95 protein-coding genes (1 of these 95 cut by a window edge) are annotated in these 99,075 nt (G+C 43.0%); 44 read left to right on the forward strand and 51 right to left on the reverse strand.

What is annotated here, in order from left to right:
• The 18 genes from M0R36_09115 to M0R36_09200 all read left to right on the forward strand — a co-directional run.
• Nucleotides 1–143, forward strand: the end of a protein-coding gene (locus M0R36_09115; protein ID MCK9555955.1) for a tetratricopeptide repeat protein. Its footprint begins 838 nt before the window's first position; only the last 143 of its 981 coding nucleotides appear in the window; its start codon lies beyond the left edge, outside the window; it ends in the stop codon at nt 141–143.
• 24 nt (nt 144–167) lie between these two features.
• A complete protein-coding gene (locus M0R36_09120; GenBank protein ID MCK9555956.1) occupies nt 168–326 on the forward strand; it encodes a small basic protein in 159 nt (52 codons plus the stop codon).
• Between the two features lie 2 nt (nt 327–328).
• Entirely contained in the window at nt 329–1,030 is a 702-nt protein-coding gene (locus tag M0R36_09125; protein MCK9555957.1) for an rRNA pseudouridine synthase, read from the forward strand.
• On the forward strand, nt 1,006–1,788 hold the full coding sequence (locus tag M0R36_09130) for an SH3 domain-containing protein (GenBank protein MCK9555958.1): 783 nt from the start codon (nt 1,006–1,008) through the stop codon (nt 1,786–1,788). Before M0R36_09125 ends, M0R36_09130 begins: the two co-directional genes overlap by 25 nt.
• Nucleotides 1,785–3,125 carry an electron transport complex subunit RsxC gene (gene rsxC / locus M0R36_09135; protein ID MCK9555959.1) on the forward strand — a complete coding sequence of 447 codons (1,341 nt, stop codon included), beginning with the start codon at nt 1,785–1,787 and terminating at the stop codon, nt 3,123–3,125. Before M0R36_09130 ends, rsxC begins: the two co-directional genes overlap by 4 nt.
• The gene (locus tag M0R36_09140; protein ID MCK9555960.1) at nt 3,112–4,077 is read left to right on the forward strand and encodes an RnfABCDGE type electron transport complex subunit D; all 966 of its coding nucleotides are present in this window, start codon (nt 3,112–3,114) and stop codon (nt 4,075–4,077) included. The genes rsxC and M0R36_09140 overlap by 14 nt, the downstream gene beginning before the upstream one ends.
• The gene (locus M0R36_09145) at nt 4,077–4,706 is read left to right on the forward strand and encodes an electron transport complex subunit E (GenBank protein ID MCK9555961.1); all 630 of its coding nucleotides are present in this window, start codon (nt 4,077–4,079) and stop codon (nt 4,704–4,706) included. Before M0R36_09140 ends, M0R36_09145 begins: the two co-directional genes overlap by 1 nt.
• Entirely contained in the window at nt 4,703–5,299 is a 597-nt protein-coding gene (locus tag M0R36_09150; GenBank protein ID MCK9555962.1) for an RnfABCDGE type electron transport complex subunit A, read from the forward strand. The genes M0R36_09145 and M0R36_09150 overlap by 4 nt, the downstream gene beginning before the upstream one ends.
• Before the next feature lie 11 nt (nt 5,300–5,310).
• On the forward strand, nt 5,311–6,162 hold the full coding sequence (locus tag M0R36_09155) for an RnfABCDGE type electron transport complex subunit B (protein ID MCK9555963.1): 852 nt from the start codon (nt 5,311–5,313) through the stop codon (nt 6,160–6,162).
• Entirely contained in the window at nt 6,152–6,781 is a 630-nt protein-coding gene (locus tag M0R36_09160; protein ID MCK9555964.1) for a corrinoid protein, read from the forward strand. The genes M0R36_09155 and M0R36_09160 overlap by 11 nt, the downstream gene beginning before the upstream one ends.
• A 15-nt stretch (nt 6,782–6,796) precedes the next feature.
• On the forward strand, nt 6,797–7,708 hold the full coding sequence (folD, locus tag M0R36_09165; protein MCK9555965.1) for a bifunctional methylenetetrahydrofolate dehydrogenase/methenyltetrahydrofolate cyclohydrolase FolD: 912 nt from the start codon (nt 6,797–6,799) through the stop codon (nt 7,706–7,708).
• A complete protein-coding gene (gene mdh, locus M0R36_09170; protein ID MCK9555966.1) occupies nt 7,701–8,627 on the forward strand; it encodes a malate dehydrogenase in 927 nt (308 codons plus the stop codon). Before folD ends, mdh begins: the two co-directional genes overlap by 8 nt.
• A 4-nt stretch (nt 8,628–8,631) precedes the next feature.
• Nucleotides 8,632–9,414, forward strand: coding sequence for an undecaprenyl-diphosphate phosphatase (locus tag M0R36_09175; protein ID MCK9555967.1), 783 nt, complete (start codon nt 8,632–8,634; stop codon nt 9,412–9,414).
• Between the two features lie 3 nt (nt 9,415–9,417).
• Entirely contained in the window at nt 9,418–11,076 is a 1,659-nt protein-coding gene (gene recN / locus M0R36_09180; protein ID MCK9555968.1) for a DNA repair protein RecN, read from the forward strand.
• A 73-nt stretch (nt 11,077–11,149) separates the two neighbouring features.
• A complete protein-coding gene (locus M0R36_09185; protein ID MCK9555969.1) occupies nt 11,150–12,037 on the forward strand; it encodes a phosphoribosylaminoimidazolesuccinocarboxamide synthase in 888 nt (295 codons plus the stop codon).
• 35 nt (nt 12,038–12,072) lie between these two features.
• Entirely contained in the window at nt 12,073–14,370 is a 2,298-nt protein-coding gene (locus tag M0R36_09190) for a sodium-translocating pyrophosphatase (GenBank protein ID MCK9555970.1), read from the forward strand.
• A gap of 123 nt (nt 14,371–14,493) precedes the next feature.
• The gene (gene trxB / locus M0R36_09195; GenBank protein MCK9555971.1) at nt 14,494–15,417 is read left to right on the forward strand and encodes a thioredoxin-disulfide reductase; all 924 of its coding nucleotides are present in this window, start codon (nt 14,494–14,496) and stop codon (nt 15,415–15,417) included.
• Nucleotides 15,418–15,438: 21 nt separating this feature from the next.
• Complete coding sequence (locus M0R36_09200; GenBank protein ID MCK9555972.1) at nt 15,439–17,220, forward strand: sensor histidine kinase; 1,782 nt, start codon at nt 15,439–15,441, stop codon at nt 17,218–17,220.
• 21 nt (nt 17,221–17,241) lie between these two features.
• Here M0R36_09200 and M0R36_09205 read toward each other — a convergent pair whose 3' ends face one another.
• Entirely contained in the window at nt 17,242–17,664 is a 423-nt protein-coding gene (locus tag M0R36_09205; GenBank protein ID MCK9555973.1) for a DUF2065 family protein, read from the reverse strand.
• Nucleotides 17,665–17,808: 144 nt separating this feature from the next.
• Between M0R36_09205 and M0R36_09210 the strand changes: the two genes are divergently transcribed.
• The 20 genes from M0R36_09210 to M0R36_09305 all read left to right on the forward strand — a co-directional run bounded on the left by M0R36_09210 (nt 17,809) and on the right by M0R36_09305 (nt 37,830).
• Nucleotides 17,809–18,372, forward strand: coding sequence for a hypothetical protein (locus tag M0R36_09210; protein ID MCK9555974.1), 564 nt, complete (start codon nt 17,809–17,811; stop codon nt 18,370–18,372).
• Nucleotides 18,373–18,414: 42 nt separating this feature from the next.
• A complete protein-coding gene (locus M0R36_09215; GenBank protein MCK9555975.1) occupies nt 18,415–18,723 on the forward strand; it encodes a hypothetical protein in 309 nt (102 codons plus the stop codon).
• Nucleotides 18,724–18,753: 30 nt separating this feature from the next.
• Complete coding sequence (locus tag M0R36_09220) at nt 18,754–19,218, forward strand: methylated-DNA--[protein]-cysteine S-methyltransferase (GenBank protein ID MCK9555976.1); 465 nt, start codon at nt 18,754–18,756, stop codon at nt 19,216–19,218.
• A gap of 50 nt (nt 19,219–19,268) precedes the next feature.
• Nucleotides 19,269–21,026: a 4-hydroxy-3-methylbut-2-enyl diphosphate reductase gene (gene ispH, locus M0R36_09225; protein MCK9555977.1), complete on the forward strand. Its 1,758-nt coding sequence runs from the start codon at nt 19,269–19,271 to the stop codon at nt 21,024–21,026.
• A 14-nt stretch (nt 21,027–21,040) separates the two neighbouring features.
• Nucleotides 21,041–21,406, forward strand: coding sequence for a hypothetical protein (locus M0R36_09230; GenBank protein ID MCK9555978.1), 366 nt, complete (start codon nt 21,041–21,043; stop codon nt 21,404–21,406).
• Between the two features lie 3 nt (nt 21,407–21,409).
• A complete protein-coding gene (locus M0R36_09235) occupies nt 21,410–22,873 on the forward strand; it encodes a hypothetical protein (protein ID MCK9555979.1) in 1,464 nt (487 codons plus the stop codon).
• Nucleotides 22,863–24,146: a sugar ABC transporter substrate-binding protein gene (locus M0R36_09240; protein MCK9555980.1), complete on the forward strand. Its 1,284-nt coding sequence runs from the start codon at nt 22,863–22,865 to the stop codon at nt 24,144–24,146. The genes M0R36_09235 and M0R36_09240 overlap by 11 nt, the downstream gene beginning before the upstream one ends.
• A 191-nt stretch (nt 24,147–24,337) precedes the next feature.
• Entirely contained in the window at nt 24,338–24,694 is a 357-nt protein-coding gene (locus tag M0R36_09245; protein MCK9555981.1) for an exosortase system-associated protein, TIGR04073 family, read from the forward strand.
• A 46-nt stretch (nt 24,695–24,740) separates the two neighbouring features.
• Nucleotides 24,741–25,067 carry an exosortase system-associated protein, TIGR04073 family gene (locus tag M0R36_09250; protein ID MCK9555982.1) on the forward strand — a complete coding sequence of 109 codons (327 nt, stop codon included), beginning with the start codon at nt 24,741–24,743 and terminating at the stop codon, nt 25,065–25,067.
• 33 nt (nt 25,068–25,100) lie between these two features.
• Nucleotides 25,101–25,433 carry an exosortase system-associated protein, TIGR04073 family gene (locus M0R36_09255; protein ID MCK9555983.1) on the forward strand — a complete coding sequence of 111 codons (333 nt, stop codon included), beginning with the start codon at nt 25,101–25,103 and terminating at the stop codon, nt 25,431–25,433.
• Nucleotides 25,434–25,529: 96 nt separating this feature from the next.
• Entirely contained in the window at nt 25,530–25,754 is a 225-nt protein-coding gene (locus M0R36_09260; protein MCK9555984.1) for a NifU family protein, read from the forward strand.
• A 5-nt stretch (nt 25,755–25,759) separates the two neighbouring features.
• A complete protein-coding gene (locus M0R36_09265) occupies nt 25,760–26,923 on the forward strand; it encodes an ATP-binding protein (GenBank protein ID MCK9555985.1) in 1,164 nt (387 codons plus the stop codon).
• Between the two features lies 1 nt (nt 26,924).
• A complete protein-coding gene (locus M0R36_09270; protein ID MCK9555986.1) occupies nt 26,925–28,247 on the forward strand; it encodes a sigma-54 dependent transcriptional regulator in 1,323 nt (440 codons plus the stop codon).
• A gap of 203 nt (nt 28,248–28,450) precedes the next feature.
• Entirely contained in the window at nt 28,451–30,385 is a 1,935-nt protein-coding gene (gene dnaK / locus M0R36_09275) for a molecular chaperone DnaK (GenBank protein ID MCK9555987.1), read from the forward strand.
• A gap of 15 nt (nt 30,386–30,400) precedes the next feature.
• Complete coding sequence (locus M0R36_09280; protein ID MCK9555988.1) at nt 30,401–30,691, forward strand: co-chaperone GroES; 291 nt, start codon at nt 30,401–30,403, stop codon at nt 30,689–30,691.
• 11 nt (nt 30,692–30,702) lie between these two features.
• Entirely contained in the window at nt 30,703–32,352 is a 1,650-nt protein-coding gene (groL, locus tag M0R36_09285) for a chaperonin GroEL (GenBank protein MCK9555989.1), read from the forward strand.
• 125 nt (nt 32,353–32,477) lie between these two features.
• A complete protein-coding gene (gene clpB / locus M0R36_09290; GenBank protein ID MCK9555990.1) occupies nt 32,478–35,066 on the forward strand; it encodes an ATP-dependent chaperone ClpB in 2,589 nt (862 codons plus the stop codon).
• 46 nt (nt 35,067–35,112) lie between these two features.
• Nucleotides 35,113–36,522 carry a TrkH family potassium uptake protein gene (locus tag M0R36_09295; GenBank protein MCK9555991.1) on the forward strand — a complete coding sequence of 470 codons (1,410 nt, stop codon included), beginning with the start codon at nt 35,113–35,115 and terminating at the stop codon, nt 36,520–36,522.
• 10 nt (nt 36,523–36,532) lie between these two features.
• A complete protein-coding gene (locus tag M0R36_09300; GenBank protein ID MCK9555992.1) occupies nt 36,533–37,201 on the forward strand; it encodes a TrkA family potassium uptake protein in 669 nt (222 codons plus the stop codon).
• 20 nt (nt 37,202–37,221) lie between these two features.
• Nucleotides 37,222–37,830, forward strand: a complete 609-nt coding sequence (locus M0R36_09305; protein MCK9555993.1) for a CsgG/HfaB family protein — start codon at nt 37,222–37,224, stop codon at nt 37,828–37,830.
• A 4-nt stretch (nt 37,831–37,834) separates the two neighbouring features.
• Here M0R36_09305 and M0R36_09310 read toward each other — a convergent pair whose 3' ends face one another.
• Entirely contained in the window at nt 37,835–38,566 is a 732-nt protein-coding gene (locus M0R36_09310; protein ID MCK9555994.1) for a sugar phosphate nucleotidyltransferase, read from the reverse strand.
• A gap of 339 nt (nt 38,567–38,905) precedes the next feature.
• Here M0R36_09310 and M0R36_09315 point away from each other — a divergent pair, with 339 nt between their 5' ends.
• The 6 genes from M0R36_09315 to M0R36_09340 all read left to right on the forward strand — a co-directional run bounded on the left by M0R36_09315 (nt 38,906) and on the right by M0R36_09340 (nt 45,679).
• Complete coding sequence (locus tag M0R36_09315) at nt 38,906–40,183, forward strand: sugar ABC transporter substrate-binding protein (protein ID MCK9555995.1); 1,278 nt, start codon at nt 38,906–38,908, stop codon at nt 40,181–40,183.
• A gap of 8 nt (nt 40,184–40,191) precedes the next feature.
• Entirely contained in the window at nt 40,192–41,652 is a 1,461-nt protein-coding gene (gene glgA, locus M0R36_09320; protein ID MCK9555996.1) for a glycogen synthase GlgA, read from the forward strand.
• A complete protein-coding gene (galT, locus tag M0R36_09325; protein MCK9555997.1) occupies nt 41,652–42,644 on the forward strand; it encodes a galactose-1-phosphate uridylyltransferase in 993 nt (330 codons plus the stop codon). The genes glgA and galT overlap by 1 nt, the downstream gene beginning before the upstream one ends.
• Before the next feature lie 3 nt (nt 42,645–42,647).
• Entirely contained in the window at nt 42,648–44,822 is a 2,175-nt protein-coding gene (locus tag M0R36_09330) for a glycoside hydrolase family 57 protein (GenBank protein ID MCK9555998.1), read from the forward strand.
• Between the two features lie 75 nt (nt 44,823–44,897).
• Entirely contained in the window at nt 44,898–45,110 is a 213-nt protein-coding gene (locus M0R36_09335) for a DUF6485 family protein (protein MCK9555999.1), read from the forward strand.
• Complete coding sequence (locus M0R36_09340) at nt 45,107–45,679, forward strand: hypothetical protein (protein MCK9556000.1); 573 nt, start codon at nt 45,107–45,109, stop codon at nt 45,677–45,679. The genes M0R36_09335 and M0R36_09340 overlap by 4 nt, the downstream gene beginning before the upstream one ends.
• Nucleotides 45,680–46,415: 736 nt before the next feature.
• Here the strand turns inward: M0R36_09340 and M0R36_09345 are convergent.
• The 49 genes from M0R36_09345 to M0R36_09585 form a co-directional block, all read right to left on the reverse strand.
• Complete coding sequence (locus tag M0R36_09345; protein ID MCK9556001.1) at nt 46,416–47,351, reverse strand: diguanylate cyclase; 936 nt, start codon at nt 47,349–47,351, stop codon at nt 46,416–46,418.
• A gap of 18 nt (nt 47,352–47,369) precedes the next feature.
• Nucleotides 47,370–48,245 (reverse strand): signal peptidase I, encoded by an 876-nt coding sequence (gene lepB, locus M0R36_09350; protein MCK9556002.1) that lies wholly within the window; start codon nt 48,243–48,245, stop codon nt 47,370–47,372.
• 15 nt (nt 48,246–48,260) lie between these two features.
• Nucleotides 48,261–50,072 (reverse strand): translation elongation factor 4, encoded by a 1,812-nt coding sequence (lepA, locus tag M0R36_09355; GenBank protein MCK9556003.1) that lies wholly within the window; start codon nt 50,070–50,072, stop codon nt 48,261–48,263.
• The gene (gene rpe, locus M0R36_09360; GenBank protein MCK9556004.1) at nt 50,047–50,712 is read right to left on the reverse strand and encodes a ribulose-phosphate 3-epimerase; all 666 of its coding nucleotides are present in this window, start codon (nt 50,710–50,712) and stop codon (nt 50,047–50,049) included. Before rpe ends, lepA begins: the two co-directional genes overlap by 26 nt.
• Before the next feature lie 26 nt (nt 50,713–50,738).
• Nucleotides 50,739–52,013: an insulinase family protein gene (locus M0R36_09365; GenBank protein MCK9556005.1), complete on the reverse strand. Its 1,275-nt coding sequence runs from the start codon at nt 52,011–52,013 to the stop codon at nt 50,739–50,741.
• Entirely contained in the window at nt 52,006–53,232 is a 1,227-nt protein-coding gene (locus M0R36_09370) for a U32 family peptidase (protein MCK9556006.1), read from the reverse strand. The genes M0R36_09365 and M0R36_09370 overlap by 8 nt, the downstream gene beginning before the upstream one ends.
• Nucleotides 53,233–53,255: 23 nt before the next feature.
• A complete protein-coding gene (gene ruvX, locus M0R36_09375) occupies nt 53,256–53,681 on the reverse strand; it encodes a Holliday junction resolvase RuvX (protein MCK9556007.1) in 426 nt (141 codons plus the stop codon).
• Nucleotides 53,678–54,751 carry a sugar phosphate nucleotidyltransferase gene (locus M0R36_09380; protein MCK9556008.1) on the reverse strand — a complete coding sequence of 358 codons (1,074 nt, stop codon included), beginning with the start codon at nt 54,749–54,751 and terminating at the stop codon, nt 53,678–53,680. The genes ruvX and M0R36_09380 overlap by 4 nt, the downstream gene beginning before the upstream one ends.
• A 6-nt stretch (nt 54,752–54,757) precedes the next feature.
• On the reverse strand, nt 54,758–55,555 hold the full coding sequence (gene trpA / locus M0R36_09385) for a tryptophan synthase subunit alpha (protein MCK9556009.1): 798 nt from the start codon (nt 55,553–55,555) through the stop codon (nt 54,758–54,760).
• 5 nt (nt 55,556–55,560) lie between these two features.
• A complete protein-coding gene (gene trpB / locus M0R36_09390) occupies nt 55,561–56,736 on the reverse strand; it encodes a tryptophan synthase subunit beta (GenBank protein MCK9556010.1) in 1,176 nt (391 codons plus the stop codon).
• Nucleotides 56,737–56,753: 17 nt separating this feature from the next.
• Nucleotides 56,754–57,383, reverse strand: coding sequence for a phosphoribosylanthranilate isomerase (locus tag M0R36_09395; protein ID MCK9556011.1), 630 nt, complete (start codon nt 57,381–57,383; stop codon nt 56,754–56,756).
• A 4-nt stretch (nt 57,384–57,387) separates the two neighbouring features.
• Complete coding sequence (trpC, locus tag M0R36_09400; protein ID MCK9556012.1) at nt 57,388–58,173, reverse strand: indole-3-glycerol phosphate synthase TrpC; 786 nt, start codon at nt 58,171–58,173, stop codon at nt 57,388–57,390.
• A gap of 7 nt (nt 58,174–58,180) precedes the next feature.
• The gene (gene trpD, locus M0R36_09405) at nt 58,181–59,194 is read right to left on the reverse strand and encodes an anthranilate phosphoribosyltransferase (GenBank protein MCK9556013.1); all 1,014 of its coding nucleotides are present in this window, start codon (nt 59,192–59,194) and stop codon (nt 58,181–58,183) included.
• A gap of 3 nt (nt 59,195–59,197) precedes the next feature.
• Nucleotides 59,198–60,133, reverse strand: a complete 936-nt coding sequence (locus tag M0R36_09410; protein ID MCK9556014.1) for a patatin-like phospholipase family protein — start codon at nt 60,131–60,133, stop codon at nt 59,198–59,200.
• Nucleotides 60,134–60,172: 39 nt separating this feature from the next.
• Nucleotides 60,173–60,736 carry an aminodeoxychorismate/anthranilate synthase component II gene (locus tag M0R36_09415; GenBank protein MCK9556015.1) on the reverse strand — a complete coding sequence of 188 codons (564 nt, stop codon included), beginning with the start codon at nt 60,734–60,736 and terminating at the stop codon, nt 60,173–60,175.
• Nucleotides 60,737–60,749: 13 nt separating this feature from the next.
• Nucleotides 60,750–62,210 carry an anthranilate synthase component I gene (gene trpE, locus M0R36_09420; GenBank protein MCK9556016.1) on the reverse strand — a complete coding sequence of 487 codons (1,461 nt, stop codon included), beginning with the start codon at nt 62,208–62,210 and terminating at the stop codon, nt 60,750–60,752.
• Nucleotides 62,211–62,242: 32 nt separating this feature from the next.
• Complete coding sequence (hisI, locus tag M0R36_09425; GenBank protein ID MCK9556017.1) at nt 62,243–62,638, reverse strand: phosphoribosyl-AMP cyclohydrolase; 396 nt, start codon at nt 62,636–62,638, stop codon at nt 62,243–62,245.
• A 26-nt stretch (nt 62,639–62,664) separates the two neighbouring features.
• Nucleotides 62,665–63,423 (reverse strand): imidazole glycerol phosphate synthase subunit HisF, encoded by a 759-nt coding sequence (gene hisF, locus M0R36_09430; protein MCK9556018.1) that lies wholly within the window; start codon nt 63,421–63,423, stop codon nt 62,665–62,667.
• Nucleotides 63,413–64,144 (reverse strand): 1-(5-phosphoribosyl)-5-[(5-phosphoribosylamino)methylideneamino]imidazole-4-carboxamide isomerase, encoded by a 732-nt coding sequence (gene hisA / locus M0R36_09435; GenBank protein MCK9556019.1) that lies wholly within the window; start codon nt 64,142–64,144, stop codon nt 63,413–63,415. The genes hisF and hisA overlap by 11 nt, the downstream gene beginning before the upstream one ends.
• Nucleotides 64,141–64,758 carry an imidazole glycerol phosphate synthase subunit HisH gene (gene hisH / locus M0R36_09440; GenBank protein ID MCK9556020.1) on the reverse strand — a complete coding sequence of 206 codons (618 nt, stop codon included), beginning with the start codon at nt 64,756–64,758 and terminating at the stop codon, nt 64,141–64,143. Before hisH ends, hisA begins: the two co-directional genes overlap by 4 nt.
• A gap of 10 nt (nt 64,759–64,768) precedes the next feature.
• Nucleotides 64,769–65,356: an imidazoleglycerol-phosphate dehydratase HisB gene (gene hisB, locus M0R36_09445; protein ID MCK9556021.1), complete on the reverse strand. Its 588-nt coding sequence runs from the start codon at nt 65,354–65,356 to the stop codon at nt 64,769–64,771.
• 12 nt (nt 65,357–65,368) lie between these two features.
• Entirely contained in the window at nt 65,369–66,409 is a 1,041-nt protein-coding gene (gene hisC, locus M0R36_09450; GenBank protein ID MCK9556022.1) for a histidinol-phosphate transaminase, read from the reverse strand.
• A 1-nt stretch (nt 66,410) separates the two neighbouring features.
• Nucleotides 66,411–67,709, reverse strand: a complete 1,299-nt coding sequence (hisD, locus tag M0R36_09455; protein ID MCK9556023.1) for a histidinol dehydrogenase — start codon at nt 67,707–67,709, stop codon at nt 66,411–66,413.
• A 162-nt stretch (nt 67,710–67,871) separates the two neighbouring features.
• Nucleotides 67,872–68,720 carry an SPFH/Band 7/PHB domain protein gene (locus M0R36_09460; protein MCK9556024.1) on the reverse strand — a complete coding sequence of 283 codons (849 nt, stop codon included), beginning with the start codon at nt 68,718–68,720 and terminating at the stop codon, nt 67,872–67,874.
• 152 nt (nt 68,721–68,872) lie between these two features.
• Nucleotides 68,873–69,925 (reverse strand): class I fructose-bisphosphate aldolase, encoded by a 1,053-nt coding sequence (locus M0R36_09465; GenBank protein MCK9556025.1) that lies wholly within the window; start codon nt 69,923–69,925, stop codon nt 68,873–68,875.
• 21 nt (nt 69,926–69,946) lie between these two features.
• A complete protein-coding gene (gpmA, locus tag M0R36_09470; GenBank protein MCK9556026.1) occupies nt 69,947–70,690 on the reverse strand; it encodes a 2,3-diphosphoglycerate-dependent phosphoglycerate mutase in 744 nt (247 codons plus the stop codon).
• A 114-nt stretch (nt 70,691–70,804) separates the two neighbouring features.
• Nucleotides 70,805–71,176 (reverse strand): STAS domain-containing protein, encoded by a 372-nt coding sequence (locus tag M0R36_09475; protein ID MCK9556027.1) that lies wholly within the window; start codon nt 71,174–71,176, stop codon nt 70,805–70,807.
• A 51-nt stretch (nt 71,177–71,227) separates the two neighbouring features.
• Nucleotides 71,228–71,656: a secondary thiamine-phosphate synthase enzyme YjbQ gene (locus M0R36_09480; GenBank protein ID MCK9556028.1), complete on the reverse strand. Its 429-nt coding sequence runs from the start codon at nt 71,654–71,656 to the stop codon at nt 71,228–71,230.
• Nucleotides 71,649–73,463 (reverse strand): alanine--tRNA ligase, encoded by a 1,815-nt coding sequence (locus tag M0R36_09485; GenBank protein ID MCK9556029.1) that lies wholly within the window; start codon nt 73,461–73,463, stop codon nt 71,649–71,651. Before M0R36_09485 ends, M0R36_09480 begins: the two co-directional genes overlap by 8 nt.
• Nucleotides 73,464–73,471: 8 nt before the next feature.
• Entirely contained in the window at nt 73,472–74,902 is a 1,431-nt protein-coding gene (locus M0R36_09490) for a trypsin-like peptidase domain-containing protein (protein ID MCK9556030.1), read from the reverse strand.
• A 14-nt stretch (nt 74,903–74,916) separates the two neighbouring features.
• Nucleotides 74,917–75,930 carry a recombinase RecA gene (gene recA, locus M0R36_09495; protein MCK9556031.1) on the reverse strand — a complete coding sequence of 338 codons (1,014 nt, stop codon included), beginning with the start codon at nt 75,928–75,930 and terminating at the stop codon, nt 74,917–74,919.
• 21 nt (nt 75,931–75,951) lie between these two features.
• Complete coding sequence (thpR, locus tag M0R36_09500) at nt 75,952–76,509, reverse strand: RNA 2',3'-cyclic phosphodiesterase (GenBank protein ID MCK9556032.1); 558 nt, start codon at nt 76,507–76,509, stop codon at nt 75,952–75,954.
• A 22-nt stretch (nt 76,510–76,531) separates the two neighbouring features.
• The gene (locus M0R36_09505) at nt 76,532–77,758 is read right to left on the reverse strand and encodes a CinA family nicotinamide mononucleotide deamidase-related protein (protein MCK9556033.1); all 1,227 of its coding nucleotides are present in this window, start codon (nt 77,756–77,758) and stop codon (nt 76,532–76,534) included.
• A gap of 25 nt (nt 77,759–77,783) precedes the next feature.
• Nucleotides 77,784–78,398 carry a DJ-1/PfpI family protein gene (locus tag M0R36_09510; protein MCK9556034.1) on the reverse strand — a complete coding sequence of 205 codons (615 nt, stop codon included), beginning with the start codon at nt 78,396–78,398 and terminating at the stop codon, nt 77,784–77,786.
• Between the two features lie 10 nt (nt 78,399–78,408).
• A complete protein-coding gene (locus tag M0R36_09515; protein MCK9556035.1) occupies nt 78,409–79,080 on the reverse strand; it encodes a hypothetical protein in 672 nt (223 codons plus the stop codon).
• A complete protein-coding gene (locus tag M0R36_09520) occupies nt 79,043–79,825 on the reverse strand; it encodes a type III pantothenate kinase (protein MCK9556036.1) in 783 nt (260 codons plus the stop codon). Before M0R36_09520 ends, M0R36_09515 begins: the two co-directional genes overlap by 38 nt.
• A gap of 2 nt (nt 79,826–79,827) precedes the next feature.
• Complete coding sequence (locus M0R36_09525) at nt 79,828–80,799, reverse strand: biotin--[acetyl-CoA-carboxylase] ligase (GenBank protein ID MCK9556037.1); 972 nt, start codon at nt 80,797–80,799, stop codon at nt 79,828–79,830.
• A 10-nt stretch (nt 80,800–80,809) separates the two neighbouring features.
• A complete protein-coding gene (gene nadC / locus M0R36_09530) occupies nt 80,810–81,664 on the reverse strand; it encodes a carboxylating nicotinate-nucleotide diphosphorylase (protein ID MCK9556038.1) in 855 nt (284 codons plus the stop codon).
• Nucleotides 81,665–81,692: 28 nt separating this feature from the next.
• A complete protein-coding gene (gene uvrB, locus M0R36_09535; GenBank protein ID MCK9556039.1) occupies nt 81,693–83,687 on the reverse strand; it encodes an excinuclease ABC subunit UvrB in 1,995 nt (664 codons plus the stop codon).
• Nucleotides 83,684–86,350 carry a valine--tRNA ligase gene (locus M0R36_09540; GenBank protein MCK9556040.1) on the reverse strand — a complete coding sequence of 889 codons (2,667 nt, stop codon included), beginning with the start codon at nt 86,348–86,350 and terminating at the stop codon, nt 83,684–83,686. The genes uvrB and M0R36_09540 overlap by 4 nt, the downstream gene beginning before the upstream one ends.
• A gap of 21 nt (nt 86,351–86,371) precedes the next feature.
• Entirely contained in the window at nt 86,372–87,952 is a 1,581-nt protein-coding gene (gene cimA / locus M0R36_09545) for a citramalate synthase (protein MCK9556041.1), read from the reverse strand.
• 9 nt (nt 87,953–87,961) lie between these two features.
• Entirely contained in the window at nt 87,962–89,179 is a 1,218-nt protein-coding gene (locus M0R36_09550) for an aspartate kinase (GenBank protein MCK9556042.1), read from the reverse strand.
• A 26-nt stretch (nt 89,180–89,205) separates the two neighbouring features.
• Nucleotides 89,206–90,405: a cofactor-independent phosphoglycerate mutase gene (locus M0R36_09555; GenBank protein MCK9556043.1), complete on the reverse strand. Its 1,200-nt coding sequence runs from the start codon at nt 90,403–90,405 to the stop codon at nt 89,206–89,208.
• 311 nt (nt 90,406–90,716) lie between these two features.
• The gene (thrC, locus tag M0R36_09560) at nt 90,717–91,775 is read right to left on the reverse strand and encodes a threonine synthase (protein MCK9556044.1); all 1,059 of its coding nucleotides are present in this window, start codon (nt 91,773–91,775) and stop codon (nt 90,717–90,719) included.
• The gene (locus M0R36_09565) at nt 91,775–93,067 is read right to left on the reverse strand and encodes a homoserine dehydrogenase (protein ID MCK9556045.1); all 1,293 of its coding nucleotides are present in this window, start codon (nt 93,065–93,067) and stop codon (nt 91,775–91,777) included. Before M0R36_09565 ends, thrC begins: the two co-directional genes overlap by 1 nt.
• Before the next feature lie 153 nt (nt 93,068–93,220).
• Nucleotides 93,221–96,355 carry a PAS domain S-box protein gene (locus M0R36_09570; GenBank protein ID MCK9556046.1) on the reverse strand — a complete coding sequence of 1,045 codons (3,135 nt, stop codon included), beginning with the start codon at nt 96,353–96,355 and terminating at the stop codon, nt 93,221–93,223.
• A 79-nt stretch (nt 96,356–96,434) separates the two neighbouring features.
• Nucleotides 96,435–97,397, reverse strand: a complete 963-nt coding sequence (locus M0R36_09575) for a GGDEF domain-containing protein (GenBank protein ID MCK9556047.1) — start codon at nt 97,395–97,397, stop codon at nt 96,435–96,437.
• Between the two features lie 670 nt (nt 97,398–98,067).
• On the reverse strand, nt 98,068–98,322 hold the full coding sequence (locus tag M0R36_09580) for a hypothetical protein (protein ID MCK9556048.1): 255 nt from the start codon (nt 98,320–98,322) through the stop codon (nt 98,068–98,070).
• Between the two features lie 30 nt (nt 98,323–98,352).
• On the reverse strand, nt 98,353–99,075 hold a 723-nt coding region (locus M0R36_09585; GenBank protein MCK9556049.1), incomplete at its 5' end, for an RHS repeat-associated core domain-containing protein.

A 99,075-nucleotide genomic window follows, 5' to 3' on the forward strand; every position in this document is an offset into this window, starting at 1 on the left:
ATCTTAATTTAGGCATGGCCTATAAAAATACGGATAAACAGAAAGCCATCGAATATTTTGAAGAATACAGAAAAAGGGAAGACAACAGGAAAAATCTTGAAATCCTGGATAAAATAATAAGCGAGATGGAAATAACAAACTGACACTGATTATTACGGGAGGTTAAAATGTCTTTACATCCTAGTTTCGGCAAAAACTCGAAAATCAAACAAAAAAGAAGTGTTTTAAAACGCCACGAAAGAATCGATATTTTAAAGAAAAAAGAGAAGTGGAATGAAAAAGACAGTTCCATATTCCATCTTCCAAAAACCAAAAGCGAAGAATAACCGTGCCTGAACGTCTCCAGAAATATCTTGCGAACGCAGGGGTTGCTTCAAGGCGGAAATGCGAAGAGTTTATACAACAGGGACTGGTCAGCGTAAACAAAGTAATAATAAGAAAACCGGGTTTTAAAATAAATTCCGAAAAAGATGTTGTCTGTATAAATAACAGGCGGTTAAGACCAAGGGACAAAAAATATTTTATCGTAAACAAACCCGGCGGATATGTATGTTCCTGTTCAAAGAAGGACAATGCGCCTATAGTTACGGAACTGATACCCGAGAAGAAGTTGTTTCCTGTCGGAAGACTGGATAAGGATACGGAAGGCCTTATAATTCTTACAAATGACGGCGATTTCGGGCAGGCGGTTATTCATCCGAGTTCAAATCTATGGAAAGAATACCGCGTTGTCCTTGACAGGGAAATCACCGGAGCCGAACTGGAAAAGTTCAGGAACGGCATTGAAATCGACGGCAGGCTGACTGCGCCGGCCAGGATATCTTCAGCCGGTAAAAACGGCAAAGAACTGGCTGTTTCAATAATGGAAGGGCGGAACAGGCAAATAAGAAAAATGTTTTCCGCGCTTGGATATAAAATCATATATCTTAAAAGAACAAAAATAGGGTGTTTAAACATAGGAAATTTAAAACCGGGTTATTATAAACCGGTATCCAAAGACTTCTTATGGAAAAAAATATTTTCAGAATAATAATGTTTCTTGCTGTCTTTTTTGCAGTTTCCGCCGGTACATATTGTTTCGCTCTTTTCTGTGAAATAACGGGCGAAAATGTCAATGTAAGGGCGGGAGCGGGGACAGATTACGATGTTATCTGCCAGCTTAACCGTTCCGACATAGTAAAAGTATCCAAAGTGGAAGGCGAATGGATTGAGATATATCCTAATGAGAAAGTTTTCGGATGGGTTAAAGCATCGCATATAGAGAATAACAGGGTAACCGCTGAAAAACTCAATGTAAGAGCCGGGGCAAGCAGAAACTATTCGTTGATATGCCAGCTCAAAAAAGGGGATGACGTTTCAATTTTAGGCGAATTGGGCTCATGGAAAAAAATAATCCTTCCCGATTACGCAAAGGTCTACATATATAAAAAATACGCAAAAAGCATACCTTCCAGGTCAGTGGCAAAAGCAGCCACGGATGTTAAAAAGACCATGGATGAAAAATCAGAGATTCATTCTTCGGTAACAGACGGAAATGAGGCGGAATCCGAATCAACCGTCACTGTCACCGGATGGCTCGAAGACCTCGGAGTGCTGATAAACAGGCCCGGGACATACAAACTCCTTCAGCGGGACAACAAAAAAAACATCCTGTATTTCATTAAAGAGGGGAAACAACCTCTTACCTTTTTTTCAAAAAACCCGGTTGAAATCAAGGGGAGGGTGTTTTATATTTCCAGCTGGTCAAAACCTGTAATGGAAGTCGAAGAAATCAAAAGGATTAAATGAAGGCAAAAATAACTTTCAAAGGCGGCATACATCCTCCGGAAAACAAGGGCCTCTGCGGAGAACTCTCCATAAAAGATTTCCCGCCTCCCGGAATCGCCGTGCTTCCTTTACAGCAGAGTTTAGGCTCTCCCTCCGAACCTATCGTCAAAAAAGGCGATAAAGTCAAAAAGGGGACGCTTATTGCCCGAGCAAAAGGTTATATATCAGCTAATCTGCATTCACCCGTCTCGGGAGAAGTGACAGATATCAAAAAGGCGCCTCATCCGCTGCTGGGCGAAGCCAGCGCCGTAATTATCAAATCCGACAACAGGGATGAACCGGAAAAGGATTATTCCGCCGAAGATGTTTCCGCCGCCGGCCTCTCGTCCGGGGAAATACTGGGATTGATTCGGGATGCGGGGATAGTAGGCCTGGGAGGCGCGACATTCCCGGCCCATGTAAAATTAAATCCGCCTTCGGACAAGCCTGTTAAAACCCTTATCATCAACGGCGCCGAATGCGAGCCGTATCTTACGTCCGACCACTCCCTGATGCTTAACAATGCCGAACAGATATTAAAAGGCGCGGTTATAATAAAAAAAATACTTAACGCGGAAAAATGCTTAATCGCGGTAGAGGAAAATAAAAAAGACGCCATTTCCTTATTCAGACAAAAACTTGATTCATTAAAAGACATAACCGGATTAGAGGTGTTGCCTCTTAAAGTAAAATATCCGCAGGGAGCGGAAAAACAACTGATTTATACTTTAACAGGGAAGGAAGTGCCGTCCGGCGGACTGCCGATGGATGTTTCCGTCTTAGTTCACAACATAGGCACCGTATTCGCTATTTATGAGGCGGTTTTTTTAAAAAAACCTCTTTTTGAGAGAGTCGTCACGGTTTCCGGAAAAGGCATAAAAAACCCCGCGAACTGGAGAGTCAGGATAGGAACTTCTTTTAAAACGCTTATCAATCATTCGGGGGTGACGGACGGGAAGATAAAAAAATTGATTATGGGCGGGCCGATGATGGGGCTTGCCCAGTATACGGATGAAGTCCCCGTAGTGAAAGCTACATCGGGCATACTCCTCCTGACATCGGAGGAAGCGGTGTCTTTTGAACACCTTCCCTGTATAAGATGCGGTAAGTGTGTAACCGCCTGTCCGATGGGGTTAATGCCCGCGGAAATCAGCAAAATGGTTGAAAAGGGCAGGATTGATATGGCTAAATCAATAGGCCTGATGGACTGCATGGAATGCGGATCATGCAACTATATTTGTCCATCGGGAACTAACTTATTACAATATATAAAATTGGGAAAGTACGAATATATGAGGAGTAAAAATGCTAAAAGATAAACATCTTACAGTGACTGTTTCTCCGCATATAAAAACCGGATTGACGACAGAGAAAATGATGTGGATAGTTTCCGGCGCGCTTATGCCGGCGGCGGCGGCCGGTATTTACTTTTTCGGCTTTCACGCGGCGCTCGTAATCGCCGTGTGCGCAGCTTCGTCTCTCCTTACCGAATTCTTATGCACGTTGTTAATGAAAAAACCGGCCACGATAAAAGACGGCAGCGCTTTTTTGACGGGCCTTCTTCTTGCCCTTTGCCTGCCTCCGGAACTTCCCTTATGGATGTGCGCCCTGGGCGGGTTTTTTTCAATAGCGGTTACTAAATTTGCTTTCGGCGGTTTAGGCTGCAATATCTTTAATCCAGCCCTGGCGGGAAGGGCATTTTTAATGGGGGCGTTTGCAAAAGAGATGACTACATGGAAGACCCTGCAGGTCTTCCCGGACGGCATAACAGCCGCAACTCCTTTAAACCTGCTCAAGGAACAGGGCTACGATTCTTTAATGAAAGTTTTCGATTCACATTCACATCTGTTCAGGGAACTTTTTATCGGCCGTATCGGGGGAAGCATAGGCGAAACATCGGCGGGCCTTTTGATTATAGGAGGCCTGGTTCTTCTTTTCACAAGAATTATCACATGGCATATTCCCGTTTCCTATATTTTTACCGTGACGGTTATCTCTTATTTCACCGGAGGCGCATTCGGCATCCCGTTTCACCTTTTTTCCGGGGGATTGGTAATCGGTGCCTTGTTTATGGCGACAGACCCCGTGACTTCACCCATAACTCCCAAAGGCCAGATAATCTTCGGGATAGGCTGCGGCATACTCACCATGTTAATAAGGATACGCGGGGGCTACCCTGAAGGTGTCTGTTATGCTATCCTTTTGATGAATTCCGTAACACCTTTGATAGAACGGTATTCTAAAACCAGGATTTTCGGAGTAAAAAGATAATGGCGCGGGAAGAAAAAAATAATACCGGTTATTTAAGGGAACTGACCAAAGGATTTATCAGAGAAAATCCTATTTTTATCCTGTGCCTGGGATTATGTCCTACCCTGGCTGTTTCCAATCTGGTTGAAAATGCGTTTGGAATGGGGATTGCCTTCTTTTTTGTGTTGCTGTGCTCTAATATCACTATTTCCCTTGTGCAAAAGTTAATACCCGATGAGGTCAGAATACCCTGTTTTATAGTAATAATCGCTTCCTTTGTCACGGTGGCCAGCTTATTGATGCAATGGTTTATTCCCGATGTCTACGCGAGGATGAGCCTGTATATCAACCTGATCGTTGTAAACTGTATCATCCTCGGGAGAGCCGAGGCTTTTGCGTCCAAAAACAGTGTTTTCAGGTCTGTACTGGATGCAATCGGCATGGGGATAGGCTTTACCGCAAGCCTGTTCATAATTTCCGCAATCAGGGAAGTGACGGGGTTCGGGACATTTCTGGGTTTCCGGTTAATCCCGGAAAATATTAAACCGGTAACAATAATGATCCTTGCGCCGGGCGCTTTTTTCACAATCGGTTTTTTAATGGCCCTTTTCAATCTTATAAGAATAAAAAAAGGTAAGGTTTCAAAATGACATTAGGCCAGATTATAGCTTTGTTTATGGGTTCCGTATTCGTTCAGAATTTTATATTTTCACGTTTTCTCGGATTGTGCCCTTACGTGGGGGTTTCAAAAGACACCCCTTCGGCAATGGGTATGGGATTTGCCGTAGTTTTTGTAATGACAACGGCATCGGCGGTCACATGGATACTTTACAGGTATATCCTCATCCCTTTTGACCTGACATACCTGAAAATAGTGGCGTTTATACTTGTAATAGCATCGTTCGTGCAATTTGTGGAAATGTTCCTGAAAAAAACTTTTCCCGCCCTTCACAGGTCTCTGGGTATTTATCTTCCGCTTATAACAACAAACTGCGCCGTGCTGGGTGTGGCGTTTTTGAATATAACACAATTTGAAAGTGAATCTTACGGCTTTGCGAAATCCACATTACAGGGATTCTTTGCCGGGATAGGCTTTATGCTGGCCATGCTTATAATGTCCGGAATAAGAGAAAAACTTGAATACGCCGAAATTCCGGAACCTATGAAAGGGCTGGCGATAGTTTTTGTTACGGCAGGATTGATTTCCATCGCTTTCCTGGGTTTTTCAGGATTCAAACTTTAGGATAATTTACAATGAGCATTGAGGTAATCATTTATTCAACCGGAGCCCTCTTACTTCTGGGTATAGGCTTCGGTATAGCGTTATCCCTTTCATCAAAGCTTCTCAGGGTTGAAGAAGATCCCAGGATAAAAAACATATCGGATATTTTACCGAATATAAACTGCGGCGCGTGCGGATTTGCCGGCTGTTTCAGTTATGCGGAAGCGATTGTCACAAAAAAAGAAAAAATAAACCTCTGTATGCCCGGCGGCGAAAAAACCTCAAAAAAAATAGCTGATTTGATGGGGATGGCGCCCGACTCCATAGAAAAAAAAGTGGCTGTTATTCATTGCTGCGGAGGCGGTATAGGCAGGAAAAAATACGATTATTCAGGCGTAAAAGACTGTAGAATAATCAATATGGTCGCCGGCGGGTCGGTAGAATGCGGCTACGGCTGCCTGATGGGCTATGCCTGCCTGAAGTCCTGTCCTGTTCACGCTATCAAAAAAAATGAAAACCAGATGCCGTATGTTATAAGGGATAAATGTATCGGCTGCGGAAGGTGCGTTAACACATGCCCGAGAAACCTGATAGAACTGGTTGAAGACGCCAAAAAAGTGCATATTCTCTGTTCATCGCATGACAGGGGCGCCGATGTCATCAAAGTATGCAGTGTCGGATGTATCGGCTGCGGTAAATGCGTACAGGCATGCCCTTTTAATGCGATACGGATGGAGAACAATCTGGCTGTAATCGATTACTCTAAATGCAAGGTGTGCGGCAAATGCGTGGAAGTATGCCCTGTCAAAGTCATATATGACTGGAGAAAGAACTTCATCATGCCCGGAAAACAGCGGAAATCGGAGAAAACCAATGAGCTTTGAAACACTGAAAACCTTAGTCTCTTCGGGAAATGTGCCTGAAGTGCGCAAGAGTGTCGAAGACTTGTTAATGTCCGGAACCGAGCCTTTGGAAATTTTAAATTCCGGGTTGATAGAAGCGATGGAGGAAATCGGGGAAAAATTCAAAAAAAACGAAGTCTATGTTCCTGAAGTGCTGATGGCAGCGCGAGCCATGAAAGAAGGAGTTTCAATTTTAAAACCTCTATTGTCTTCAGAACAGCTGGGAACAAAGGGCTGTATCGTAATCGGCACGGTAAAAGGCGACCTTCACGATATAGGTAAAAACATTGTAGCGATAATGCTGGAAGGAGCGGGCTTTAAGGTGATAGACCTTGGAGTCGATGTAGCTCCCGAAAAATTTTTATCGGCTGTTACAGAGCATAAAGCCGGCCTTGTCGCAATATCCGCGCTTCTGACGACAACTATGCCTTCAATGAAATCAACTGTAAGCATATTGAAGGAGAAAGGCCCTTCCAATTTAAAAATTATGGTTGGAGGAGCGCCTGTCACAAAAGAGTTTGCCGAAGAGATACAGGCCGATGGTTTTTCCGAAGAAGCGGGCACGGCGGTAGATATAGCGAAAAAATTGATTTCCGGTTAATCAGGAGGATTGAATATGTCTCTTATTATTGATGGTAAAAAAATATCGCTTCAGATAAAAAATGAGCTGCGCGCCGCGGTTTCAGCGCTGAAAAAAGACAGGAACATCATTCCCGGACTGGCTGTTATTTTAGTGGGAAGCAACCCCGCGTCAAAAGTATATGTAACCATGAAGGAAAAAGCGTGCGCGGAAATCGGGGTTTATTCCGAAAAACATTTAATTGATGAAGCTGTTTCCACTGAAAAACTGGTCGAATTAATAAAGTCGCTGAATAAATCCGGGAAAATCCACGGTATTCTGGTACAGCTTCCTCTACCCGGGCGCATAAATGCGGAAAAAGTCATAGAGTCAGTCCATCCTTCAAAGGATGTGGATTGTTTTCATCCATATAATGTCGGCAGGCTTCTTACAGGAAACCCTGTTATGCCGCCGTGCACACCCGCGGGAATACAGGAACTCCTTTTAAAATCCGGCGTCAACCCTGAAGGCAGGCATGTGGTCATACTCGGGAGAAGCAATATCGTGGGAAAACCTCTTTTCTCAATCCTGTGCCAAAAGGCAATCGGCGCAAACGCGACTGTTACTTTGTGCCATTCCCGCACGGAAAATATGAAAGAGATAACTTCAAGCGCCGATATCCTCATAGCCGCCATAGGCAAGCCCCGGTTTGTAAAAGCCGACATGGTAAAAACAGATTCGGTGGTAATTGACGTTGGAACAAACAGGGTAAACGATGAAACAGCGGAAAAAGGATATAAAATTGTGGGAGATGTTGATTTTGAAAATGTAAAAAACAAGGTTAAAGCGATTTCTCCGGTCCCGGGCGGGGTCGGTCCCATGACAATTGCGATGCTTATGAAGAATACCTTTAACGCCTGTCTTGAGCAAACCGGCGGCAGGAACCGGGGAGATATGTATAATGGATAAAAAAATTACGGTGGTGGGAGCCGGTTTTGTCGGAACCGCGTGCGCGAAAAGAATCATAGAAAAAAATCTCGCCGATGTAACACTGATGGATATTGTTGAAGGGCTTCCTCAGGGCAAGGCTCTTGATTTAATGCAGTCAGCCGCGATTGAAGGTTTTTCGAAAAAAATACGCGGCACCAACGATTATCAGGAAACACAAAACAGCGATATCGTTATAATCACCGCCGGTTCAGCCAGAAAACCGGGGATGAGCAGGGATGACCTGTTTAAAATCAATTCCGGCATTATATCGGATGTAGTTGCCCGAATATCAAAATTCAGTCCCGCTTCAATAATAATAATGGTGACAAATCCGCTTGACGCAATGACTTATTTAGCCTTTAAAGTATCCGGTTTCCCGTCTCACCGTGTCCTGGGCATGGCAGGAGTCCTTGATTCCGCAAGATACAGTTACTTCATTTCGGAAAAGCTCGGATGCGCGCCTTCGGAAGTCAGGTCGATAGTTTTAGGCGGGCACGGGGATACAATGGTTCCCATGCCGAGACTTTCAGAAATCAAAGGGAAACCGCTGGCGGAATTTCTGGCCGCAGATGAAATCAGCGAAATAAACGAACGGACTCAAAACGGGGGAGCGGAAATAGTCAAACTTTTGAAGACCGGGTCCGCTTATTACGCGCCATCTTCCTCCGCCGTTAAAATGGCAGAACATATTATAAAAGACATCCATGAAATAATCCCGTGCAGCGTTTATCTGAACGGCGAATACGGGCTGAGCGACATATATTTCGGAGTGCCTGTCAGGCTATGCGGAAAAGGGTTGAAAGAAATCGCGGAAATCAAATTAACGGATGAAGAGCAAAAACGCCTTGATAAATCAGCGCGGGCGGTCGCGGAAACCATCAACAAACTGAAAACCTGATTATATGCTCCTTTTAAAATCATTATTTTTAGGGTTTATACAGGGTATAACGGAATTCCTTCCCGTATCCTCTTCCGCGCATTTGGTCATAACCGAAAATATCATCGGGATTCAGCCGTCCTTCTTTCTTAACGTTTCCATGCACGCCGGGACAATGATCGCGACAATCATTGTCTACAGGAAAACAATATATGAAATAATTCATGGACTGTTCCGCGCTCAGAAGAATGAAATAAAATATTTTACCAGGATTTTAGCGGCGACGGTTATTTCCGCGATAGCGGCATTTTTGATTGTGTCGGTAACAGGAGAGGACGTCCTTCACAGGAAAAAGATAATCGGGATATCCCTGCTGGTTACGGCTGTTATCCTGTTCCTTTCGGACAGGATAAAAAACACACAGCCTAAAACCCTCTGTCAAATAAGCGTCCTCAACATCCTTTTAATAGGCCTGGCCCAGGGTATTGCCGTCTTCCCGGGCATATCAAGGTCCGGAATGACTATCGCCTTCTGTCTTTTCCTGAAAATGGAAAGAAGCGAGGCGACGAAATTTTCTTTCATCTTATCCATCCCCATAATCCTGCTCGCATTCATCTATGAAACAATCGCATCCTGCGGCAGTATTGGTAATAGCTACGACTTTCCCGGATTGATTTCCGGTTTTTTTGCGGCTCTGATATCCGGGTTGATAGCTATAAAATTAATGATTATGCTTGTAAAATCAAGAAGGCTGACAGTCTTCGCAGTTTACTGTATTCTGCTGGGAACGGCGCTTTTTCTGGTATAGGACATGATAGAGACCATAAAAATAAACAATATCGCGCTCGCAAAGGATATAGAAATACGATTCGGCGGCGGATTAAACGTCATGACGGGTGAAACCGGAGCAGGAAAATCTCTTCTGCTTTCATCATTGATGCTGACCATAGGAGAGAAATGGGATAAAACCTACCTGAGAAAAGGCGAAAATAAAGGCTCTGTTTCAATGTCTATCAAAATAAACAGGCTCTGCGCCGACAGGCTGAAGCTCGATGAACTCGGACTGCAGACCGAAGAATCATACATATACATCAAAAGGGATTTTAATTCTGAAGGAAGGAACAAGGTATTTATAAACTATAATCCTGTGCCTATTTCGATATTAAAAAAGATAGGCGACCAGATACTGGATTATCACTCCCAAAATTCCCATCAGCTTCTTCTCCATAATGACTACCAGATGGAACTGCTTGACATTTACGGGATGATCGATAAAACAAAATACGGCAGGATTTATAAAGATTTTATGAGCGCCAGGAAAGAATTCGATGAAATGACGGCCAAAGGCAAAATTTCCGGCGAACTGGCCGAACTTTATCAATATCAGTTAGACGAGATACAGAAAGCGTCTTTAAAACCAGGGGAGGAACCTGCCCTGGAAAAAGAGTTATCGGTTATCGCCAATTACAGCGCGCTGGCGGAATTATCCCAGGAAGCGTTAACCCTGCTGTATGACGGCGACGAATCGATATTCAACAAACTGGCCCATACTTCAAAAATACTGTGCAAAATAGAGGATATATCCGGGGAAAAATTCAGCGCGGAGACAATAGGGTCTTTCAACAATTTCCTGAGCGAAACCGCTTCGAAAATAAGGGAGTTGACCGAAAACCCCGATTTTGACGATAACCGTCAAAAACAGATCGAAAGCAGGCTTCAGGATATTTATACGATAAAAAAGAAATACGGCCCTCAAATATCAGATGTGGAACAGAAATATGGCTTTTTGTCTAATGAACTGCGCATCTATAAATCTTTTGAAGAAGAAAAAAAGAAACTTGCGGCAAAAATAGCGGCTATTGAAGAAAAACTCCGGCTGGAAGCTGAAAATATTTCAAAAAAGAGAAAATCGGCCGCAAAGAAGTTCTCGGAGCGCGCAATCGCGGAATTAAGCGAAATAGGACTTGAACACGCGCAGATAACAATTTCTCTTTTCGATAAGGGATTAAGAGAGAACGGGACTGACGGCGTCCGGTATCTTTTTTCCGCCAACAAGGGGGAAAACCCCCTTCCGCTTGAAGACGTCGCTTCCGGAGGAGAGATTTCCAGGCTGATGCTCGCGCTAAAAACGGTTTTTGCCGAAAAAGATTTTACCCCCGTCCTGATATTCGACGAAATTGACACAAACATAGGCGGGAAAACGGCTGTTGCTGTCGGAAAAAAACTGAAAGAACTATCGAAAAGCCATCAGATTATCTGTATCACACATCTGCCTCAGATCGCCCTTATGGCGGACAGCCATTTTTATATCTATAAAGACATTGAAGGGGGAAGGACATTCACACGGATAAAAAAACTCGATTACAATGAGAAAGTTGAAGAGATAGCAAGGATGCTTGGCGGTAAAAACATTACTTCGGTGACCCTGGAACACGCAAAAGAACTTTTAAAATTAAACAGGAATACTTGACAGCGTTAATGTCTTTTGATAAAAAGATATTTCCTTAAATACCGATATAACCTTTAAGAAAAAACAGGGCAAAATGCCGGCAATGGATAATATAAATCTTTCAGGGATAAAAAAATTCAAGTCCGGGAAGGTCCGGGAAATATATGACCTGGGCGATAAACTACTGATACTGACCAGTGACAGGATTTCCGCTTTTGACTGCATAATGCCCAATCCCATACCCGATAAAGGAAAACTCCTTACGGCTATTTCCGTTTTCTGGTTTAACAAACTGTATCCCGTCATTGAGAACCACATTATAACAACCGATATTGAAAAATATCCTCCGGAACTTAAAAAATTCGGCGATATCATCAAAGGCCGCTCTATGCTTGTCAAAAAGTGTTCCATAATTCCCATAGAATGCGTCGTCAGGGGATATTTAGCGGGTTCGGGGCTTAAAGAATACGATAAAAAACAGACTGTATGCGGGATAAAACTTCCCAAAGGCCTGAAAAGTTATTCAAAACTGCCTGAGCCGGTATTTACGCCGTCCACAAAAGCTGAGAGCGGGCATGATGAAAATATAACGGTCAAAAAAATGATCGATGTTATCGGGAAAGAGACTTCCGATTTCATAATATCCAAAACAATGGAAATATATAAATTCGCTTCGGACTTATCTCTTAATAAAGGTTTGATTCTGGCAGATACAAAATTCGAATTCGGAGTCATGGATAACAGCATAATATTATGCGACGAGGTCCTCACACCCGATTCCTCGCGATACTGGCTGCTTTCCGGTTACAGGGAAGGAGAACCCCAGGAAAATTTCGACAAGCAGTTCCTGAGGGATTACCTGGAAACCCTTGACTGGGACAAAAAACCGCCTGCCCCGGCATTGCCGGAAAAAGTCATCAGTAAAACAAGGGAAAAATATATAGAAGCATATGAAAAGCTGACCGGAAATAAATGGCTGTAACAATTTAAAAACGCAATTCTTAAAAAGGAGAACCAATGAGAAAGAAATATGGAAAATACTGCATTTTCGGCGTAACCCTGCTGTTGATATTCTTTTCAGCGGGCGTTGCCTCAGCTTCCGCCGAAACGCCGGATCCCAGGACTATACCCCCCATATGGTGGATAGCTCCCGCCGCTTCAATACTCGCGCTTATCACCGCTTTTTTATTTTACAAGATGATGATGAAAGAATCCGAAGGCACCCCGAAAATGAAAGAGATTGCGGCCGCCGTCAGAGAAGGCGCGATGACGTATCTTAAGCAGCAGTATAAAATAGTCGGTATTTTCTTTTTAGTCGTATTTTTAATTTTTATACTTATGGCTTTCGGGATCAAGGTGCAGTCAAGATGGGTCCCGTTCGCTTTTTTAACCGGCGGTTTCTTTTCCGGCCTTTCCGGTTTTCTGGGGATGAAAACTGCGACAAACGCCGGCGCCAGAACCGCGAACGGAGCAAGGACTTCCCTGAACCAGGGCCTTGTGGTGGCGTTCCGTTCAGGAGCCGTAATGGGGCTTGTGGTAGTAGGTTTAGGCCTTCTGGATATCAGCCTGTGGTTTTTAATACTCTATAAGCTGACAAATATGAATCTTCACGAAATCACGGTGACAATGCTGTGTTTCGGTATGGGGGCGAGTTCACAGGCGTTATTTGCGAGAGTCGGAGGCGGAATTTTCACAAAAGCCGCCGACGTCGGAGCCGATCTCGTAGGTAAGGTAGAGGCCGGTATTCCGGAAGATGACCCGAGAAATCCCGCAACGATTGCGGATAATGTAGGGGATAACGTTGGAGATGTGGCGGGAATGGGAGCCGACCTGTATGAATCCTATTGCGGCTCAATACTGGCGACGGCGGCATTGGGTGTTGCCGCATATTCCAACCTCGGCTTTGCCAGCAGATTAAACTCCATTATGATACCCATGCTGATTGCCGGACTCGGCACTATTTTCTCTATAATAGGTATCTTCGCGGTCAGAACACGCGAGGGAGCCACAATGAAACAGCTTCTGCTCTCATTGTTGGCTGGAACAGCGTTAAGTTCCCTGTTGATATTATTAACAACGGGCGTTATGGCAGGTTTCGGATTTCTCGGCATGACATGGGGGATTTTCGGGGCCATTGCGTCAGGATTATTAGCGGGAATTATCATAGGGCAGAGCACAGAATATTATACCGCCTTTAATTATGCCCCGACCAAAGGAATAGCCAAAAATGCCCTTACAGGTCCGGCAACAGTGATAATAGACGGTTTTGCGGTGGGTATGATGTCAACATGGATTCCGGTCGTTACCATAGCTGTTGCAATGATGGCCGCGTTTGTTCTGGCGGGCGGGAACAAAATACCGGAACTGGGTTTATACGGGATAGGGATAGCGGCCGTAGGAATGCTGTCAACTCTCGGTATAACATTGGCTACTGATGCCTACGGTCCCATAGCGGATAATGCCGGGGGGAATGCCGAAATGTCAGGGTTGGGAGAAGAAGTGCGCAAGAGGACAGATGCGCTTGATTCGCTGGGGAACACCACCGCAGCCACGGGAAAGGGATTCGCCATAGGTTCCGCCGCATTGACTGCGCTGGCTCTTCTTGCCGCGTATATGGAAGAAGTAAGGACGGGCATGATGCGTATAGGCCAGGAGACAATAACAGTCGCGGGAAACATAATAGATGTTTCAAAAGCTACGTTAGATGAATTTATGATGTATTTTAACATTACACTGATGAACCCCAAAGTCCTGATAGGCATGTTTCTGGGGGGAATGCTGGCGTTTGTCTTCTGCTCATTAACAATGAAAGCTGTGGGGAGAGCCGCTTCTTCCATGGTTCAGGAAGTCAGAAGGCAATTCAGGGAAAAGAAAGGGATTCTTGAGGGAACGGAAAAACCCGATTACAAATCCTGCGTTGCCATATCCACCATAGGGGCGCAAAAAGAAATGATTTTTCCTTCTCTTCTCGCCATATTGACGCCCGTGGTAACAGGTCTTATACTGGGTGTTTCAGGTGTTATGGGTCTTCTGGCGGGAGGCCTGTCGACGGGATTTGTTCTTGCTGTAATGCTCAACAATGCGGGAGGAGCATGGGATAACGCGAAAAAATATATAGAAACAGGCGAATACGGAGGGAAGGGAAGCCCCGCGCACAAAGCGGGCGTAGTGGGGGATACCGTCGGAGATCCTTTCAAAGATACTTCCGGGCCCAGCCTTAATATTTTAATCAAACTGATGAGTATGATAAGCGTTGTCGTAGCGGGATTAATCGTAAAGTTTTCTCCCGTGATCCAGAATTGGCTCGGAATTTAACCGTTTATCCTTTTAAAAGGCCGGGTATGGAATCCCGGCCTTTTCTTTAACTCATAAAAGTATTTATCCGCCGCATATTTTAAGATATAATATTTACGGCTGTTTCAATTTTTTGTTATTACTATGATAAAAACATATGATATCTCAATAATAGGAGCGGGACCCGCGGGTTTATCCGCAGGCATATACTCTTCCCGGGCGGGACTCAAAACAGCCATATTCGAAAAAGGCGCTCCCGGAGGACAAATAAGCTGGACATCCAGTGTTGAAAATTATCCCGGATTTCCGCAAGGCGTATTAGGTCCCGACCTTTCAGAAAAATTCCGGGCTCAAGCCGCTAAATTCGGCTGCGAATTCATCAACAATGAGATCTTATCAATACAAAAGGCTCCGGACGCGTCATTCCTGATTAAAGGCTTGTCCGTTCAGTGTATTTCGAAAACAGTTATTATTGCGGCCGGGTCAGTTCCCAATAAGCTCGGCATACCCGGAGAAAGCGAATTTTTAGGCAAAGGTGTATCAACATGCGGAACGTGCGACGGGCCGTTATTCAGGGGAAAAAACGTTTTTGCAATCGGCGGGGGAGATACAGCCGTAGATGAAAGCCTTTTTATCTCGAAATTCGCGTCTGCCGTGACAATCATCCACAGGAGAGACAAGCTCAGGGCTTCGGCCTATCTGGAAGAAAAGGCAAAAAACAACGGCAAAATATCTTTTTTGTGGAATACAATCCCTCTGGAAATCAAGGGCGGCAGCCGGGTTGAAGGAATAACCGTAAAAAACAAGGTCACCGGAACAATAACCGAACACAAGACAGACGGCGTTTTCGTCTTTATAGGGCAAAAACCTAATTCGCGTTTTGTCAGGGACATGGTAAAAACAGACGATGAAGGTTACATAGCCGTCAATTTGCAAATGGAAACTTCCGTTCCGGGAATGTTCGCCTGCGGCGACATAAGGGAAAAATCATATAAACAAGTTGCAATTTCAACAGGAGACGGGGCGACCGCGGCTCTCAGCGCTCAAAAATATATTGAAAAAAAATAAAATCTCCCGGCAGGACCGCTAATGATACGTCACAGGAAAAGATACCTTGTTTTTATAATAATGCTGATGATGCTTGTCATCACGGTTTCAATGGCTTATTTCGCATTCCAGTCTTCTCAGGCCCAAACCCTTAATTTATATACCCAGCAGCTCCTGCTCCTGTCCAACCAGATAGCAAACAGTATATGCCAATTCGTGGAAAACGGCATCACTGGCATGAACCTGCTTTCCAACGTCATCGATGTCAAAGACGATGAGAATTTAAAAGGATATTTTTCCGACATCTTTGTCAACTACGGCGGATTCACCGCCGTTGTTTTCTGCACCCCGGACGCTGTGGTAAAATATTCCTACCCTGAAAATTTTTTCGAAAAAGGGTCAGTCATAAAATGTGATTCCGGCGCCGTTATACGCGATATTTTCGACGCCTCGCAGAAAACCCGTAAATCCATGTTAACCAATGCCGTTTCGATAAAACCGGGGTGTTTCGCGCCTTTTATTGTCGCTCCCGTATTTAAAACAAATAAAAAACTTACTGTCCTGGAGGGTTTCATTATAGGCATAATCTCTACCCGGAAGATTGAAAATGAATACATGTTAAAACTCCAGCCCGGTTATCTGGAATATGTCTGGCTTGCGGACGGCAACGGCATTCAGATAGCGGGAAAACACGAGATAAACAACGGAAGCAATATTTCCTGCAGGTTCGGCGACAGCAGAAAAGAATGTGTTTCAACCGCCATTTCAAACATGCGGGAGGGAATGCCCGGTGTCATTGAATATATTTCACAGGAAATGAGGGAAAGGCATCCGACAAAAAAAATAACGGCTTACAACCCCCTGGCCATAGGGGGGCTCAACTGGACAGTAGGCGTATGCACCAATCAAAGACAATTTATAGAAATCCTTCAGAAAAACTTCATGCAGACACTTATCTTCATAGCGATAACCATCCTTGTCATTACCGCGGGGCTAAGCGGCATATTCTATATTGAAAAACAAAGGATAGAAGCGGTGGAAAACGCAAAGATAATAAAAACCCTGGAAAAGAAAGTCGAGGAAAGAACATCCGAACTTCAAAAAGCAAATGAAGAACTGATAAAAATGAACGAAGTGAAAAATAACTTTCTGTCCATGGTTTCACACGAGTTAAGGACTCCGCTTACAACTATCCAGGGTTATATAAGTTTTGTGCTCAGCGGAAAAGCGGGCGAAGTTTCGCAGCTGCAGAACAAAAGCCTTACGATAGCCGAACACCAGGTGACAAGGCTCGATGAGATGATATCCGAACTGCTCGATGTGGCAAGGATAGAATCAGGCAGTATAGACCTTGAATACGAGCTTGTAAACGTAAAGGAACTTATTGATTCATGCATACAATGGTTAACCCCCATATCCGACAAGAAAAAGATATCCCTTGAGAATAAAATGGAAAATAACGAGCATTCCTTTGCACAGATAGACAGGAAAAAAATGAGCCGCGTCTTCATAAACCTTATTTCAAACTCAATTAAATTCACCCCCGAAAGAGGAACGATAGAAATATCGAAAAAAGACACGAAAGAATCATTTATATTCTGCGTATCGGATAACGGGATCGGCATTCCCCGGGACCAGATAGACAGAATTTTTGACAAGTTCTACCAGGTTGACAGCAGTGTAACCCGAAAATATAAAGGCAGCGGCCTGGGGCTTGTGATTGTAAAAGAGATAATAGAGCTTCACGGCGGAAAAATCTGGATAGAGAGCGAAGAGGGGAAAGGCTCTAAATTTTTCTTCACCATTCCCAAACCCGTAGTTTAACATCCTGATATAAAAAATATATTAATTCGAAATAAGGACGATCCAGACTATCACTACCCCTATTATCAGCTGCACAGCGCAGAGAACCTGCATATAACGGTCGTTAATCACAGGTTTGTCGCCGGCAAAATATTTTTCGATGATATGTTTGTAAACCAGGAGATAAACAAGAACAAAACCGAAGAATATCATCAAAGCGCCCAGTATCAATGCCATTACATATAGAGCGGGGAGTTTTCCTATCGCGTAAAGGGCCGCGACAATAATGCAGAAGAATCCCGTTGCGGCGAAAAAAGAGCCCAAAAGCCTGGCTGTGCTGTCACTGAAATCTTTCATTGCCAGGACCATTTTCCTGGCGATGGACGGGCTTATTACGCCTGCCGCCCTCGTAATTATTATCAGCAACCCGAACGCTCCGAGAATAACCTTCAGCAGAAATTCCATAACCGGCCTCCTTACTGATTTAAATTGACATACAAAGAAAAATTATGTTTAATTACAATAAATTTATTTCACTGATTATACAGCATTTTAAATTGTTTTTTAAATCTTATTTTAAATTCCCGTTAAAAAAAGGGGGGTAGCAGAATGACCGGTGATATTCAGATTCAATCCACACTCGACGAAAAAATGACGTCGGCTCAGGATGAGCTTTCAAAACTTAAAACCAGGCAGAGCCAATTGGAAAAGGAAAGAAACAAACTGGAAAAACTTAAAGTAAAACTGGATAAGCTGACCGAAGGCAAATCTGATCTGCAGCCTTCGATAAACAAAGCTGTCCTGTCTCTCGAAAGCGAAATAGAATCCAATCACAGGATGAACGAAGAGCTGAGTATATTATGCGATAAACTAAAAACCGATTATGAGAAAATAGCCTCTATCCCGGAACCGGACATAGAATCTCCCGAACTGGAAAATCAACTTGATAAATCGCTGGTTGTCATAGAGGAAGCAGGTTCGGATTTCAAAAAAGCGATAGCCAGGATTGAAGCCTTCTCTCAGCTCCAATCCGGCGATACCCCGGCTGTTACGGCAAAATCAAAATCGCAGTTTTCAAAACTTGAGCTTCTCAAAATCGGATTTTACACAGGGCTTCCGATTGCGGCGCTTGCTTTGATTCTGGTTTTCATCACACTTTTTTTACTAAAATAAAACTTTATTATTGCATTATAATTCATTCTGAAAAAGGGTCTTATGAATATTTTTAATCATTACAATAAAAAAATCAGAGAGCTTGACCGCGAAATAAACAAGGTCAAACGCGAAATCATAAAGATTACGTCAAATGACACATCTTCAAAAAGGAGAGAATTGACCAGGGAAACACCTGATTCCCCGAAGGATGGCGACGAAAGAAAAAAATTGGCCAATTATCTCGGGGCGGGGAGCATACAGACCCTCGGCATGCATAAATATCACAAGGAGGATTTACGCAACAAGATCATTTATGCTATTGTCGGCATTCTTTTTGTTTTAGCCCTTATATGGTTGATCTCCAGGTAATTTTTGAATAAGAACCGTTTCTACAGCCCCTTGGAAACAGACTATGGAAGATTTATTGTCTGCCATGACGGAAAAACAATATTCGGCATTACTTTTCCGTCAGGCAAGCCCCCTGCAAAAAAATTAAAGGTCTCTGCTTTTTCTAAAAGGCTTGAAAAATCGCTCAACAGTTACTTCAGGAGGGGAGAACCGCTTCCCGATTACAACATACATATTTACGGCACGGACTTCGGGCAGAAAGTAATAAATGCCGTAAGAAGCGTTCCTTTCGGTAAAACCCTGACTTATTCTGCGATAGCTGTCCGGATCGGACACCCTGAGAGCCAGAGAGCTGTCGGTTCCGTCTGCAGTAAAAATCCTGTTCCGATAATAGTTCCGTGCCACAGAATAATTCCCGAAACAGGCGGAATCGGAAATTACTCATCCGGCAGGAAATGGAAAAAGATACTGCTCGGCGTTGAAAAACACAAACATTGCAATATAAAAAAATATTGAAATATTTCAATAAAAAGATGAATATTATGTAACACGGGTGTTTAAACACAATGAAAATCAAAATAGCGTATTTATCCGGTTTCTGCATGGGGGTCAGGAGAGCTACCGACATAGTCTATGCTCTCGCAAAAAACCTTCATAAGAAAAACAGGAGGATTGTTACATACGGGCCCCTGATCCATAATCCCCGGGTCCTGGAAGAACTTAAATCGAAGGGCATCGGAAGCATCAGCAAACCCGAAGACGCGGATTCCGGGACAACCGTGGTCATCAGAGCGCACGGAATCCCTCCGGATACACGGGAAAAACTAATTTCGGCGAAAGCCCTTATATGCGATGCGACCTGTCCTGATGTGCTAAAGGTTCAAAGCCTGGTTAAAAAATATGCGAATAAAGGCTATACAATAATAATAATCGGCGACAAGGGACATGCCGAGGTTACGGGTTTACTGGGTTTTGCCGGGAGCAAAAGTTTTGTGGTGAATAAAACCGGGGAAATCAATAATATACCCGACATCGCGGGGGATATAGCCGTTGTCTGCCAGACCACCCAAAGCTCAGGTCTTTTTGAAGCCGTTTCTTCCGAAATCAAGAACCGTTTTCCTAATGCCGTAATATACAATACAATATGTAAATCCACCGAAAAAAGACAGGAAGAAACAAGAAAGCTGGCGAAGGAAGCGGATGTAATGATAGTTTTAGGAGGCAGGGACAGCGCAAATACCCGGCGCCTGTACGAAATATGCATCAATGAAAAAAAACCCGCTTACTACATAGAAAACGCCGATGAACTGAATGTTGATGAGATTTTGAAATACAGGACAGTTGGAATCACGGCAGGAGCTTCTACCCCCAATTGGATGATAAAAAACCTTGTCCGGGAATTAAAAAAAGCAAACCGGAAAAACCGGCTGAAGCTGTTATTAAACATTGAGAACATCATTTATTTTATAGTAAGGACCAATATCCTGATAGCTGTATCCGCCGGCGTTTTATCTTATATCTGCACCAAATTTTTCAAACTGCACAATCCCTCCATCCTTTATCCCCTGACCGCGGGATTGTATATATTTTCCATGCACACATTTAACCGCCTCTTCGACAATACACTTGGAGAACTGAAAGATTATTCGCGTATAGGTTTTATGGAATCCCACCACGAAGAATTCAAGGCCCTTTCAATAATCACCATGTTCGCAGTTCTCATCTGTTCGCTTATACTGGGTTTTTCAGCATTTATAATAGCATTCATTGCGTGTATAGCAGGCGTATCATACGGCACAAAATTATTTCCGAAAACATGGGCTGTGAGAAGGCTGAAAGATATCCCGATGTCGAAAAACATCATGGTCAGTCTTGCATGGACTTCAATCACTGTTTTCCTGCCGCTCTTCGGGTACAAGGAGGTATCGCCTCCTCCGATAAGCCCGGCGCTGATAGCCTTTAGTTTCGCTTACATATCAATTTTAATATTCATCAGATGTCTGACATATGACCTGGTAGAAATACATGCGGACAGGACGATAGGGAAAGAAAGCCTGGCCGTATTAAAAGGTAAATCCTTTACCAAAAAGACTATAGTGGTTATGATACTGATTTCAGCTTTGATGTCTGTATCCGCATCCTACTTTAAAGTAATACCTTCCTACGGTTACATATTGCCGCTGATATCCGTTTATTCCTTATTCTACCTGTACTTGTACCATAAACGCCATTTTTCCCAGGAAGCTGTCTTCGACCTTGTAGTCGAGTCCAAATTCATACTCGCCGGATTAATAGTATATCTCGGCTCAAAATTCACAGGTTGATCGGAGTTATATAAATGAAATGCCCGAAATGCGGATATGAAGATGTCAGAATAAATTTCTGTCCGAGATGTAAAATCAAAATGTATCCTATCGGGAGCCCCGAACTTAAAAAAAATTTAGGGGCCGGCCTGGTAAAATTTATTAAAGCCGTAATAAGATTTATTAAAAATATAATACTTAGAACGGCTGAATCCATAATATTCTGCGCGATTTTCCATTTTGTACTCAAAGGCCTGCTGTTCGGTCTGAAATTTATCGCCGTAAACGTGGAATCCGACATATCCAACATTTTCGACTCCGTATACATCGCCTACGGGGAATATTGTTTTTATGTCATTATAGTGATCCTTACTTTCAAATACAGATGGCCTGATACGTGATAGATGAATGATCTGGGCAGTTTCATTATCAGCGGCTTCAACGGAACTGAATTCAATAGGGAACTGGAACGTAAAATTCTTATTGATAAAATCAGCGGCCTGGTCTTTTTTTCCAGAAATATCATATCCCTGCCGCAGGTAAAAAATCTTATAGATAACTGCCGGAAAGCGAGAGCTTCCATATCGGGAGCACCCCTGATAATAGCGGTGGATCACGAAGGCGCCCCCGTCCACAGATTCGGTTCCTTAATAGATGAAATACCGTCCCAGGCGGCTGTCGCAAGATCCGGGATGAAATATCATGCCGCTTCTCTCTGGCAATCTGCCGCAAAAAAACTAAGTTCACTGGGATTTAACGCCAATTTTGCTCCCGTTCTGGATATCGGCGGCGGGGAAAAATGTTCAGCGATAGGAATAAGGTCTTTCGGCCGCGAAAAGAAAACCGCGATAGATTTCGGCTCTGAATTCATGGAAGCCATGAAAAAGGGTTCTATCTCCTGTTTTGCAAAGCATTTTCCCGGACTGGGTAAAACCGGCGTCGATTCCCACTTATCCCTTCCCGTTATCGGCGCGGGCAGAGACAGATTGTCCGCCGAAGACATTTCGGTATTCGAATCGCTTATAAGAAGAGGATGTGTCGACGGCATTATGCTTGCCCATGCCCTGTACCCGCGCCTGGACAGGAAATTCCCCGCAAGCATGTCCCGGAAAATAATATCCGGACTGTTATATGAAAAATTAAATTTTCGCGGGATCACGATAACAGATGACATAGATATGCTGGCAATCAGAAAAAATTATGAGATCCCTTATTTCGCGGAAAAATCCGTGGAAGCGGGTTCTCATTTTATTCTCGCGTGTCATAATAAATCCACCATACAAAAAATCTTTGCGGGACTCTCAAGGATAAAGCCGGGAATAATTGAAAACCGCCTCAGCGACATCAGCCGCTGGAAAAAAACCGTTCTTGCCGGAAACAGGGCTCAATCTCCGGCCGCCGGACAATCTTCGGGAAGTCACGCCGAAGCCATAGCAGAAAAAGCGCTCACAATAAAAATAAAAAGTAAAATAAAGCGTAAAAATTATATTTTTCTGTGTCTCATACCGCAGCCGGATCCCGGCAATCAGGATATTCTCAGGATGAAAAAAATGCTCAAAACCCGGATTAAAGAAATTTTCAGCTCTGCAAAAATCCTGTTTTATCCCGCGAAACCGGAATATAAAGACCTTAAAAAACGCACGCCGGTTATTATAACCTGCAACGCGTACAGGGATAAAAAAATCCTGCGCTCGCTGTCGTCCCTTATTAAGACGGCCGGAAAAAACTGTTATTGCATGGCCATAGGGAATCCGCGCGATATGGATTATTTCAAATCCTGCGCGGCGACAGGATGCACTTATTCGCCCGACAGTCATTCAATTTGCGGATTGCTGGCTATGCTGAAGGAAAAAGACGATGAAAAATAACGCCCGGGCCGAATACGCGCTTTCCTTTGTCTTAATCGCGGCGATAGCCATATGCTCCGGCTGTTCAAACATAGACACGAAGGATAAAATTAATATTACATACCATACAATAGAATCATTACCCGAGCAGCTCAGCGCTTTACAGACGCTGACCGATAATTTCGAAAGGGAAAACCCCGGAATAAACGTCGAAATTGAGACAGCGCCTTCCGGAACTTTATCCGTATTCCAGAAACTCAAGGTAAGAATAGCCGGACAGCATCCGCCCGATGTATTTTATATGGTCACGGACCGCATTGATGAATATATATCCAGGGGAGCCGTTATGGATATAACCGAATCCGCTGAAAGAGATTTTCCCGGTTTAAAGCGGGATTATTACCCCGAAGTTATCGAAAGCTGTTATAAAAACGGGAAAATGTATTGTTTCCCTTTTCACTTCAGCACAGACCTTCTTTTTTATAATAAAGATTTATTTGATGCGGCCGGAGTCAGCTATCCCGAGCCCGCCTGGAACTGGCAGGATGTATTGGAATCGGCGCTAAAACTTACGCAAACCGGACAAAACGGGGTAAAGACTTACGGGTTTCTGCAGCCGCGCCCCCTGTTTTTAATGAGATCTTTCGGTTCCGAATTATTTACAGGCAAACCCTTAAGATGCACAATTGACGATACGCGGTCGAAAGCCGCGCTGCGGTTCCTCATAGACCTGCACTCAAAATACGGGGTTTCTCCGAATAACGCGGTTTTAAATCCCTCTGAAAGAAGCCAGTCCGAAATGGAAATGTTTAAAAACGGGAAAGCGGCGATGTTCATAGGCAGAACTTACATGCTGGTGGATTTTGCGGGTATAAAAAGATTCAAGTGGGATATATGCTCTGTCCCGCGCGGGACAAAAAGGTATTCACGCCTGGCGGTCGGGGGAAACTGCATATCCCCGGATACAAAATACCCCGAAGCCTCATGGAAGTTCATAAAGTATTTTTCCTCGCGCGAAGGAACTATGGTCATGACCGGCAAGCGGAATTGCGTGCCTGCGTTAAAATCAGCCGCGGAATCAGAGTTTTTCCTTCACCCGCCGCCTGAAAATATGAGATTTTCAATTCTGCAGCTGTCTTTTTCGGAAGCGGAAACTTATCCTGTTGAGAACTGGAGAGAGTTTCTGGAAAAGGAATTCTCTCCGGCAATCGACAGGATTATACTGGGGAAAACATCGATAGACAATGGATTATCCGAATTGCAGGAAAAAGGCCAAAAATACATAAGCAAATAATTTTATTGATTATAATTATGATTTAATATATAAAATCTTTAATTATATGCGGATGGTTCGACTGAAGTCAGATGTTTTACCGCCTAAAAAAAAGAAAAAAAACATTTGAATCTCATATTACGTTGTGATAGATTAATCCTAAATATGGAATTTGTATAATTAGTTGTATTCATTACGGAGGAACATACGGTATGAAAAAATTTCTGGTTTTGATGTTTACGATTACTTTTATTTTTAATATTTTTGTTTCCTGCGCTGTCGCCGAAGAAAGATCTGTGCCCGGTAAAATGGCGCACAAGTTCGGCAGGGGATTGTGCAACGTAGCCCTTGGATGGTGCGAAATACCGAAAAACATAATGAATTCATGCGAAGAAATCAACCCATACGCCGGCTGGTTTATAGGGCTTGTCAAAGGAATAGGCATGACTGTCGCCAGGACTCTTGCGGGAGTCTGGGATATCGTGACATTCCCCATACCGGCTCCATCGGATTATGAGCCTGTAATGGAACCCGAATTTGTATTCGAAAGTCTTTCATATATAGAATAAAAAGGCATTATACTAAATCAAAAACACAAAGAAAGGGGATTAATGGATGAAAAGAGTAGCAATTGTAGTTTTGGTAACGACACTCTTTCTGGGCATGTGCGTTCCCGCATTTGCTGATGCAAGCACCAACAATGCCGGAAGAAAATTCTGCAGAGGCATTGCCAATATTGCGACAGGATGGGTTGAAATCATTAGAACGCCTTACGAAGAAGCTATGGCTACAAATCCTGTCCGGGGTTTGACTATCGGGCTCTTCAAAGGAATTATTATGGCGGTAGCCAGAACAGGCTCGGGGGCATTTGACCTTGTAACATTTCCGTTCCCGTTTCCGAATGATTATGACTCTCTTGTAAAACCCGAATTCGTATTTTAACTTTAATTAAAGCGCAGAAAGGAGGAAAATTAAATGATTAGATTTTCCAGAGCAGCTATTTGTGTCTTAATCATAACTGCTATCCTTAGTTCATCTACACTTGCTTCAGCTGAGCTTTTCCAGGATATTACCCACAAGCTCTTCAGGGGGATTGCCAATATACTGACAGGGTGGATAGAAATTCCTAAAAATATGTATAATGACTCTGTTGAAGTAAGCCCGTGGTACGGCTGGTTTACCGGATTACTGAAGGGGATAGGCTTCACCGTTGTCAGAACAGGCGCAGGGGTCTGGGATACAGTAACATTCCTTTTTCCCATACCTTCCGATTACGAACCTGTATGGGAACCTGAATTTGTATTTTAGTCTATATGCTATGCAATGAGTAACGGTAACAAAGGGATTCACTGATGCATGGTGAATCCCTTTGTTTGTCATAACACCAAAGAACGGAGTTTTGCCATGGAAGAAAAGATCAAAGATGTTTTGAATAACGAAGTCAGGCCTTATCTGCAATCCCACGGCGGCGATGCTGAATTTGTTTCTGTTGACGCGGAAGGAAACGTAAGCGTCCGGTTAAAAGGGGCCTGCGCGGGATGTTCCGGAGCTTTAATGACATTAAAAAACCTTGTTGAACAGGCTCTGAAAGAAAAAATACCCGGGGTTAAATCTGTAAAATCAGTTTAATAATTATGACCCAAAAACCTAAATTTATTGATAAGTTTATCCAGAACCTCGACAAAATCGATAAGCTGGATGTAGAAAAGTATTTTATCAATCTTTCCCGGGAAAAAGGATTCCTTGAATCCGTATTCAACAACCTCAATGAAGGTATTGTTGTAATATCCAGCAAGGGCGCCATAGCGTTTCTTAATTCAAAAGCCAAATCAATATTAGGCATCTTTTCCGAAGAATATAAGGGAAGGCGCCTGCAGGATGTGATAAAAGACGCGTCCTTTCTGTCTTCCATACCGTTAAATGTGAAGACCTCATACAGTATTATCGATAAGGAAATAACCGTTGACCATCCCAGAAAATCACTGATTAATATTAATGTAATACCGTTTGACGATAATAATTTATCCGGCATGGTAGTTGTTTTGAAAGATATAACCGCCAGGAAAAGGATGGAAGAGGATACAAAACAATCTAAATTGATGGAAACTTTTTCCAATCTCGCGGCTGGAATAGCGCATGAGATAGGCAACCCCCTCAATTCACTCAATATTCATCTGCAACTGATAGACCGCGAAACCAAAAAATCAAAAACGGGAAAAAAGGTCAATGAACACATTTCCATCTGCAGAAATGAAATAAAACGTCTCGATGAAATAATTAACAGGTTTTTGCTGGCTCTGAGGTCTTCCGAAAAACCGATGGAAAGAAAAAGCGTAAACAAGATTATATCTTCCATAGTAAAACTGATGCAGCCGGAATTTAATTCCAAAAAAATCGGCCTCACTATTTCCCTGAACAAGAATCTGCCCGATACTCTTCTGAATGAAGGGGAAATAAAACAATTAATAGTAAATATACTGAAAAACGCCGTCCAGTCAATTAATCATGCCGGGGGGGAAATCGGTATTTCCACCCTTCAGGAACCGTATTATATACTTATTAATATTAAGGATAACGGCGCGGGCATTTCAGACAGCATCAAACAAAAAATATTTGAGCCTTTTTTCTCCACAAAAGAATCCGGCTCGGGGCTCGGGCTTCTGATCGCGTCAAGAATAGTGTCGGAACATAAAGGCACTCTGGAAGTGGAAAGCGGCAAAAAAAACGGCACCTTGATTAAAATAAGGCTTCCCATAAAGACTGATGAATTAAAATTACTTCCGCAGGGAGACAAATGATTTGAATAAAAAAACCATACTGATTGCTGATGACGAAATAAACACTCTTAAAGGGCTTGCATCCGCCCTTTCCGAAAAATACCGCGTTATAACGGCTTCAAACGGTCAGGAAGCATATGAATTATTCGCATCTAACATGCCTTCGATAGTCTTAACGGATATCAGGATGCCTGTAATGGGCGGCCTGACGCTTCTGGATAAGATAAGGTCCGCAAATCCGGATATACCCGTAATCCTTCTTACGGCGTATGGAACCATTAATAACGCCGTTGAAGCCATGAAGAGGGGGGCTTCCGACTATATTACAAAGCCCGTCAATCTCGACAAACTTGAAGTCATCATTGAAAAATTCATCGATAAAAAAGTCGCGGCGGGCGCCTTCCGGAATCAATCGACTATTATAGGCAATGACGCGGCGCTAAAAACTATTTATGAACAGGCCTCTAAAGCGGCATTGACGGATACCACGATCTTAATAACGGGCGAAAGCGGCACGGGCAAAGAAATACTGGCCCAGGACATACATAAAATAAGTAAAAGGCCGGGCAAATTCACTCCTGTCCATTGCGCCGCGCTTCCTGAAACTTTACTCGAAAGCGAACTTTTCGGGCATGAAAAGGGGTCGTTTACCGGCGCCTCCTCGCGAAAAGCGGGGCGTTTTGAATTAGCCGAAAAAGGAACAATATTCCTGGATGAAATCAGCGAAATCTCAACATCAATACAGACAAAGCTGCTTAGAGTGCTTCATGATAAAACATTTGAAAGAGTAGGCGGTACCCAGACTCTGAAAGCGGACATAAGAATTATAGCGGCTACAAACAAAAATCTGGAACCGCTGATTAAATCCGGCAGGTTCAGGGAAGACTTATATTACCGTTTAAATGTTGTGCATTTTCATCTCCCCCCCCTGAGAGAGAGAATCGGCGATGTCCCTCTTTTTGTCAATCATTTTATCGAAGACCTTGCTAAATCATCCGGTAAAATAATCGAGGGGATTACGGATGAAGCGCTGAAACTGCTTACAGGTTATACCTGGCCCGGAAATATACGCCAGCTGAGAAATACCGTTGAGCACATGATACTGTTCAGTTCTTCCCGTATTCTCGACATAAAAGACATACCCCCCGAAATTATAAAAGAGGCCGGTCTTCCCTCCGGCAAAAACATTACAACGGGAAAAGGCACGATTAAAGACCTGGAGAAGGACCTTATTTTGAAAGAATTACAAAAATCCGGCGGGAACAAGACAGAAGTCGCAAACCGCCTCGGAATAAGCAGGAGAACATTATACCGGAAACTTAAACAATATGATTTAAGCCTGTAATGATACAGTATCTTTATGTCACAATAAGCCCGCATGTAACTTTTTGACACAATCTGAAAATCGGATAGAATATGGCGCATATCATCTAACGTGCTGCTCTGCAATATATTATCTGTATCATATATCCCATGGTAATGCTTGGCACACATATTGCATCTAATTAGTAAGCATATCTTATATAAAATGAGACTAAGGAGGCTATTATGTCAAAAGTCATTGGTATAGATCTGGGAACCACAAATTCCTGCGTAGCGTTTATGGAATCGGGTAAACCTGTTGTAATTCCAAATTCCGAAGGAGACAGGACAACCCCTTCAGTAGTGGCATTTGCAAAATCAGGGGAAAGGCTTGTGGGAAAAACAGCAAAAAGACAGGCGATCACTAATCCTCACAATACGGTCTTTTCCATCAAAAGATTTATGGGAAGAAAGTTTAAAGAGGTCGGGGGAGAGATAAAGGAAGTGCCTTTCAGGGTTGCGGCAAGGGACAACGGGGATGCCAGTGTCGAAATCGAAAAAAAGAAATACAGCCCTCCGGAAATATCCGCCATGATTCTTCAGAAATTAAAATCCGACGCGGAGGCGTATCTTGGCGAGAAAGTCAGCAAAGCCGTTATTACCGTGCCCGCGTATTTCAACGACAGCCAGAGGCAGGCCACAAAGGATGCGGGCAGAATAGCGGGGCTTGAGGTAGAGAGAATAATAAATGAACCCACAGCGGCTTCTCTCGCTTACGGGCTGGACAAGAAAAAAGACGAAAAAATAGCTGTTTACGATTTGGGCGGAGGAACATTTGATATTTCCATACTTGACATAGGGGAAGGCGTGTTCGAAGTTAAATCCACAAACGGCAATACACATTTAGGAGGAGATGACTTTGACCAGAGAGTCATTGATTGGCTGGTGGATAACTTTAAAAAAGAAAATGGAATCGACCTGAAAAAAGATCCTATGGCCCTTCAAAGACTGAAGGAAGCCGCGGAAAAGGCCAAGATCGAATTATCTTCCTCAACCGAAACCGATATTAATCTGCCTTTTGTTACGGCCGATTCGAACGGGCCGAAACATCTTGTAATCAAACTTACCAGATCAAAACTCGAACAACTGGTGGATGACCTGGTCCATTCAACCATAGAACCGTGCCGGAAGGCCCTTAAAGACGCGGGGTTGAAGGCTTCGGAAATCGATGAAGTTATTCTTGTGGGCGGTATGACAAGAATGCCCATGGTACAGGAAACAGTAAAGAATTTCTTCGGCAAACCACCGCACAAGGGCGTCAATCCGGACGAGGTTGTCGCGGTAGGGGCGGCAATTCAGGCAGGCATAATACAGGGCGATGTCCAGGATGTCGTGCTTCTTGATGTAACACCTCTTTCCCTCGGCATTGAAACACTGGGCGGTGTGTTTACAAAATTAATAGAAAGGAACACAACAATACCTGTGGACAAGAGTGAAATATTCTCGACAGCCGCCGATAGCCAGACAAGCGTGGAAATCCATGTCCTCCAGGGAGAAAGGCCAATGGCCGCCGATAATAAGACCATAGGCAGATTCCAACTGGTGGGAATTCCTCCCGCCCCGAGAGGGGTTCCGCAGATAGAAGTAAAATTTAACCTGGACAGGAACGGGATCCTGAATGTATCGGCAAAAGACCTTGGAACCGGCAAAGAGCAGAACATCACGATAAAGGCGTCCAGCGGACTTTCAGATAATGAAATCGACCAGATGGTAAAAGATGCGGAATCTCATGCTTCGGAAGATATAAAGAAAAAAGAAAAAATCGAAGCCAAAAATAACGCGGAAAACCTTATATATCAGGCGGAAAAAACATTAAAGGAACACAAAGACAAGATCCCTGCGGACAAAAAAGATGACATAGAAAAATCCGTCAATGAACTCAAAGACGCCTTAAAATCGGAGGACACTGATAAAATCAAACAGAAAACCGAATTATTGATGAACGCTCTGCACGCGGTATCTTCCGTCATCTACCAGAAAGCCGGCCAGGATAAGACACCGCCGCCGGAACAGGACAAGCAACAGGGGAAAGAAGACGCCAATCAGGAGAATGTTGTAGACGCGGATTTTAAAGTAGTCGATGACGATAAAGAGAATAACGGCAAAAATAAAACAAAATAAGAAGGAGGGTAACACATGAAAATCAGGCCTCTCGAAGACAGAGTGCTAGTCCAAAGGGTTGAAGAAAAAGAAGTGAAAAAAGGCGGGATAATAATACCCGATACCGCCAAGGAAAAACCGCAGCAGGCGAAGGTAATAGAACTGGGTACAGGTAAAATCGATAAGGACGGAAAAAAAATACCGTTTAATGTCAAGAAAAACGATCTTGTTCTTATCGAAAAATACGGCGGCAATGAAATCAAGATAGACGGGGAAGAATATATAATAACTAAAGAAGAAGATATTTTGGCTGTTCTTGAGAAATAACGGAGGTTAAAATGAGCGGAAAACAACTGAAATTCGGAGAAGAAGCAAGACGGGAAATTTTAAAAGGAGTGGAACAGTTAAGCAGGGCCGTAAAAGTAACTCTGGGGCCCAAAGGCAGGAATGTGGTTCTTGACAAAAAATTCGGTTCTCCCACAATCACTAAGGACGGTGTGACTGTCGCAAAAGAGATAGAGCTTGAAAAACCGTTTGAGAACATGGGCGCCCAACTCGTTAAAGAAGTGGCTTCAAAGACAAGCGATGTTGCCGGCGACGGTACGACAACCGCGACTGTTCTGGCCGAGATAATCCTCAAAGAAGGGATGAAAAACGTTACGGCGGGCGCAAACCCCATGGCTTTGAAAAGGGGAATTGAAAAATCTGTGGAAGTTATAATTTCCGAACTTTCAAAAATGGCCCAGCAGGTAAAAGATGACAGGTCAAAAATATGCGCCGTAGCTACAATCTCCGCAAATAATGATAAGAGCATCGGTGAGATCATAGCTGAAGCGATGGACAAAGTGGGAAGGGACGGGACAATAACCGTCGAAGAAGGTAAAACCCTGGATACGAATCTTGATGTGGTGGAAGGGATGCAGTTCGACAAGGGATATCTTTCCCCTTACTTTGTAACTGATACGGAAAACATGTCAGCTTCACTGGAGAATTGCTCGGTTTTAATCTACGAAAAGAAGATATCCAACCTGAAGGATATGCTGCCCCTGCTTGAAAAAGCCGCGCAGTCCGGCAGGCCATTGCTGATAATCGCCGAGGATGTCGAGGGAGAAGCTCTTGCAACGCTTGTCGTAAACAAACTCCGCGGGACACTGCATATATGCGCTGTCAAAGCCCCCGGTTTCGGAGACAGGAGAAAAGCGATGATGGAAGATATCGCAATATTAACAGGCGGAAAATTCATCTCCGAAGACCTCGGTATCAAACTGGAAAATATCACACTGGACGACCTTGGAAGCGCGAAGAAAATAACTGTCGACAAAGAAAACACAACTATCGTTGAAGGCGCCGGAAAGCAGAAAGACATCAAAGCACGTGTGGAACAAATCAAAAAAGAGATCGAATTGTCGACTTCCGATTACGACAAGGAAAAACTTCAGGAAAGGCTCGCAAAACTTGCCGGCGGGGTCGCGGTCATAAATGTAGGAGCGGCAACCGAAACTGAAATGAAAGAGAAAAAGGCGAGAGTGGAAGATGCGTTACACGCGACAAGGGCGGCTGTTGAGGAAGGAATAGTTCCGGGCGGCGGAGTCGCTTTAATAAGGTGCGAGAAGGCGCTTGAATCCCTGAAACTTGAAGGGGATGAAAGAATAGGCAAAAATATCATCCTCAAGGCGATTGAAGAACCTTTGAAAACCCTTGCCAACAACGCCGGCAAAGTCGGTGATATCATTGTCCAGGAAGTAAAAAAGAAAAAGGGGAATGAAGGATACAATGTAGACACCGACACTTATGAGGATATGTTAAAAGCGGGTATCATCGATCCTAAAAAGGTCACGCGCTCCGCATTGCAAAATGCCTCGAGCATAGCGGCTCTTATGATAACAACAGAGTCGATAATCACCGACATTCCTGAAAAAGAACAGCCGATGCCCGGGATGCCCGGAGGCGGAATGGGCGGAATGGGTGGAATGGGCGGAATGATGTAAAACGGCGCAGGATAAAATAAGCTCATATTGAAGCCCTCCGGGAAACGTTGCCGGAGGGCTTTTTTTTAAATAAGTTTTTACCGTGTTGTGATAAAATAAATGATATTTTGACAGGTGATTATAATATGAAATTCGATAAATTCACATTGAAAGCGCAGGAAGCTCTGGGAGAAAGCCAATCTCTGGCAATAGATAAGGGCAACCAGGAAATCAACGAATTTCACCTTTTGTCCGCGCTGATCAGCCAGGATAACGGAATTGTATATCCTCTGTTGCAAAAACTGGGGACAGATATTAATTCCCTGAAAACGGCGCTTGCCGAAAAAATCGATTCGTTCCCTTCTGTTGAAGGCAGTAATGTTTCCACTTATTTCTCTCCATCCCTGCACAAGGCGATGATAAGAGCGGAGAAGGAGTCGTCAGGCCTTAAGGACGAATTTATTTCAACCGAACACCTGCTGCTTTCCCTGGCAGACACTGAAAACAAAGATTTTTCCGGATTACTCCAGGAATACGGAATAACAAAAAAATTGATTCTGGAAGCGCTTAAAGAAATCCGGGGCGGGCAGAAAGTAACGGATCAGTCCCCGGAAAGCAAATACCAGGCGCTCAAGAAATTCTGCAGGAATTTTACGGACCTGGCAACGGCGGGGAAGCTGGACCCTGTTATAGGCAGGGATGAAGAAATAAGACGCTGCATACAGGTTTTAAGCCGCAGAACGAAAAACAACCCGGTGCTTATAGGTGAACCGGGTGTGGGCAAAACAGCCATTGTCGAAGGCCTGGCGCAGAGGATTGTCGCGGGAGATATCCCCGAAAACCTTAAAAATAAACGCTTGCTGGCGCTTGATATCGGGTCTCTGGTCGCGGGCGCAAAGTTCAGGGGTGAATTCGAAGAAAGGCTTAAAGCCGTTCTTAAAGAACTGGAAAGCGACGGGGGGCAAACCATCCTCTTTATAGATGAACTTCATACAATCATCGGGGCAGGGGGCGCTGAAGGGGCGGTGGATGCTTCAAATATGTTAAAGCCGGCCCTGGCGCGGGGAGAATTAAGATGTATAGGGGCGACAACCCTTGACGAATACCGCAAACACATTGAAAAAGACGCGGCGTTTGAGAGAAGATTTCAACAGATTTACATCGGGGAACCGAATACAAAAGACACCTTGGCCATTCTGCGCGGCATAAAAGAGAAATATGAAATTTTTCACGGGGTAAAAATAACCGATTCGGCTTTGATAGCCGCGGCAACCTTATCGGACAGATACATCACCGGCAGGTTCTTACCCGATAAAGCCATTGACTTGATCGATGAAGCCGCTTCAAAGTTAAGGATAGAAATAGACAGCGTGCCGGCTGAACTCGATGAGATACAGAGGAAAATCATCCAGCTGCAGATTGAAAGGGAAGCGTTAAAAAAAGAAAAGGATACTTCTTCAAAAAACAGAACGGCAAAACTTGAAAAGGAAATATCGGAACTCCGGGAAGCGGCAAATGGAATGAAGGCAAATTGGCAAAATGAAAAAGACCTCATAAATTCCGTCAAAAATATCAAATCGGAACTCGATAAAGCCAGGATCGAAGAACAAAAAGCGGAACGGGAGGGGAACCTTGAAAACGCGGCCAGGATACGATACGGCACGATACTCGAACTGCAGAAAAAACTGGATAAATCAAACGGTAAAATAACCGCGCTCCAGAAAAAAAGCAAATTCCTGAGAGAAGAAGTCACAGAAGAAGATATCGCAAAAATTGTATCCGGATGGACAGGGATCCCGGTAACAAAAATGCTTGAAGGCGAAAAAAATAAACTGCTCAGCATGGAAGATAACCTAAAAAAACGCGTTGTGGGTCAGGATGAAGCCGTGAAAACCGTGTCAAATGCGGTAAGAAGAAGCCGGGCCGGGATCCAGGACGAAAACCGGCCGCTGGGTTCCTTTATTTTTCTGGGGCCTACAGGCGTAGGAAAAACAGAAATGGCAAAAGCCCTCGCGGAATTTCTTTTCAACAGCGAACACGCGCTTGTAAGAATCGACATGTCCGAATTTATGGAAAAACATTCCGTTTCAAGATTGATCGGGGCGCCGCCGGGCTATATAGGATATGAAGAAGGGGGTTATCTTACCGAAAAAGTCCGCAGGAGACCCTACTGTGTGATCTTATTCGACGAAATAGAGAAGGCTCATGCCGATGTATTCAATATACTGCTCCAGGTGCTTGAAGACGGGAGGCTGACCGACGGCAAGGGGAGAACTGTGGATTTTAAGAACAGCCTCCTGATAATGACATCGAATATCGGAAGTTCCCTCCTTCTGGAATCCAAAGAAGATAAAAATATCCTGGACCGGAAAATCAAAGATATGCTGAATACATATTTCAAACCCGAATTTCTTAACAGAATAGATGATATTATTATATTTAACAACTTATCCGGCAAGGACATAGCAAACATTGTTAATATACAACTACAATATATATCCAAAATTCTCGAGAAGAAACGGATATCTTTGAAAATCTCGCCGGAGGCCATGAGATTTTTAGCGGAAGAAGGATATGACCCTAAATTCGGAGCGCGCCCTTTGAAAAGATTAATCCGGAAAGAAATCCTGGACAAAATCGCAATAGGTATTCTCGATAACAAATTCGGGCCGGGCTCGGGAATATATGCCTTTATCAATAAAAAAACAAATTCGATTGATTTCGAAAGTAATTAAATAATATCTGGAAATTGCCCGCCATAGACCTTATAATTTTTAATTAATGGACACTATAGAAAAAATAAAAAAACAAAAGAAAATACATCCCCCGAGAATAATATTATTCTCATATCTCTGCGCAATACTCATCGGGGCGTTGTTGCTTGAGCTTCCCATATCTACGACGGGGCCCGGCAGGCTCCATTTCATAGATGCTCTTTTCCTTTCGACCTCCGCAACCTGCGTTACCGGCCTGGTTGTAAAAAATATAGGTTCCGACCTGACGGCATTCGGGCAGATGGTGGTGCTTATCTTAATCCAGATAGGCGGGCTGGGGATAATGACATTGTCTACTTTCTACCTGATGATAATAGGGAAAAGGATATCCATGAAAAACCAGCTGATAATAAGGGACACGCTGGATAAAACAAAAGGGATAAGCGTCAATAAATTAATAAGATCCGTACTGTTGTTCACGTTTATCACTGAACTGCTGGGTGCCCTGCTGTTATTTATACGGTTCAAAATCTCAGACAATCCCGTGCTGCCTTACGGCTCCGACCTTAAGATAGCATATTATTCGATTTTTCACTCGATATCGGCTTTCTGCAACGCGGGTTTCACGCTCTTCGGCAGCAATATGGAGGCCTTTTCCGGCGATAATCTCGTGGTTCTCACGATGGCTGTACTGATTATACTCGGCGGACTGGGATTTTTAGTCGTTTTCAACCTGCAGAACCTGAAATTCTGGAAAAGAGACAGGACGCTGAAAGGAAAGCTGAGCCTTCATTCCAGGATAGTGCTGATATCGACCGCCATACTTCTTATCTTCGGCGCCATGGTTATAGGCTCCATAGAATGGGATAACACTTTCAAAGATTTCACCCTTGCGGAAAAGGTCCAGGCCGCCGTCTTCTGCTCGGCCACTCCACGAACGGCGGGGTTCAACATAATAAACACCAATTCCATGAAAACAGCGACTCTTTTCTTTATCATGTTTTTAATGTTCATAGGGGCGTCTCCGGGCTCGACAGGCGGAGGTATCAAAACATGCACGCTCGCAGTCCTGGCCGCCACGACATATTCAATAATCAAAGGCAACCCGAATGTTACGGTCTTTAAACGGACCGTGCCGCAAAGAGTCGTCCAGGAAGCCATTTCAATAGTGGTTATATCGGTTTACATAATATTGATTTCGACAACCCTGCTTCTTATAACGGAACAGACTTCGGAAGTCAGGAATATGGTCGCAAACGGCTACCTTGTAAAAGTGCTTTTTGAAGTAATATCCGCTTTCGGCACCGTAGGCCTTTCGACGGGAATAACGCCTTATCTGTCTTTAGCCGGGAAATTTTTAATTATAATAATTATGCTGGTGGGGAGAATAAGCCCCCTTGCAATAGCCCTCATAGTAGGGAAAAGGGAAGATTATCCGTCAATAAAATATCCGGAAGAAACTGTTATGGTCGGATAAAGGAGGTTATATGCAGTTTGCGGTTATCGGAGCAGGAAGATTCGGAACAAGCGTGGCGCAGGCTCTCAGCCAAAAAGGCTGCGAGGTCCTTGTAATAGATTCCAACCCCGAAAAAATACAGGAAATCAGCGAGATCGCGACACACGCGGTCGCAATGGATGCAACCGATGAAAGGGCCCTCAAAGCAATGGGCATGGAAAATATCGATGTTGCCATCGTTTCAATAGCTGAAACCCTCGAATCCAGCATTCTGGTGACGATGATACTGAAGGAACTGGGCGTTAAGACAGTTATATCCAAAGCCCGGACCCTCCTTCACGGAAAACTGCTGCAAAAAATCGGGGCCGACAGGGTAATATTTCCTGAAAGGGATATGGGCACCCGTCTGGCAAACAGCCTTGTTTCGCCGGATATCTTCGAACAGATTGAAATATCCCCCGGATATAATATAGCCGAACTTGAGATCCCTCATTCACTTGACGGGAAAAACCTCAATGAAAGCGGTATAAGAAAAAAATTCAATATCAATGTAATCGCCATAAAAAGCAAAAATGATAAAAATACCAAGGGTAAGATATCAATCAATATCACGCCAACGCCAAATCACCTGCTTAATGAAGGGGATGTAATAGTTGTTATCGGGGAAACCGACAAAATAGAGAAATTCAAAGAATTATAGAAAAGCAAGGGGAGAAGAAAATGAAAAAATTGTATTTTGCCACAATCGCCATACTGATATTTTTATCCACATATTCCCAGGCCCTGTTCGCTCCTTCTTCCGGAAAGAATGTCACAACAGTGTCAGGGAACTTCAGGCAGGTTAATGCCGAGATAAAGGTAATCGCCGTTCTTCCCATAGACAACGAAACATCTAAAGAAGAGGCGGGGGAATGGCTCAGAAATGCGCTTATCGAAGGTTTTGAATCCTACAGTTTTTATCTGATTTTAAGCCGGGAAACAATCGACGCTAAATTGAAGGAAGCAAACGTAACTGACATTTATTCATGTTCCCCCCAAAAACTCGGCGAAATACTGGGCGCGGAGGGCCTGGTCTACGGGCGGATAACGGTTTTTAAAGAAAGCGTGAATATCGTGTCGGCTTCCGTAAGAACAGGGGCGCGCATTCAGGTCGTACATACATCCACAGGCAGGGTAATCTACGATTCGCAGCAATTTGATAACACAAAAAGCCTGACACCCGGAGGCATTATCTTTGCTTCCCTTGAAGCAATAAGGAACCTCAGAAACAATTTGCTGAAGAAATATCCTTTGAAAAAGAAAGTCGAAACCTATAAAAGAGTGCGCTGAAAAATTAAATTTCGCCTTTTTTCTTTAAAATTTTCCTGAGTTCCTGCAGGGCTTCGGGAACGCCTATATCTCCCCAGTATCCCTGTAACTCATATCCTCTCACATCAAGGCCGTCTTTAATCATCATTATCAGCGCATCGGTAAGCTCGTATTCTCCTCTCGGCGATTTTTGAAGGCCGGATGTGTAATCAAATATTTCAGGCCGGAAAATATAAATTCCGGCATTTTCGAGGTTGGAAACAGCGGTTCCCGGCTGAGGCTTTTCCACCAGGCCTGTAACCCTGCCGTTCGAATCCATGGTAACGGCGCCGCCGCCGTAAACATCCTTGACCTTTTTTAACGACAAAAGAGCCGAACAACCGGTCTTATAAAAATAATCCAGGATCATCGGATAATTGTCATGGGCGGTCAACACATCCCCGTAGGAGAGCAGGAATGGAGATTTCCCTAAAAAATCCCTGGCAAGTTCCGGCGCTTTCCCTGTGCCGTCCTGAACAAGCTGATGTTTATATGTAATATCAACTCCGAACGCGGCTCCGTTCTTAAAATAACCTTCGATTACCTCAGCCCTGTAACCGGTTATAATCAAAATCTCCTTTATGCCCATATTCTTAAGCGAAAGGATAATATATTCCAGGATAGGGGACCCATGCGCTTCTAACATAGGCTTAGGGCAGTCTTTAGTAAGATCTTTCATCCGCTTGCCCTTACCGGCCGCAAGTATCACTGCTTTCATACAAGTCTCCGATTTTTTGAATGGGAAATATCTGCTCTTTACAATAAAAAAGCATCATAGTAAAAGGCTTATTCCAAATCAAGTTTTAATTTATATATCTTCAGGCAAGATCTTAATTTCACAAAAACGTTTAACTTTTATCCCATGGCTGATTTAACGGTAACATCTTAATTTCATACAGGTCCGGAGTTCGTCAACCTCAATCATATGCCTGAGCCCGACTTATAAAAAAAGTTGACATGTTTGAATATATGATTCAAAATAACTTTTCCGCTTTTTGTATAATATATTTATATGCTGTATGTTGTATAATTATGTAACCGAAAGGAGAACTTAACAATGTCCAGAATTATTACATCCATAGCGGCAATCACCCTGATGTTTTTCTCTTTCTCAGGATGCGCCAAAATCGATAAAACAAACGTTACCAAAATTGAAGTCGCTTTCTGGGGTGCCCCGGAAGAAAAAGAAATAATAACCGAAACAGCAAAAAAATGGGAAAAAGAACACCCGAACATTAAAATCATATTAAACCATATAGCCGCAAACGGCTACAGTTCAAAAATCCTGACCAGGATAGCCGCGGGTTCCGCGCCCGATATAATGTTCGCCGAAGTTAATATTTTCACATCTTTCATGGAAAAGGGCGCTTTTCTCGACCTGACACAGTTTATAAACGAGGATCCCGGCATATCAATAGATGATTTTTTTCCCGAAGTGGTGGACCGTTTTACAATAGACGGCAAATTGTATTGCCTGCCGCGGGACACGGCTCCTTTTGCCTGCGTTTTCTACAACAAGTCCATTTTTGATGCGGCCGAAATACCGTACCCAACGGATGACTGGACACTGGACGAGATGCTTGAGACAGCAAAAAAACTGACCATCAGGAAAGGCAACACCATCACACAATACGGCTTTTACTCATGGTGCTGGATGAACTTTATTTATTCGTTCGGGGGAAGTATTGTGGATAATGTCAAAAATCCGGCCGAATTCACTTTTGATAAGCCCGGAACCGTGGAAGGGATACAATTCTATTCCGATTTAATGAATAAATACGAGGTAATGCCCAGTTCAACAGCCCTGGCAAATATCGGCATGGCGTTATGGGAATTATTTACCTCGGGAAAGCTTGCGATGTACTCTTCCGGAATATGGGAAACGCCCCAATTCAGAAAAATCTCGAATTTCGACTGGGATGTAGTGATGTTTCCCAAAGGGCCTTCGGGAATACGCGCCTTCGGGACAGGCGGTTCAGGGTATTGTATTTATAAAGAGACAAAATATCCCAAAGAAGCATGGATGGTCTTAAAAGCCTTAAGCGGTTCGGAAGGCCAAAGTAAACTTGCAGAGGACGGCCTGGCGCAGCCCGCCATAAGGGAAATCGCGGAAGGGCCGGCGTGGGCTCTCAGTCCCCGGAAACCAAAAAATAAAAAAATGCTCAACGAAGCCGTCAAATATGTCATTTACGAACCTTTCACGCCCAAATGGAGAGAAATCCAGGACAACGTCATAATGCCCAATCTTGACCTTGTATTCAACGGCAAGAAAAAGATGTCCGAAATAGCTCCTGAAATAGACAAAAAAGCTAATGTTCTGCTTGAAGAAAAGTAGAAAAAATCATGAATATTTTATTTGCGGCAAGTGAAATCAGGCCATTCGCTAAAACCGGCGGTTTAGCCGATGTAGCAGGTTCACTGCCCGATGAACTTAAAAAACTCGGGCACGACATAAGATCGATAATGCCGTTATACGACACTGTTCAGAAAAATTTCAGGGATCTTGAGAACTGCAATAAGCCTTTTGAAATAACGGTAGGCGACAATAAATATGAGGGAAATATATTCGCCGCCAGAACATCATCCGGCGCCCCCGTTTATTTTATTAAAAATGACCTCCTGTATATGAGGGAAGGGCTTTACGGCGAGAGGACAGGGAATTACAAGGATAACTCTTCAAGATTCATTTTTTTCTGCAGGGCAGTCGTCAAAGCATGCGAATTATTAGGCTTTCAGCCCAATATCATCCATTGCAATGATTGGCAAACCGGTTTAATCCCCGCGTATCTAAAAATCACAGAATCGGAAAACCCCTTTTTTAAAGGCACAAAAACCTTATACACCATCCACAATCTGGCGTATCAGGGCGCGTTCTGGCATTTTGATATGAAATTAACAGGCCTGCCCTGGTCGGTTTTCAGTTCCGAAGGCCTTGAATTTTTCGGGATGCTTAATTTCATGAAGTCGGGAATAGTGTTTTCGGACGCGATAAGCACCGTAAGTAAAAACTACAGCAAAGAAATTCAGACCGAACGGCACTCCTTTGGAATGGAAGGCATACTCCGAAAACGCAAAAAGGATATATATGGAATCATCAACGGGGTAAATTACGGCGAATGGAATCCGGAAACGGATAAACATATAAAAGAAAATTACTCCGCCCTGAATATAAACGGTAAAAAGGCCTGCAAAAAAGACCTCCTTGAGGAATTCGCCATATCATCACCCGAAGCCCTGCCTGTTATAGGCATAGTTTCCCGGCTGGCAGAACAAAAAGGAATAGATTTGATTATTGATGCGATTCCGGAAATATTAAGCATGGATGTTGCGCTTCTCATACTGGGAAAAGGAGACGACAAATACCATTTGACTTTATGCAGGCTTGCAAATGCGCACAGGAACAAACTGGGTATAAAACTCGAATTCAACGAACCTCTTGCGCATAAAATAGAAGCAGGATGTGATTTTTTTCTTATGCCTTCCAGGTATGAGCCTTGCGGGCTGAACCAGATATACAGCCTCAAATACGGGACTATCCCGATAGTAAGCGCGACCGGCGGACTGGATGACACCATATTAAACTACAACCCGCTGACCGGCGCGGGCAACGGTTTCAAATTCAAAAAATACGGCAAAGAGGCAATGCTGGAAAAAATCGCTGAAGCCCTGAAAATAACCGGAGACGAAAGGCATAAGACGCAAATAATCAAAAACGGCATGAACTGCGATTTTTCATGGAACAAATCCGCCAAACAATACGAGACATTATATAAAACAATCATTAAAAAAGGAAATACGGCGTAATGTCGGAAATAAGAAAAGACCCTATTGTAAACAGATGGATAATAATAGCTACGGACAGGAAAAACCGGCCGAATGATTTTTCCGTTTACGAAGAAAACGAGGATTTAAAATACTGTCCTTTCTGCGAAGGCAACGAAAAGATGACCACTCCGGAGATAACGGCTGTAAGAAAACCTGATTCCGCCCCGAATTCCGCTGGCTGGGATTTAAGGGTCATCCCGAATAAATTTCCGGCTTTGAGGGTGGAAAATGAGCTGAAGAAAAGCAAAACAGGCATATACGAATCCCTCAGCGCCACAGGAGCTCACGAACTTATCATAGAATCCCCGGACCATAACAAAGATCTGCGCCAATTTTCCGAAGAAAAAATATACAGCATACTGACAAACATAAAAAACAGGATATCGGACCTGAGAAATGATATCAGGCTTCAGCATATTATTGTTTTCAAAAACGTAGGGCCGAAAGCGGGAGCGACGCTGAAGCACCCGCATTTTCAGTTAATCGCGATGCCCGTTATACCCAAGAGGGCGATGGAAGCCTTGACGGGAGCGCGGGATTATTTTAAAGTTCACAAAAAATGCGTCTTTTGCGACATTATCCGGCAGGAAACGGAAATCGGGGACAGGATAGTGGATTCCAACAACGAATTTCTTTCATTTTGCCCGTACGCGTCCAGATTTCCATTTGAAACCTGGATTATCCCCAAAAATCACGCCTCCGATTTTGACCGCGCCGAAGAGGAGCATCTTATGTATCTCAGCCGCATAATGAAAAACACGCTCAATAAACTGCATAAAGCATTAAGAGACTTCCAGTACAACCTGCTTATCCATACATCTCCCCTTCAATCCGGTTCTTCTGAGAGCTTCCACTGGCACATAGAAATATTTCCGAGAATAGTAAAGACGGCGGGTTTTGAATGGGGGACAGGCTTCTTTATCAATTCAACCCCTCCCGAAGAAGCCGCTAAATTTTTACGGGAGATATAAAAATTGAGCAGCCTGCACATTGCTTTCGTCTGGCATATGCACCAGCCTTGCTACAAACACCCCGAAACAGATTGTTATCTGCTTCCATGGGTCAGGCTTCATGCCGTAAAAGGATATTACGACATGGCAAGACTGCATGAAGATTTTCCCTGTTTTCGCTCAACATTTAATTTTTCGGGTTCGCTTCTTAACCAATTGTCGGAATATGCTTCCGGCAAAATCAAAGAAACCTTTCTGCAGCTTTCCCTGAAACCCGCATCTGATCTCCGGGAAAAAGAAAAACAGGAAATCCTGTGGAACTTTTTTTCGCTAAACTGGGAAACCATGGCAGACCCCTTTCCCGGATACAAAAAACTCCTCCTGATCCGCAAACAGATAAAATCCAGGCAGGATGCGCTAAGCTACGCGGAAAAGATCTCAAACCAGGATATACTGGATTTACAAGTCTGGTTCAATCTCGCGTGGATGGGGCATTATGCGGTAAAAGATTACCCGTATTTGAACGAATTAAGGAAGAAAGGCCATTCTTTTTCCGAGAAAGATAAAACCGATATCATAAAAACCCAGTTTGAAATAATCGGCAAAGTCATACCTCTTTACAAAAAACTGCAGGACAGGAAACAGATTGAAATCAGTATAAGCCCGTTCAATCATCCTATACTGCCTTTATTGATTAACTCCGGGTACGCTGTTAAATCGGAACCGGCAACCGTTCTTCCGGACAATAATTTCCGCCATCCTGAAGACGCCCTGAACCAGATAAAAAAAGCTGTTGATGAATACATTCTTCATTTCAACAGGAAACCTCTGGGCCTGTGGCCGTCTGAAGGTTCTGTATGCGATGAAATCATACCTATGCTGTCCCGGAACGGTTTTATATGGACAGCCGCCGATGAAGAAATATTAAGTAAAACCTTAAAAGAGAATTATGAAAAAAGATCACTTTACCGGCCCTACAGGCTTAAGATAGGGGATGCAGAGATAAATATTATATTCAGAGACCATACGCTTTCAGATAAAATCGGCTTTGTTTACAGCCATATGGATCCGGATAAAGCCTCTGACGATCTTATTGCCTGCATTTCTTCAATCTCCGATATTACCGCCGGCGGCGGAACTCCGGGATTGGTTTCCCTTATCCTGGACGGAGAAAATCCATGGGAATATTATCATAAAGGCGGAATCGATTTTTTAAACAGATTATTCTCCAAAATCAGCGAATCGGAAAAACTCAGGAGTACTACGGTTTCGGATTTTATCATGGATAACAAACCCCGCTCCATTCTAAAAAACATCTTTCCCGGGTCCTGGATTTCCCATAATTTCAGGATATGGATAGGGGATAAGTATAAAAACCAGGCATGGGATATACTCGCTGATGTCAGAAACCTTATTGAAGAAAAGGCGGCGGGGAATCAAGATGCTAAGTTAAAAACCGGCATACTTGAAAAGCTTTATATTGCAGAGGCCAGCGATTGGTTCTGGTGGTACGGGGACATCAACACAAGCGAATTCGATGACCTTTTTGACGGGCTTTTCAGGGCTAATGTGATATCTATATATAAAAGGTTGAATAATCCCGTGCCCGAACACGTATATACGCCTATAACCGAGACAACCGACAACAACCCCGAAATAAAAATACCCTCCGATTACATTCACCCCTTAATCGACGGGCAAATATCGGATTTTTATGAATGGAGAAGCGCGGCATATTATCAGTCAGTCGAAAGGTCCGGCGCCGCTATGCACAGGGCAACCTCGATGTTTACGGGTTTTTACTATGGATTTAACAAGGACAGCGTTTTTTTCAGAATAGATCCGGAAAAGAGATTCATTCAAAAAAGAAGTTTGCTTGGGGATATCGCATTACGTTTTTCCTTTTCTTATTTTCAAAAAGAATCAGCGGAATTTATATTAACCTTCGAACCCCTGGAGCTTCTTATCAAAAGCGCGTCATCCGGCAAGGATGTTTCTCTGAAAAACAATATCTCTTTCGGAAACATAATCGAATTTGCCGTGCCGCTCGGATATATCGGGAAAAAAAACATCAAACTGCTGGACCTCAAAATTTTTATCCTCGAAAAAAAGGTTTTAATCGATCAGGTGCCTTCATCAGGATACCTCCGGGTGATGCTTCCTTCCATTGAATTCGAAAGCAGGATATGGTCTGCCTGAAGAAATTTAACCTTAAAGTATCCTTGCAGATTTTCCCTCATTATTATAGACTTTTATAAAACGCGGGCCAAACCGATGGAATGCAATAACAGGCAAAAAAATACAACTAACTGCAATTGTTCATATGAACCATGCTCAAGAAAAGGTATCTGCTGCGAATGCATAAGATACCATCTGGCAATGAAAGAACTGCCGGCCTGTTGTTTCCCGGACGACGCGGAAAAAACTTATGACAGGTCCTTCGAACACTTCATACGGATACATAAAAAAGGCCAGGTTACAAAATGAAAAAAATTTTCTTTTTTATATTTCTTTCAATCATCCTATTGTCATTTCCGGTTTTTTCGGCGGATGAAAATGAAGAGGAAACGATAAAGGCCGTTTCCGCCTGGCTATATGAATATAAGGGAAGCCAGCTTGTCGTTTCTTTTTTTAATCCGCAGGACATGCACGAATTGGAACATAGATGGGAAAGAATCACAAAGAGCGAAATAACAATAGCTATGATATACATTAACAATATCGAAGGCAAAAAAGACGTCCTTTTCGATACACAGTACGGGGGAGTGAAAGTTGTCACTTTCGATGGAGCCGTATTCGAAGCCTATGACGCCAGGAAGACCGCGGCATGGATAATGGGCGATGAGTTTTTACTTGAATTCTCCGCGGCTAACGTGCCGGTCGGAAAAACGGATAAGCGAATGATAATGTTTTACGGCACATTTGACCCGATGAACATAGAATCCGCGGGAATCTGCATGGGAGGAGGGTCTCTCTGGGGGCTTAAATCCAAGAAAACAAAAAAATACAAGCCGATGTCCTACATAAACCCCAAAGACCTTGATTCCGGCCAATAATCATTAAAAACAGCCATCCGGCCGCTACAAGCATATCTTGCGGCAGACAATCATCCTTAATAGGGAAAGAACTGTCCACAGCTAAGCCTATATTACTAACAACATTCATCCACAGTATTTCCACAGGAGATTTCCACAAATTCATAACTTCTTATACAATAGAGTGTTATGTATTTTTTTGAGGGGCATTTGCTATATGCTTATGTTTACATAAGATATATTATCGGACGTTGTAAAAGTTGTGCTGTAAACCCCATTATTCTTCCTAAGGAGAAATTTATATAACTGATTTGCCTGCGTTCCCGGTCATAATTCTAGTTATAGGATGTTTTACTAAACGTCCTATAACGTAGCTGAATTATGACCCATCATTTGCATAATTCAAACAACTTTTACAACATCCGATAATATCCTGAAAGATTATACGACATACTTCGAATATCCTATAATCTTCAGTTTTTTAACAAGTGCTTTTGTTTCTTTAATAGATTCCTATTCGGACGTTACGAAAGTCCCTTAAAACAGGGGTTATAATTCTAGTTATAGGATGTTTTACTGAACGTCCTATAACGTAGCTGAATTATGACCCGCCTTTCTCTTTAACGTACGATAACGTATATGAATTATGGCGCTACCCTTAAAATACACACGGCCCGCTCCCCCATGTTAAAATAAAAAAACGGGGTTATAGAATGGATTTATCTATAACCCCTGATTTCAATCCGACAATACCGCTTTATCCTACCAATTCCGGATTATACACGCTTGTGCTGTTTCTTCCGTTAAGTTTGGAAAAATATAAGGCTTTATCCGTCTTTTTCCTTAAATCCTCTTCATCCTGTATCACATGCTCGGGAAACGAAGCTATGCCGGCGCTTATTGTAATTTTTATATTATGCTCTTCATATTTAAAAATATGGCTTTCAACCGCTTTTCTTACCCTTTCCGCGAATCTTTCCGCGTCCGCCGCGGAAGTAACCGGCGCTATTATAATATATTCATCGCCGGAAGGCCGGAATATCACATCGTTATATCGTTTGCATTCAACCATAATATCCGCGATTTTTTGCAGCACATAATCGCCTGCGGCATGTCCGTATTGATCGTTAACCTTTTTAAACAAATCCACATCCACTCCGATACAGCTCAATGACAGCGAATAGCGTTTTGACTTGTTCATCTCCTGGCGGAGATATGAATTCAGATGCCTTAGATTGAACAATCCCGTTAGCTCGTCTTTTATCGCCATTTCCGCCAGTTCTATATTCTTTTTTCTGAGTTCATCGTGCAGTCTTTTCATCCTTATCATGTTTTTAACCCGCGCCATTAATTCCTGCGGAGCTACCGGTTTAACCAGAAAATCATCGCATCCTTCTTCGAAACCTTTAATCTTTGTTTCCAGGTCCCCTTTTGCGGTCATGCAGATTATTGGAACATAATCGCTGAATTTTGTTATTTCTTTTATCTGATGGCAGATTTTATACCCGTCGCTATCCGGTATCATAATATCTATGCACACCACATCGGGAAAGTTATCGTTGAATTTGAATTCGCTCAGTGCCTCTTCCCCGCTTCGGGCAATAGACACATTATAACCTTCGGATTCAAGCAGAAGTCTCAGAAGATAGATAATCTCAAGATCGTTATCTACTATTAATATTCTCTTTTCCATCGCTTGGCAGAGTAACTGTTATTTTAAATGTCCCCATCTTTCGGACACGGGCCACCATACAAAAAAAGCCTTTCCGAGGATGTTATCTCTCGGCACAAATCCCCAATACCTGCTGTCCTTGCTGTTATCGCTGTTGTCGCCGAGAACATAATACATGTCTTCGGGTATTTGCACTGCGCGTCCCATTTGTCCGTATTCCCCGTCAAAATCAGAAAAATCAGTGTTTCTGTAATAAATATCTTTAAGATTTGCGGGTTTGGGCGCGATTTTGCCGTCTATATATATATCCCCGTCTTTAATTTCAATTGTTTCCCCGGGAAGCCCTATAACCCTCTTTATATAATCCTTATGCTGGTCAAGCCCTATTATGTTTCTTGTCTGAAAAACAACTATGTCCCATCTCGCGGGTTCTTTTACAGGAACTATCACAGGAGAATATTTTAACTGCAAAGGGACAGGCTGCCTTTCTTTATCATAAGCGATCCACGGCAATCTTAACCCAAAAATAATTTTGTTAACAAAAATCCTGTCTCCATTATCATAGGATCCGTGAAGTGTCGGCTCCATGGAACCGGTCGGAATCTTAAAAGGCTGTAAAAATAATCCGCGGACTATCAAAGCAAGTATGCCCGCCCATAAAAGAGACTCGATAAATTCCCTGAAAGCCCCTTTTTTATATCTCTTCAATTCGTCCTCAAGCAGTAATATCTTCTGTAATGCGGCGTCAATGTCCTGCCTGCCTTTCAATGCCTGCCTGACTTCAGACATGGTTTTTATGGCGCTCAGATACCAGTCTCTGCCTTTTTCCCTCTTTGCTCTTTTTATAAGTTCTTTGACCGATTTATAAGCCTTTTTTGAATCCCGATATTTTTTCATCTCTGTTATTTTTTTCACGGTATCTCCTTTGTATTAATCGTTTTTCAGCACGGCGGTAAACGCTCTTTGGGGAATATTGACTTTCCCGACCAGCTTCATCCTTTTTTTGCCTTCCTTTTGTTTTTCAAGCAATTTTCTCTTCCTGGTTATATCACCGCCGTAGCATTTCGCAATCACATCTTTCCTTAGCGCTTTTATGTTGCTCCTGGCAATTACTTTGCCCCCCACAGATGCCTGCAACGGTATCTGGAAAAGATGCTGGGGTATAAGGTCCTTCAATTTTTCAGTTATCTGCCTTCCCTTTGTCTCAGCTTTAGACGAATGCACAAGCGTCGAAAAAGCGTCAACCGGCTCTCCGTTAACAAGAATCTCAAGTTTAACTATATTTGATGTCTTATATCTGTCAAATTCATAATCCATGGAACCGAAACCTCTTGTCGCAGATTTTATCTTATCATGAAAATCGATTATAATCTCATTCATGGGCATATCAAAGGTCATCAGCACCCTCCGCTGATCAAGTGTCTCTGTCTGCAGCAAATCCCCTCTTCTATCCCTGCAGATCTGAATGATAGACCCCAGTGATTCAGTCGGGCATATCACAAACATTTTCACGAACGGTTCCTCAATATTATCTATCTCGTTCACAGGAGGCAACTTTAACGGATTATCTATGGATATCTGTTCGCCGTTTTTCAGGTTAATCCTGTATATAACGCTCGGATGGGTCATTACAATATCCAGGTCATATTCTCTCTCTATCCTTTCCTGGAATATTTCCATGTGCAGCAGACCGAGAAATCCGCATCTGAAACCGAAACCGAGCGCTGCTGAATTTTCAGGTTCAAACTTCAGGGAAGCGTCATTTAAAGAAAATTTTTCAAGAACGCTTTTCAAATCCGGATAATCCGCGCTGTTTGAAGGATAAACTCCGCTGTAAACCATGGGATGGATCTGTTTAAATCCCGGGACCGCTTCCGAAACAGGGTCCTTCTCGCTTGTGATAGTGTCGCCGATGATAATATCCGAAGCATCCTTGATATTAGAGATGATATAGCCAACCTCTCCGCATACAAGTTCGCTGACAGGTGTCGCCTTAGGTTTAAAGATACCTACCTCCACGACTTCAAATATCTTATTCCTCCCCATTAAAAAAATCTTCATGCCTTTGCCTACTTTTCCGCCAAACACTCTTACATGCAGTATAACGCCGCGAAAAGAGTTATATACCGAATCAAATATAAGCGCTTTTAATTTGTTTTCGGCCGGAACGGCGGGCGGGTCAATCCGGCCGATAATCCTGTCCAGGAGCTCTTTTATCCCGCTGCCCGTCTTTGCGCTCGTCAGAACCGCGTCATCGGCCGGGATCTGCAGGATATCTTCGATCTGGTGTTTAACGCTTTCCACATCCGCGTTAGGCAAATCAACTTTGTTGATAACAGGAATTATTTTTAAACCGTAGCTGGATGCAAGATGTATATTAGCAACTGTCTGAGCTTCCACTCCCTGAGAAGCGTCCACAAGCAAAAGCGCGCCTTCACAGGAAGCAAGGCTTCTTGAAACTTCGTGAGCGAAATCAACATGGCCGGGGGTATCGATGATATTAAGCATATATGTCTGCCCGTCGTCAGCTTTATAATCAATCCGGACAGGATGAGCCTTAATGGTTATGCCCCTTTCCCGCTCTAAATCCATGTCATCAAGCACCTGTTCACGGAATTCACGCTTATCAATAGAACCTGTTATTTCCAGCATTCTGTCGGCAAGAGTTGATTTGCCGTGGTCTATATGGGCAATGATAGAAAAATTTCTTATATTTTCAATTTTCATATTTCTGCAAAGCATCTCTGAATTGTCGCACTGTGGAAGTAATATCGGGCGTTCTGAAAATTGAAGTTCCCGCGACGATAATATTTATACCGGCTTTTACGGCGTTTACCGCGGTTTCCAGCGTTATTCCTCCGTCAATCTCCAATTCGGTTTCTAAATTATTCTCATCTATAAGCTTTTTCGCCGCTCTTACTTTATCCAGGACTGATCCAATGAATTTTTGTCCGCCGAAACCGGGATTAACCGACATGAAAAGAACAAGATCAACCTTATCAACAATATTTTCAATCTCGCAAAAAGGAGTGGGAGGGTTAATGGAAACGCCGCATTTCACTCCCAGAGACCTGATTTTCCTGATGATCTTTTCGGGATCCTTTTCGGCTTCTATATGGAATGTAATCAGATCAGAACCGGCTTCGGCAAAAACAGGCGCGTATTTAAGAGGCTCTGCTATCATAAGGTGGACATCCAGGAAAAGTCCGGTCGTATTCCTTATAGATCTGACTATATCCGGCCCGAAAGTTATGTTTGGAACAAAATGGCCGTCCATCACATCTATATGAAGCATGTCAACACCTGCATCTTCAGCCTTTTTCACCTCCTCGGACATTTTTCCGAAATCAGCTGCCAGCAAAGACGGGGCAATTTTAATCAAATCTATCCTCCCTGTTAAGTAATGGCTTATAACTTTTTTAATATTTTTTCTATTTTCGACGGTTTATCAATTAATCCTATCCCTGAAATACCGATATTTTCAGGAGTAAAGTAATCCGCGGCTATTCTCCGGATATCGGCGGCGGCAACAGACTGGACTTTGGCTATCACTTCATCATACGGAATTATACGGTCCAGCAGGATTAAGCTTTCACCCGCTCTGTACATCTGGGATGTCGTTCTTTCCATCGCAAGCATAAACTGACCGATATAATATTCCTTCGCCCTTTCAATTTCTTCAGATGAAACTTTTGACGACCTGATTTTATTGAGCTCTCTCATTATAAGCGAAACGGCCTGTTCAACCCTTCCGGCGTCAAAACCGCCCGAAATAGTAAAACAGCCGGAATCCTTATAATATTCAACGGCGGAAGATATATTATAGGATAATCCATACTTCTCCCTTATAGATTGAAAAAGCCTTGAACTCATATTTTCGCCGAGTATCACGCTCAGGATATTAAACGCATATTTATCCTTATGCCCTCTTTCAACCGTTTTAACGCCCAGGGCAAGATGTACTTGTTCCGTTTTCTTGTTTAAAAATATATTTCTCCTGTTGAGCGGTTTTTGTTCATAGCCCAAAAACCCGGGAGCCGGTTTTCCCGGAAGATTTCTGACCCATTTTTCAGACTCTTTCACTACTGTATCATGCTTGATATTGCCGGCAACAGAGATAACTGTATTGGAAGTGGTATAATTAGCGTTCATATATCTTAAAATATCATCCCTGGTTATAGATGAAACCGTATCAACGGAACCTATCAAAGGCTTCCCCAGAGGATGTCCCTCCCATATAATGGATTTTATTAAATCATGAATATGCTGATCCGGCATATCATGATACATATTTATTTCTTCTTTTATTACACCCCTCTCCCTTTCTATTTCCCTGGGATCGAAAATAGAATTTATATATATGTCAAATAATATCTCGGAGGCGGTATGAAAGTATTTACTGGATACTTTTGCCATATAGAACGTATATTCCTCTGAAGTATAGGCATTTAATATGCCGCCTACCCCTTCAATAGCCTCGGATATTTTTCTGCATGTCCTGTGGGTTGTCCCTTTAAAAAGCAAGTGCTCGAGGAAGTGCGAGATCCCCGATTGGCGTTCGGCCTCATATCTTCCTCCCGTTGCGACCCAGATGCCCATCGAAACGGAATGCATATGCTTCATCTCGGTGGTCACTATTCTTATGCCGTTGGAAAGTTTAGTTATCTTAATTTTGTTATTCATTCTTTTTCCTGACTAAGTCCCCCGGGCGGGCGCAACTCTTAAACCTGACTTTCACTTTCATTCCGGGATTCGCTTCTTTCAAAACCCCGCCGTCCAGGTCAAACATCAGGCTTATCGTTTCTTCCCTGTCACATCCGATATCCGGACCTATCACCTCAACCGAATCACCTTTCCTGATCTTATTCCTCACTTCTAATATAACGGTGCCTTTCAACGACTTTTCTACAATTCCCAAAAAATCATATTTTCTTTCGTACGCGGACGTGCCGGCAATCTGCATATCCGAATCGGAACCTCTGCCAACATAGAAACCAGTAGTATATTTCCTGTGGCTTATTTTTTCAAGTTCTTCGATTGTTTTTTTCGGCGCTCTCTTTTTCCCCGCATAACAGCAATCCACGGCATTTCTGTAAGCGCGGACAACACAGGCTATATAATACAGGCTTTTCATTCTTCCTTCTATCTTAATGGCGTCTACGCCCGCTTCCGCGATTTCCGTAATATAATCAACCATATTTAAGTCTTTCGAATTTAAAATATACGAACCGCGGGCGGAAGATTCAATCTGAAAATATTCGCCCGGCCGTTTTTCTTCAACCAGATAATATTTCCACCTGCAAGGATGGGTGCACTTCCCTTCATTTGCGCTTCTGCCCGTCATCACAGAACTTAACAGGCACCTGCCCGAATAAGAAACACACATCGCCCCGTGGCAAAAAATTTCCAGCTCCATATCCGGGACTGCTTTCTTTATCATGCGAATATCCCTTAAGGCGACTTCCCTTCCCAATATTATCCGGTCGACACCCGATCCCTTCCAGAATAACACCGACGAGGAGTTTAATGTGTTGGCCTGTGTGCTTAAATGGATCTTTACTCCGCGACATAAGAGGTTGCGCGCAATTTTTATCATTCCGGGGTCCGAAACAATGATGGCATCCGGTTTTATAACGTTGATCTTTTTTATCGCAGTTTCGGCTTTCTTTAAATCAGACTCTTTAAGATAAGCGTTCATGGCAATATATAATTTTTTGCCGGCTTTCCTTGCTTCTTTTGAAATGGTCTCCGCATCGCGGAAATTAAGCTCTTCGGCATATGCGCGCAGGCTCATTCCCGGATAGCCTATATAAACGGCGTCAGCCCCGTAAAGAAAAGCTGTTTTGAGTTTTTCAATGTTTCCGGCGGGAGCTACCAATTCTATTTTATGTTTTTTTTTCATTTGCGCAGGGTTTCCGCAGAAAATCACATCTGTCTGCTATTCTCAAGATGGTCCAGAAAATTTTGCAGCATGATCTGGGCTGCGAGGGAATCTACTTTTTCTTTTCTTTTTTTTCTCGTTATATTCGCGGATATCAATATCCTCTGCGCAGAAACAGTGGTCAACCTTTCATCCCAGAGATTGACATTTATGTTCAATTCTTTATTAATCTTTTCGGCGAGGTCTTTAACTTTTCTGCTTCCGGGACTGTCTTTGCCGGACATGTTAACCGGATTACCTATAACAATAGATGTAATTCCTTTATTTTCAATTAGTTGCGCTAAATGATTAATAAATTGGTCTATGTCTGTGAAATGGACAAAACCCAATCCCTGAGCCGTAATATTCAAATCATCGCTAACGGCGAGTCCGACCCTTTTATGCCCGAAATCTACACCTAAAAACTTCATAGATATTCTGTCTTCCCTTTTTTCTGTATCAAACTTACAATTTTTTTCACTTCCGGCGCGCTATCCGCCGGACATACCATAACCGCATCCTCTGTTTTTACCGCTATAACACCATGCATATCCGCCATTCCCAAGGCTCCCTTATCGGATATTGCCACACAATCCCTGCAATTGGACATAAATACATCACCCGATATATAATTGCCCGAGGGATCCGGCTTTATAAACCTTTTGAGGCTGGCCCATGTCCCGAGGTCATCCCAGCCGAAATCACCCTCAACCATCGCGATATTCCGCGATTTCTCCATAAGGGCATAGTCTATGGAATCTTTCACCATTCCCGGATATTCCCTGTTCATCACTTTTCTTATAGAATGTCCGGCGTTCAGGAAAAGAGACATGCTCTTCCTGTATTGGGGAGCATGCCTGATAAACTCATCGATAAACACATCAGCCCTCCATATAAACATCCCGCTGTTCCATTTTAATCCGCTTTTCAGATATCTCTTTGCAGCCTGAAGAGAAGGTTTCTCTTTGAATTTTTTTACGGGGAATATCCTGATTTTGTTTTTATTGCATAACTTTTTTCCATATTCTATATAGCCATATTCAGTGCTCGGATAATATGGAGTTATTCCCACTGTAACCAGTTTCTTTTCCCTGGACGCAAAACCGGATGCTTCTTTCAGTGTTTCCAGATAAACGGCCTCGTCGGAAATATAACTGTCCGCGGGAAGCATCAATATCACGGCATCTTTCATTTTCCGAAAAATAATAGCCGCGGCCAGGGCGGCGCACGGGGCGGTATTCCGTCCGACAGGCTCGGCGATTATATTCCCGCCGGGGATATCCTTAAGCTGTTTCTTCGCCGGGGCAAGCTGTTTGGCGCCTGTAATAACAAAAATATTTTGAGGCCTGACAAGTTTTTTAATCCTGGAAACGGAAAGCTGCGCAAGTGTTTTTTGCCCGTAAACCGCAAGGAATTGCTTGGGTGTCGATTCTCTGCTGCGCGGCCAGAACCTCTCCCCTTTTCCCCCGGCCATTAATACCGCATATATTTTCTTATTCATTCCTGCCTACATAAGCCCTTTTGTCAGTGATGCAATATATTTTTTCATTACTTTTCCAATATTCGCCGAGTTAATATTATCCTCAATCTTTTTCACAGCGGCGCTTCCCACGACAACCGCATCACAATACCCGGATACTTCCTTTACCTGCCCGGGAGTAGAGATGCCGAAACCGACAGCGACAGGTAATTTCGTATGCTTTTTTATCTTTTTCACCATAGACGGAGCATCCCCGCTTAAATCCTTCCTCGCGCCTGTAACCCCTGTTCTCGAGACACAATATATAAAACCCGAAGAAACCCTGACAATATCCCTTATTCTGTTTTCGGGAGTAGTCGGGGTTATCAGAAATATTGTTTTGATATTATTTTTTGACGCCAATAAAACATATTCCTCCGCTTCCTCATGGGGAAGGTCCAATATCAGCACTCCGTCCACCCCGTTTTTGCCGCAATCAAAAATAAATCTTTTTAATCCATAATTTAAGACGGGATTATAATACGTAAAAAGGACCAAAGGGATATCTATTTTCCCCTTCCTGATCCTTTTCACAAGATTTAAAACATCTCTCACGGAGGTATGCCGCTTTAAGGATCTTGAAGAAGCTCTCTGTATGGTAGGCCCGTCGGCCAGCGGATCGGAAAAAGGTATCCCGAGTTCAAGTATATCGACTCCGGCTTTTTCAACCTGGGAAATAATTTTGAAAGAATCGGACATATCGGGATCGCCGGCGGTCAGGTAAAGGATAAACCCCTTCCCTGAAGTTTTTCTGAGTTCAGCAAATTTTTTATCTATTCTGTTCATGATAATCAAGATATGTAATCGCCCACAACCTGCACGTCCTTATCGCCTCTGCCTGACAGGTTGATTATTATCAGTTTGTTTCTGCCCAGCTTTTTACGGTTTTTCATTACATACGCTACCGCATGAGCGCTTTCAAGCGCAGGGATTATACCCTCGTTTTTACATAAAAAAATAAAAGCATTCACCGCATCTTTGTCGGAAACCGCATCGTATTGGATTCTGCCTTTTTCAAAAAGGTAACTGTGTTCGGGCCCCACACCCGCATAATCCAGGCCGGCTGAGATGGAATGCGTGGTGGATATCTGCCCATTTTCATCCTGCAGGACATAAGATTTAGAACCGTGCAGAACTCCTATCCGCCCCCCTTTAAAACGAGCGGCGTGCTTTCCTGTTTTAATACCCAGTCCACCGGCTTCGACACCTATAAATTTAACTTTTTTATCTTTCAGAAAATTATAGAATAAGCCTATGGAGTTGCTGCCCCCGCCGACACAGGCGACCAGATAATCGGGAAGCCTTCCCTCTTTCTTCAAAATCTGACTTTTAGCTTCCACACCGATAATCTTCTGAAAATCCCTTACAATCATAGGATAAGGGTGCGGGCCGCCGACAGAACCCAGGATATAATGAGTATGGCGCACATTCGTTACCCAATCCCTGATTGCCTCATTCATTGCATCCTTCAGCGTTCTGCTCCCCGATTTAACGCTGATAACATTAGCTCCCAGAAGGTTCATCCTGAATACATTGAGGTTCTGCCTGTGAATATCCTCTTCTCCCATATATATCTCGCATTTTATGCCGAACATTGCGGAAACGGTGGCAGCGGCGACACCATGCTGTCCCGCCCCTGTTTCCGCTATTATCCGTTTCTTCCCCATCCTTCTGGCAAGAAGTATCTGTCCGATAGTGTTATTGATTTTATGGGCTCCCGTATGAAGCAGATCTTCCCTCTTAAGATAAATCTTATGCCCGAGTTTCCGCGATAACCTTTCCGCATAGTAAAGAGGCGTAGGCCTGCCGGCATATTCATGAAGATAATAATTCAACTCGTCCTTAAATGATTTTTCTTTTATGCATTTCCTGTAACATATCTCAAGCTCGGCGAGCGCATTCATTAACGTTTCAGGCACAAACTTGCCGCCGAATTTTCCGAACATTCCTCTTTTATCGGGATTCATTGTTGAAATTTCCTTCTTTAAAATATTAGCGCTTTTTTCGCAAGATTAATGAAATCCTTCATTTTAGCGTGATCTTTTATCCCTGGAGATTTTTCAATCCCGCTGGATACATCCACGGCGTCAGGCTTAACCGTCATCAAAGCCCCTATAAGATTTCCTATTTTAAGGCCCCCTGACAGGATAACAGCTTTGTTCTCCCTTCTTAGAGAAGATACTATATGCCAGTCAAATGCATGTCCTGTCCCGCCCCTTTTATTCTTATCGTAAGCATCCAGGAGTATGAAATCAGTCGCGGAATATTTTTCTATCTCCTGAATATCATCTTTACCTGAAACCCTGAAGGCTTTGATTATCTTGCGCCCGAAATTACCGCAGAACTCCGGTGTCTCATCGCCGTGAAACTGAAGATAATCGAGATCACAAAAATCCGCAATCCGCCGTATTTCCCTCTCATCTTCATTTACAAACACACCCACAGTTGTGACAAATGGAGGTAAAGACCTGATAATTTTTCTTGCTTCGTCCGGTTTTATTTTTCTCGGGCTGTCTGCGAAAACAAAACCGAGCGCATCGGCCCCGTAAGCGCACGCCGCATCCGCGTCTTCAAAATTTGTAATCCCGCAGATTTTGACTCTTATCATAACCAACCCTTTAATGTTTTGAAATTTTAAACGCTTTTATCATCGCCTTCTTATCTTTTTCCTTCATAAGGGATTCCCCGACCAGTACAGCGTCAGCCCCCGCGTTAGCGACGCGCATTACATCCGATTTTGAAGAAAAACCGCTTTCGGATATTTTTATGATGCCTTCCGGGATTTCAGGCAAAAGTTTTTCCGATGTTCCGATATCTATCTTAAAATCGTTCAGGTTCCTGTTGTTTATACCGATGATTTTTATCCCGTTGATGCCAATAACATTATTCAGCTCATATTCGTCATGGACTTCAACGATTACATCAAGATACAGATTAAACGATATGTCCAGCATCTCTTTAATTTTATCTTTCGAAACGGCTTTTGCTATTAAAAGCACGGCATCAGCCCCGGCAGCCTTGCTCTCATAAAGCTGATAAGTGTCTATAATAAAATCCTTCCTTAACACAGGCAGTTTAGTATTAACCTTTATATTGACCATGTCGTCCAGAGAACCTTTAAAATATTTTTCATCTGTCAACACCGATATCGCATCAGCTCCGCCCTCTTCATACTGGGAAACAATGGAAACAGGGTCATAGGAATCGACTATATCGCCTTTTGAAGGTGAGGCTTTTTTTAATTCTGCGACGACGGATATAAAATCATCCTGATTTATCGCGGCGGCAAACGGCCTGGTCAAAGGCGCCATTTCGCATTTATCTTTCAGGATCTCCAGAGGTAATTTCTTTTTTCTTTCTTTAATTTCCTGTTCCTTATATTTTAATATTTCTTCAAGTATCATAAGCCGTTTATCCCCTGTTGGTAAAAGCAATCAATGATTTAAGTTTATTATACGCCCTGCCCGAATCAATGGATTCAACCGCCATGGATATCGATTCATCCATATCCTTCCCTTTCCCCGCGCACATTATAGCCGCGCCCGCATTTAATAATACAATATCCCTGGGCGCCGATTTTTCACCTTTGAGCACAGATAAAAGTATACGCGTGTTGTAATCCGCGTCTCCTCCTTTTATATCATTTACGGAAGCTGTTTTGAAACCGTAATCTCCCGGATTTATTTCGTAATCTTTTACTTTCCCGTTGTTCAGTTCCGAAACAAATGTCCTGTCCGTAATTGTAATCTCGTCTATGCCGTCCATGCCGTGGACCACCATCGCCCTTCTTGTGCCTAATTTGTTCAAAACTTCGGCTAAAATACGAGTGTATTGCCTGTTAAAAACACCTATGAGCTGATATTCGGCCGATGCGGGATTTGTAATAGGCCCGAGTATATTAAAAATTGTCCTTGTCTTCAGTTCTTTCCTGGGGCCGGTCGCAAACCGCATGGCAGGATGAAATGACGGGGCAAACAAAAAACCTATACCGACCTTGTCAATACAATCTGCAACCCCGGTTTCGTCAATGTTTACATTTACTCCCGCTTTCAGTAAAACATCCGCGCTCCCGCATTTGCTTGAAACAGCCTTATTGCCGTGTTTCGCGACCTTAATACCGGCCCCCGCGGCAACAAAAGCGGTTACTGTTGATATGTTAAACGTATCGGCCCCGTCGCCGCCGGTCCCGCATGTATCCAGCACATCATCTGTTATGTTTATTTTTTTCGCCTCTTTTCTCATGGCCAGCGCGCTGCCGGTAATCTCATCAATACTCTCGCCTTTCATTTTCAAGGCAATCAGGTAACCGGCTATCTGGGAAGGCAAAACGCTGCCGTGCATGATCTGGCTCATCACATCAAATGATTCTTCAACGGTCAGGTTCTGCTTCTCCGCAATTTTCGAAATAGCTTCTGTTATATCCATATATTATAATCCCAATAATGATTTTACTTCGGGAAGCGCCTTTAACCCCGCTTCCTTTCCGTGTTCTATTATGTCTTTCATCCTGAAATAACCCATCGGCGGAACATTGCTGACATCGGGATATATCACATAATCGGGTTTATCTTTTTTAAGCCTGAGAGCGGCTATATTATCCTCCATAATATATATTGAATTTATTACAACATCAAACATATTAATATTGTCTTTTTCCGCCTGATCCTCCGCCGAAGCTTCGTCTTTTATATTTGAAAGGAAATCATCGACTTTATTTTTAACATCCTCAGGCGAAGGGATAACCCCGTTTTTCCTGCTCCGGTTTATCACAATCTCCTTATTGTAATTTTTGACTTCGGTATTGACTTTGACTCCTATCGCAATGATATCTTTATCAATCGACTTCAGAATAGAAACAGGGACAGGGTTCATTATGCTCCCGTCCACAAGGTGCTTTCCGTCAATTTTTACCGGAATAAATACGCCCGGAATGGAGATACTCGCTCTTACGGCCTGAATCAGGTTTCCCCGGGACAGTATAACTTCCTCGCCGGAAAGAATATCGGCGGCAACGACCGCAAGAGGTATATCCAGATCTTCAAATGTTTTATTGCCCAGAAAATAAAAAAGGAATTTCTCAATATTATATCCGCTTATCAAACCCAGCCGCGAAGGCTTCGGCATGAAAAGACTTATTATCTGTTTCTTATCCAGAGAAAGAAGCAGCTCCTCAAATTCTTTCATCGGAAAAGAAGAACAGTATACGGCGCCGATCAATGCCCCGATACTTGTTCCGCAAACACAATCAAATCTTATGCCGTTTTCTTCGAATACCCTGAGGACCCCTATATGAGAAAGACCTTTTGCGGCGCCGCTCCCGAGAGCTATTCCTATCTTTTTCTTTTTTTTCTTTAAAAAAAACACCCTGCCGCCCTTATATAATGCCGGAAAAACCGGCTGTTTTTAAAGTTTCAGGAAATTATTGATTATTTTTTTTCCTTCTTTGGTCAATACCGATTCCGGATGGAACTGGACGCCCCATACCGGAAATTTCCTGTGTTTTACGGCCATTATTTCCTTTTCTTTTGTTACGGCGGTAATATCCAGGCAATCAGGAACGCTGTCCTTCCCGATTACAAGGGAATGATATCTTGTGGCGATAAACGGGTTCTCCACATTTTCGAAAATATCTTTGCCGTTATGATAAATCATCGAAGTTTTACCGTGCATGAGTTTATCCGCCCTAACTATTTTTCCCCCAAAGGCCTCCCCTATACATTGATGGCCCAGGCATACTCCGAGAATAGGTTTTTTACCCGACATTTTTCTTATCAGCTCAACGGAAATGCCCGCTTCACGGGGGGTGCATGGTCCGGGCGAAATAATCAGCTTCTCAAACTTTATCTTTTCAACGTCTTCTACGGAAATCTTATCGTTGCGGTATACAAGCGGAGTATAACCCAATTCTCCTATATACTGGACGATGTTATATGTAAAGGAATCGTAATTATCTATCAATAAAATCATACTGTTCTCCGGATTAGTTTTTAAACATTTCAGCCAATTCCACGGCTTTTACCATAGCTTTCGCTTTATTAACGGTTTCAAAAAATTCTTTTTCAGGGACCGAATCCGCGACAATCCCCGCCCCCGCCTGAATAAACGCTTTTTTCCCCTTAACAACCATTGTCCTTATGGCAATGGCAGAATCCAGGTTTCCCGAAAAACTGAAATATCCGATTGCCCCCGAGTATATCCCTCTCTTATCTTTTTCAAGCTCGTCTATTATCTGCATAGCTCTTATCTTGGGCGCGCCGCTCACTGTTCCTGCGGGAAATGTCGCTTTCACCAGGTCATAGATATCAAATCCCCTTTTCAGTTTCCCGTTGATATCAGAAACTATATGCATAACATGAGAATATTTTTCGATTACCATAAGTTCTTTGACTTTCACGGAACCGGGATTGCAGACTCTCCCTATATCGTTTCTGCCCAGATCAACGAGCATTATATGTTCCGCTTTTTCTTTTTCGTCTTTGAGTAATCCTGTCTGCAGTTTCAGGTCTTCTTCTTCGCTGGAGCCTCTTATCCTGGTTCCCGCTATAGGCCTCAGCTCGACATTGCCGTCTTCACATCTCACATGCACTTCGGGGGAAGAACCTATGATTCCGATATCCCCCAGTTTAAGATAGAACATATAAGGAGACGGGTTGACAGACCTTAATGCCCTGTAAAGATTGAACTCCGATGTCTTGAAATCAACACAAAATCTCTGGGATAAGACAACCTGAATGATATCTCCCGCCTTTATATATTCCTTTGCTTTTTTAACAATACTCTCAAAATTTACCTTGGTCATATTTGATTTCACTCTTGATTTCTTAACAGGAATATACGATTCAGCGGGAAGCGGCTTTAAAGGTTTCCTGAGTTTTGATATCACCGTGTTTATTTTCTTTACCGCATTATCATACGCTTTAGCCGGGCTGTCCTTAATAAACGCGTTGCCTACAACTTTCATGGTATGGTTGACATGGTCAAATATCACGATGGTATCCGTTATCATGAAGAGACTATCGGGAAAACCGAGAGTATCCGTATTTGAATCCGGAACTTTCGGCTCAAAAAAACGCACTGAGTCATATGAGATATAACCCACGGCGCCGCCGTAAAAACGCGGCAACCGGCTGTCTTCAACAGGCTTATACCCGGACATAAGATGTTTTAGTTCGTCAAGCGGAGTTTTAGATGTTCTGAAAATTCTCTTTTTCCCTTCCTCCAATATGGTAATTTCATTACCCTTGGATGAAAAAACAAGAGTGGGATCGGCTCCCAAAAAGGAATATCTCGCGATATTTTCGCCGCCTTCAACGCTTTCAAGCAGAAATCCGTATTCTTTCGACGCGATTTTCCTGTAGGCGGAAACAGGCGTTTCCATATCCGCAAGGATTTCCTTGAAGACCGGAATAAGATTACCTCTCTTCGCTTTTTTGATAAACATTTTTTTGTCGGGATAAAACATATATTTATAACCTATCCATTCTTTTTGCCGTAAACCTCGCCGGGGTCAAAAATCTTTTTCCCGCACTCTTTCCATTCCCCGTTGACATATTTATTAAAGAAACAGCTTCTGTAGCCCGTATGACAGGCCGCGCCGCCTTTTTGTTCAACTTTAAAAAGCAGGCAATCCCTGTCACAGTCAACCCTTATTTCTTTCACAACCTGTATATTACCGGACGTTTCGCCTTTTACCCAGAATTTCTGTCTCGATCTGCTCCAGTAAGTCATCTTCCCCGATTCTATAGTTCTTTTCAGAGATTCCCCGTTCATATATGCCACCATCAATACTTCATTATCCGAAACATCCACCACAACGGCCGGGATCAATCCATCTGAATCATACTTCATGTCCTTTATAATGTTATCCATTAATTTCCCTCCGTGACATTACATTTTTATATTCTTACCGGTATCCCTTTCCTCATCAGGTACTCTTTTACCGCCGGCACTGATAATTTATTATAATGGAATATCGATGCCGCTAAAGCGGCATCGGCAAAACCCTCATTAAATACCCTGTATATATGTTCCGCATTCCCTGCGCCCCCGGAAGCTATAACGGGTATGGAAACGGCTTTAGAAACTGTTTTTGTCAGTTCGATGTCGTATCCATCGGTTGTTCCGTCAGCATCCATGCTGGTCAGCAATATTTCCCCGGCGCCTAAAGACTCGATTTCTTTCGCCCAGAGAACCGCGTCTTTTTCAACGGGCGTCCTGCCGCCGTTAATAAATATCTTCCACAGTCCGGGACCCTGCATTTTGGCGTCTATCGCTACGACAATGCACTGAGAGCCGAAAATCGAAGAGGCTTTTTTTATAAAGCGGGGATCCCTGACCGCCGGCGTATTTATTGAGACTTTGTCGGCGCCATTATTCAGCAGCTGCCGTATATCCTCTATTGTGCTTATGCCGCCCCCTACGGTTAAAGGTATAAAACATTTTTCAGCTGTTTTCCTGACAACTTCAATCATTATTTTCCTTTTCTCGTGGGATGCTGTAATATCAAGGAAAACAAGTTCATCGGCATTCATTTTATTGTAAATCCCGGCAATTTCAACAGGATCTCCGGCATCTTTCAAACCCTCGAAATTAATACCCTTGACTACCCTGCCTTCCTTAACATCAAGACACGGTATTATTCTTTTAGCAAGCATCCGCAATCTCCAAAGCTTCCCGCAGTGAAAAGCGTTCATCATAAAGCGCTTTGCCTATTATAACCCCTTTTAAACCGATTCCGGAAAGACCGGACAATTTTCTGATATCGGCAAGGGTGCCGATGCCGCCGGAAGCGATTACCTTGATATTGTTTTCCGTTATGATTTTTCTGCACCCTTCTATATTCGGCCCGGCCAGCATGCCGTCTTTGGAAATATCGGTATATATTATTTCATCAAACCCCAGATTTTTTATAAGCTTTACGAAATCCGGCGCTTTTAAGGATGATTTTTCCAGCCATCCTTTCTTCACTACAAAACCGTCTTCAACATCAACCGATATTATTACCCTGCCCGGAAAGGCCTTCTTTATATTTTCTATAAAAGCCCTGTTTTCGCATGCGGATGTTCCCAATACAACTCTTCTGGCCCCGGCCGCCAGATAATTTTCAATCGCATCTGAATCCCTTATGCCGCCCCCGATTTCAACCGGTATGTTTATCTGATTTAATATCTCAACAACCAGATCAAAATGGACCGGAGACCCTTTGAAAGCGCCGTCAAGGTCCACAATATGAAGAAAGCCCGCGCCTTCATTTTCCCATTTTTTCGCGATCGTTACCGGGGAGTCGGAATATTTCGTAAGTTTTTCGGCCCTGCCCTGCTGTAACCTTACGCATTTGCCGCCTGCTATGTCAATCGCGGGTATTATAATCATCATTTCACCGTTCCGATAAAATTTTTTATTATTTTTAAACCGTTATCCTGGCTTTTCTCGGGATGAAACTGACAGGCGAAAATATTGTCCGTAAAAACAGAAGACGCGAAACGTTCGCCGTACTCAGTCCATGAAGACACGGATTCCCTGTCCACGGGATCCACATAATAAGAATGCACGAAATAAAAAAAGTCCCCATTCTTCACTCCTTTGAAAAGAGGACAGTTGATTCCTCTTTCCGGAAGTTCCAGCGTATTCCAACCCATATGAGGTATTTTCTCCGCATTCCTGAATTTGACGACATTGCCTTTCAAGATACCAAGACCTCTTTCCGTCCCCTCCTCACTGCCTTCGAATAAAACCTGATAACCCAGGCAAATCCCGAAAAACGGCCTGCCCGACATTATAAAATTAATTATACTTTTATCCAATCCGGATTTTTTAATGTTTATTACACAGTCATCAAATGCCCCTACCCCCGGGACAACCAGGGCATCGGAAGATTCAATTTCATGTTTATCATCGCTCAGCAAGGCGCGCGAACCCATACATTCAAACGCCTTCTGAACGCTCCTTAAATTTCCCATCCCATAATCAAGAATCGCTATTTTTTTCATTTTTAAAATCTCAAAGCCTGCCTTTTGTCGAAGGAGCGCCTTTAACTCTCCTGTCTATCTTTACCGCTTCACGGAAAACTTTAGCCAGGGATTTAAAAACCGCTTCATATATGTGATGCAAATCCTCGCCGTGAATAAGCAACAGGTGAAGCGTAACTCCGGAATTCATAACAAAAGCCCTCATAAATTCTTTTACCAGAGAAACATTGAAAGTCCCGAGTTTTACCTGTCTTGTCTTGACTTTATAATCCAGATAAGGCCTGCCGCTGATATCAAGAGACGCCTCAACCAATGCTTCATCCATGGGAACCCGCGCCGAGCAAAAACGTGTAATCTCCGATTTTTTTCCGAGCGCTTTGCGTATGGCGGTGCCCAGGACTATGCCTATATCCTCAACCGTATGGTGAAAATCAACATGGACATCCCCCTTTGCAATTATTTCAATGTCCATTAAGGAATGTTTTGAAAAAAGTTCCAGCATATGATCCAGAAATCCTATCCCTGTCGAGATATTGCTTATACCTTTCCCGTCTAAATTAACTTTAACTGCTATATCTGTTTCCCTGGTTTTTCTTTTTTCAAGGGCGGTTCTTTTCATTTACCCCTCCGTTTAATTTATTTTTCCCGATTCTTTCAAAAATCTGTCTATCTCTTTCCTGTTTCCGACGCTGATACGGACAAAGTCCCTAAGCCATCTCAATTTAAAATGTCTTATCAATATTTTCTTTTTTTTCATGAATGCGGCCAATTTTTCGGCGCCGCAGGGCGGTTTTGCAAAAACAAAATTCGCCTGGGAAGGAAAACAGGTATAGCCCTGTTTCTTAAGATTAAGAGCAAGATACGCCCTGTTTTTTTTAACTATACGCACTGTCCTGCTGAAATATTCTTTGTCTTCGAATGCGGATTTTCCGGCTCTGGCGCTTAACCTGTTCACATTATAAGAATCCTTCACTTTTAAAAGTATATCTATGTTTTTTTTACAGGATACGGCAAATCCCAATCTGGCGCCGGCAAGTGAAAACGATTTTGACATTGACCTTGTAATAATCACATTTTTGTATTTTTTAATCAGATAAAGGTAATTATTTTCCGCAAAATCCGCATACGCTTCATCTATAACGATTAAAGATTTCCTGTTCGACGCGCATAATTTCTCAATGTCGGATTTATCAAAAACGCAACCTGTAGGGGCGTTAGGATTCGATAAAATTATTAATCTGGAATCCGAAGTAATCATTTCCCGGGGGATTCTGGTCTGGTCCTTCAGGAAATATTCTTTGACGGAAGCCCCGTTGATTTCAGCAAGGACCTTATAAAGTGAATATGTCGGAAATGTAATGGCAACGGTATCCGACCTGCTGAGGACAGCTTTAAATATTACGGAGATTATCTCATCAGACCCGTTTCCGGCCATTATATTACAGGTTTTCACCTTGAAAAATCCCGCGGCCGCATTAACAAGCCCGGTTGATAAAGGATCGGGATATAATTTAAGGTCCCGGTTGGCGGCCTTTTTTACCGAAGAGACCACTTTCTCCGAAGGAGGAAAAGGATTCTCGTTTGTATTTAACTTGATATAATCACTCCCCGCCGGCTGAAAACCGGGAATGTAAGGATCCAGTTCCATGACTTCTTTTTTGAAATAATTCATATTAACGGCAATTTTCTTTTAAGCGGATCTTTATTGAATTTCCGTGAGCTCCAAGCCCCTCGGTATCAGAAAGCTTAATCGCATATTTTGACGCTTTTCTTAATCCGTCTCTGGAATATTTGATTGTAGAAATATTTTTCAGGAAATCACCAACGGATAACGCCGAAAAAAACCTGGCCCTTCCGCCGGTAGGCAGAACATGGCTGGGCCCGGCGACATAATCCCCGACCGCTTCGGGAGACCAGTTCCCTATAAATACAGCCCCCGCATTATCGGTTCTTTTCAGGATATAATCGGCATCTTCCGACATTATCTCAAGATGTTCGGGGCCGACTGAGTTAATTATATCCGCCGCCTGCCGCTTATTCCGAACAAGCACAAGGAAAGTATTGTTGCGCAGGGTTTCGGATAAAATTTTCTTTCTGGATAATTTCACTGCCTGTTTATAAACTTCTTTTTCCGCGTTTTCCAGCACAACCCCTGAATCCGAAACAAGAAATATTCTGCTGGACGCGTCATGTTCGGCCTGCGCAAGCATATCAGCCGCAATATATGGGATTTTTGAAGATTTGTCGGCTGTTATCATAACCTCGCTTGGCCCGGCGACCATATCGATATCAACCAGACCGTAAACCTGTTTTTTGGCGCAGGAAACAAATATATTTCCCGGCCCGACTATCTTGTCAACCCTGGGAACACTTTCCGTTCCGAAAGCAAATGCCGCCACGGCCTGAGCTCCTCCCATGCGGAACACGGCATTGACACCCGCTAATTTACACGCGCCTAAAATAGACGGGTTTATATCCCCGCCGCAACAGGGAGGGGTAGCCGCATATATCTCTTTAACGCCCGCAACACGCGCGATGACCGCAGTCATCAGTACGGTAGAGACCAGCGGAGCTGTGCCTCCGGGCACATAAATTCCAACTTTTTCGACAGGCCTTATTTCCAGTCCGATTTCAGAACCATCCTTTTTCTTTATCATCCAGCTTTTTTTAAGCTGCTTTTTCGCGTATTCTTCGACATTTTTCATGGAAAACTTCAACGATGCCAAAAGCTCCTTTGACAGGTTAGAAAAGGACAGGTCTAATATTTCATTCTTAACCTTAATAGCCGCAGGGGATAACAAATAATTATCAAACTTCTGGGTGAATTCTATTAAAGCCTTATCGCCCATCCTTCTGACTTTATTCAATATTTCCGCGACCACAGCCTCGACCTCTTCATCAAAAAATGAAGCTGCGCTTATTTTTTCGATTCGCCTTATTCCCTTTTCTGTCCGGCAGTCAATAATTTCCATAACTTTCCTTTGCTGAATTACCTATAATAACTAAATATAAGTTTAAAATACTAACACACTAAATAAAAATTCTTCAAGTAAAAAGGCTTAAAATATTGATAAAGAAAAGCCGGGGTTTCAGGCCCCGGCTTTTAAAACGAGAAAGTTGTTTTTGATTGAGTTTTACTTTTTCAGGGGTAAGACCCCGGCCAGTTCCCCGATTACATTTACAAGTTCCGCGCCGGCGGGAATAACTATTTTCGCGTTCTCCATTAATGATTTTTCAACCGTTTCCAGTTTTCTCAGCAATTGGGCGTTTCCTACGAAATATTTATTGGCGGCTTCATTAACCAGCTTTATGGCTTCCGCCTGACCTTCAGCCTGGAGTATTTTCCCCTGCTTGATGCCTTCCGCCTTCTTGATCTCCGCCCGCTTTTCGCCATCCGCCTGCCGTTCAAGGGCATTCGCAAAATCAAGGGCGGCTATCTTCTCATTTTCAGCTTTTACGACTTTGTTCATGGTTTCCTGGACATCCTGGGGCGGATCGATCTCTTTCAATTCCGTCCTGACGATATCAATTCCCCAGTTGTGAGTTTCCTTGCTCAGTGTGCCGAGTAATTCACTGTTGATCTTATCCCTTTCGCTGTTTGCTGATTTGAGGGTCAGGGTGCCGATGATATTCCTCAGCGTGGTCCTTGCTAAATTAACTATCTGCCACTTGTAGTTATAGACATTATATTGTGAATTCTTTACATTTACTTCATCATCTTTTACTTTAAAATAAACTTGGGCGTCAACACGCGCATTCAGGTTGTCATTGGTGATTATCTCCTGAGGCTGGGCATCCACCATCTGCTCCGTAATATTAACGATTATCATCCTGTCAACGACAGGAATAATCCAGTTAAAACCCGGGTAAGCGAATTTTTTATACTTTCCCAGCCTTTCTATAAGGCCTCTGTTTGTAGGCCTGACAATCCTGATTCCGGAAAAAAATATCACAATCAAAACCGCCGATATTATCCACAACATAACAACCTCCTTCTTGTTTTTATAAGGAATTTACCTGCTTTTGAGGCAATCGCGCAATTACAAAATCAGCCGGTATTTATAACTTTAAACTGCTGTCGGTTTGTTTTTTAAAATAATTTGCCGCGGAATCCCTTAAAACCTCCGCCGAATATCTATGCGACGGTGATTTCCCCGCAAAGGTAAACATCCTGTATCGCATTCAGTATCTGCACACCGTCTTTGAATGGTTTCTGGAACGCCTTTCTTCCGGAAATCAGGCCCATGCCGCCGGCCCGTTTATTGATTACCGCGGTCCTGACTGCCTGTTTTATGTCATTTTCGCCCGAAGCGCCTCCGGAATTTATCAGTCCTATCCTGCCCATATAACAGTTAGCGACCTGATATCTCGTCAAATCTATGGGGTTATCCGTAGTTAACTTATCATAAACCAACCGGCTTGTTTTTCCGAAGTTGACGGCAGGATATCCTCCGTTATTAACGGGTTGTTTTTGTTTTATGATATCCGCCTCGATCGTTACCCCCAGATGATTTGCCTGACCTGTCAGGTCTGCCGAAGCATGATAATCGATTTTATCTTTTTTAAAATTTTCATTTCTTAAATAACACCATAAAACGGTAAATAAACCGAGATTATGGGCATATTCGAAAGCCCGGGAAATCTCTTCAATCTGCCTTCTTGATTCCTGTGAACCGAAATAAATCGTAGCTCCGACGCCCGCTGCGCCCATATTATACGCCTGGTCAATGCTTGCAAACAGATGCTGGTCATAGGTATTGGGATAAGATAAAAGCTCATTGTGGTTAATTTTCAGGATAAAAGGTATTTTATGCGAATAAGACCTGGCGACGGAACCTAAAACACCGAGTGTTGAAACAACTCCGTTACAACCTCCCTCTATCGCAAGCCTGATTATATTCTCAGGATCAAAATAAATGGGGTTCGGCGCGAAGGAAGCTCCGGCGGAATGCTCTATCCCCTGGTCAACCGGCAGGATAGAAAGATATCCGGTTCCAGAAAGCCGGCCGTGATTAAATAAAGAATTAATATTTCTCAGCACATTGTTCGGCCTGTCGGAATGACTGAATATCCTGTCAACAAAATCAGGGCCCGGCAGGTGAAGATTCTCCCTGGGAATCGTTGTGCACTTATGTTTCAGCAGCGGTCCCGATTCTTTACCCAGCAATTTTTCTATTTTGCCGAACATATTACACCTCCATCCTATCAGTTAAGCCTTACCTTGATTTTTAACCGCTTCAGCGGCTTTTTTTATTTCCTCTTCATCCCCCATATAATAATGCTTTATAGGATTCAAATCAGCGTCAAGTTCATAAACCAAAGGTATTCCTGTAGGAATATTCAAATTCACAATCTCATCTTCCGGAATTTTATCAAGGTATTTAACAAGAGCTCTTAAACTATTCCCGTGAGCGGCTATCAAAACTTTTTTTCCTTCTCTTATCGTCGGCACAATTTCGTCATGCCATACCGGAAGGAACCTGTCTACAGTATCTTTAAGGCACTCGGTTAAAGGCAGTTCGCCTTCTTTCAGGGTTTTATACCTGATATCCTTGCCGGGGTATCTGTCGTCGCTTTTTTCCAGGGCGGGAGGCCTGATATCATAACTTCTCCGCCATATTTTTACCTGTTCCTGGCCAAACTTTTTCGCCGTCTCGGATTTGTTTAATCCCTGCAGAGCGCCGTAATGTCTTTCATTAAGCCGCCACGACCTGATGACAGGTATCCACTCCATGTTCATTTCTTCAAGCGCCACCCATAAAGTTTTTATCGCCCGTTTCAAAACAGACGTGAATGCTATATCAAAGAAATAACCGCCGGTTTTGAGGACATGTCCGGCTTTCCTTGCTTCTTCCTCTCCCCTGTCCGACAACCCCACATCTGTCCATCCGGTGAATCTGTTTTCTTTATTCCACACGCTTTCACCATGGCGCAAAAGAACTATCTTGTACATCATCGATCTCCTTCCGGTTTAATAAAAGTTAGGCTTTGATGCATAAAACGGCAGTTTTAAGATACTATAAAATATCAAAACTTAACTCAATACTATTTTTCACGCTGGAAATCATCAATCAATCTGGTCAGAAAATGTTTGAAGAAATTCAAGAGCATCGGATTCGGAGTGAAAAATATCAAATATCTTATCTAATTCAGTTATTGAAAAAAGCCTCGCTATGTTCCCGGACAGGCAGCACAGGCAAGCTTTGCCTTTAACCTGATACAAAGATTTTTTCATCGCAATTAACACGCTGAGGAAAGAACTGGACATATATTCAATGCCGGCAAAGTTAATTAATATAATCCGGCCTCCTCCGGTGATCACAGATAAAATATAAGATTTAATCTGGTCAATTATCAAAATATCCGTTAATTTTTCTATTGTAAAATACAATATCCGGATATTTCCCTTTTCTTCAACGATAATCGGAAGTTCTTCCATAAAAATAATATATTATTAAAACAGCCCTGTTGCAAGAAAAGAAATATTCCGTCATTCCCCGCAGCATTTGACCATAAAAGATTTCTCTCTCTTGCCGTCATACTCCAGATAATAAACGGTCTGGTATGTCCCGAGATCAAGCTTTGAAAAGGAAATGGGAATGGTAACTCCCAAACCCATAATCATCGCTTTTAAATGGGCTGACGCATTTTTTTTGAAATCGTTATCATCATGGCGATATGCATTTTTTTCCGAAACAATACCCGCCAGTATTCCCGACATATCTTCATTCAGAAAAATATCGCTGTCGGTTATAATTACCCCCGAACTTGTATGCAGCGAATTAACGACGCACAAACCTTCGGCGATCCCGCTTTCCCGCAGCGCTTCGGTTACGTTTGCCGTAATATCCAAAGCCTGTTCTTTGCGTTCGGTGATAACTTTATATTCTTTCCTGAAAGTTTTCATACCGTCAAACATCTTCAACAACAGCCCTGATCCTTCTGATGCCTGATGAAGAACTCTGTTCCTTTACAATTTTGAAATGCCCTATCTCTGAAGTGTTTTTAACATGAGGGCCTGTGCATATTTCTTTTGAAAAATCGCCCACGGAATAAACCGTAACGGTATCCCCGTATTTATCATCAAACAGGCCCACTGCTCCTGAATCCTTCGCCTCATCGGGCGTCTTTTCTTCACACCTGATGTCATACCCCTTTTTTATCGCATCATTAACGATATCCTCTGTTTTCTTTATTTCCTCTTCGGTCATTTTATCGGGATGAGAAAAATCAAATCTCAGCCTTTCAGCGGTAATATTGCTTCCTCTCTGCTGGACGTGGCCGCCAAGAACGATCTTAAGGGCTTTATGGAGCAGGTGTGTTGCGGTATGAAGCCTGATAACTTTCTCCGAAGCATCCTCCAGTCCGCTTTTGAATTTTTTCTCAGCCCCGAGACGCGACTTCTCCTGATGTTCCTCATAACACTTTTTGAAATTTGCCGTATCAACTTCCAACCCTTTTTCCTTTGCCAATTCTTCTGTCATTTCAAGAGGAAAACCATAAGTGTCATATAAGCGGAAAGCGTGTTTACCCGGAATAAGGTCGATTTTTCTGCCTGTGGCCTGATACGCTTTTTCGTAACCGTCCATCATTTTTTCGAACTCTTTAAGCCCCTGATTGATGGTTTTTCCGAATCTTTCTTCTTCCGCGGCTAATTCCGATAAAATAAAGAGCCGGTTATTTTCCAGTTCATGCCACGGATTTTTCATGATATTGATGACAGTTTCCGCCAGAGACGCGCAGAATTTGTTTTCAATGCCGAGAATCCTTCCGTGCCTTATAATCCTCCTTATATAACGCCTTAGGATATATCCCTGGCCGACATTCGACGGCACAATAGCCCTGTTGTCTCCCAAAATGAAAACAGCGGCGCGGATATGATCGGCTATTACCCTAAATGATTTTATGTATCTTTCGTCTTCATAAGAAGTTGCAGATATTTCCTCAATTTTTGTTATAAGAGGCGAAAAGAGCTCGATTCTATAAATATCCTTTTTCCCCTGAAGAATGCACGCAACCCGCTCCAGGCCGAGGCCTGTATCAACGTTCTTCTGGCTGAGCGGTATAAATTTGCCGTCATTTGTTTTGTTATATTCCATAAAAACATCGTTCCAGATCTCCAGCCAGTTTTTCTCGTCCGTCCCGGGGTTGCTGTCTTCAGGCGGCAAATCATGCTCTCCGACGTAGAAAAACATCTCGGTATCAGGCCCGCAGGGACCCGTAACGCCAGCCGGGCCCCACCAGTTTTTATCTTTCGGCAGCGCGACTATTCTGTTTTCCTTCAGGCCCCTGGCAAGCCAGAGATCTCTTGAATCCCCGTCAAAGGGAGCATCTTTATCTCCTTTAAACACGGAAACTGCTATTTTATTTTTATCAAGCCCCAGCCAGTTTTCGCCTGTAAGGAATTCCCAGCTCATGTCAATGGCCCCTTTTTTGAAATAATCTCCCAGGGACCAGTTGCCGAGCATCTCGAAAAATGTTGTATGGCTCTCATCTCCGACTTCATCTATATCCTGCGTCCTTATGCACTTCTGGCAGTTCACCAGTCTGTTTCCCATAGGATGTTTCTGATACCCCATGAGATAAGGCACCAGCGGATGCATGCCGGCTGTGGTAAATAAAACGGTCGGATCATTCTCGGGAATTAACGAAGAAGAAGGAATCTCCTTATGGCCTTTTGTTTTGAAAAATTCAATAAAAAGTTCTCTCAGTTTATTTGCCCGCATAATAACGTTCACTCTCCCAGCACGATATATCCTTTATTTGTATGAAGAAGGGCTTTTCCGGAGCTCGACCTTGCGGTCGGCAGAAAATCCTCAAGATTCTTCACTTCCGTCCCGTTAATCTCATCTATTATCAGACCCGGAACAATACCCCGGGCATAAGCTTCCGAATCAGGTTTTACCTTAAGCACCAGAACACCGTTTATGTTATCTATATCGATGTTATATCTCTTCTTCAAAGCCGGACTTATATCGGAAAGCTCCATATCCATCCAGAAAAAGGTGCGCAGGGGTTCGGAGGATAAGACATCCCCGGATTTATTAACGGGTTTTTTTCCGATAACCACTTCTTCTTCCCGTGTTTTACCCAGTCTCAGAAAACCCAGTTTATGCGCGGTTCCAACTTTTGAAAAGATTATCAAATCACCCAGTTGCTGAGGCAATCCGATTTTTTCGCCGTCGAAACTGACAACTATATCCCCTCTTCTTAAACCGGCTTTTTCAGCGGGGCTTCCGGAGTCTATGTGCCATATAAGAGCCCCTCCTTTAAGAGGATGGCCAAGCTTAGAAGCAATTTCAGGCGTCACGGCCTGGAGCCATATACCTATCCATCCGTATTCAATTTCCTCGCCTTTCATAAGTTTGGGCACGATTTCTTTTGCCCTTTTTATAGGCACAGCAAAACTTATGCCTTCATAGCCGCCCGAATGACTGAAAATTACCGTGTTTATTCCTATAATCTCGCCGTTAAGATTTACCAAAGGGCCCCCTGAATTGCCTTTGTTGATAGCCGCGTCAGTCTGAATAAGATCGCCGAAATATTTGTTCCCCGCCGTTATATCCCTGTTTAAAGCGCTGATGACTCCGACTGTGACTGTCGGCTCTCTGACATTGAGAAAAGCGAAACCGAACGGATTCCCGATCGCGATAGCCCACTGCCCTGTTTTAACTCTGTCTGAATTTCCCATTTTCGCGTAAGGCAGGCTGTCGGCGTCAATTTTTACAATGGCAAGATCTGAATAAATGTCCCTGCCTTTCACGACCCCCGGAAATTTTCTGCCGTCAGGAAGATTTACTTCTATTTCAACCGCTTTATCCACAACGTGGTTACATGTCAGTATGTAACCGTCGGGGCTTATTATCACTCCCGAACCCAGCCCTTTGCTTTTATATTCCCATTCCTGCGGATTACCGTAAAGCATACGGAAAAAATTATCGAGGACGGGATCCGTGTGGTACTTTTCATATCCAACGCTGAAAACCTGAGTGCTGTTTATTGACACTACCGACGGCCCCACTTTATCCGCCACTTCAGAGAAACACAATTGCAGTTTTTCCGCGCCACTCCCGCCGCGGCATACAAAAACAACCACACATCCGAGGAAAAAACCGAATAAAAGACCGGTTAACGGTTTTATATTTTTAAAAACATTTTTTTTCATACTGTCTTCAGGAATTACTTAAGCCCGGATTTTTCTTTGATTTTTGAAACAATTTCTTTCTGAAGCTTTTCATTCCCCTTGATTTCATTCATCGCCGCTTCGCGCCCCTGTCCAAGTTTGTCATTATTAAAATAAAACCATGCGCCCTTTTTATCTATTATTCCCAGATCTGTTCCCGCGTCAATAATCGATCCCGCCCTTGAAATCCCTTCATTAAACATGATGTCGAACTCTGCTGTTCTGAAAGGAGCGGCGATCTTGTTTTTCACTACTTTCACCCTTACCCTGTTTCCGGAACTTTCCCCTGACGTTTCTTTTATGGAACTGATTCTTCTTATATCAAGGCGCACTGATGAGTAGAATTTCAAAGCATTGCCGCCTGGCGTCGTTTCCGGGTTCCCGAACATGACTCCTATCTTCATCCTTATCTGATTGATAAAAACACAGCATGTCTTTGACTTCGAAATAGACGAGGTGAGTTTTCTTAAAGCCTGGCTCATCAATCTCGCCTGAAGGCCTATGAATGAATCGCCCATTTCTCCCTGGATTTCGGCTTTGGGAACAAGAGCCGCCACGGAATCTATAACAATCACATCAACCGCATTGCTTCTTACAAGGGTTTCCGCAATCGAAAGCGCGTCTTCCCCTGAATCAGGTTGTGAAACCAGCAGGTTGTCAAGGTTTACGCCGAGCTTCTTGGCATAAGTAGGATCAAGCGCATGCTCCGCATCTATAAAAGCGGCTTCTCCCCCCGCTTTCTGGGCGTTTGCTATAACATTCAATGCAAGGGTTGTTTTTCCCGACGATTCCGGGCCAAACAATTCTACGACGCGGCCGCGCGGAAAACCTCCTATTCCGAGAGCAATGTCAAGAGTCAGAGCTCCCGTTGAAATATACGGTATGTTCACATGTGCCGCCTTGTCGCCAAGCTTCATAATGGCGCCCTGGCCAAACTGCTTTTCAATTTGTGTTATAGCAGTGCTAAGGGCTTTTTCCTTTCCCTGAGCTTCCTTCTGTTTAGAACTCATACATCCTCCCGTTTATATAATTTAGAGTTTAATCTCCGACAATTTTCTGTATATCGGCCCTTCGGCGGTTAACTCACTGGAACAAAATGATAACATTTTACAATCAACAAAAGCAATCGGTGTTTTATCCAGTCCGGCAAGAGCGGGAGCGAACCCTCTGAGCTTTTTTTTGCATCGTCCAAGCGTAAGGTGCGGAAAAAAATCCTCTTCCTTTGATAAGATTTCCTGTTTCTCTGCGGCATCTTTTACAATCTTGTTCAATTCGGATATTTTCTCCCTGCCTTTTTCAACACCGAGCCAGATTACTCTCGGATATTCCCCTCTTCCAAAAAAACCGAACCCCTGCAGTGAAAATGTAAAAGGCCTGAAATTTAACAGAGATTCACTGATGGCGCCGGCCAGATTTTTGATATCCGCTTCTTCAAGACAGCCGAAAAAATTCACTGTGATATGAATATTTTCATTCTTAACCCAGCGAATACCGGCAAAGTCAGATCTTAACGGTTCAATAAATCGGGATATCGCGGTCTTTACTTCCTCAGGTATATCAACGGCCAGGAAACACCTGATTTTTTTCATCGTGACATACAATTCCGTGGTTTTATTCCGCTATTAAATATTTTCTTAATAAATCAAGGGCGGCGTAACAGGCTTTTTGCCTTATCTGCTCTCTCTGCCCGATAAACCTGAATTCTTCCGTTCGGCTCACAAACCCGTCATCAAGAGCAATATACACCAAACCGACAGGTTTTTCGGAAGTTCCGCCGGAAGGTCCCGCGACACCGGTTATGCTGACAGCAACATCCGAGGTCGCTCTTCTCCTGCATCCTCTTGCCATCTGAAGAGCGCATTGCGAACTGACCGCGCCCCTGCTCACCAATACATCCTTCGATACCCCGAGGTCAAGGATTTTAAGATTATTGCAATATGTGACATATCCGCCCAGAAAATACTTTGAACTGCCCGATATGCCCGTTATCATCTCAGATAGCATCCCGCCGGTGCAGGATTCGGCGACAGCTATGGTTTTTTGGTGCTTTATCAAAAGGTCACCTATAATTTTCTCTATATGCTCGTTCTTTTCTGAATATATGTTTCCCCCGAAACTCTTTTTTATTTCTTCAGCCAGAGCTTCGATGTCGGCCCCGCCCTTTTTAACTTTCAGCCTGATTACCACTTCTCCCGTTTTCGCGCGAAGGCCGTATGAAAAGTCTTTTCTCCTTTTGAGAATTTCCGCCACTATTGAATCGACTACTGATTCAGACATTCCGGAAACACAAAGGTATCTCACCTTATCCGAAAAATCAGAATCCTCTTTAAGTCCGAGGAGTTTTAACCCCTCCCTGATCATGGGTATTAACTCTGAAGGAGGGCCGGGCAGCATTAATATTTTTTTGCTGCCCTCTTCAATAAAGATACCCGTGGCGCTGCCCACGGTGTTCAATATAATTCTGGCTTTTTCAGGAAGCATTGCCTGTTCCCTTATGGAATTTTCCGTAACGGGAGGCGAGGAAAAACGATAGCGTTCCTTAAGCAGATTATAAATTTTTGTGTTTTTAACCAGTTTTCTGTTGAAAATTCCGGCCGCCGCCTTCTTTGTCAGGTCATCAGACGTCGGGCCTAATCCGCCTGTGGTTATCACTATATCCGAATCAGAAAGATATCTTTTAATTTCTTTTTTCAGAATATCCATGTCATCAGGCAGGCAAACCTGTTTTAATATATTTCCTCCGGAACGAAAGACGGCATTTGACAGGCACTGAAAATCCTTATTCAGGATTTCTCCCGTCAACAATTCTTCTCCGATATTGATAATTATCGCATCCATACGGCTCCCGCATCAGTAAACAGCGTCAGTATTCAACAGCATAGCCTTCTTTTTCGGCAAGGTCAAATAAAGCCTGGCCGAATTCCCCCGCAGACTCAGGATTATTGACTGTAACAATTAACTTGTCAACTACAACGGGTTCATCCATAAACAGGGCGCCTCCGTTTTTTATTCTGTTTTTCACAGAAATCCATGAAGTAGCCTTTACATCTTTCAAAACACCGGCATTGGCTAAAATAACAGGGGCGATACAGCTTGCCCCTAAAATCTTATGTTTTTCCGCCGCTTTCCTGGCTATTTCATGCGCGGTTTCATCATCCCAGTATTCCGTCGCCCCGCTTCCGCCGATGAAGACAATCACATCATAATCCGCCGGATTAACATCATATATCAAATACAATGCTTCGATGCTGTTTCCGAGCATTCCCTTGATATGGCCCTTAACCGAAGAAGCTATGTCAACCCGCCAGTTGGCCTGTAGGAATATTTTCATAGGGTAGAAAAGCTCCTCATCCCTGAAATTCGAACTCGGGATTATAAACAGTATTTTAGGTTCATCTTTACTGGCAAAGGTAAAGTCCCCGCGCATACCGAAAATGAAAACCGACAAAACAAAGATCCGGATCAATCGCAACATCATGGATAAACTCCTAAATCACTTTTGAATTATTTTTAAAATATTTCTTGTTGTTTAAAAAACATTTATCGCATAAAGCCGATTTCCGGCAGAACAGTTTACCCGTCTCAACTATCTGAGCATGGTAATCTTTATACAATCCGGATACACCCGGTAAACTTGTCTCGAAAAACGATTTTATAGTACCATACTCTGTCCTTTCATCAAAGAAACCATGTCTTGAAAACAGTCTTCTTGTATAAGCATCGACAACAAAGACAGGCCTTTCAAATACATATAACAAAATCGAATCGGCAGTCTCCGGACCTATTCCTTCTACAGCCAGCAGACTTTTTCTTAAAGTGTCTGTATCCAGCAGACTCATATTTTTTAACGACCTGAAATTGCCGTATACGAAAGAACAGAATTTTTTGAGCCTTTTTGCCTTCTGCGCATAGAAACCCGAAGGCCGTATCAGTTTTTGAAGGTCTGCAACCCCTATTTCCAGCAACGCGTTTAACGATAACACTTTCTTCTTCTTGAGATTCAGAATGCATCTCTCGACATTTTTCCACGAAGTATTCTGGGTCAAAATCGCTCCTGCGCAGATCTCAAGAGGCGTATCTGCCGGCCACCAGCGGCTTGGCCCGAAATAATCATGCATCGCATTATATATCTTTAATATGGCGTTGTCTTTTTTTCCCATAAATATTTTCATCAATCATAAGTATCGCCGCGCCAAAAAGGGTAAGATCGTTATCTATGATATCAAATACGTTTTCCCTCTCGAATATCCCGGCGTCCCCTCCGGTGCCGATAACGGTCTTAAACCTGATATTCAGTTCCTTTTCGATTCTGCGCTTTATGCCTTTAACCAGTTCGGCCGTGCCGTAATAAAGCCCGGCTCTCATGGCATCCGGGGTATTGTCGGCAATAACAGACCCGGGCCTGGCAAATCTGAAATCGGGCAGTAATACGGCTGAAGAGACTAAAGCATTTTTCGAAGTCCTCAACCCGGGAAAGATGATGCTCCCGTCATAATGATTTGTCTTTTTTATCACATCAAATGTAATTGCCGTCCCGAAGTCGACCACTAAAGAAGGCGCCTTGTACCTGCCGGACGCCGCGGCGGCATTTGCTATCCTGTCGGCTCCCGCCTGTTTTTTATATTTATCATTTATCTTTATTGTTTTTATCTTTGAAGGATTAATAAAATATATCCTGCCGGTATAAGCTGCCAGCGCTTTCCTCAGCTCTAATCCGGCTGCGGGCACAACAGCGCTTATTGATATATTTCCAATCTCGCTCTTTGATACAATCCTTTTGGCGAAGACAATAAAACCTTTAAGGTCTTCAAGCGGGAATTTTCTTCTTAGTAAGATCTTCCCCCTTGAATAAATACCGCTGTCAATGGAAGAATTCCCTATGTCGACACAAAAGATTTTTATCATATTCACCCCCGGATTAATTCGCCGGAATTGACTTTTTCAATCGAGTTGTCCTCTTTGCGTATGATCAAAGCTCCCGTATCATCAAAACCCTGCGCATATCCGTGAACGGTCCTGGAACCGACTTTGATATCTACAATATTACCTAATGTGGAAGAATAATCTATATATTCCTTAATGAGAGCGCCCTGCTTCCTGTTCTTCACATGTTTGTATCTCTTATCCAGCGCAGCCAACAGGTTTCTTCCGGCTTCGATTCTGTCAACTCTGTAACCGCATTCATCAAAAACAGATGTTGCTGTGTCTGCGATATCCTGATTCATTTTACGCATTTCCGAGTTTACATTAATTCCGATGCCCAGTATCACATACTCGACAAGATCGGCTTCTGTTTTTATTTCCGTTAATATTCCGCCTATTTTTTTATTTTTTACCATTACGTCATTAGGCCACTTTATAAGCGGCGACAAACCATATTTACGCAGCATTTCACACACAGACAGCGCCGCCAATACAGTAAGAATGGAAGAAACGGACGGATGGATCTGCGGCCTCAATATCACGGAACACAAAAGATTTTTGGATTTTTCCGAACGCCATAATCTTCCCAGTCTTCCGCGCCCTTTGGACTGATATTCGGCAAAAACAACAGTTCCCTCCTTTTCCCCGGAACGCGCCTTTTCTTCGGCAATATCGCTTGTAGACAAACATGACTGATAGGTAATAATATTTCCGCCTATAAATTCTGTTTTTAACCCTATCCCGATCTCCTGCGGAATCAGCCTGTCGGGGACCTTTAAAAGCCTGTATCCGAGATGAGGGACGGCCTCTATCTCATAACCGTTATTTCTTATAGCCTCTATATGTTTCCAGATAGCCGTTCTTGTAATACCCAGCTTCTCGGCAATTTCCGCGCCGGATATATAACCCTCTCTATCCGAATGCAGGGCTTCTATAAGTTTCGCATCGATATCCATTTAACTTATCTCAGACTGTTTTGATTTCCATTGTAATATCCACACTTGCCGCGGAATGAGTTATCTTACCTATTGATATGATATCCACTCCCGTTCCGGCGACTTTCCGGATATTAGCAAGGGAAAGTCCGCCGGATGCTTCAAGTTCGACGGCGCCTCCGGCCAGGGCTACGGCCGTCTTCAGCTCTTCTATCCCCATATTATCAAGCAATATCCTATCCGCTCCGTTATCTTTTGCAACGGTCACTAATCGCGGGTCGTCGATTTCAACTATAACAAATGCTTCCGGCTTCTTCTGTTTCGCGTTTTGAATCGCTTTCTTAACCGCAATTTCCGGTTTCCCTTTAAATAGTTTTAAATGGTTGTCTTTAATTAATATCTGATCATATAAACCCATGCGATGGCTTTCGCCGCCTCCTATCGTAACGGCGTATTTTTCCAGGATCCTCCAGCCGGGCGTGGTTTTTCTGGTAGCCATTATCCTTGTTCCATACGGCCTGACCGCATTAACGTATTCAGATGTCAATGTCGCTATGCCCGATAATCTCGAAATAAAATTCAGCGCGGTCCTTTCTGCTTTCATCAATGGCTTGATTCCGCCTCTGATGACGGCAATAACATCCCCTCTTTGAACTGAATCGCCGTCCTGTTTCTTCTTCTTTGTTATTACAAGAGGGTCAACCATCTTAAAAACATAATCAACCAAATCCAGTCCGGCTGTGACAAATGGCTCATTTGCAATCAATTCCGCAGTGGCCGGAAAATTCTTTGCGGTGAGAGCGTCTGTTGTAATATCTCCTTTTCCTATATCTTCGCCGAGCGCGATCTTAACGAGCTTCTCGGTGTATTTATCAAAGATATCCATATTTCCCCCTCTTTAACCTGATTATCCGCTACCTGTTTTTCCCGCCTTTCAGGCTGTATATCCTGTCTCTTAACCGGGCGGCTTTTTCAAAATCCAGATTCCCGGCCGCCTCTCTCATTTCTTTTTCCAGCGCATAAAGTTCTTCGAGTGTTCTATAAGGAACAGGCCCTTCTTTAACGAATGATTCGACAATTTCCTCCGCTTCTTTTTTTCTATGCGATAAAGCCGCCTGCTCTTTTCTTATTATCGACGCCGGCGTTATATTATGTTTTTTATTATACTCTTCCTGCACTTTTCTGCGTTTTCGCGTTATTTCAACAGCTCCTTTTATAGAATCCGTGATCTTATCGGCGTAGAGTATCACTTTCCCGTCAAGATTCCTGGCGGCTCTTCCCGCAACCTGGATCAGGGAAGTTTCCGACCTCAAAAACCCTTCTTTATCCGCATCGAGAACAGCGACCAAAGCCACTTCGGGCAAATCAAGCCCTTCTCTCAATAAATTTATACCTACCAGCACATCAAATTTCCCGTCTCTTAAATCCCGCAGGATTTCAACTCTCTCTATCGCGTCAAGTTCAGAATGTATATATTTTACCCTTATATCCAGTTTCCTTAAATATAAAGTTAATTCTTCCGCCGTTCTTTTTGTGAGCGTGGTTACAAGCACTTTATGCCCTCTTCCGGCATAATTACTTATTTCGCCGGCTAAATCATCTACCTGTGTTTCAAGAGGCCTTATTTCAATATCCGGGTCGAGCAATCCCGTAGGCCTGATTACCTGGTCGACCGGATTGCGGTCCTGTTTCAGTTCATAAGGGCCGGGAGTAGCTGAAACAAATAACGTTTTTCCCGACAAACTTTCAAACTCGCGAAAATTAAGCGGCCTGTTATCAAGCGCCGAAGGCAGCCTGAAGCCGTATTCCACCAGCGTTTTTTTTCTTGATCTGTCTCCTTCATACATACCCCTGACCTGCGGCAGCGTTACGTGCGATTCGTCTATAACCGTCAGGAAATCTTTGGGGAAAAAATCTATCAGGCATGAAGGCCTTGAACCCTCAACACGTCCGGTTAAATGCCTCGAATAGTTTTCAATTCCCGGACAATACCCGAGCTCTGAAAACATCTCTATATCATAACGAGTCCTTGATTCCAGCCGCTGCGCTTCAAGATATTTTTTATTCCGGTAGAAATATTTCAGCCGGTCATCAAGCTCTTCTTCTATCAGTTTGAGAGCTCTTTGTATCTTATCCTCGGGTAATACAAAATGTTTCGCCGGATAGATGCATATATCACTCATTATATCCTTTTTTCTGCCTGAAAGAGGCTCTATCCTGTTTATTGCCTCTATCCTTTCATCATAATAAGACACGCGGACAGGGTCTTCCCCGTAAGAAGGAAATATTTCGATTGTATCGCCTCTTTTTCTGAACGTTCCGGGCGCAAAAGATATATCATTCCTGGCATATTGTATATCAACAAGTTTTTTGATAAGGACTTCCTGCGGGAGGGCTTCCGAACCGGCTTTCAGGCATATAACCATATTCTCATAATCTTCGGGGGAGCCTAAACCGTAAATGCAGGAGACACTTGCCACAATGATTACATCACGCCTTGAAAGAAGAGAAGCTGTCGCGGATAACCTGAGTCTCTCAATCTCTTCATTAACGGAAGAATCTTTCTCGATATAAATATCTGTCTGGGGGATATATGCCTCCGGCTGGTAATAATCATAATATGATATAAAATACTCTACCGCGTTAGCGGGAAAAAAATTCCTGAGCTCGCTGAAAAGCTGGGCGGCCAATGTTTTATTATGGGATATTACAAGCACCGGCATATTCATTGCTGAAATAATATTTGCCACAGTAAATGTTTTGCCCGAACCCGTAACCCCTCTTAAAACTTTTTTGTTCCGGCCGTTGAGGAAAGATTCCGTAATCAGCCTGATAGCCTCCGGCTGGTCTCCCGCCGGCTTAAAATCCGAGGATAACTGAAATAGGCTGGGAGACGCTTTGCTGTTCATCTGTTATTCAGAGAGCGCAGATATCTGACCGAAGAATTTATCTTATCAACGTCATCCTGCAATTTTTTCCTTTTTTCGATTTCCTTTTGCACTATATCTTTGGGAGCCCGTTCAAGGAAATTCCTGTTGGATAACTTTTTAGACACAATTGCCATATCCTGTTCGATCCTGATTATCTGCCCTTTTAACCTGTCCAGCTCTGTGTCTATATCAATGGAAGATTCTAAGGTCATAAAAATATTTCCGTACGGAAAAACAGCTGTCGGCATGGCGTCATCCTGTTTATATGAAGCCGTTATTTTAATATCATCCGCCTTTGACAATTTTTTTAAAGATATAAAATCATCCTCAAGAAAAGAGATAAATTCCTTATCCTTCGATTTAATGATGAAATTCACATTTTTGGACGGAGGAATATTGTATTCGCTCCTGAGGTTTCTCATAGCTTTTATCATTTCATGTTTTATCTCCACACGTGAAACAATTTTAGCGTCTGATTTTTCAGGTTTGAAATCAGGCCATTCGGCAAACATTATTGATTCACAGGGTTTTTCTTTACCTGAAGCTTCAAACAATTTCTGCCAGATCTCTTCTGTTATGAACGGCATGAAAGGATGCAGAAGGCGTAATGAAGCCTCTAAAACTTCCAGGAATATTGATATTGTCTTGTTCTTCTTCAAAAGGTCGCTGCCATATAAAACAGGTTTCACCGATTCGATGTATTTGTCGCAAAACTCATGCCATAAAAAGTCATATATAGCTTGTGCAGAGTCATTAAAGCGATATTTATCAAGTGATTTTTTAACTAGTTCGGATGTCTGCGCAAGTTTGTATAATATATATTTATCATCAGACGACAGTTCTTTTTTTGCCGGTTCCTCAAAGCCGTCCAGTGAATTTAATATGAACCTGGACGCATTCCACAGCTTATTTGCGAAATTTCTCCCGATTTCAAATTTCTGATCGGAAAGATATACATCCTGCCCCTGCGCCGTTATTACGATAACGCTGAATCTCAGCGCATCCGCTCCGTATTTCCTTACCACATCCAGGGGGTCTATCCCGTTGCCGAGCGATTTCGACATCTTTCTTCCCTGCTCATCCCTGACGGTTCCGTGTATATAAATATCCTTAAAAGGTTCCTTGCCCATAAATTCAAAACCGGCCATGATCATTCTTGCAACCCAGAAAAATATAATTTCCGACGCTGTGGAAAGAGTGTGGGTGGGATAGAAATAATCCAGGTCTGTATTTTTTTCAGGCCATCCAAAAGTGGAAAAAGGCCATAACCATGAAGAAAACCATGTATCAAGAACATCCTCATCCTGTTTGATTTTTCCGCTCGAGCATTTCGGGCATTTTAAAGGGTCATTTATATCTACTATCGTTTCTCCGCAATCGCCGCAATACCATACAGGGATCCTGTGGCCCCACCATATCTGCCTGGAAATACACCAGTCTCTTATGTTCTCAAGCCAATTGATATAAACTTTAGTCCACCTTGCCGGATAAAATTTTATTTTGCCCGAAGACACAGCTTTTAAGGCGGGTTCCGCCAGCGGCTTCATTTTTACAAACCATTGTTCGGATATATAAGGTTCTATAACCGTATGACACCTGTAACAATGCCCGACGGAATGAACATGATTCTCCGTCCTATCAAGCAATTTTTTTTCTTCCAGATCGATAATGATTTTTTCCCTTGCCTCATATCTGTCCATACCCTGATATTCGGGCCCGGCATTTTCATTCATCAAACCCTTGCCATCCATGACCGTCAAAGGTTTTAGTCCATGACGCGCGCCCATTTCAAAATCATTCGGGTCATGCGCGGGAGTGACCTTAACAGCGCCGGTGCCGAATTCAGGATCCACAAATTCGTCGGCAATAACCGGTATTTCCCTCCCGGCAAGGGGTAATATCAGGGTTTTTCCTATGAATTTTTTATATCGCTTGTCAGCGGGATTAACCGCTACGGCAAGGTCTCCCAGCATGGTCTCCGGCCTTGTGGTGGCAACCGTGATATGGCGGGAAGAACCTTTAAAAGGATATTTTATATACCATAAATATCCCTTCTGGTCTTCATGCTCCGCTTCCTCATCTGACAATGCGGTCCCGCATCTGGGGCACCAGTTGATAATATATCTTCCCCTGTAGATAAGTCCTTTTTTATAAAGGTCAACAAAGACTTTCCTGACGGCAAAGGACAGGCCTTCGTCCATGGTAAACCTTGTTCTTTCCCAATCACATGAACACCCGATCTTCTTTAACTGATCGAGAATTCTTTTTTCATATTTTTCCTTCCACTCCCATACCTTTTTTACAAACTTGTCCCGTCCGATTTTTTCGCGGGTTATATGTTCTTTTGCTAATTCCTTCTCAACCACATTCTGAGTAGCTATACCGGCATGGTCCGTTCCCGGCATCCATTCGGCGATATAACCCTGCATCCTTTTATACCTGATTAGAATATCCTGGATGGTATTGTTCAGTCCATGGCCCATATGCAGGACAGAAGTCACATTGGGCGGGGGGATAACTATTGTAAACGGTTCCCTGTCTTTAACAGGGACGGCATGGAAAGAATTACTCTTCTCCCAGAAACTGTATATCCTGTCCTCTACCTGTCCCGGATCGTATTGTTTAGGCAACTCTGTTGGCATTTTATAACCGTAATTGAATTATTATTGTCTTTTATTCTTTTCATCTTTAAAAAGTTTATATTCGACACTATCTACAAGCGCTTCCCATGAAGCTTCTATAATATTTTCGGAAACCCCGACAGTGCCCCAAATATCCTTACCGTCCGTCGATTCAATAAGCACTCTCACTTTTGCGGCTGTTCCGCTTTTTGCATCAAGCACCCTGACTTTGAAATCTGTCAAACGCACATTCGCAATTTCGGGGTAAAACGGCGTCAGGGCTTTTCTGAGGGCATTGTCCAGCGCGTTAACGGGTCCGTCCCCTTCCGCGGCCGTGCGTTCTGTTTTGCCGTCTACATTGACTTTTATGGTCGCTACGGAAATTAATTTTTTGTCCGTCCGCTTTTCATCGATAACAGTGAAACCTTCCAGCTCGAAAAAGCTTTTATGTTTTCTAAGGACTTTTTTCATTAAAATGTCAAAAGATGCCTCGGCGGCCTCAAACTCGTAACCTTTCTTCTCAAGTTCCTTCAGATCAGCCAGTATTTTTTTCGCCTCGGAGGATTTATCCTTAATGTCCAGGCCGTACTCAACTGCTTTTAACAGGACATTGCTTTGTCCGGAAAGGTCGGAGATCAGGATCCTTCTCTTATTGCCTACAAGTGAAGGATCCATATGTTCATAACTTGTCTTATCCTTTTGAACAGCGTTAACATGGACGCCGGCCTTGTGAGCAAAAGCGCTGTCGCCCACATAAGGCATCTTATTGTTATGCCTCATATTTGCCAGTTCGTCTACAAACCGCGAAATTTCCTTTAAATGTCTCAACTGGCCGGAAGAAACACAATCAATTTTCATTTTTACTTTCAGCGCCGGGATTATTTCACAGAGGTTGGCGTTCCCGCTTCTTTCTCCGTAGCCGTTCATTGTCCCCTGTACCTGGACAGCGCCAAGTTCAACCGCGCTAAGTGAATTCGCGGTCGCAAGACCCGCATCATTGTGTGTATGTATTCCAAAAGGGACCTTAATCTCATGCTTAACCGCCTTAATAATATTCTGAAGCCTTGATACCAGTGTCCCCCCGTTAGTATCACACAGAACGATACAATCGGCTCCCGCGCGTTCGGCGGCCAGGATTGTTTCGAGCGCATAACGGTAATCAAGCTCAAAACCGTCAAAGAAATGTTCGGCGTCAAAAAAAACTTCTTTTTTCTTCTTTTTTAAATAATTTACCGAATCATAGATCAGTTTAAGGTTTTCCTCTTTGGATATCTTCAAAACATTTTTTACATGAAGAATCGAGCTTTTACCGAAAATAGTCACAACAGGCGTCCGGGCCTTTAACAGCGCCTGGATATTAGGGTCTTTTTCAACTTTATTTTTCGCCCTTCTTGTGCTTCCGAACGCAGAAATCTTTGCTTTCTTAAACTTAATTTTTTTAAGGGAATCAAAAAAATGCATGTCCTTCGGGTTCGAACCCGGCCATCCTCCTTCAATATAGGCAATACCAATGTCATCAAACTTCCCGGCCATAAGCAACTTATCCGACACGGAAAAAGTAATTCCTTCCGCCTGGCTTCCGTCTCTCAGGGTCGTATCATATATTTCTACTTTATTTTTCATCGTTAACACCTATTTTCCCGATAAATTAAAAACTTTGTGAAGAACCTGGACGGCTCTGTCAGCATTATCCCTTTTGACAACACATGATATCTTTATCTCGGATGTAGTTATCATCTCTATATTAATGCCGGCGTCGGCAAGTGTTTTGAACATCGTCGCCGCAACGCCCGGATGGCTTTTCATACCTACTCCGACAACAGAAACTTTCGCGATACTATCATCAAATTTCACGCCGCTTGAACCAGCCTTTAAAACAACCTTCTTTACCACGTCAGTCGCTTTGTTGACTTCATCCCTCTTGACCGTAAAAGATATGTCCGTCTTCCCTTTTTCGCTGACGTTCTGGACTATCATATCCACATTAACATTCGCATCCGAAAGCGATCCGAAAACAAGAGACGCGATTCCCGGTTTGTCTGTTACTCCCTGTATAGTGACTTTTGCCTCATCGGTATCCGCGGCTATGCCGACTACAACTGGTTCTTCCATTTTATCAATCTCCTCGGTTATAATTGTCCCGCTATTGTGATTAAAACTTGACCTGACATGAATTTTAACATTGTACTTTTTCCCGAATTCAACGGATCTTAACTGCATTATTTTTGCCCCAAGACTGGCTAACTCCAGCATGTCGTCATATGTTATTTTATCTATCTTTCTCGCATCATTAACTATTCTGGGGTCTGCGGTAAAGACTCCCTCCACATCGGTATATATCTCGCAGATATCGGCATTTAATGCCGAGGCAAGCGCTACCGCAGTGGTATCGGACCCCCCGCGGCCAAGCGTTGTGATATTTCCGTTTTCATCTACACCCTGAAACCCGGCAACAATAACTATATTGCCCTTTAAAAGCTCTTCTTTGACTTTGTCGGGGAATATATTCAATATTCTGGCTTTTCTATGAGAGCTGTCCGTATAAATGCCCACCTGTCCACCCGTTAAAGATATCGCCTGTTCCCCGATTTTATGTATCGCCATCGTCAGCAGCGCCGATGATATCTGTTCGCCGGTTGACAAAAGCATATCCATTTCTCTCTCGGACGGGTTATCTGAAATTTTTTCCGACAGGGATATCAGGTCATCCGTTGTATCTCCAAGCGCGGAAACCACGGCTATTACCTTATTCCCCTGTTTTTTTGTTTCCGTTATCCTTGCCGCGACATTCTTGATTCTTTCCGGATTTGCGACCGAACTTCCCCCATATTTTTGCACGATCAAAGCCATTTGCAATTAACCTCTTTTGCCAAAAATTAATGTTTAACGAAATAATCCATCAAGCGGTGCCCCGCTTCAAATTTCAGTGTCGGAGACTTACAGCACTGTTCATCATAAGAAGTGAAAGCATCCTTTTTTATTCCCTTGCCGGACATACAGAAAGGAACAGGATCCCGCGTATGGGTCTTTAACGAAACCGGTGTCGCATGATCACATAAAAACAAAATACGGTAATCGCTGTCCCCCGAAAAATGCTCCGATATTTTTTTTATAATTTTTTCATCAATGTTTTCGATTGCCCTGATTTTCTCTCTTATATCGCCGTTATGGCCGGCTTCATCCGGCGCTTCTACATGTATGAACACAAGGTCATTTTCAGATAAAGCCTTCAACGCGTATTCCGCTTTTGCTTCATAATCGGTATCATAATATCCTGTCGCCCCCGGAACATCTATCACATCCATTCCAAGCGCTTTACCTATCCCTTTCAGTAAATCAACCGCGGATATTATTGCCGCATCCAAACCGAATTTTTCTTTAAACAACGGGATCGCAGGCAGCTTCCCCGCGCCCCAGAGCCATATCATATTAGCAGGATTTTCACGAAGGTCAAGCCTTACCGAATTAATATCCGTATCATGTAATATATCTGAGGATTTACGCATCAGTTTTATTAAAACTTTAGAACCTTTCCCCGAAGGGAGATTCGCCGATACCGGTTTTCCGGATATATCATGAGGAGGTATACATTTCAATTTCGCGCCATCGGCTCCCAGCGCTTCTTCGCTGATTATCATAATATGCCTGTAACTGACGCCGGGATAAAATCTGACCCCCTCTGAACACATTTTTTCGTTTAATCTTTCTATTACCGACCTTGCCTCTTCGGTCTTAATGTGTCCGGCGCTGTAGTCCGCCATCAGACCTTCATCAACAGTAACAAGATTGCACCTGAAAGCTATTTCGCCCTTCTTTAATTCTATACCCCTGCTTAACGCTTCAAAAGGGCCCCGGCCGGAATAATATTTTAAAGGGTTATATCCCAGAATCGACATATTGGCGATATCGCTCCCGGGTTCAAGTCTGCCCGGCACGGTTTTCAGACAGCCGCATATACCGTTTTCCGCAATCAGGTCTATATTCGGTTTTCTCGCCGCGCAGAGCGGCGTCCTGCCCTCTAATTCGGACAAACCGTAATCCGCCATTCCATCTCCGACAATAACAATATATTTCACAGTAATATCTCCGGCTCACGAAAGTGAGCATATCCAATCTAAACTCCTAAACAAAAAATATTTTAGTTTTCTAACCACACCCACCACAAAGCACTGGCGGGCAAGGATAAAACACTTAAAAAAACTCCAAACTTTCTTTAACCACAGATACACACAGATGAAAAAAGCAAAAAACATATAAATAGTTAAAAAATAAAAAACTATAACTCTTAAATTTTTCTTTTGTATCTAATAATCTTTATCTGTGATTATCTGAGCTATCTGTGGTTCCAATTCTTTCTTATCTCTTTATTTTTTTACTACTGAACTCTTCATAGTCCGATAATTTTCAAAATTTCATTGATATCGGCTTTGCATGATATCGGCTCCTCGACGGATTTAATAGCCCTGTCGGGATCCTTAAGCCCATGTCCGGTGAGAGTGCATGTTACAACCCCTGCCGCATCTGAAAAATAACCCTCGTCAAATTTTTTAATAAATCCTGCCACGGACGCGGCTGATGCGGGCTCGCAGAACACGCCTTCCCGGGCCAATAATTTATATGCTTCAAGGATTTTCTCATCTGAAACCATATCAATTAATCCGCCCGATTCATCTCTCGCCCCTTCTGCTTTTTTCCAGCTTGCCGGATTCCCTATCTTTATCGCGGTAGCGATAGTTTCAGGGTCTTTGATAATATGTCCTCTTACTATCGGAGCCGAACCTTCGGCCTGGAAGCCAAGCATTCTGGGTTTTAAAGAAATTTTGTTTCTGTTGAAATATTCGTTATAACCCATCCAATAAGCTGTGATATTGCCCGCATTCCCGACAGGAATACAATGATAGTCCGGAGCGCAACCGAGAAAATCGCATATCTCAAAAGCTGCCGTCTTCTGTCCCTGAAGCCTGTAGGGATTTATGGAATTAACCAGTGTTATAGGATATTTGGAAGTTATTTCCCTGACCAGTTCCAACGCATCATCAAAATTACCTTTTACAGCTATGACCCTGGCATTGTGTATAAGCGCCTGCGCCAGTTTTCCAAGGGCAATAGCGCCCTCGGGAATAAGCACTACACAGGTCATTCCCGCCCTGGCAGAATACGCCGCGGCGGAAGCGGATGTATTACCCGTCGAAGCGCACATAACGGCTTCGGATCCTTCTTCCAGCGCTTTTGATACCGCAAGAGTCATCCCTCTGTCTTTAAACGAACCGGTGGGATTCGCGCCGTCGAATTTCAGAAAGACTTTAAGCTTTCCCCCGGAAAGCCCGGAAAGTGTCTTTGAAAAAATAAGCGGTGTATTTCCTTCATTAAGAGAAATTACGGGGGTCTTTTCAGTAACGGGAAGATATTCTCTGTATTGATTTATTAATCCCTTCCACGGACCCATTATAATCCTCCCACCCTATATACAACGGTTTTACCTTTGGTAACATCGAGCTTATCGATAATGCCGATTGCCTTACGCATATCTTTTTCATACGCTTTGTGAGCCAGGACGACAATCGGAACTGCATTCCCTTTATTTCTGCCTTTTTGGATAACAGACGCGATACTGATCTTATTATCTCCCAATATTCCCGCAATTTTAGAAAGGACACCGGGCTTGTCTAATACGGTAAACCTGAAATAATATTTACTTCTGATATCTCCGATATCAATTATCTTTTTTTCTTTATTGGGGAAATCCGGTATGAAAGGTTTCGATTTTCCGGATATTATATTCCTTGAAATATCCAGAATATCGGAAACAACCGCGCTGGCAGTCGGTTTTTCTCCGGCGCCCAGGCCATAATAGAGTATGTTGCCTACAAAATCCCCTTCGAGCAATATCGCATTATATACTCCCGCAACAGCGGCAAGCATGCCTTTATTATCAATCATCGTCGGGTTCACCCTCACTTCGATTCCGTTGCTTTTTTCCTTATAAACGGCAAGAAGCTTTATTACAAAACCGAGCTCTCTGGCATATTCAATATCAATTTGTTCGACTTTTTCGATGCCTTCAACATTAACTTTACGGAGCTCGATCCATTTGCCCGAAGCAATGGAAGAAAGCAGCACAATTTTATGAGCGGAATCCATTCCGCTGATATCCAGCCCGGAGTCAGCTTCGGCATATCCTTCGCCCTTTGCCGCCTTTAACGCGTCTTTGAAAGAAACTTTCTCTTCTCTCATCCTCGACAAAATATAATTTGTTGTCCCGTTGATGATTGCGTATATCGAGAAAATTCTGTTCGCCGCCAGGCCTTCTCTGAGCCCTTTGATTATAGGGATCCCGCCGCCCACGCTTGCCTCAAAAAATATCTCGCGGTTATTCAATCCGGCGTGTTTGAAAAGCTCTTCCCCGTGTTCCGCAAGCAGCGCTTTATTCGCGGTAACAACGCTTTTCCCGTTCGAAAGCGCCTTTTTAATCAGGGTCTTGGCAGGTTCAATTCCGCCTATAAGCTCCACCACTATATCAATCGATTCATCATTAATGATCGCTTCGACATCCGATACCAGCATTCCTTCCGGAAGCTTTACACCCCTGTCCGTCTTTATGTCTTTATCCGCAATCCTCACAAGTTCAATAGGCGCGCCGAAATCCCTGCTGAAAACCCCGGTATTTTTCTGCAGATTTTTCACAACGCCCTTACCGACAGTCCCAAATCCTATTATTCCTACCCGAATATTTTTCATAATCTCCCCGCGATACTGTCACTATCCCAATATATAAACTAACCGAACATTTTACCATCTTTTATCTATATAACAAATATTTTATTTAAGATTATGCCGGCGCCCCGGCGGGGAGTTTTATCTCAGCCGTAAAGGATATAAAAAACAGAAAAATCAATCCTGTGAAACAGCTTTATGGATGATTTTGCTTAAATCGTGCAATTTGAAAGGTTTTATAAGATAATCCTCAAAGCCGAACTTGCGGAAATTAGCCATCACCGGATCAAAAGAGTATCCGCTGGTAACAATCACTTTTGCGCCCGAATCAATCTTTTTCAGGTATTTCACCGCTTCTTTGCCTGACATGCCGCCCGGTATCGTCAAATCCATAATAACAGCATCGAACTTCTGTCCGGAAGCCATAGCCTGTTTATATTTTTGCAAAGCCTCCGCGCCATCTATGGCAACATCAACATCATATCCTATGTATTCCAGCATTCTCTTCGCAATTTTTCTGACTCCGTCTTCATCATCCATAAAAAGTATCCTGCCTTTACTTTTATATATCCTGTCTTTGACGCTGTTCTTTTTAGCGGCCCTGGAAACAGCGGGCAAATAAACCGTGAAGACCGATCCCTGTCCCGGCTTTGATTCCACGGCAATCAGACCTTCATGGTTGCGGACGATTGAATAAGAAGTGGCAAGTCCCAGGCCCAGGCCCTTTGCTTTGGTCGTAAAATAAGGGTCAAAGACCTTATTGATATGATCCTCTTTAATGCCGATTCCCTTATCGGAAATGGTTATTTTTACGTACTTGCCTTTTTTCAGGTTGGCCGGCTTATTTCCTTTAAGCACGATATTTTCCGCGATTAACCTTATTTTTCCGCCCGCCGGCATCGCCTGCTCAGCGTTGATAATAATATTATTTATAACCTGGCTTATCTGTCCCTCGTCTATTTTAACCGGCCACAGATTTTTTGAAATTCTTCTGTCACATTTTACGTTAGATCCTCTTACGGACAAAGAGATGGAATTCTTTATCAACGCAGAAAGAAAAACAAGTTTCCTGATGGGTTTTCCCCCTTTGGAAAAAGTAAGAAACTGCTGGGTGATTTTTTTCGCGCTCAGGGACGCTTTCTCCGCTTCATCCATAAATTTATACAGTTTGCCGCCCGCATCCGATTGAATCTTGGCAAGAGAAATATTCCCAAGTATCGCGGTCAGGATGTTGTTGAAATCGTGAGCCATGCCGCCCGCCAGCACTCCTATCGATTCAAGTTTTTGCGCCTTCAACAGTTCATCCTGAAGTTTCCGCTGGTCGGTGATGTCTTTCAATACGGTTATCACCTTTTTGACCCGGCCTTTTTCGATGATAGGGATTTTCCATGTCTCGGTGACGATGGTTTCCGGCCCGAGCAGGTTCTTTTCCTCCGTTATTACGGGTTTCTCATCCTTAAAAACCTTCTTATACTGTTGAATTACCTTCTCACCTAAAAAAGGGTACACATCCAGAAGATTGAGGCCTATGATATCCGTTTTAAGCCCGAACCTTTTATTCCATGAAAGCAACGTGCTGTTTGCTAATAAAACAGTCAGGTTTCTGTCGACAACATGCAAGGCATCGGTCAGGGAGTTGATTGTCGAGCGATACTGTATCTGCGATTCTCTCAGGGCGTCTTCAGCTTCTCTGCGATAAATTGTTTCAAGAGCCAGCGACATGTAATCAGAAATTGAAGAAACAAAATTCTGCTCTTCAATCGTCCATTTTCTCCTGCGGCCTGTATGTTCATGGCAAATTATACCTACCAGTTTGCCGTGAAGCCTTACGGCTACATCCATTATCGAGCTTATCCCGTGTTCCCTGATATAGTCTGCGAATTCAGCGGTTCTTTCATCGTTTGCGGCGTCGGAAGCCGCAATACACCTGTTTTTTTCCAAAGACTCAAAATACCGGGGATATTTTCCAACAGTCAGTTTCATTCCTTTTTCATGGACAGCTTTAGCGGATAAGAACAGGTTTTCACAGATTATTTCCGTATGTTCATCGTTAAAGAACCATATGCTTACGCGGTCCGTCTCAAGCGCGTACGAATCCATTTCGGTTATTTTTTCCAAAGCCGCGCTTATATCGGAAAAATCGATCTTACCGAGTTTTAAAATAGTTTCCTGGAATTTCACAAACTGCGCGGACTTGTATCTCTGCTCCGTTACATCAACCATTGTGGATCTCATCCCGCATATATTGCCGCCCGTATCATATTCAAGGATATCATCAATAATAACATGAATTTTGGAACCGTTTTTCTTTACATATATACGGTCCTCCGATTTCGGGATTTTATATCCGGTTATCTTTTTTTTAAACCGCGCTTTAGCATCTTTTTTCTGTGCATCAAGAATGAAATCAAAAATTGACCGGCCTATCATCTCCCCGGAGCTGTAACCTAGCAGATTCGCTTCAGTCCGGTTAACGGCAAGTATTATCCCTTTCTTATCCAGTAAATGGTAGGCGACAGGCGCGTTTTCCCATAAATCGGTAAACTTCCTTTCGGAATTACGCATTTTTTCCTCTGCCACACTTTTATCCGTTATATCATTATATATGGCCACAATATCATCACAGGCCAGTTTATAAATATAGTTGTCTCTCCACCCTTTTATTCTGTCGTCGCTGTAATACAAAGACTGGATTCTGACCGGAAGCCCTGTTTTCCATACCTTTCTGAACGCTTTTACTATTCCCGATTTTTCAGCTCCCGGGAAAACATCGCCAATCCTTTTGCCGACAACGTTCATCCTTTCGATATTATCAATTTTTTCAGCCGCTTTATTGAAATCTTTGAAGATAAAATCCCGGCCGTTTCCTACCACTTTGAAAACAGCCACTCCGCTGATCATGTTATTCAGCAAATCACGAAATCTTGTTATATTATCCTTCAAAGTTTTAGCGGTGATTTTTTGTTCGCTGATATCGCGTAAAATTATTTCTACAGTCTTTCTGTTTTCTCCGTCTTTTTCAAAAGAAGCGTTTAAAATCACACATTTCCCTTTGCCGGACAGGGTCTGGAAATTGTACTCTATGCCCCGGATTGAATCTTTTCCGGCAAGAAGTTGGCTTATGGTCTTCTGATCCGGGGAAATTTTGATTATATTGTCGAATAATTCCCCGCATATCCGGGAAGGAGTCAGGTTAAGCTGCAGAATTTCGGCAAGTCCGCGGTTGGCGTAGATTATTTTTCCCGTATCATAATAATATACGCATACACCGTCTTTGGTGGATTCCAGCAGTCTTTTAAGAAAATCAGCCATTTGAGCACCACAGAAATAGTGACTTAAAATATAATTTTACCACAAAATAACGCGCTTGATAAGGGACTGCGTGAGTTTGTCAGACTTCCATTTCTACGCGGTTTCTTCCGTTATGCTTTGCCTTATATAAAGCAATATCGGCCCTTTTCATGATATCATCTTCTGTATCGCCTTTTACATACTGCGCCACGCCCAAACTGGCCGTGACATGAAGATTATGCTTAAAAATATGTTTGCTCAAAACTATTCTCAGTTTCTCGGCGACTATAAAAGCCTGTTTTAGCGTCGCTTCCAGGGCAATAATCGCAAATTCTTCTCCGCCAACCCTCGCGAAATAATCATTTTTCCTTATGCTTTTCTGGCAAATATCGGCAACCGACCTTAAAACGGAATCACCCACATCATGCCCGTAATTATCATTTATTTCTTTAAAATAATCAGCGTCAAGCATAATGACGGCAAGTGATGAACTGTATCTTTCGGCTCTTCTTATTTCGTTTTTAAGATGGGAATAGAAACTCGCCCTGTTATAACATTTTGTCAAATTATCGTATACGGCGGAAAATTCGAGTTTGTCATGCACCCATTTTTTTACCATCAGGATTATCAGCAGGATCAGGAACAGGTTGACAATGGTGCCGAGCAGCACAAAATTCATATATTTAAATTTCGACTCGGAAACAAACTGAGCCTCAAAAACCGAGGTATTGGCCAGGCTCCAGCATTCTTCGCTTAAAATAAATATGTCCGTCCGGATACGGCTGTCCCTGTTTTTGTTATAAACATCCAATTTGTCCTTAAGGATACCCCATTTGCTTTTTAGTTCAAGTATCGAGTCAAAGAACGGCTTATCTTTAATGCCGTATAATTTAAACCTGTAGTTCTTTTCAAGGAGAAGATCAAGTATAACATCCGTTTTTTCTATTATCTCGCCGGCATCTTTTCCGCATAATTCAAGTTTTACCGACCTTTGTATCGAACCTCTTACGATACCCGTGTAATTCACAATCCTTGCGTCATACCTTATATAATTGGTTATCATGAAAAGAAAAAAACCATTGATTACAAAAAAAACGAGAAGAAGCAACGCTATGAGAATTATCTTTTTGGATACCTTAACCAAATATTTTCCCCGTAACTTGTTTTGTATTATTATATGATTATACGGGAAAACGCATCATATGGGCAAGAATATCGTTAAATAAGAAGTTGAGCGGATAAGCGGTTCAACAGTTAGAAAAGCTGAACTCTGTATACTGCCACTAGTTAACAAAGAGCCGTTAGCTCTAACTTAAATTCCCCTTGACTAATGGGGGGCATTACATATATTTGGTATTACTATCCGTGATTGTCTGGGCATAATCACGTATAATAATAAAATCCATATATGTCAATAATTAATAGGCGCTGTCCCCTTTTCCAAAGTTGACATTTGTCAAGGGGATGTCAACTTTCCGTTTATGCCCTCATATGCTTCAGATAGTATACTGACCCCAGTTAACAAACGGCGTATTTTAAGTTACAATAGAGCTCGTTGCTAACTTAAAAATCCATCGGCTAACGGGGATCATTACACTCCGGTACCCTCAGTCGCTTGCCTCTCATCTACCTGTTTGGAATATTGGTGAAATGAGAAAGTATTTTTAACTCTTCGTGACGATATTTATATATGATCGAAAAAGTAAATTATGGCATTGTTAAAAATCATTCAATTAATGGGGCTTTTGCCTTTTTTTAATTATTACTATAATAACAAATAAAATAAAAGCTCCGATGGCAAGGTTGGTACTATACATTGAATATGAATCATAAGCTATAGCTTTTCTTTGCTCTTTTGTAGGATTAAAATTAATGTCACCTGATCTTTTTGCAGCCACGGGTGAAAGCTCTTGAGACTTAAATTCAAAATATATTGCTAAGATAGAAAACAATAACACTGCAACTAAAAATATAACTACCCATCTCATTTTAAGCGCCCCCTTAACAATAAAGTACATTTATCTCTGTTGCCATCTATTAACAAGACCTGTATAAGTTCTAACTATATCTTGAATACCACCTCTATAATACCATACACCATTTTCCCCTTCATACCATCCTTCTTGCCCCCTTCTTGAAGCCATTGTATCAACTCCCTCCGCTTGTTCTAAACACCCTGTATGATAGAACTGCTTCCAACGACTCCCCTCATAAGCATTTGGATTCCAATAACCAAAAACGGGTATAAGACGTCTCCATTGCGCTCTCCGATGTTGCTTATTATACCAATCGTTTATTGCCTTAATGTTTTCCGCATGAGTATTTGTATAAGATACATTTGGTCTGTCAGTAGGTTGTATGGGCGGGTTAAGGGTAAATAATCCAAATGGGTCAATTAAGTTTACACTATTATTTTGACAAAATTGATATAAGTTACTACTATCATAATAATTAAGCGGATCAACCTGCAAAAATCTACCTAGATCACTCGAATAAATTCTTTCCCTATAATAATACAATCCTGTCTCTTTATCAAAGATTCTCCCTGTGAAAAAGCGGGTATTATTTATGGCAGATTCAGACAAGGTATTATTTTGAGCATCCTTTATGGTGATATTCCCGTAGGCATCATAGAAGTATTTTTCTACTATGGCGGCATTGCTGTCAGTGATGGTTACTACTGAACCCAATCCATCCTTGTGGTAGTAATAATCAACAGGGTCCTGGCCGGTGTAGTCTGT

The sequence above is a fragment of the bacterium genome (assembly GCA_023228325.1).
Lineage (GTDB): Bacteria > Auribacterota > UBA6266 > UBA6266 > UBA6266 > UBA6266.

What these genes read in the sequence shown, in the direction of transcription:
- lepA (MCK9556003.1), bottom strand. Translation starts at nt 50,072, where the DNA reads ATGCTTTGCAGAAATATGAAAATTGAAAATATAAGAAATTTTTCTATC.
- M0R36_09520 (MCK9556036.1), bottom strand. Translation starts at nt 79,825, where the DNA reads ATGATAAAAATCTTTTGTGTCGACATAGGGAATTCTTCCATTGACAGC.
- M0R36_09515 (MCK9556035.1), bottom strand. Translation starts at nt 79,080, where the DNA reads ATGGGAAAAAAAGACAACGCCATATTAAAGATATATAATGCGATGCAT.
- M0R36_09485 (MCK9556029.1), bottom strand. Translation starts at nt 73,463, where the DNA reads ATGCGGGCAAATAAACTGAGAGAACTTTTTATTGAATTTTTCAAAACA.
- M0R36_09510 (MCK9556034.1), bottom strand. Translation starts at nt 78,398, where the DNA reads ATGATGTTGCGATTGATCCGGATCTTTGTTTTGTCGGTTTTCATTTTC.
- M0R36_09575 (MCK9556047.1), bottom strand. Translation starts at nt 97,397, where the DNA reads ATGATAACCAATTATATAAGGTATGACGCAAGGATTGTGAATTACACG.
- M0R36_09265 (MCK9555985.1), top strand. Translation starts at nt 25,760, where the DNA reads ATGACCCAAAAACCTAAATTTATTGATAAGTTTATCCAGAACCTCGAC.
- M0R36_09235 (MCK9555979.1), top strand. Translation starts at nt 21,410, where the DNA reads ATGAATGATCTGGGCAGTTTCATTATCAGCGGCTTCAACGGAACTGAA.
- M0R36_09465 (MCK9556025.1), bottom strand. Translation starts at nt 69,925, where the DNA reads ATGTTCGGCAAAATAGAAAAATTGCTGGGTAAAGAATCGGGACCGCTG.
- ispH (MCK9555977.1), top strand. Translation starts at nt 19,269, where the DNA reads ATGAAAATCAAAATAGCGTATTTATCCGGTTTCTGCATGGGGGTCAGG.
- M0R36_09215 (MCK9555975.1), top strand. Translation starts at nt 18,415, where the DNA reads ATGAATATTTTTAATCATTACAATAAAAAAATCAGAGAGCTTGACCGC.
- M0R36_09540 (MCK9556040.1), bottom strand. Translation starts at nt 86,350, where the DNA reads ATGCCAACAGAGTTGCCTAAACAATACGATCCGGGACAGGTAGAGGAC.
- M0R36_09130 (MCK9555958.1), top strand. Translation starts at nt 1,006, where the DNA reads ATGGAAAAAAATATTTTCAGAATAATAATGTTTCTTGCTGTCTTTTTT.
- M0R36_09120 (MCK9555956.1), top strand. Translation starts at nt 168, where the DNA reads ATGTCTTTACATCCTAGTTTCGGCAAAAACTCGAAAATCAAACAAAAA.
- M0R36_09460 (MCK9556024.1), bottom strand. Translation starts at nt 68,720, where the DNA reads ATGTTGTGGATAATATCGGCGGTTTTGATTGTGATATTTTTTTCCGGA.
- nadC (MCK9556038.1), bottom strand. Translation starts at nt 81,664, where the DNA reads ATGGATATCTTTGATAAATACACCGAGAAGCTCGTTAAGATCGCGCTC.
- hisB (MCK9556021.1), bottom strand. Translation starts at nt 65,356, where the DNA reads ATGAAAAGAACCGCCCTTGAAAAAAGAAAAACCAGGGAAACAGATATA.
- M0R36_09240 (MCK9555980.1), top strand. Translation starts at nt 22,863, where the DNA reads ATGAAAAATAACGCCCGGGCCGAATACGCGCTTTCCTTTGTCTTAATC.
- trpA (MCK9556009.1), bottom strand. Translation starts at nt 55,555, where the DNA reads ATGAACAGAATAGATAAAAAATTTGCTGAACTCAGAAAAACTTCAGGG.
- M0R36_09380 (MCK9556008.1), bottom strand. Translation starts at nt 54,751, where the DNA reads ATGAATAAGAAAATATATGCGGTATTAATGGCCGGGGGAAAAGGGGAG.
- thpR (MCK9556032.1), bottom strand. Translation starts at nt 76,509, where the DNA reads ATGAAAAAAATCAGGTGTTTCCTGGCCGTTGATATACCTGAGGAAGTA.
- hisI (MCK9556017.1), bottom strand. Translation starts at nt 62,638, where the DNA reads ATGGATAACATTATAAAGGACATGAAGTATGATTCAGATGGATTGATC.
- folD (MCK9555965.1), top strand. Translation starts at nt 6,797, where the DNA reads ATGTCTCTTATTATTGATGGTAAAAAAATATCGCTTCAGATAAAAAAT.
- M0R36_09580 (MCK9556048.1), bottom strand. Translation starts at nt 98,322, where the DNA reads ATGAGATGGGTAGTTATATTTTTAGTTGCAGTGTTATTGTTTTCTATC.
- M0R36_09140 (MCK9555960.1), top strand. Translation starts at nt 3,112, where the DNA reads ATGCTAAAAGATAAACATCTTACAGTGACTGTTTCTCCGCATATAAAA.
- M0R36_09210 (MCK9555974.1), top strand. Translation starts at nt 17,809, where the DNA reads ATGACCGGTGATATTCAGATTCAATCCACACTCGACGAAAAAATGACG.
- dnaK (MCK9555987.1), top strand. Translation starts at nt 28,451, where the DNA reads ATGTCAAAAGTCATTGGTATAGATCTGGGAACCACAAATTCCTGCGTA.
- M0R36_09205 (MCK9555973.1), bottom strand. Translation starts at nt 17,664, where the DNA reads ATGGAATTTCTGCTGAAGGTTATTCTCGGAGCGTTCGGGTTGCTGATA.
- M0R36_09160 (MCK9555964.1), top strand. Translation starts at nt 6,152, where the DNA reads ATGAGCTTTGAAACACTGAAAACCTTAGTCTCTTCGGGAAATGTGCCT.
- M0R36_09310 (MCK9555994.1), bottom strand. Translation starts at nt 38,566, where the DNA reads ATGAAAGCAGTGATACTTGCGGCCGGTAAGGGCAAGCGGATGAAAGAT.
- hisC (MCK9556022.1), bottom strand. Translation starts at nt 66,409, where the DNA reads ATGAATTATTTCAAAAAAGAAGTCATGGAACTGGATCCTTACATTCCC.
- M0R36_09475 (MCK9556027.1), bottom strand. Translation starts at nt 71,176, where the DNA reads ATGGAAGAACTTCCGATTATCGTTGAAGAAAAGGGAAATATCCGGATA.
- M0R36_09200 (MCK9555972.1), top strand. Translation starts at nt 15,439, where the DNA reads ATGATACGTCACAGGAAAAGATACCTTGTTTTTATAATAATGCTGATG.
- trxB (MCK9555971.1), top strand. Translation starts at nt 14,494, where the DNA reads ATGATAAAAACATATGATATCTCAATAATAGGAGCGGGACCCGCGGGT.
- recA (MCK9556031.1), bottom strand. Translation starts at nt 75,930, where the DNA reads ATGAGTTCTAAACAGAAGGAAGCTCAGGGAAAGGAAAAAGCCCTTAGC.
- M0R36_09415 (MCK9556015.1), bottom strand. Translation starts at nt 60,736, where the DNA reads ATGATTTTATTGATAGATAATTACGATTCCTTTACATATAACATCGTC.
- M0R36_09260 (MCK9555984.1), top strand. Translation starts at nt 25,530, where the DNA reads ATGGAAGAAAAGATCAAAGATGTTTTGAATAACGAAGTCAGGCCTTAT.
- M0R36_09250 (MCK9555982.1), top strand. Translation starts at nt 24,741, where the DNA reads ATGAAAAGAGTAGCAATTGTAGTTTTGGTAACGACACTCTTTCTGGGC.
- trpB (MCK9556010.1), bottom strand. Translation starts at nt 56,736, where the DNA reads ATGAATCCCGATAAAAGAGGAATGTTCGGAAAATTCGGCGGCAAGTTT.
- hisH (MCK9556020.1), bottom strand. Translation starts at nt 64,758, where the DNA reads ATGAAAAAAATAGCGATTCTTGATTATGGGATGGGAAATTTAAGGAGC.
- M0R36_09345 (MCK9556001.1), bottom strand. Translation starts at nt 47,351, where the DNA reads ATGGAAAAGAGAATATTAATAGTAGATAACGATCTTGAGATTATCTAT.
- hisF (MCK9556018.1), bottom strand. Translation starts at nt 63,423, where the DNA reads ATGCTTGCTAAAAGAATAATACCGTGTCTTGATGTTAAGGAAGGCAGG.
- M0R36_09340 (MCK9556000.1), top strand. Translation starts at nt 45,107, where the DNA reads ATGAAAAAAATTTTCTTTTTTATATTTCTTTCAATCATCCTATTGTCA.
- M0R36_09155 (MCK9555963.1), top strand. Translation starts at nt 5,311, where the DNA reads ATGAGCATTGAGGTAATCATTTATTCAACCGGAGCCCTCTTACTTCTG.
- mdh (MCK9555966.1), top strand. Translation starts at nt 7,701, where the DNA reads ATGGATAAAAAAATTACGGTGGTGGGAGCCGGTTTTGTCGGAACCGCG.
- M0R36_09490 (MCK9556030.1), bottom strand. Translation starts at nt 74,902, where the DNA reads ATGAAAAAAAATGTTTTTAAAAATATAAAACCGTTAACCGGTCTTTTA.
- M0R36_09280 (MCK9555988.1), top strand. Translation starts at nt 30,401, where the DNA reads ATGAAAATCAGGCCTCTCGAAGACAGAGTGCTAGTCCAAAGGGTTGAA.
- cimA (MCK9556041.1), bottom strand. Translation starts at nt 87,952, where the DNA reads ATGAAAAATAAAGTAGAAATATATGATACGACCCTGAGAGACGGAAGC.
- M0R36_09525 (MCK9556037.1), bottom strand. Translation starts at nt 80,799, where the DNA reads ATGGATATCGATGCGAAACTTATAGAAGCCCTGCATTCGGATAGAGAG.
- M0R36_09305 (MCK9555993.1), top strand. Translation starts at nt 37,222, where the DNA reads ATGAAAAAATTGTATTTTGCCACAATCGCCATACTGATATTTTTATCC.
- glgA (MCK9555996.1), top strand. Translation starts at nt 40,192, where the DNA reads ATGAATATTTTATTTGCGGCAAGTGAAATCAGGCCATTCGCTAAAACC.
- M0R36_09550 (MCK9556042.1), bottom strand. Translation starts at nt 89,179, where the DNA reads ATGGCTTTGATCGTGCAAAAATATGGGGGAAGTTCGGTCGCAAATCCG.
- M0R36_09255 (MCK9555983.1), top strand. Translation starts at nt 25,101, where the DNA reads ATGATTAGATTTTCCAGAGCAGCTATTTGTGTCTTAATCATAACTGCT.
- M0R36_09565 (MCK9556045.1), bottom strand. Translation starts at nt 93,067, where the DNA reads ATGAAAAATATTCGGGTAGGAATAATAGGATTTGGGACTGTCGGTAAG.
- galT (MCK9555997.1), top strand. Translation starts at nt 41,652, where the DNA reads ATGTCGGAAATAAGAAAAGACCCTATTGTAAACAGATGGATAATAATA.
- M0R36_09480 (MCK9556028.1), bottom strand. Translation starts at nt 71,656, where the DNA reads ATGTTTGACGGTATGAAAACTTTCAGGAAAGAATATAAAGTTATCACC.
- M0R36_09315 (MCK9555995.1), top strand. Translation starts at nt 38,906, where the DNA reads ATGTCCAGAATTATTACATCCATAGCGGCAATCACCCTGATGTTTTTC.
- hisD (MCK9556023.1), bottom strand. Translation starts at nt 67,709, where the DNA reads ATGGAAATTATTGACTGCCGGACAGAAAAGGGAATAAGGCGAATCGAA.
- M0R36_09365 (MCK9556005.1), bottom strand. Translation starts at nt 52,013, where the DNA reads ATGAATAACAAAATTAAGATAACTAAACTTTCCAACGGCATAAGAATA.
- M0R36_09370 (MCK9556006.1), bottom strand. Translation starts at nt 53,232, where the DNA reads ATGAAAAAAAAACATAAAATAGAATTGGTAGCTCCCGCCGGAAACATT.
- rsxC (MCK9555959.1), top strand. Translation starts at nt 1,785, where the DNA reads ATGAAGGCAAAAATAACTTTCAAAGGCGGCATACATCCTCCGGAAAAC.
- M0R36_09185 (MCK9555969.1), top strand. Translation starts at nt 11,150, where the DNA reads ATGCCGGCAATGGATAATATAAATCTTTCAGGGATAAAAAAATTCAAG.
- gpmA (MCK9556026.1), bottom strand. Translation starts at nt 70,690, where the DNA reads ATGTACAAGATAGTTCTTTTGCGCCATGGTGAAAGCGTGTGGAATAAA.
- M0R36_09230 (MCK9555978.1), top strand. Translation starts at nt 21,041, where the DNA reads ATGAAATGCCCGAAATGCGGATATGAAGATGTCAGAATAAATTTCTGT.
- M0R36_09300 (MCK9555992.1), top strand. Translation starts at nt 36,533, where the DNA reads ATGCAGTTTGCGGTTATCGGAGCAGGAAGATTCGGAACAAGCGTGGCG.
- trpC (MCK9556012.1), bottom strand. Translation starts at nt 58,173, where the DNA reads ATGATACTTGAAGAAATATTAAAATATAAGGAACAGGAAATTAAAGAA.
- M0R36_09175 (MCK9555967.1), top strand. Translation starts at nt 8,632, where the DNA reads ATGCTCCTTTTAAAATCATTATTTTTAGGGTTTATACAGGGTATAACG.
- M0R36_09190 (MCK9555970.1), top strand. Translation starts at nt 12,073, where the DNA reads ATGAGAAAGAAATATGGAAAATACTGCATTTTCGGCGTAACCCTGCTG.
- hisA (MCK9556019.1), bottom strand. Translation starts at nt 64,144, where the DNA reads ATGATGATTATAATACCCGCGATTGACATAGCAGGCGGCAAATGCGTA.
- trpD (MCK9556013.1), bottom strand. Translation starts at nt 59,194, where the DNA reads ATGGATATAACAGAAGCTATTTCGAAAATTGCGGAGAAGCAGAACCTG.
- M0R36_09150 (MCK9555962.1), top strand. Translation starts at nt 4,703, where the DNA reads ATGACATTAGGCCAGATTATAGCTTTGTTTATGGGTTCCGTATTCGTT.
- M0R36_09335 (MCK9555999.1), top strand. Translation starts at nt 44,898, where the DNA reads ATGGAATGCAATAACAGGCAAAAAAATACAACTAACTGCAATTGTTCA.
- ruvX (MCK9556007.1), bottom strand. Translation starts at nt 53,681, where the DNA reads ATGAAGTTTTTAGGTGTAGATTTCGGGCATAAAAGGGTCGGACTCGCC.
- uvrB (MCK9556039.1), bottom strand. Translation starts at nt 83,687, where the DNA reads ATGAACAGCAAAGCGTCTCCCAGCCTATTTCAGTTATCCTCGGATTTT.
- thrC (MCK9556044.1), bottom strand. Translation starts at nt 91,775, where the DNA reads ATGGGTCCGTGGAAGGGATTAATAAATCAATACAGAGAATATCTTCCC.
- M0R36_09145 (MCK9555961.1), top strand. Translation starts at nt 4,077, where the DNA reads ATGGCGCGGGAAGAAAAAAATAATACCGGTTATTTAAGGGAACTGACC.
- M0R36_09245 (MCK9555981.1), top strand. Translation starts at nt 24,338, where the DNA reads ATGAAAAAATTTCTGGTTTTGATGTTTACGATTACTTTTATTTTTAAT.
- recN (MCK9555968.1), top strand. Translation starts at nt 9,418, where the DNA reads ATGATAGAGACCATAAAAATAAACAATATCGCGCTCGCAAAGGATATA.
- M0R36_09505 (MCK9556033.1), bottom strand. Translation starts at nt 77,758, where the DNA reads ATGGATGCGATAATTATCAATATCGGAGAAGAATTGTTGACGGGAGAA.
- M0R36_09295 (MCK9555991.1), top strand. Translation starts at nt 35,113, where the DNA reads ATGGACACTATAGAAAAAATAAAAAAACAAAAGAAAATACATCCCCCG.
- M0R36_09570 (MCK9556046.1), bottom strand. Translation starts at nt 96,355, where the DNA reads ATGGCTGATTTTCTTAAAAGACTGCTGGAATCCACCAAAGACGGTGTA.
- trpE (MCK9556016.1), bottom strand. Translation starts at nt 62,210, where the DNA reads ATGTTTATCAAAAAAGCGAAGAGAGGTAATCTTATTCCGGTCTTCAAG.
- groL (MCK9555989.1), top strand. Translation starts at nt 30,703, where the DNA reads ATGAGCGGAAAACAACTGAAATTCGGAGAAGAAGCAAGACGGGAAATT.
- clpB (MCK9555990.1), top strand. Translation starts at nt 32,478, where the DNA reads ATGAAATTCGATAAATTCACATTGAAAGCGCAGGAAGCTCTGGGAGAA.